Source organism: Marinobacter sp., assembly GCF_034669625.1.
Taxonomy (GTDB): Bacteria; Pseudomonadota; Gammaproteobacteria; order Pseudomonadales; family Oleiphilaceae; genus Marinobacter.
In genome coordinates this window covers 1-115,343 of the sequence record NZ_JAXMOY010000007.1, presented here as the reverse complement: position 1 = coordinate 115,343, position 115,343 = coordinate 1, and the positions used below count along the sequence as shown (strand labels likewise).

Genomic DNA, 115,343 nt, shown 5'->3' with positions numbered 1-115,343 from the left:
GATTCGGGACAGTCTGACGGGACTCTTCAACCACACCCACACCCTTTACCTGCTGGATCAGGAAATCGTGCGGGCGCGACAGAAAGATCAGCCGCTGTGCTTCGCCATGATCGATCTGGACTACTTCAAAAAAGTGAACGACACCTTTGGCCACCCCATCGGGGATCGCATTCTTAGAAGTCTGTCCATGTTCCTGAAGCAGCGGCTGCGTAAAACCGACCACATTGGACGTTATGGCGGAGAAGAATTCGCGTTGATTTTGCCCAACACCCGCCCCGGAGATGCCCGCAACGTAGTCAATGAAATACGGGAACGATTTGCGGAGCTCGTGCAAGAGGCCGGCGACCTCCAATTTAAAGTCACGTTCAGTTGCGGTCTGGCTGCCTGGCAAGGAGACAGTTCCCAATCCTTGTGCGAACGAGCCGACCAAGTCCTGTACGTATCCAAAGCCAACGGTCGAAACTGCGTAACGCTGGCAGAAGACTGACCCCACCGGACCGGGCAATACGCCCGGTCCATGAAACCAATGTCGAATACCCGCCCTGTTCGCCATCATCGACAATGATTGCCATCAACGAAATGTCATCGCACCTGAGGCAATTGCTGTGTAATCTTTTTTTCAGGATCGAAAGACTAAACTGAAGATTATTAAAAAGTATTGATCTGAAGCGAATAAGTACGCACCATTTAGCTAAAATGCTGTTATCTTCGGCGATCCTGTTTAAAAACAATTAAGGCAAACTTCATCATGTCGACCATACTTGTGCTACATGGCCCCAATCTTAATATGCTCGGTACACGCGAGCCCGAGGTCTATGGCTATGAGACGCTGGCCGATATCGACGACCGCATGCGACATCAAGCGGCCGAGCAAGGCCACCACCTACTGCACCTGCAATCGAATGCAGAGTATGAGCTGATAGATCGAATACACGAAGCCCGGGCTGAAGGGGTGGACTTCATCATTATTAACCCCGCCGCCTTCACCCACACCAGCGTCGCCCTGAGGGACGCTTTGCTGGCAACCGGCATTCCTTTTATTGAAGTGCACCTGTCTAACGTGCACGCACGGGAACCGTTCCGGCACCACTCGTATTTTTCAGATATCGCCCAAGGCGTTATCTGCGGTTTAGGCAGCCAAGGTTACGATCTTGCTTTACAGGCTGCCCTGCAAAAAATTCACTGATAGACCAGAGACAACGGGACTGGAATAGTTATGGATATTCGTAAAATCAAAAAACTGATTGAACTGCTCGAGGAATCGGACGTCGAGGAGTTGGAAATTCACGAAGGGGATGATTCCGTTCGCATTTCCCGCCGTCGCGAGCAGCCTGCCGCCGGCCAATTCGTGAGCCACTACTCAGCCCCCGCACCCCAAGCTGCCCCGGCACCTGCCAGCGCCCCAGTGCCTGAGGAAGCCTCCGCTGCCCCGGCCGCCATTAATGGCCACGCGCTGAAATCGCCGATGGTTGGCACTTTCTACCGGTCGCCCTCTCCTTCCTCAGCTGCGTTTGTAGAAGTCGGCCAATCGGTCAAGGCTGGCGACGTTATTTGCATTGTTGAAGCAATGAAGATGATGAACCAGATTGAAGCAGACAAGTCTGGCACCATCACCGAAATTCTGGTCGAAAATGGCCAGCCGGTGGAGTTTGACCAACCTCTGGTCGTCATTTCCTGAATCTGGTGATTGCTACCCATGGCTATGTTAGAAAAAGTTCTGATCGCAAACCGCGGTGAAATCGCTCTGCGTATACTCCGCGCCTGCAAAGAGCTAGGCATTAAAACGGTGGCGGTTCACTCTCAGGTAGACCGCGACCTGATGCACGTTCGCCTGGCAAATGAAACCGTCTGCATCGGCCCGAACAGTCCGACAGACAGCTATCTGAACATCCCGGCGATTATCAGTGCGGCGGAAGTGACAGATTCTGTCGGCATCCACCCCGGCTACGGCTTTCTGGCAGAAAACGCAGACTTTGCGGAGCAAGTCGAGAAAAGCGGGTTCCGCTTCATCGGCCCGAGAGCAGAGACCATTCGCCTGATGGGCAACAAAGTCTCTGCGATCGAAGCCATGAAGAAAGCTGGCGTACCGACGGTTCCCGGCTCGGACGGCCCTCTCACCGATGACGATGAGCGGACGTTGCAGGTAGCCCGCAAGATCGGCTACCCGGTCATGATCAAAGCAGCTTCCGGCGGCGGTGGTCGCGGCATGCAGGTGGTTCACTCAGAGGCAGCCCTGCTCAAAGCCGTTCAGATCACTCAGTCAGAAGCAAAGAACGCCTTCGGCGATCCCACGGTTTATCTGGAAAAGTTTCTGGAAACACCGCGCCATGTTGAGGTTCAGGTTCTCGCCGACATGCACGGCAACGTGATCCATCTGGGCGACCGCGACTGCTCTATGCAGCGCCGCAACCAGAAGGTCATTGAAGAAGCACCGGCCCCGAACATCAATCCGGAATCCCGCGAGCGCACTCTCAAAGCCTGCACCGATGCTTGCAAAGAAATCGGTTACGTAGGCGCCGGCACCTTCGAATTCCTGTATCAGGACGGTGAGTTCTACTTCATCGAAATGAACACCCGCGTTCAGGTAGAACACCCGGTATCCGAAATGGTCACTGGCGTGGACATCGTCCGCGAACAGTTGCGCATTGCCAGCGGGTTGCCACTGGAATATAGCCAGGACGAAATCCAGATTTCCGGTCATGCCATGGAATGTCGGATCAACGCTGAGGACCCTCAGACCTTCGCGCCTAGCCCTGGCAAGATCAAACATTTTCATGCCCCAGGCGGCAACGGTGTTCGTGTCGACTCCCATCTGTACAGCGGCTACACCGTGCCTCCGTACTACGACTCGCTGATCGCCAAGTTGATAACCTGGGGTGACGATCGAAACATCGCACGCCGGCGCATGAAGAACGCGTTAGATGAAATGTTGGTTGAGGGCATCAAGACGAATCAGCCACTGCACAGAAAACTGGTGCGCGATGGAGGTTTTAAACAGGTAGACTTCACCATTCACTACCTTGAAAAACTGATACAGGATTAACCATGCCCTGGATACAACTCCAGATTCCAGCTGATCCCGACAATGCGGATCAGCTGGAAGACCTGCTTATGGAAATGGGTTCGGATGCCGTTTCCATGGAAGACGCCGCCGACCAACCCCTCTACGAACCGGACCCGGGCACAACGCCCTTATGGAGCCAAACCACCGTAACCGGTCTGTTTCAATCAGACCGCGATATCGACCAACTGTGCTCTGATATCCGGAATGCCTGGCACCAGCAAACTCAGCAAACGCTTGCGGAAATTGAGGTCACGCTGGTCGAAGACAAGGATTGGGAGCGAGCCTGGATGGACGACTTCCATCCGCTTCGCTTTGGTGAGCGGCTCTGGATTGTTCCCAGCTGGCACGAAGCGCCAGACCCGGACGCAGCCAACCTGCTTCTGGACCCGGGCCTCGCATTCGGCACTGGCACGCACCCCACGACCGCCCTTTGCTTACAATGGCTTGATGGTGCGGACGTTGAAGGCAAACAAGTGATCGACTATGGCTGCGGCTCCGGCATTCTAGGCCTTGCAGCCCTGCTTCTGGGTGCCAACCACGTTATTGGTGTGGACACCGACCCGCAGGCTCTGGAAGCCAGCCGGGAGAATGCTCGGCGCAATAGCGTTGAAGATGATCGGCTTGACCTGTATTTACCCGGCAGTGATCCCGACACTCAAGCGGATGTCATGCTCGCCAACATTCTGGCCCAACCGTTGATTGGTCTGGCGCCCCGATTGGCCGCCCTGACTCGCACAGGTGGCAGCCTGGTACTCTCGGGCATTCTGTCGAATCAGGCCCGGGAAGTGATGGAAGCCTACGAACCTTGGTTCATCATGGACGAACCCGAACAGAAAGAAGAGTGGATCCGCCTCACAGGAAGGCGCAAGGGCGAGTGACGAATCAAACGTTTACGTCTAAACTGCGTGGTTCCTAGTAATCACGCAGTGACTAAGCGTTCAGGATAACAGCATGACCCAGAGCAGCCTGCAAACACAGTGCCCAGATTGCGAAACCCGTTTTCGGGTGACTGACGAACAGCTCAGTGTCGCCGGAGGCAAAGTTCGCTGCGGCAACTGCATGGGCATATTTAACGCGAAAGAACACCAAATAACGCCCGCCGGTGTCAGCACAATTCCCTCCGCTGACACGCACCCCGAATCCTCGCCATCTGAAGACTCCATCCGGGAGAACACCCGCAGCAGCGTGATTGAAGACGAATTCGTTTTTGCTGACAACCCCGAAGAAGATGCGGAAGAAGGGCTTTACGCGGGCAACAAACTAACGTTTTCCGACGATGAACTGAGCGAAAGCTTTCGCTCAGTCGACGATCGCAACAACGAGAGCTTTTCGGAAGACGAACAGGATCCAAGCCACGCAAGGGTGGATGAAAGCTGGGCTGAAGCCATGCTTTCTGATGATCATCCAGCGATACCCACCGATTACCCCGCTGAGCCTGAGCCTGAGCCTGAGCCTGAGCCTGAGCCTGAGCCTGAGCCTGAGCCTGAAAAAGCATCAGCCAGTTCCGCATCCGCAATCCAGAACAAAGAACAAACGGACAGCGACGACCCGTTAAATGAAAGTGCCAATCGTTTGGGCGACCCTCTCATCAATCGGACTCACCCGGACCAAAGCTCAGCCACCTTGTATCAGGATTTACGCCGAGATCCGGTCTCGGTCGGTGCTGGAGGCAGCCGTCTTCGAACCGCACTGTGGAGTCTGATTATCCTGGCGCTGCTCGGATTGCTGATCGCACAGGCTACCTGGTTCCAGTTTGATCGGCTGTCGGCCATCCCTCAGCTGCGCCCCTTTTACGAGAAAGGCTGCGAATTGGCCGGCTGCAAACTCCAGCCACTAGTTAATGTCGATGCCATACAAAGCCGGAAACTTGTGGTTCGAACAGATCCGGACAACCGCAGCCAGCTGATTGTTGATGCGGTTATCATCAATCGCGCCAATTTCGAGCAACCGTTCCCCTCCATCGCTCTGACGTTTTCCAACCTCAATGGCGACGTCGTGGCTCAAAGTATTTTCAGCCCCGACGAATACCTTGCCGGTGACGGGGAGGCCCTCGAAAACATGCCTGCGGATACTCCGATAAAGATTGCCATCCGGATTCGCGACCCCGGACGCGATGCGGTCAACTACAACCTGCTCTTCCGGCCGTAGGTCCCGAAAGCCTCAGCAGCAGCCTGCAGCCGGTAGAGCAAAAGTCAACCAGAAAGCGCGAAAAATAATCAACTTTTTCGTCCATTTATCCCTTCAATCAAACTGCCCCCGGCGGTATCATTACCGCCCTTCGGGAAACAGTCGATCAGATTTTGAGCAACGACTGATAACCGAACCTTGCTAAACCCGCTGTGACACGGACTCAGATCATGCTGCCAACGGCAAAAATCGGGCCGTACACCCTGCCCAACCCTTTGATAGTTGCACCAATGGCCGGTGTAACAGATCGCCCGTTTCGGTTGTTGTGCCGAAGGATGGGTGCCGGTTTGGCTGTATCAGAAATGGTCATAGCGGACAGCAAGCTCTGGCATACGCGCAAATCACGTACCCGGATGAACCATCAGGGCGAACCAGAACCCCGGTCAGTGCAAATTGCCGGCGGAGACCCGGACATGCTGGCCGATGCCGCGCGGCAAAACGCCGAGTTTGGTGCCCAGATCATCGACATCAACATGGGGTGTCCAGCCAAGAAAGTCTGCAACAAGGCCGCGGGTTCGGCCCTGATGAAAGACGAAAAGCTGGTTCAGGAAATTCTGGAAGCGGTGGTAAATGCCGTCGATATTCCGGTGACACTGAAAATGCGCACGGGTTGGGATCGCGACAACCGCAACGCCAAAACAATTGCAAAAATGGCGGAAAACGCAGGCATTCAGGCCCTCGCAGTACACGGCCGTACAAGAGCCGATAAATACATGGGCGATGCCGAATACGACACCATAGCCGAAGTGAAGGCCAGCGTCGGTATTCCGGTATTTGCCAATGGCGACATCACCACACCAGAGAAAGCCCGACATGTGCTGACTTATACCGGCGCTGACGGGTTGCTGATCGGCAGAGGCGCGCAAGGCCGTCCATGGATTTTCCGGGAAATCATGCACTTTCTGGAAACCGGCGAACACCTTGCGGCTCCGCCCCTGAATGAAGTCGAGCAGATTCTCCTGGAGCATCTAGTCGAGCTGCACAGCTTCTACGGGGAAAAGATGGGCGTGCGTATCGCCAGAAAACATGTGGGCTGGTATCTGCAGTCCCACGATGAAAGCAAACAGTTCCGCAGTCGCTTCAATGGGATCGAAGATCCATTGGAGCAAAAAGACAGCATCGCACAGTACTTTGCACGCTTACGAAATGGAGAGGTATTCGCAGCATGACCGCTGAGACTTTGGCACACGATAATCTGAGCACCCCGGCCAACGATGAACTGCATCAGTTGCACACGGTAAACGGCAGCGGCAATAGCGTCACCCTGCGCGACAGCGTAGAAGTTGCCCTGAAGAACTACTTCGCGCAACTGGACGGAGCACCCGTCACCGATGTATATCAACTGGTGCTCTCTGAAGTTGAAGCGCCGCTGCTCGAGCAGGTAATGAAGTACACCCGCAACAACCAAACCAAGGCATCCACCATGCTTGGTCTGAATCGCGGAACCCTGCGCAAGAAACTGAAGCAATACGGTCTGCTATAATCAGACTCGATCCACAAGGGCCTCCCGGATTCGTTCGCGAGGCCTTTGTTCTTTTATTCAGGCTACCCCCGGCTTATCTGAACAGCGAAGAAACTGAACCATGGCAAACCAGGCTAACACCCCCGTCCGTCGCGCCCTGATCAGCGTGAGTGATAAAACTGGCATCGTCGATTTCGGCCGTGCCCTGACCGAACGCGGTATAGAGCTGCTCTCTACTGGCGGCACTTTCCGACTGCTACAGGAAAACAAAGTACCGGTCACCGAAGTGTCCGACTACACCGGTTTCCCGGAAATGATGGACGGCCGGGTGAAAACCCTGCATCCGAAGATCCACGGTGGCGTTCTGGGCCGTCGCGGTACCGACGACGCCATCATGGCCGAGCACGGCATTAACCCGATCGATATGGTGGTGGTGAACCTCTATCCGTTCGAAGACACCGTTGCCAACCCGGATTGCGATCTCGCCACGGCCATCGAAAACATCGACATCGGTGGCCCGACAATGGTTCGCGCCGCGGCTAAAAACCACAACGACGTTGCCATTGTGGTGAACGCTTCCGACTACAGCCGCGTGCTGAAAGAACTCGAAGAAAACGACGGTGACCTGACCTACAACACCCGTTTCGATCTGGCGGTCAAAGCCTTCGAACACACCGCCGGTTACGACGGTGCCATCGCCAACTACCTGGGCGGACGCACACCGGATAACGACAACGCCGACTTCCCTCGCACCTTCAACGCCCAGTTTGTGAAGGTTCAGGACATGCGTTACGGCGAAAACCCGCACCAACGCGCCGCTTTCTATGCCGAAAGCAACCCGCGTGAAGCTTGCGTCGCCACTGCCAAGCAACTGCAAGGCAAAGAGCTGAGCTACAACAACGTTGCCGATACCGACGCCGCACTGGAATGCGTGAAGCCATTTGCAGACCCTGCCTGCGTCATTGTTAAGCACGCCAACCCTTGTGGCGTAGCCATTGGTGCCGACATTCTGCAGGCCTATGATCTGGCGTTTGCCACCGATCCGACCTCGGCCTTTGGCGGCATCATCGCGTTCAACCGTGAACTGGATGCCAAGACCGCTCAGGCCATCGTCGATCGCCAGTTTGTGGAAGTCATCATTGCCCCCAGCGTTGCTCCGGAAGCGGTAGACATTGTGTCCGCCAAGAAGAACGTTCGTCTGCTGGCCTGTGGTGAATTTGACAGCCACCGCGCCAAGACCATGGACTACAAGCGCGTCACCGGCGGCCTGTTGGTTCAAGATCGCGACCTGGGCATGGTAGCGATGGAAGACGTTAAAGTGGTTACCGACCGCCAGCCCACCGAAGAAGAGCTGAACGACCTGCTGTTTGCCTGGGAAGTGGCCAAATACGTTAAGTCCAACGCCATCGTCTACGCCAAAGCCGGTCGCACCATCGGTGTTGGTGCCGGCCAGATGAGCCGCGTATACAGCGCCAAAATCGCCGGCATCAAAGCCGCCGACGAAGGTCTGGAAGTCAAAGGCTCGGTCATGTCTTCCGACGCATTCTTCCCGTTCCGTGACGGCATCGATGCCGCCGCCGCCGCCGGCATCACCGCGGTGATTCAACCGGGTGGCTCCATGCGCGACCAGGAAGTGATCGACGCAGCCAACGAACACGGCATCGCCATGGTCTTCACCGGCATGCGCCATTTCCGTCACTGATCCAAGCATTCAGGAGCACAACATGAACATTCTGATTATCGGCAGTGGCGGTCGTGAACACGCACTGGCCTGGAAAGCCGCCAAGTCCCCGCTGGCCGACAAGGTTTTTGTCGCACCGGGTAACGCCGGCACCGCCCGCGAGCCCGGTCTGGAAAACGTCGATCTGGACGTAATGGATCTGGACGGACTGGCCAACTTTGCCGAACAGAACAATGTCGGCCTCACCATCGTCGGACCGGAAGCCCCGCTGGTTGCCGGCGTGGTCGACAAGTTTGAAGATCGCGGCCTACGCATCTTCGGCCCCAGTGCCGGAGCAGCCCAGCTTGAAGGTTCCAAAGCTTTCACAAAGGATTTCCTAGCTCGCCAGAAGATCCCGACCGCCGATTACGCCAACTTTACCGACGTCGACGAAGCCCTCGCTTACGTTCGTGAAAAAGGTGCGCCGATTGTGGTCAAGGCTGATGGCCTGGCCGCGGGTAAAGGCGTCATCGTTGCGATGACTCTGGAAGAAGCCGAAGACGCCATTCGCGACATGCTGGCTGGCAACGCCTTTGGCGATGCCGGCAGCCGCGTGGTCATTGAAGAGTTCCTGGACGGCGAAGAAGCCTCGTTCATCGTTATGGTCGACGGCAAGAACGTCCTGGCGATGGCCACCTCCCAGGACCATAAACGAGTCGGCGACGGCGACACCGGCCCCAACACCGGCGGCATGGGCGCTTACTCCCCCGCTCCGGTGGTCACAGCCGATGTGCACCAGCGCATTATGGACGAAGTGATCATGCCGACCGTTAACGGCATGGCAGCAGAAGGCCACCCTTACAAGGGTTTCCTGTACGCCGGCCTGATGATCGACGCTTCCGGTGCCTCCAAGGTGATCGAGTTCAACTGCCGCTTCGGTGATCCGGAAACTCAGCCGATCATGCTGCGCATGAAGTCTGACATCGTTGAACTGTCTCTAGCCGCCGTTGATGGCAAGCTCGACCAATGTGATTCCGTATGGGACGAACGCGCCTCTGTTGGCATCGTTCTCGCGGCAGGCGGTTACCCGGGCAGCTACAACAAAGGTGACGTGATCTCCGGCCTGCCGGAAACCGAAGTTGAAGGCGAGAAAGTCTTCCACGCTGGCACCAACCTGAAAGATGGCGAGGTTGTGACCAACGGTGGTCGCGTACTCTGCGCCACAGCCCTCGGCAACACCGTCACCGAAGCTCAGCAACGCGCCTATGAACTGGCGGCCAAAGTTGAGTGGAACGGCGTATTCTGCCGTAAGGACATTGCGTACCGGGCCATCGCCCGTGAACAAGGCTAACCTGTAACGCCGTTCACACGCATCGTCAGCCCGGTCATTGACCGGGCTTTTTATTGAAACTGCCGTTATATTGAATGCAGTAGGCACCCGCAGATGATGGTGGCCCTCAAAAAAGCCGGCAGCCTGTTTCTCGAATCCTCCCTGCTTCACTGGCGCAAAGCAGACGAAGATCAAATGGCAGCACCTTAGCTTTAAATCGACTTCAACGCGGGGAGAAAACAAGGTAGCCTTCTTACTTTACTACCCGGTAAGGGTCTTTCATGCCTGAAGCTATCTGGATTTCTTTTGCCTTTGGCCTCGGCCTGTTAATCAAGACTGTGCACCTGCCGCCGTTAATTGGCTATCTGGGCGCGGGCTTTATCCTCAGCGCCATGGCGGCCCACCCGTCCATCCCCATTTCGCCGGAACCCACCGCGGTACTCGATCACATTGCCCATCTGGGCGTGTTGCTCATGCTGTTTACCGTCGGGCTCAAGTTGAAATTGAAATCGGTCATCAGCCCGGAAGTAATTGGCGGCAGCCTGCTGCACTTTGCCGTCACCGCCCTTGTGTTCGCACCCGGTATCTATCTGATTCTGGAGGTCACCTGGTATACCGCTCTGATGCTGGCGATCGCCCTGTCATTCTCCTCCACCGTGCTCGCCGCCAAGGTACTGGAAAACAAGCGAGAACTCCGCGCCTTCCACGGGCGCGTGTCGATCGGCATCCTGATCATGCAGGATTTGATTGCGCTGGTAGTGATGAGTCTGGCTGCCGGGCAAACCCCCTCTCAATGGGCGCTGATCGTGTTTGGCCTGCCCCTGCTTCGCCCCGTTCTGTACAAACTTCTGGACGCAAGCGGCCACGAAGAATTGCTGGTTCTGCTAGGCCTCCTGCTGGCCTTGGTGCTGGGCGGCTTGGGATTTCAGGCGGTGGGACTCAGTTCGGAACTGGGCGCTCTGGTCTTCGGCGCTATTCTGGCAAATCATCCCAGAAGCCAGGAACTGGCTAAATCCTTGTGGAGTGTCAAAGAGATCTTTCTGGTCGGTTTCTTTCTGAAAATCGGCATTGACGGCTTACCGGGCAAAGATGCCGTGATTTTCGCGCTTGTTGCGGCGCTGATCCTTCCCCTTAAAGGCATTCTGTTCTTCTTCCTGATGTTGCTCTTCCGGCTAAGGGCACGCAGCAGCTTCCTGACCTCGTTGGCGCTCACCAATTACAGCGAGTTCGGCCTAATTGTCGCCAGCATTGCCCTGCCCGAATGGTTGGTGCCATTAGCCTTGTCGGTCGCTCTATCGTTTCTGATATCCGCACCGATAAACCGGCTGGCCCATCCGCTTTATGAGCGCTGGAGTCACCGCCTGGTGCCGTTTGAGAAAGACCGGCGGCATCCTGACGAACTCCCGATTTCTCTGGGTGACACCCGGGTGCTGGTCATGGGCATGGGCCGAACGGGAACCGCCGCCTATGATGCCTTAAGTGCGTCAGAAGCAAGACTCATGGCCCTGGACTCCGATTTAACCAAAGTGTCCCGACACCAGAAGCAAGGGCGCAATGTGGTTTACGCCGATGCCGAAGACAACACCTTCTGGGAAGCGCTGCATATGCCCTCGGTAGAAGCCGTGATTCTTGCCATGGGCGATATAGAAGCCAAACTGATCGCTGCGCGCATGCTGCGAAAACTCGGATTCACCGGTTACATTGTGGCCCACACCATGTTCTCAGACGAAGCCGAACGCATTCGCGAGGCCGGTGCGAATGAAGCCTATCTCACCATGAGTGAAACCGGGGTTGCTCTGGCCAGCCACTTGCAACAAATAGCCCCCGAAATACCCGAGCCCGAGGCAAAGCTCTCAGGCTCAAATCCGTCAACGTAACGCACAAGTACGGAAGCCGGTAAAAACATCGCTTCTCTGGGGCAAATAAGCCTGTCGATAAGTGCCACGAATCAAGCTCGAGGTTGTGGCACAACTCCCCCCGCGAGTGACCTTGTGGTCTCCGAACTGCAGCGTCGACATAAACGGGTATATATCCACCTTGAACCCGTCGTATGGCAGGAACTGATCGCTGGTCCATTCCCACACCGACCCTAGCATCTGCCGGCACCCGAAAGGACTCTCACCCGCGGGATAATCAAACACCGGATTCCAAGCCATCGACCGACCATTCATATCCACCCGGGACCCGTCCGGTGCCTCATTTCCCCAGGGGTATCGCTGAAAAACCTCACCCGGCCGATTCCCCAGAGCGGCGACTTCCCACTCATATTCCGTCGGCAAACGCCGACCGGCCCAACGGCACCAAGCCTCGGCTTCCCAGTAGGAAACATGCGTCACCGGCGCATCCGGATTCAACGGCAACCACCGATCAAACAACCGCGCCTGCCACTGCCCTTCGTGACATCGCCAATAAACTGGATGCTCGGCAGCCGACGCCAACCACTGCCGGCCGCCAAACGACCACAGCTCCGGCCGCTGGTAACCGCTATCATCCACAAACGCCTGAAACTCACGATTCGTCACCAACAACCGACTGATCACAAACCCCGGCAACTCAACCTCAAACCGCGGTTTCTCCGCATCAAACGCAAAATCCTCCGCCGCAAACGCCTCCGAAGCGTCAGGCATACCCATCACCCAACGCCCCGCGGGCACTTCCACATCCCCGGCCACACCCTCACCAGGTGCTGGCCGATCGCCTTGGAAATCCGGCGGCGCCGGATAACCCACCGTCTGACGACACCAAATCAACGACTCGATGTGCATATTCTGGTGAAAAATCGCATAGCGATAGAGATACAACGCCTGATCGGTCAGCTCATAGCGACGAATACGCTCCGCCACACGGTCATAAACCGTATTGAAATACTGAAGCGTATCCTCACGCCCCGGAAACAAATCCCGGCGCCAGCGATCGCGATGCTGAACGTGAAACGAATCCCAGAGATCATCCATCGCCGGGTTATAGCTCACCGTGCCATCCAGCAACTTGAAAACAAACACCTCATAGAAAAACGCCGAATGCCCCATCTCCCAAAGCGGCGGATTCACACCCGGGTGATAAGGAGCATCAAGTTGCGTGTCAGATAACGAATTGATGAGCCTCTCCGTTCTGGAGCGGGCAAGTTCTAGCTCTCCTAATATCTGCAGCTTCGTTTCTTCGACCGTCATAAGGCGCCCACTCACAGAAGTTACTCCTAAGGTTGGAGAAGCAGTGTTGGGGGGAGCCCTTCCAAAAATGTGCGTAGCCATGGATGGCGAAGCAGAAGCGCCACATGGATGTGCCACCAGGAGCGGTTTTTGGAAGGGCTCCCCCCAACACTGTGCCCAACTCACAGCATAACAGACAAAAAAACCGCCGATGGGCAGAGACCCACGGCGGTTCAATGATCTTAACAAAGAGCTGACCAAAGTCAGGCCCAAAGATCAGGCCTTCTTACGCTGCTTGCGCCAATCCCCAAAGTCCTCAATCAACTTATAGAACAAAGGCACAAAAAACAGCGCCAACGTGCTGGCCGCCAGCATACCGCCAACCACCACCGTACCAATTTCCTGACGACTCACGGCACCAGCTCCGGTACTGAAAGCCAACGGCAACGACCCCACAATGAAGGTCAACGCCGTCATCATAATCGCCCGAAAACGCTGACGCGCAGCCATACTCGCCGCCTCAAACGAACTCATACCCGACTTCCGGTTCTGAGCCGCAAACTCCACAATCAGAATTGCGTTCTTCGCCGCCAGCCCGATCAACACCAGCAGCCCCACCTGGAAGTAGATATCGTTCGGGAAGCCGCGCCACAACGAAGCCAACGCCGCCCCAAACACACCAAACGGAACCGCCGTTGCCACCGCCACCGGCAAACCCCAACGCTCATACTGAGCCGCCAGAATCAGGAACACCAGTAACAACCCCATGCCAAACGCCATGGAGCCCGAATCTGCCGAATCCTGCAACTGATAGGCTTCACCGGTCCAACCCACCAACGTATCCCGGTCGAACTGCTCAGCCGCCACGGCTTCCAAAGCCGCCAGCGCCGCACCCGTGGTATAACCCGGGCCGGGGTCTGCCAGCAACTTGGCGGCTGGATACACGTTAAACCGATTCAGAATATCCGGCCCGCTGGTACGTTCCAGCTCAACCAGCGAACTGAGCGGAATCATCTCACCGTAATTGGAGCGCACGAACACCTTACGCAGATCACCAGGGTGACTACGGAACTCGCCTTCCGACTGGAGATTAACCTGCCAGTTACGACCTTCCAGCGTAAAGTCGTTCACATACAAACCACCAAACGTGCTCTGCATCGTGGTAAAGATCTGATCAATAGGCACACCGGCCGCCTGGGCCTTCTCACGGTCGACGTTCGCCTTGTAGCGCGGAATTCCGGTATCCAGCGTTACTCGTGCATTCGTCAGTTCCGGGCGAGCATTCGCAGCCTCCGTGAACTTGTCCGCCATCGCCTTGATCTCGGCCGGGGTACGTCCACCCCGAGCCTGAATGTAGCCTTCCACACCGCCGGTGGTCGACAAACCTTGAATTGGCGGTGGCGTAAAGGCAATCACGAACGCTTCCGGCATGCCAAAACCGATCCCCATGATCTTCTTGGCAATATCCGCGGCCCCCTGACCATCACCTTCACGCTCGGCCCAATCTTCAAGCGTCACGAACGCCACGCCGCTGTTAGTTCGCAGCGCGCTGGAAATGATGTCGTAGCCGGCAAAGGACACCACTTCTTTCACTTCCGGCAGGCTCATCATCTTCTCGGCCAATTCATCCCGGGCACCTTCCGTCCGGCTCATGGCCGACACCGGAGGCAACGCGTACGCGGCCAATACAAAACCCTGATCCTCCTGTGGCACCAGTCCCGACGGCATCTTGTTCATCAGGAACACCACACTTGCCAACATGGCCGCAAACAGCAACACACCGACAACCGCATGTTTTAGCAACCAGTCCACCACACGAGAGAAGCCTGCCGTCAACTTGTCGAAGCCAGCATCGAACCAACGGAACACCGTTAATTGTTTGTTCTCCTTGCCCAGCAACATGGCACACATGGCAGGCGTCAACGTCAGCGCAACGATACCGGAAATTACCACCGACACAGCAATGGTGATCGCGAACTGGCGATACAGCTCACCACTGAGGCCGCCCAGGAAGGCGACCGGAGCAAACACCGCCACCAGCACCAGAGTCGATGAAATCACCGCCCCTGAAACCTGCCCAATGGTGGTGACCGCGGCGTCATAAGCCGACATGCCCTTTTCTTTAATCAGACGCTCGGCGTTTTCCATAATGATGATGGCGTTGTCCACCACCACCCCGATCGCCAAAATCAGCCCGAACAAGGTCAGCAGGTTCACCGAAAAGCCCAGCGCCTGCATACCTGCAAAGGTGCCGATCAGAGACACTGGAATGGCCATCAGCGGTATCAAGGTGGCACTGAGGTTTTGCAAGAACAAAAACGTCACCAGAACCACCAGAAGCACCGCTACAATGAAGGTGCTGAACACCTCCTGAATGGAGATATCAATAAACCGGGTGGTGTCATAAGGAACGTTGTATTCCAGCCCTTCCGGGAACCGGTCCGAGATTTCTTCCATGGCCTTATTCACGGCTTCCGCGGCATCCAGAGCATTAGCGCCGGGCTGCAGATACACGCCCATCGGCACGGTCGCGCCGCCGTTATAAATCGCCGCAAAGTCGTAATTCAGAGCACCCAGTTCAATGCGCGCGACATCTTTCAAACGCAGCGACGCGCCTTGTTCGTCACTGCGAAGGATAACTTCTTCAAACTCTTCCGGACTGGTCAGTCGACCAGGGGCAGACACACTAAAGGTAAATGCCTGGCCTTTGGGTGCCGGTTCAGCTCCGATCCGGCCCGCAGCAAACTGGGCGTTCTGAGCAAGAAGTGCGTTGGCCACATCGCCTGGCGTCAGTTCATACTGAGCGAGTTTGTCCGGCCGCAGCCAGACTCGCATCGAGTAATCCTGCGCGCCGAACAAGGACGCATTACCGATACCGGGTAGCCGCACCAACTCATCCAGCACATTCAGCAAGGCATAGTTAGAAATCTCGACCACGCTCATCGAATTGTCGGGAGACGACAGCGCAATCACCTGCAAAATAGAGGTGGAACGAGCCTCCACTTTCAGGCCCTGGTTACGAACAGATTGTGGCAGTCGCGCCAGCGCTTGCTGCACCCGGTTGTTGACGTTAATGGTAGCCTGATCCGGATCGGTTCCGATCTCGAATGATACCGATATCCGGAAACTGCCGGAATCGGTTGCGCTGGATTCCAGATAAATCATGTCGTCAACGCCGTTGATTTCCTGCTCCAAAGGTGCAACGACTGAATCGGAGATCACATCGGCACTTGCACCCGGGAACCGTCCATCCACCACTACTTGCGGCGGTACCACGTTCGGGTATTGCTCCACAGGCAATCCGAGCAGTGCCAGCGCACCCCCCAAGGTAATAATGATCGATATAACCGTTGCGAAAATCGGCCGGTCAATGAATGTGCGCAACATCAGTTCGCGCCCTCCCCGGCACTCTCATTCGTCATGTTTACCGGTGCCCCCGAGCGAAGATTGGTCAGGCCACTGACAATGAATCGATCGCCGGCCTCCAATCCGCTCAGGATAATCTGTTCGCCATTGGTCACTGGTCCCAGCTCGACACCGCGCACCTGAGCTTTGCCTTCATCATTCACCACGTACACCATCGGCCCTTTTGGGCCCTCCGCGACGGCAGCTTCGGGAACCAAAATCACGTTCTCAAAATTCTGAAGTTCAACCCGCACACGCACAAACTGACCGGGCACAATCACCTGCTCGGGATTCGGGAATACGGCACGCGCCGAAACCGATCCGGTGCGAGGGTCAAGCGTTGATGCGGTAAAATCAATCCGGCCTTCCAACGGATACTCTTGGCCATTCGCCAACACCAAGCGAGCCGTCACATCCTGGGCATCCCCAGAACGCGCCATGCCTTCCGTTGCCGCACGACGAATACTGGCGTCGTTTTCTGGCAACGCGAAGCGCACATGAACCGGGTCAAGCTGCACAATCGTAGTCAGCAAGGTCCCCGCATCCACCAAACTGCCTTCCGGCAAGTCCTCTAGACTGGTCACCCCACTCAGAGGTGCGGTCACATTGGTGTAACCACGGTCTAGCTCCGCTTTGGTCATACCCGCCTCAGCAACCGCGAGATTGGCTTCCGCCAGTTCTCTCGCAGACTCGGCAGAATCACGATCCCGCTCACTGACCGCTTTGCGCTCATACAAGGATGAAATTCGGGCCCATTCTCGCTCAGCCTGGCGCAAGTTCGCTTCCGCCACCTGACGCTGGGCCTTTGCCAATTGGAAAGCAGCTTCTGCCGGCTTGGGGTCTATGCGGAACAGAGAATCACCTTCTCGCACCATTTGCCCCTCATCATAAAGCCGCTCTTCAAGCACCCCGCTGACCCGGGCACGCACTTGCACTTCTCTCGCGCCACGTGCCCGGCCGGCATAGTCCTGACGCACCGTGGCATTACTCAGTTCAGCGGTTTCCACCACCACCGCAGCCGGCGGAAAGCCTCCACCACCTTGCTGGCCTGCACTGTCCTCACTGCTACAACCACCCAAAACCAACAAGGTCGATAAGCCTGCGATGATCAGCCCCGCTCGGGCTACTGGGCGGTGAAATAATTCCATGGTCATGTGCGTTCTCCTGAGCACGAGGCAAGATCAATCCGGGTAACCAAACAGGCTAAAGCGGTCTGCAAAATTAGCACACTAACATACATTCATTCGTGTATGTATGTAAACAATTCTCAGTTATAATGACGGTTTATACCGCCCCTACAGTTACCGAATCATGGCACGAAAAACGAAAGCAGAAGCTGAAGCCACACGCGAGTCTATCCTCGATGCCGCCGAACAGGTGTTTATCGATAAAGGCGTTGCTCGTGCTTCGCTCGAACAAATTGCCACCACAGCCGGCGTGACTCGGGGGGCTATCTACTGGCACTTCCGCAATAAGCAGGACATTCTCGATGCCATGGTTGAACGGGTGCGCGCGCCTCTGGAGGAAATGCTGGCGAGTGCCAGTCGCGGCAGCGGTAGCTTAGAGAACCTGAAAAAAGTGTGTATTTTGGCACTGAGAAAGCTGGTCGAAGACAAGCGTTACTTCCGGGTCCACTACATCCTGTTTCACCGTAACGAATCCGACCAGGCGTTAAACCGGCACCGCGAGCTGTCAGCCAGCGCGATCAACCAACTCTTCGAAATCATGGCATTACCCGAGAACAGAGAGCGCCTGCGCCCCCATCTCACACCTGAGCAGGCCGCCTATCTGCTACACACGCAAATGCTGGGCCTGTTTTTTCAATGGTTAACCGCACCGGAACAATGGCCTTTGGCCGAAATCGCCCCGACACTGGTTGAAACAATCTTTTTCGGCCTGCTCGCAGATAACGAAACCGATAATCGGCATAGCCCGGTCACGTCCACACCCATAGGATGACGGGGACTGCCACCACCGTGACCACGATAGACAACGGCAGCCCCAGCCGCCAATAATCTCCAAACCGATAGCCGCCTGGCTCCATCACCAACACATTGGACTGGTGCCCAATGGGCGTCAGGAACGCGCACGACGTACCCACAGCAACCCCCATCAGAGCTGCATCGGACGACAAGTCAAGCTGGTATGACAGCCCAAGCGCAATGGGCGCCACAAGCACCGCTGCTGCCGCATTGTTCACCACATTGGATAACAGCATGGAGCCCACCAGAATAATCGTCAGCGCAACCCAGCCAGCCTGACCTTCGGCAACCGCCAGTATTTGAGCCGCAATAAGGTCTGCCCCGCCGGTAGCATCCAGCGCCTGGCCAACCGGAATCATCGCCGCCAACAATACAATCACCGACCAATCAATCGCTTTATACGCTTCAGTGGTATCCAGTAACCGCACCAGCACCATGGCCACAGCACACGCGACCAGCGCCACCGGTGGCGCAAGCAAGCCTGAAAGGATCAGACCAATAGCCACAACGAACAAACCACCGGCTAGCCACAGACTTTTCTGCCGCCCGAGCGTCAGCTCCCGCTCCGCCAAGGGCAGGCAGCCCAGTGTTTGCAACGTGGCCATCACCTTATTTTCGTGCGCCTGCACGAGCAGAATGTCACCGGACTGGAAGCGTGTGTTCGACAGACGCTGGGTCAACCGGTGACCCTGACGAGCAATCGCCACCACGTTCAGCCCGTAGTGTTCTCGCAAGTTGAAGCGGTTCGTCGTTCGGCCAATGAGCTGGGAGGAAGGGGTGATCACCGCTTCGGTCAGGCGGACATCGCCAGTCGCTATTTTTTCTTCTTTGTCCTCGCGAGACCGACCTTTCAAGACCTGCTCTTCCCCTTCTTTGGCCCCTTCGTCGCCCTTGACGGCATTCGCCAGCACCAAGTCGGTGCTATCTACGAACTCCTGCAGACTTTCCGTGTCGGCTTGCACCAGCAAAACATCACCTTCCCGTAACACCAGATATGAGGAGGGTGCGGGAGAGCTTTGCTCGTCTCGAATGAGTGCAAGCACCACAACGCTCTTATCTTCTTCTCCGGAGGTCAGCAGGTTATGCAGCGTGCTACCGGCATAGTCGGATCCTTCCGGCACCCGGAGCTCCGTCACATAGTCGCCAACATTGAACAACTTGTCGTCGCTAGCCGGGTCATCCCGTTTCGGCGTCAGCCTCCACCCCACCAACCCAATAAACACAATGCCCGCTACCGTGATGGCCAGCCCTGCTGGCGCGAAATCCACCAAACCAAAGGTTCCAGCCTCGCGGTAACTGGCAATAATGATGTTCGGCGGAGTGCCGATTAATGTGATGGTGCCACCCAGCAGCGAACCGAATGCGAGCGGCATGAGTAACAGAGATGGAGAGCGACCAGACTTCCGAGACATCCAGATGGCCACCGGCATCAAAAGCGCCAGAGCACCCACGTTATTGATAAACGCCGAACACAAGGCCACCACCCCAGTCAGCGTAATCACCTGCAGCACAGCATTCTGCCCCACTTTGCCCAGAAGCTTCGCGATGGCATCCACGAAACCACTATTCACCAGACCTTGGCTGATCACCAGAACGGCAGCCACAGTAATCACAGCAGGGTGACCAAAGCCGGCAAAAAGATCAGCGGCCGGCACCAAGCCTGCAACTGCGATCGCCAGTAACGCAAGCATGGCCACCACATCAAAACGCAGGCGGTTCCAGACAAACATGGCCAAAGTAATTCCAAGTACTAAAAAAACCGTACCTTGTTCAATATTCAACGGCGCACTCCTTTTGCCAGTTGCCTATCAGAATACAACAAAGCGCAGCAAAGTAGAGCCGACTGCCCTGTCGGGCAGGCCAGAACAACACCGAAAAGTGTCAGCGGTTTATACAGTTGCCAATAAAATAGTGCGGTACTCTCCTCGCAACTGTCTGTATAGAAGCATTTAACGCATTTCTGGCGCACAACCTGCTGACTTTGGATAAAAACAACAGGATAAAGATGGCAACCCGATTTCCAAGGCACACGCCTGCGGAGAACCGCCCTTATGGAAAAGCGACCGCTCGTTTGGTTGTCAGCGGCACACAGCAGCACCGCTGCTCGAGACGTGCTACAAGCCCATTGGACCCTGATCGATTTTGATTTTGGCCAACCGGTTTCGCTATACCTGAACATTCCCGATGGAACCAAGCTCGGCATTCTAGAACTCCCAGATGGCGTCGAAGCCGATATGCCACGATTGGAAAATTGGCTGGAAGCTTTGGGCATGATTTACTGGGTCGCCATTGCCCCCAAACGACCCGACAACAGAACCTATACCGCAAACCTCATCGTTCGCTATTGCTCTGACTTTCATACCCGACCGGTGGACGGCCAACGGTTAAGCACGGTGCTCGGTCATCTTTGGGGCATGGCTTCAATGATGGAAAGTACCAGTCATGCAAACCTGCATGACTACGGCGATTTGGCTCTGCTCGGAAGCTCTCCGGCCATACGGCATGTACACAGCCTTTTGCGTCGTTTTTCAGCCACTCTGGAGCCGGTTTTAATCACGGGCGAAAGCAGCACAGGAAAAGACGCCGGTGCCCGTTTCATCCACAACCATTCCATACGGGCCACCGGCCCTCTGATCTTTGTTAACTGCGCTGCGCTGCCCAGCACACTCACCCAAAGCGAACTGTTCGGTTACGAGAAAGGTGCTTTCACCAGCGCACAGCATTCACACCCCGGTCGGCTTGAACAAGCAAACGGTGGCTCTCTGGTATTTTCGGGAATTAACGAACTGCACCTCGAACAGCAGTCGGCATTGCTGCGATTTCTGCAAGAAGGCCAAGTTCAACGGGTCGGCAGCAACACACAAATTTCGACTGATGGTCGTGTGATCGCGACCACCTCTCAACCGTTGCCAGAGCTGGTAGCGGTTGGGCTATTTCGAAGTGATGTCTATTTTCGTCTGGGTAGCCTTGAAGTCTTGCTCCCCCCCTTACGAGACCGGTGTGAGGATATTCCAACCCTCGCTAACGCTTTGCTTGATGCGTCTTTCCCTGGGCTGGCACGAAAGCGTCTCAGTCACGCTGCCATGCACTGCCTGATCAACCATTCGTGGCCAGGCAACCTGCAAGAACTGCAAAACCGCTTGCGTCGGGGCGTACTTCTCAGCGAACAAGCCACCATTGAGCCGAGCGATCTAGGGCTACGACCACCCCGTGCCGGCTGCTATCAGCCCTCCAATCTAAGCCTTCAGGCGTTTCGGGACCAAGCCGACCACCAAGCACTCATCTACAGCCTTCGCTTGTCGAACAACAACCTATCTGAGGCCGCGCGCGTTCTAAAAATATCCCGCGCCTCACTCTACCGCTTAATTGAAAAGCACACCCCCAAGGGAGACGCCACATGAAAACCAATACCGGATACCTCCTCGCACTCAGCTTGTGTCTATCGCCGACGACCACCCTCGCCAGGCCGGAACATCAAATGCCACCGGGCGCCCCCAATGCTCCCCCTCAAAAGGCCGAACAAGAAAAGGAGCAAGCCTCCGATATTGCCTCCATTACAGCAGACCGAGGAATCGTGACCCAGCCCGGACGATTTATTATCGAACCCGCCTTTTCCCATGCTCACAGCACATCCACTCTGGTTGCGGTGGAAGGGTATACAGTCATTCCCGCTCTGCTGGTCGGGCTGATTAATATTTCGGAAGTCCAACGGGATATTTTTGTCGGCGCTGTATCGCTCAAGTACGGGTTTACCAGTCGCTTAGAGGCATCCTTTCGTGTGCCTTATCTGAGTATTCACGAAGACCTGAGAGAGCGAGAGGCCTTTCAAGGTACGCCTGTAGACACGTTGAGAGAATCCTCCGGCAGCGGCGTGGGCGATATTGAAGCCTCCATTCGCTATCAACTCAACGATGGCCTGGACGGGTGGCCCTATGTGATTGGCTCTCTTCGGCTCAAAGCTCCCACCGGCGACAGCCCTTACGACGTTGAACAAAAGACCGTCAGGGACAGCCAAGGCAACCCGATCGGAGTTGAGCTTTCGGAGCGCCCCACGGGCTCAGGGTTCTGGTCCGTCGAGCCGGGGTTGTCCTTGATCTACCCCTCCGACCCGGCAGTTCTCTATGGCAATCTAAGTTACGTATACACCCTCAAGGACGACAAAGGCTTCGAGAATGGCAAGACCATCGATCCGGGTAACGTCATACGTTTTGGCTTCGGCATGGGTTTCGCGTTCAATGAACGCACGTCGTTCAGCCTCGGATATGACCAATCCATCATTCAAAAGACCCGCTACGAACGCGACATCGACCTGTTCGCCGCCAACTTTGACCGAATACAGATTGGTTCACTCTCGTTCGGTCTGTCGCAACGGCTAACGCCCAGCACCTCCCTGAGCGTCACGATCAACGTGGGCGTCACTGAAAATGCGCCCGACAGCGAGATCACACTGAAGCTACCGATCAGCTTTTAAGAGAAAATAGAATTGAGCACCCTTTGCTGGCTAACGACCGAGGAACTGAAGGATAGGCGCCTGCACCTGGTCTGGCAGACGGTAGCCAGAACCCAAATTGTTGAGTTCAATATTCAGCAGGCGAGCATTTTGGATAACCGAGCCATTCAAATCGTTCTGAATCAGGGTCATCCAACCACCGGGAGTTGAAGACGCTGCAACCAATGCCTGCCCGTTCACACCGGAATTTACCATGCCAATCATTGTTTCCAGCTCATGAGGCACACCGCCTCCATTCCCTGCCTGATTCAGATTAGGAATGGTGAGTCGGTTAACCGCCAGAGTTTCGCCGTTTACCGATATAATTTGCTCGAGACCAATTGAGATCTCCAGATTATCCAGCAGAAATCCACCCCGTTGCGCGGCGAGCTCGCTATCGGTCAAGGGCTCGGTCATAAACACGGTGTCAGCTTGGGTGGTCAAAGTAACCACATTCATCCCCGCAGCCAGTACAAAAACGACCATTCTCTGTCGATTGATCATGACATTACCACTCCCTAGCCGATGGCCAATACGGCAAGGTATGGCCAAGCGATGGACCGTTCTGCCCTTTGTCCAGAGGCGCCCGGACGATGTGCGGCCAATTCCCATCTGACAAGAACGAACTCCGCCCTTGCTGCAAATGGCTACGTATAACAAAAGCGGCGCCGTCCCAATAATGTTCAAATTCTGCTCTGGGGTACGCTTTCAACCCGCGAGCGGGGTCGCCCACGAACACTTCGTCGTCACTGATCCCCTTAATAACAACAAAGTGACGGAAGCCTTTTAGGTTCATAAGAACAATCACCGGCAAGCTCACTGTCTCGCGCAAACCGGACAGTGGCATTCGAAACCCATCAGCTTGATAGCCTTCGGTTTCGAGAAATCGCTTCATGTCCAACATGGAGAACCCTTCTTGACGCACCTTCTCGGGATCGGCCAATGCGAACATTCTGGAGAAAACTTCTTGCTCCGAAAAATCATGGTTGTAGTGATAAGAAAGCAAAGAGGCGATAGCCGCGGAACCACAACTGAAATCATACTGCTGCTGCAGCACCGAGCCGAACCGCTGCTCTTTGAAACTGCTGACATCAACCTGCAGGCCGCCACTTATCCCTGGCAAGGTGACGGTACCAGCAAACGCAGTGGACCAAAGCACCACAGCGCCGGTCAGACTTAACACAAGCAGCTGCTTAACCATGGCCCACCTCCTGTTAGCGATTGATCAGAATGTTTACCTGAGTGCTGTCCTGAATCACCACCTGATTACCGGTATTCTGAATAACCGTGGCGATCCCACTCATGTTTTGAAATGCCTGATCGGATATCAGGTTGTTCCCCGTCGTGGAGTTGCCCGACAAGCGGTTTCCCGTGACCAAAGCATTTTGCTGGTTTTCGTTCAGCTGCCACTGCATCGGTACGCCCTGACGGCCGCTGGCCTCGGCCAGTTGATCGTTATCCATCGTCGGTAAATCCATCCACTCTTCTGAAATTGCGACTTCTGACAGCCCCATTGCAGCGATCAGCCAAACGACTCTCAAGTTTCCTCTGATAGTGTTAGTCATGACGCGCCTCCCAGCGGGAATCGAGCCACACCTTTAGGCATGGCTCGCCTTACTCAGTTGTCGCTTCCAGCGGTCAGGTTAGACATAACACTCACATTGGCTTGAGTCACGCTGCCCACACCGGCGTTCTGAGCAAATGCACCCACACCGGTGAAGTTCGCGGAGCCACCGGAGATCTCGTTATGAGCCCTTACTTCGGTGTACGCTTTCTTAGCAGAAGCATCGCCGTAGGTCACGGAGGTATCCGCCACTGAACCGTTGAGTTCAGCATCATTCATGAACACGTCGAGCGAGAGACTCAGCTCAGTAACACTGTTGTTACTGTTGTCGCTGTTGTCGCTGCTATCGTTGTTCGAGTTCGCGGTGTTGTACGAGTCGTTCGTACTGCTGTTCGAGTTGTCGGAGCTATCCGAATTATCCGAATTGTCGGAGTTGTCAGAATTATCCGAGTTATCGGAGTTGTCAGAGTTATCGGAGTTATCCGAGTTGTCTGACATATCGTTACCGCTGTCAGCCACCTTGAACGAATCGGTCACGTTGGTGCTGCTGTCCGAGTTGTCAGAATTATCGGAGTTATCGGAGCTATCCGAGTTGTCCGAGCTATCGGAATTACCACTGTCAGCCACCTTGAACGAGTCGGTCACATTGGTGCTGTTATCCGAGCTGTCGGAATTGTCAGAGTTATCCGAATTATCGGAGTTATCTGAATTATCAGAGTTGTCCGAACTGTCCGACATATCATTGCCACTGTCCGCTATTTTGAACGAATCAGTCGCATTGGCGCTGTTGTCGGAGTTATCCGAATTGTCTGAATTATCAGAACTGTCCGAGTTATCGGAACTGTCCGACATGTCATTGCCACTGTCCGCTATTTTGAACGAATCAGTCGCATTAGCGCTGTTGTCGGAGTTATCCGAATTGTCTGAATTATCCGAGTTGTCCGAACTATCCGGATAGTTCGAGTTGTCGTTGCCCGAATTGGTATTTCCGGAATAGTCGTTGTTGGCCGTCGCATTGTCGACCGCATTGGTGTTCGGGTCACCGTCACCACCTACGTCCGCATAGGCCACACCGGACAAGCCAAGACCTAATGCAACAGCAATCGCTAGCAAACTTTTTTGAGTTTTCATGATATTGCTTCCTTCTAACATCATTGCACTTCTCTTTGGCCCGTCCCGGTCGACTACTGTTTGCGGTTATCCGAATAGGTCAGACCCTCCAACTCACTAAAGCGATTAACGTGCCACGCTCCCAGCGAAGGAATACAACTCATTGATTATTAAAGATAAAATCTAGGCAAGACGTCATGGATCGCAAATCAACGCCACCCGAAACTGTTTCAAATATGATACAGCGACACTATTCCAAGCAGGTACATAGCGTAATACCCGTTAACTTTCATATCGTTACCACTTACACACTTGTCAGCCTTCCTGACGTTATTGTAAATACAAAAAAAAGCGGCCCCGTTTCCGGGGCCGCTTTTTCAATCACCTGTTAGGTCGTCGAGATTAGATGTTCTCGAACTGACCCATGGTGTTGTCTTTACCACCAGCTTTCAGCGCAGCTTCACCTGCGAAGAATTCTTTGTGGTCGTCACCGATGTTAGAACCAGCCATATCCTGGTGCTTAACAGTAGCGATGCCCTGACGGATTTCCTTACGCTGTACACCAGCAACGTAGGCCAGCATGCCTTCGTCACCGAAGTAGCCTTTAGCCAGGTTGTCAGTAGACAGTGCCGCAGTGTGGTAAGTCGGCAGAGTGATCAAGTGGTGGAACACACCCGCTTCACGTGACGCGTCACGCTGGAAGTTACGAGTCCACTCGTCAGCCAGCTCAGCCAGCTCGGTGCCGTCGTAGTCAGCGCTCATCAGACGGTCGCGATCGTATGCAGATACGTCTTTACCTTCTTCCTTCATGGCGTCGAACACCTGCTGACGGAAGTTCAGAGTCCAGTTGAAGGACGGGCTGTTGTTGTAAACCAGCTTCGCATCGGGAACAACTTCCTTGATGCGGTTAACCATGCTGGCGATCTGACCAACGTGAGGCTTCTCGGTTTCGATCCACAGCATGTCGGCGCCGTTCTGCAGGGAAGTGATGCAGTCCAGAACAACACGATCTTCACCAGAACCGGCTTTAAACTGGAACAGGCCAGAAGCCAGACGCTTCGGCTTCAGCAGCTTGCCGTCAGACTTGATTACAACGTCGCCGTTCTCGATCTGAGAAGCGTCTTCGATGTATTCGCCGTCCAGGAAGCTGTTGTACTGGTCACCCAGGTCACCCGGCTCGTTGGTTACAGCGATCTGCTTGGTCAGGCCAGCACCCAGAGAGTCGGTACGTGCAACGATAACACCGTCGTCCACTCCCAGCTCAAGGAACGCCAGACGTACAGCGTTGATCTTAGACAGGAAGTCGGCGTGAGGAACGGTTACTTTACCGTCCTGGTGGCCACACTGCTTCTCGTCAGAAACCTGGTTTTCGATCTGGATGCAGCACGCACCCGCTTCGATCATCTGCTTGGCCAGCAGGTAAGTCGCTTCAGCGTTACCGAAACCAGCGTCGATGTCGGCAATGATCGGCACAACGTGAGTTTCGTGGTTGTCGATCTGCTTGATCAGCTCTTCAGCTTTGGCAGCGTCGCCCGCGTTTTCAGCAGCTTCCAGGTCACGGAACAAGTGGTTCAGTTCCCATGCATCGGCTTGACGCAGGAAGGTGTACAGCTCTTCGATCAGACCAGATACAGAAGTCTTCTCGTGCATGGACTGGTCAGGCAGAGGACCGAACTCAGAACGCAGAGCGGCAACCATCCAGCCAGACAGGTACAGGTAACGACGCTTAGTGCTACCGAAGTGCTTCTTGATAGAGATCAGCTTCTGCTGACCGATGAAACCGTGCCAGCAACCCAGAGACTGAGTGTACTTGGAAGTGTCGGCATCGTAGGCAGCCATGTCTTCACGCATGATCTTCGCAGTGTACTTAGCGATGTCCAGACCAGTCTTGAATTTGTTCTGGGCGCGCATACGAGCAGCGTGCTTAGGGTTGATGGCGTTCCAAGTCGGGTTTTGCTTCACGATGGAAGCGATCTGATCAACGTCTTGTGAGTAGGGCATGATCTCTATCCTTTCTACGTTTGTTTTCAAAAGGTACGAGTTACTGCTGCCAAGCAGTAACCGTTGCCAGCCGGCTGCTGTGTTAACGAGCAGAGGTTGACGTTGAGCGACACTTTACTGCCTTCAATCTTATAATTGAAATTTATATTATGTATTTCCAGCATTTTTCTAATGAATGTCGACTTGAACCGGCGCGCGCTCAAACACTTGCAGCGCTCGCGCACTCCCAGCTGGAGTAAAAGCGCCTCAGCTCTGGCACATCACCAATAACTGATCGCCTTTCTGAAGGTCGAGGTATTGCTTCCGGGGCGGGTTAATTTGCAGGTGGCGACCACGCTCGTCCACCGCTTGCCGGCGAACTCCCAACGCAATCTCCCCCCTCGCGGCCAGCACTTTCTCGAGAAACTGAAAGTCTGCACTGGCGGGTAAGGGATAATCTTCGGAATCACGGAACTGAATTTCAGCGCCACCCACGGTAAACAATTCGTCAAGCACCACCCTTAGCTCGCGGCGCAAAGCAACCTGAGCCAACACGTGACTCAGAATCATCGGACTGATCAGCATTTCACTCTGATGACCATACATCAGGTGGCGATTGTCCGGGTCACTCAGCTCGAGTGTGACCTGCGGCCGCACCGAGGCTTCGGCAAGAATATCTTCCAATTGCAGGTAACCGACCATGGCACGGGCATCCGCTTCCTCACCGGAGCCAATGCGATCACTGCTCAACAACATCACGGTATGGTAAGAGGCCGGGTTCAGTTTCCTGAGTTCATCCTCCACCATGTAATCGGCTTCAAGCAGGCGGCCATTAATTCTCGCAAGGTCCACACCGTAGCGGGATAATTCCCGCTGTCGCTCATCCAACGGTGTGGCAGACACCATATCCAATTCGAACTGGCGTCCCGAATAGCTGCCAAACTCCGCCACCAAACTCGGCACCCGGCGATTCCAGCCCAGCACCAGCACACGGTGCGTTCCAGGCTTCACGGTGGCCTCCACAGGCATCGATACGCGCTCAACAGGCGCCAAGGGTTTCGCCTTTGGATCTGGTCCGGTGTGGGCATAATCCTTGGCAAGCAGCACCACCCGGTCGTCGGTTCGGATGGTGGTGTCAGAGGGTGCCAACAGGTTTACTTTCCAACCACCGGTTTGAACCGGGTGCAGGAGCCCCAAGACGATCGCGTGCGGCCTTTGTGAGGCCAGCTCGCCTAAGGTCAGACCCTCGGCTGTTTCACCGCCCCGGACAAAAATCTCGTTGCCGCCATCGGCCGTCAGCAACTCGTTGTAGACTTCGGAAAGATTCGGGTGAAGTACATTCTGGACCATCAATCGACTGATGGTGGAACTACCGGCAACTACCTCAACAGCACCTGGGTATGCCCGTTCAATAACCGGCAACTTACGCATATCCTGAATTTCGGCGACGACATAAGGCAACGGAGCATTCAAGTGTCGAGCCTGGGCGGCAATGGACAACAGCGCTTTAACGGTTTCGACATCAGAGGTCACTATACTACCGGCGCTATAGCCCTGGCTTGGCACGATCACCGCCGCCGCATCCAGACAAGCCACTCGATGCAAAGCCTCCGGCTGAATCGCTGAGCCGCTTCGCAGAATAACTTCTCGGGCACGGCTGCCCACTCCGGGCTCGTTGCGCAATTCGTAAAGCTGCTCCACGCTGGCTTCTTCCGCCAGCACCACGAGGCGTAACCGCTGGGTATCGTGCTTTTCAAGGAAGCGCTGCATTCGGCCTGTTGAGCCGAACAACTCTGCCACTAACGGCGGTGTCTGCGCGGTCCAGCCAAGAACGACCACATGACTTTTCAAAGTCACGGGCGTCAGGCCTCGTTCAAGATCGGTCATTTTAGCGATCAGCCAGCGGGTCAAAATCGCCACCAGCGTGCCCATGAACACCACATAACCAAGAATGGTGAGCAAAGTTGAAACAATCCGTTGCCAGGTGCCCACGTCGTCACCGAGATACCCCGGGTCCGTCAAACGTAGAAACGCCCACCAGATAGCCGCGCCCGGATCATCAAACTCACCACCTTGAGGTACAACCAACAGGCCACCGACGAGGGAGATCAAGCCAATAAAAAGCCCGACCACCAATAATTGGAAACCGGCACCTTTCAGCAATTGGCGTTCTAGAACAAATTTGATTCGATCGATAATTCGAAATGGAAGCATGATGGCCCTCTTTTGAGGGCAGTTTAACGCAGATTCCCCGGAGAGCCAGAAGATGCCACTTCCAAAGCCGCCCCCAGTGTCGGGTAGAAGCTGCTGACGCCAGGCTCCGGCTGCACACCTGCGCGGGCCAGAGTCCGTAAAGGTTGGAACTGAAGATCCGCAATCAATATCTGGGTATGGGCTTCGCGACAACTCGCGATCAGCTTATTCAGTGCCGACAAGCCACCGGCATCCAATACCGTCACGCCATCCATATACAACACAATGCCACGCGCATGCCGAGACAGACCCGCCAGCTCCCCGAACACTCGATCCGCGGCGGCGAAAAACAAAGGCCCATTGATTTTAAAGACCTGCCACTCTTCCGATAAGCCAAACGACTTCACCCGCGTGCTGTCGGAGAGATCGGTAACCTTGGTCATCTGCGCCATTTCCTGCATGAATAGCACCGCAGCCAACAGCACACCGGTGATGATCGCGATAACCATGTCCAAAACGACCGTTAGGCTGAAGCAGGTCAAAAAGACCAGCACATCCATGCGCGGAGCCGTTTTCAGTAGATGAACGGCTTTGGGGGCTTCACTCATGTTCCAGGCCACCATGATCAACAACGCAGCCATCACCGGCATGGGGAGGTAGGCGAGTACGCCGGCCAGTGAGACCAACGCCAATAAAACCACCAGAGCGTGGATCATAGCGGACACGGGAGACTCCGCCCCAGCCCGATAGTTGGCAGCGGAGCGGGCAATGGCAGCGGTCGCCGTAATACCACCGAAGAACGGAACCAGAATATTACCAATGCCCTGCCCCATCAGCTCACTGTTAGCACTGTGGCGCTTGCCGGTCATGCCATCCAGCACCACCGCACACAAAAGCGATTCGATGGCGCCCAACATAGCGATGGCAAACGCCGCCGGCAACAACGCCTGAACCATGTCCCAGGAAAAGCCAAGCGGTTCGCCTTCAGCGTTCAGTTGCTGCCAGGGCCATATAAATTCCGGTAAAAACGGTGGAATGCCATTTCCTGTGCTGCCGTCAGGCAACAAGTAGCTGAAACGAGAGCCGATGGTTTCGATCGCGGCCCCGTGAGAGTTGAACCAAAGCGCCAGCAGGCTACCGATCACCACCGCAGGGAGATGCGGGGGCACCGGGGTTTTCAACCTTGGCCAAAGCAGCATCACCGCCAGAGTTGCCGCGGCCACTAGCGTACTCATGCCGTCAAGCGCGGGCATCTGCTGGGCCAGCGCCGCCAGTTTGTCCCAATAATGTTCGGGCATGGTTTCAAGCGACAGGCCGAAAAAGTCTTTAACCTGAAGCGTCGCAATCACCACGGCAATTCCGCCGGTAAACCCGAGCGTGACCGACTCGGGAATGTACTCGATAAAACGCCCCAAACGCATCAGGGCCATGATGACCAGCAACACACCCGACATCAGCGTGGCCAGCAGCAAGCCACCCAGCCCGTAACTCTGGGCAACGGGGTACAGAATGACCACAAAAGCCGCGGTGGGACCAGAAATACTGAACCGGCTACCGCCCAATACGGCAATAACGAACCCGGCAATAAAAGCGGTATACAAGCCATACTGAGGTGCAACGCCACTGGCGATGGCCAGTGCCATGGCGAGAGGAATTGCTATGATGCCAACGGTCACCCCGGCCATCAAATCTCTCAGAAACCGGGCGCTGGTGTACCGCTCATCAAAACAGGCCTCGCGAAGTGCGTGGGCAAACCTCAAGGAAAAAAGATGAGCGCGGTGTGGCATGAGCGAACTCCCGGTTGCGAAGACATCGCCACAATTATATGCTCATGCAGATAACATTCAATGTTAACCTGATTAACATATAGAGGCATTTCCAAGCCATGACAAAAGAAAACCGTACCGCGCGCCTGACCTTGCTTATCGATCCGGACAAAAAAGCCGCGTTCGAGGAACTCTGCAAACAGGATGACGTCACCCCCTCCCAGAAGGTCCGGCAATTCATTCGCGAGTACGTGGAAGAAAAGCTGGGAGAAAACTGGCGCGAAGAGCGCTCAAAAAACTCGAAATAGGCAGGTGCACCATGACTGCGACCAAGCATCTACTGGTCATACCCGTTGTATTGTCTCTGCTCGCGTTGTCCGGTTGTGCCCTGAGCCCAAACACCACAAGGCCGGCAACCTTATACGACAGCCAGCTCGTTGATAGCCAGAGCCGACAGGTTTTATCTTTGGAAGCCGTCGCTGACGCTGCCATGCAGGCCGATGTTGTGGTGATCGGAGAACATCATGGTCATCAGGCGTCACACCTTCTGCAAGCCCGCCTGTTGCAACAACTGCACAGCCGTAATCCCAATATAGTGCTGACTCTGGAACAGTTCGATCTGGATCGCCAGACGGCCCTGAACGACTATCTGGCTGGCATCACCGGTGAGACAGAACTGGTGAAAGACGCCAAAGCCTGGGACAACTACCGAGGTTCCTACCGGCCTTTGATCGAATACGCTCGTCACCACCAACTACCGGTGCTGGCCGCCAATGCGCCAGCGGATATTGTCCGCTGCGTCGGTCGTCAGGGCCCGGACTACCTCACGAGCCTGACCGATAGCCAACGCCGGCAGTTACCCGACCAACCGTTTCTGGATACCCCTGCCTACCGAAACAAATTCATCACGGCAATAACCGGCAGCCATGGCTCCAACGACCCAGCCATCGCCCAGCGCATGGACAACGTCTACCAGGCCCAACTGGTCAGAGACAACACCATGGCCGACCGTATCTTGCAGGCACGCAGGCAGTATCCTGATCACCAGATTCTGCATCTGACAGGCACGTTTCACAGCGAGCAAAAACTCGGTACCGTGGCGTTACTGAAGCAGCGCGCACCCGAGCTTTCGATTGTCGTGCTAAGCCCGGTATTCTGGCCCGAAGACGCAGTCGAACCGCCGTTACAGGACAACCTGAACAAAGGCGACTTTCTGTACTTGATACCACCCTTAGCGCCGGAATTCCGGAACAGCGAACGACGGCAAGAAGCCATGACAGAACGCTTCAAAGACCGCTCAGGCACCGACTGCTAACAAGCGTCATGACACAAGGAATCAAACAGTGAAAACCATCGTCGCCCTCATCTTGGGTCTATGCGTCATTTTCTCTGCGTCACTTCTAAGAGACGGCCTCACAGGACTGAAAACCGGAGACCGCTACGTCACCGTCAAAGGTGTCGCGGAACGGGAAGTGAACGCCGACCTGGCACTCTGGCCCATTCGCTTTGTCGCCACCGGTAAAACACTGGAACAGGCACAAGCGCATGCAAGAAGCAGTCGGGAAGCCATCATGGCGTTTCTGAAACTTCAGGCCATTGAGAGCAAGGCCGTGGAACTGCAGAGGCTGGACGTAACCGATACCCGAGCCAATCCCTATCAAGGCGAAGGCGAGCAAAAGTTCATCATTAACCAGACACTGATGGTGCGCAGCACGCAGATTGAACGCATTCGCCAGGCGGCACAAAATGTCAGCGAATTGGTAGATTCCGGTGTATTGCTCTCTTCCGACTTCGGCCCCGGCGGCCCCACTTATCTGTTCAACGGTCTGAACACCATCAAGCCCGAGATGATTGCAGAAGCCACCGAGTCTGCCCGGCAGGCAGCGAGTCAATTTGCCCGAGATGCCAACGCCAGCCTTGGCGGATTACGCCGGGCCAATCAGGGTGTCTTCCAGATCCTCGCCCGGGATCAGGCACCCGGAATTTCCGAACCGCAACAGCCCGTGAAAACCGTGCGCGTAGTCTCCACCTTCGACTACTATCTGGAATAACCTTTCACTGGGTTTGTACCATCTCGTCTGTGACCTGATAGTCTCCGGCAAGCCAACGCATGATTTCGCTGGCAGCCGGATGATCGAAAGCATCGTATGTGTGCGCCAAGGCCTGTTTACGCTCGGGACTAAGGCGCCACAGCCCGGCATCCTGAAGACTCAATAGGTCCCGCTGAATCTGATTTGCCAACACCTCACCCAGAAGCTCCCGAGCAGCATGGTGAAATGCCTGTCCATATTGGTAGTCCGGCCCCAGCCGGTAGGATTCTTCCAGCGTCAACGCCGGTATCGTGGTCAACACAGATTGCAGTGCGGGGTTGATGGCGTGACCGGCTATATGCGCCGCATTCGCCGCCGGCCGGCCGGTGAAAGCTCTCAGGTGCAGGTGTCGGGACATTCGGTCGCCATCGTTCACCGGATAGTTATCCCACAACACCGGTTTTCGGCCCAACCGATCACCTACGCGCTTCAAATGCCCCGGAGAAATCTCCCGGGAGCAGACTTCTTCACCGGTCCAGAACACCCGGATATCTTTATCAAGCTCGGCGCCCAGCGTTTCCAGATAATCCGAAGGCCGTTCACCAAACACCCGATCCAACACCGGGTCATCGGAATAATAAGTCGGGCATATACTGAACGTGGTGGCACCACTGTGCGCCTTCACCCAGCGCAAAATCTCAGCCTGGGTGCTGGCCAGCTCTGGCGTTTCCGAGCGCATGTCATCAAACAGAATGGCCAGTTCCTGCACCCCGATCCGATCCAAGGCTTTCAGCTTGGCCGCTAGGGCGTGACGCGCGCTCTCATCAAACCGGTTAAAGACCTCGAACGGGCTCAAGCCAACGCCAAACCGAACGCCCTCGTCTTCGCACAATTCAGCAAACTCCACCAAGGCTTCAAACTCTTCAGCCGGATGCGGCTCCTGCCAGCGCCGACGCAAATAGGGGTCGGCCTTGGGCGCGTACAGGTAAAACCCATAGCCATGCCCGGCCAGGGTTTTAAGCAACTTACGCCGCTCGGCCCAGGTCCACATGGGGCCATAAAACCCCTCAATCACACCGAGTTCTACTGTCATACTTTGATTGCTCCCAGGCTTCGGCTTTCAGCCATCATACACTCGCGTTGAAACACACTCCGAACCTTCAACCATGAACAGATGGTCAGCTCCGGGCAACCGAATCGTATACCTGCCTAAACCCAGGCCGGCTATGATGAACGTCCATCGTTATTGGAACGCATCAACGCCATGCAAAACAACCAAAGTCGCCTAACCGCCCTGGATGCACTTCGCGGCATTGCCGCGCTCGGCGTTGTACTGTTCCATTATCTGCCCTACTACAACGAGTTGTATGGGCACAGTTTTGACAGCCCATCCTTTCTCGAGTTCGGGCGCTACGGTGTGCACCTATTTTTTATGCTCAGCGGCTTCGTCATTTTCATGACCCTCGAGCGCACCCAAACGGCCGGCTGGTTTGCGCTTGCACGCGCGTTCCGGCTACTGCCCGCACTTTGGGCCGGCATTGCCCTGACCTTTCTATCGGTGCACTGGCTGGGGCCCGAAGATCGCGCGGTCGAGCCGGTGTCGGCAGTACTGAACATGACCCTCCTGCACGAGTACCTGGAGCATCCGCACGTGGATGGTGCCTATTGGAGTCTGGTGATTGAAGCCACTTTCTATGTCTGGATCGCACTATTATTTTACGGATTGAAGAGCTGGCAACGACTGCGCCCTGCACTCTGGCTCTGGACGGCCGCCAGCTACATAGGCGTGATCTGGTGGAAAGCAATCCCGGACACTCTGGACTTTCTGGCGAAAGATCTATTGTTCGTGCGTTATGCACCGCTGTTTATCAGCGGCATGCTGCTCTTCCGCTGGTATAAATACGGCAAACCGTCAGTGGCCGATATAACGCTACTGGCTCTGGCCATCGGCCACTGCCTGTTTGCCTATAAAGCCCCTTACAACTTGTTTGTGCTGGCGTGCTACGGCATTTTCATTCTGGCGATAAGCGGCCGTCTGAGCCTGCTGTCCCGGCCCGGATTACTCTGGTTGGGCAGCATTTCCTACGCGCTTTATCTGATCCACCAGAACATTGGCTACGGGCTGATCACTTTGTTCTACCAATGGCAGATCCCCGGCCCTGTTAATGTTGCCCTGGCGCTCGGCATAATCGTCGCCCTAGCATCCATCGTGCACTATGGCATTGAGAAGCCCTCATTAAGAGCGTTTCGCCGCTGGCGACAACGGAGCACCATGACAAACACCATCAGCCCCAGAGCATGAGCTGACACGACTCCTCCGCAAGCTCACCCAGCACCTAGACATATGTCGTATTTCACGCATTTTTTTGCTGCAAAGCGACCGCCAAATATGCAAACCTGAACTAAGCTATTCAGCAACACTGGCTAAAAATCAAACGCTGGTCCATCATTCGAGAAACAACTAAAACAATTCGACAGGTTGGAAAGAACCATGAAGATCCGATCCATTTTATCGGCGACCGTGCTCGCCATTGCTACCACGTTCTCTGCCTCACAGGCTATGGCACAGGAAAAGTTCACCCTGAAGCTTGCTGAAACCTGGGGACCGAACTTCCCCATCTTTGGCGACACCAGCAAACGCTTCGCTGAACTCGTTGAAAAGATGTCTGACGGTCGCCTGAAGGTCCGTATCGACTCAGCCAACAAGCACAAAGCCCCACTGGGCGTGTTCGACATGGTGAAGGCTGGCCAATACGACATGGGCCATTCCGCCTCCTATTACTGGAAGGGTAAGGTTCCCGAAACGCTGTTCTTCACCAGCATGCCATTTGGCATGAACGCCATTGAACAATACGCCTGGTTCTACCACGGCGGCGGCATGGAGCTGATGCAGGAGGTGTACGAACCTCACAACATGTTGTCGTTTCCCGGCGGTAATACCGGCATTCAGATGGGCGGCTGGTTCCGCAAAGAAATCAAATCATTGGACGACCTTAAAGGTCTGAAGATGCGTATTCCCGGCTTTGCCGGCGAAGTCTTTGCTGAAGTGGGTGTAAACCCCACCAATATTGCCCCGGGTGAGCTCTACACCGCCCTTGAGCGCAACACCATTGACGCCGTTGAGTGGGTCGGCCCGGCACTGGACTTGCGCCTTGGCTTCCAGCAAATCGCTGACTACTACTACACCGGCTGGCACGAGCCCGCGACTGAACTGCAATTCCTGGTCAACAAGCGCGTATGGGCCAAACTACCCGCGGACTTGCAGGAAATCATGCGAGTGGCCATGCGCACCGCGTCCTACGACATGCTGGTACAATCACAACACGCCAACGCGGAAGCTTGGGCAAATATCAAGAGAGAGTACCCCAACGTACAGATCAAACGATTCCCGGCCGACATCTTCCAGGCCATGTACGATGCCAACAAAAAGCTGCTGAAAGAAACAGCTGAAAAGAGTCCAATGGCTAAAAAGATCATCGACTCACAGCTGAGCTATCAGAAGCAAAGTCGCGCCTATACCGAAATTTCTGAACGTGCATACCTCAACACGATGGGAGAAGTTCAGTAAACTCTAGGCCAGACTGAATGAACCAGAGCCGGGATCGCTCTTGAAAGTGGTCCCGGCTTTTTACTTTAACAAGCAACACGAAAAATTCGCTCGGCGGAGGAAGGGGCTTAATGCGCTGGATTATCAGACTGGATGAGGGCCTGGCCTGGCTCTCGAAACTCTGCGGTTGGATCGCCTGCGTGGCCATGATCTTGATGGCCGCCAATGTGTTTTACGACGTGATCACCCGCTACGTCTTAAGCGATGTGTCGATTGGCATGCAAGAGATGGAATGGCACCTGTACTCGGTAGTCTTCCTGATGGGAATTCCCTATGCCCTCCGCACAGATGGCCACGTTCGAGTGGATGTCTTCTACACCAACTGGCAGCAAAAAAACAAAGCCTGGATCAACCTCATTGGTGCCCTGATCTTTGTGATTCCCTTCGCTTACCTGATCGGTTTTTATGGCTACAGCTTTGCGATTGACGCCTACGAGATGGGCGAAGGCAGTGGCGATCCGGGCGGCTTGCCCCACCGCTGGATCATCAAATCCATCATTCCGGTCAGCGCGTTCTTTATCGGCGCTGCAGGCTTGAACATGATTACCTACGCCGTCCGCGTAATGGCCGGTGAAAAGTCCTATGATAGCGAGCACAGCGCAGGAGGTTTGGCATGATCGGTATGATTATGTTCCTTGTGGCCCTGTTCATGCTGATGCTCGGCTTCCCCGTGGCCTTTACCTTTGGGGGCGTGGCGCTCTTCTTTGGCATCTTCGCCGAGGGCATGGATCTGTTTGCTTTCATGCCCTATCGGATCATGAGCGTCATGCAGAACACGGTCCTGATGGCGGTGCCGCTGTTCATTTTCATGGGTGTGATCCTGCAGCGCACGAAACTGGCCGAGCAACTTCTAACCTCGATGGGCCGCTTGTTTGGTGGCTTGCCTGGTGGTCTGGCTATTTCCACCATTCTGGTGGGTGCATTGCTCGCCGCATCAACCGGCGTGGTAGGTGCCAGTGTGGTGGCCATGGGTTTGATATCCCTGCCCGTCATGCTCGCTCACAATTACGACAAGCGCCTGGCCACAGGCACCATCTGTGCCTCCGGCACCCTGGGTCAAATTGTGCCGCCGTCTATCATCCTGATCATTCTGGGTGATGTTCTGGGCTTGCCGGTCGGCGATCTGTTCAAAGCCGCGGTTGGGCCCGGCATGGTGCTGATTGGCCTGTATATTGTTTACATCCTGTTCATGACCCGTTTGAAGCCCCAGACGGCGCCAGCCATGCCGCCAGACGACAGCATCAGCCGCGGCAAAGAAATCCGCAACGCGCTGCTGGCCATCATCCCGCCTTTGGCGCTGATTGTGGTGGTTCTGGGCTCTATCTTCACCGGCATCGCCACCCCCACCGAATCCTCCGCTTTGGGCGGCGTTGGTGCCGTGGCGCTAGCCATTATCTACCGCCAGTTCAGTTTTAAAATGGTGTGGGAGGCCTCCAAAGACACCGTGAAGGTAACGGCCATGGTCTTTGCCATTCTTATTGGTGCCACCGCCTTCTCCATGGTATTCAGCTATACCGGCGGTGACTACTTGCTGGAAGAATGGTTGATGATGCTGCCGGGCGAACAATGGGGCTTCATCATTCTGGCCATGGTGGTGATTCTGGTGCTGGGCTTCTTCATCGACTTCGTGGAGATTTCCTTCATCATCGTGCCGATTCTGGCACCGGTGGCAGAAGCCATGGGCATCAACATGCTCTGGTTTGCCATCCTGATTGCCATGAACCTGCAAACCAGCTTCCTGACGCCCCCCTTCGGCTTCTCCCTGTTCTACCTCAAGGGCGTTGCACCTGCGGAGGTTAAAACAACCGATATCTACAAAGGCATTATTCCGTTCATTCTCATTCAAATTCTGGTGCTGGCGATGATCGTCGTCTTCCCGGGATGGTTCGGAATGAGCTCCACTTACTAAGCATCGACTAAACAGGCGGGCCCGGAAGAAACCCGGCCCGCCTCCCGCCTTTTCCCTTAACCTGACAAAACCTGTTCATTTTCTATACTATCTAAAGAGCGCGACTCTCAGTTTGGCTTTCGGGACCGCCTGGTATTGCAACCAACGGGAGCCTCCACTATGTCTAGCCGTAACGCCCGCAAGGCTTCGCATTCAGGCAAGGACGCTCCGCACCCCCTAAGTATTCCTTATGAGGCACCCCACCCTGATCGAGAACCTCACAGCTACGAGCGCTGGCTACTCGAAAAATTCATTCGCTTGGCCGGATCCCCACCGATTCGATTCCAACTTTGGAATGGCGATCAAATTGAACCGGAACACCAGACCGCCCGCTTCACCTTAACCCTCAACGATTCCAAAGCCCTTTACGCCCTGGTGACCGACCCGAATCTAGCCATGGGCGACCTATACAGCTCCGGGCGACTCGATATCGACGGTGATCTCACGAACTTTCTGGAAACCGTGTATCACACGGTTCACACCGCTCGGCAGCAGTGGCCTAAATGGCTGGATAGCTTCTGGAAAAGTCCAAATCCGCGTTCTTCCGGCCTGTCGCAAGCGAAAGAGAACATCCACCACCATTACGACCTCGGCAACGAGTTCTACAAGCTGTGGCTGGATCAAGCAGAAATGCAGTACACCTGCGCCTATTACGAGCACCCGGACAACACACTGGAACAAGCGCAGTTAGCCAAGCTAGAACACGTGTGCCGGAAGCTCCGGCTCAAACCCGGCATGACCGTGGTCGAAGCCGGTTGTGGCTGGGGCGGCCTGGCCCGTTATATGGCGCGCCACTATGGTGTCACCGTTCGCTCCTACAACATCTCTCGCGAACAACTCAGCTACGCCAAAACAGAAACCAAACGGCAAGGCCTTGATAAAAAAATTAGCTATATCGAAGACGACTACCGAAACATTCAGGGCGAATATGATGCCTTTGTTTCTGTGGGCATGCTGGAACACGTCGGTAAAGAAAACTACCCGGCACTGTCCGACTTGATTAAGCGAAGCCTGAAGCCGAACGGTATCGCCTTGCTGCACAGCATCGGGCGCAACCAGCCGATGCTGATGAATGCCTGGATCGAAAAACGCATTTTCCCCGGCGCCTACCCCCCCAGCATTGCCGAGTTCATGCAGATCTGTGAGCACAATGACTTTTCAGTACTGGATGTGGAAAACCTGCGATTGCATTACGCCCAAACCCTGACCCACTGGCTGAAAAACTTCACCCAGCATCAGGATGCAGTGACGCATATGTACGATCAAAACTTCACCCGGGCCTGGCGATTCTATTTGGCCGGCTCCATCGCCGCATTCCGCGCGGGTTCGCTGCAACTGTTCCAGGTTGTATTCAGCCATGGCGATAACAATCTGGTTCCCCGAACCCGGCAGGATTTGTACGCCACCCCGACCACACCGGAGCACTCATAATGGACAACTTCGACGCCATCGTCGTGGGTGCCGGCCCGGCCGGCGCGACACTCACCCGTGCACTGGAAGACGCCGGAAAGAAGGTTCTGGTGATTGATAAAGCGACGTTTCCGCGAGATAAAACCTGCGCCGGATGGGTAACCCCGAACGTTCTCGAGAGCCTGGACATTGACATCAACGACTACCGCCGTGCACGAACGTTGCAGTCTATCAGCCGTTTCCGGATCGGCATGATGGGCCAGAGCCCGGTCGAGAATCATCATGGCAGCGTGGTCAGCTACGGCATCAGGCGCTGCGAGTTCGACGCCTATCTGCTGGATCGGGTTAAATCCCGAAAACAACTGGGCACCCCGGTAAAATCCATCACCCGGAACAACGGCCTTTGGCGCCTTAACGAGCAGTGGCAAGCTCCACTCCTGATCGGCGCTGGAGGGCATTTCTGCCCGGTGGCCAAGCGAATAGGCTCCGGCCCCGGGAAACATGAAACCGTGGTCGCCGCCAAGGAAGTGGAATTCGAAATGACCCCGGCCCAAGCCAGTGCCTGCACCGCCCGAGCCGACACACCCGAACTCTGGTTCTGCCGCGACCTCAAGGGTTACGCCTGGGTGTTCCGCAAAGGCGATTTTCTGAACATCGGCTTGGGGCGTGAAGACAACCATCGGCTGACCGATCATCTGGAAGCCTTCGTGCAAGAGATGAAACAGGCCGGTTGCATTCCCAACGACTCGCCCGGCCGTTTCAAAGGCCACGCCTATCTGTTGTACGCCCATGCCGGGCGGCCACTGGTTGATGATGGGGTCTTACTGGTGGGAGACGCAGCCGGGCTGGCTTACACCCAGAGCGGTGAAGGCATCCGGCCCGCCATCGAGTCCGCATTAATTGCCGCCCAAGTGATTCTGAACGCGCCGGATTATTCCGCTTCGTCACTGCAACGCTATGGTGAGCAAATTTCTAAGCGGTTTGGCCACCGTGCCAGCGAACAGGGACGCGGATTCGAAGTGCCCGACTGGCTCAAGCAACCCATTGCCAGTTCCTTGATGCGTTCACATTGGTTCACTCAGAAAGTCGTAACGGAAAAATGGTTCCTGCATCAAGAGATTCCACCGCTGGATCTTGCTGTCTAGAACGCACAAAGGCCGGGCAATGGGACCCGGCCTTTGTTTTGTCAGCGACAACCCGCCTTGAAAAAGGCTAGCCGCTTTTTTAGCTAATGCTTAGAACTTCACGCGCATACCGGCAAGGAAGCCCATGTCAGTGTCGTCTTCATCGGTGTCTGCGATTTCAGCAAACACGCTGACGTTCTTGGCAGTCGGGAACTTGTAGGTCACGTTCGCGTACCAAGCAGTCACGTCGTCACTGTTGTCCTCTTCCTGATTCTGCATACCGATCGCCACACCCGTTGTGCTGGTAACGTCGACGGTCGCTGCAATGTTGTAGAGCGTTGTTTCAAGATCCGTGTTGTTGTCATCCGTCACACTGTAGTCAGCGGCCAGACCAAACATACCGAAGTCGTAACCGGCACTCAGACCCCAAGTGTCTTTTTCGTCCAGACCAATGGGGGTATTGCGCTGGTAGGCAGCAGCTAATTCCAAACCAGCAATTTCGGTAGATGCAAACAAATCGAAGAACTCGCCGGTAATACCGCCTTTGTCCTCAGCCTCCAGTTCGTAGGAAGCAACGAGGTAAACATTGTCCAGCTCTACATCAACGCGGAACGTATCGTCACCATTCGTTTTCACTGAGTCAAACTGATCTTCGTCCAGCGGTGATTCATAAGCTTCTTCGATGCCGAACTCGTCAGAGGCAAAGTTTTGCTTACCCATGGATAACGAGGTAACGCCGTACTGAATACCAACGTAGGCTTCTTCGATCGGCTCATCAACGTCTTTGCCGTTGGCGTGGTCTTTGAAGTCAAAATCCAGGCGACCAAAGGCTTTCATCTCGTTGCCCAAGTCATAACTCACGTAGTTTTTCAGCTCCAGGTCATCAAAATCTACGTACTCATTGGTGTCGTCACCAATTTTCTTGCGCAACTGAACCTGGAAGTCACCGTTCAGCTTGTAGGTAAAACCATCTTTTTCATAAACAGTTGCAGCATTTACAGAGCCCGCAGCAACAGTAGACACAGCAACAGCCAGAAGAAGCTTCTTCATTATTTATAACTCCACTTTCGTTTTTGGTTTGACGTTTATCGGTTGCTGGAATCAACCCAGCTGCTCCACTCTTTTCGAGTTTGTTCGTCGGCTTTCAGATACCAATAGCGCAGCATTCTGCCGACCATTTCCTGATCCCCATCGGCTGGCGAATCCGGCAACACCCCATCCGAGGTGAGTTTCAGCTCCGCAATGGTGCGGGAACGGTTATAGGCCGCCAGCTCTCGCGGATAGTCACGCACCAGCTGAAAGCCTTCTTTCTCAAGCACGTCAGTAGTGAACGCCACTGCTCGGCCCTGATCATCAGTCAGCTGCCAGCTGCCCTGTTGGTTAAAGCTGGCCATTTCATTTCGGGTCTCTATTTTCGGCGCTCGCAGCCTCAGCTCGGCATCCCCAGCGCTGAAGCGGAAAACAAAGGCGTCACTGGTTTCCCGAGTTTCTTCCCGGCCGACTTCGGTGGTGCACTCCACCACCAGCTGCTGTGTACCGTCAGGCAACGTGAGGGGCTGGCCTGAGGAAGCAGTCTGTTCGCTGCCCTGAACCGCCTGCACGTTTACACAAGCCCCAGGCATCAGCTGGATCTCGGCCAAAGCTGGCAGTGGCAGCAGTGCAATCATCAAGCTGGTAATACGGGTCAATCTGGTCACGTTCTGAATCCAATTAGTGGTCACCGGTAGAGGTGTTGAATCAACTGGAATGACACTATGGAGAGGGGGTATGACAGCGCTATTACAAAGCACTATAGGCAGGCCGATTTTATGATTCGGTATCTAAAAAAAACAAAACCGCACCAGAAGGTGCGGTTTTGACAGGCATTTAAATGTTCAATATCAGTTGGTTGGTGCGCCGGCCACACCAATTCGATAGAGCGTTGTCGTGCCGCTCACTTCGTTTCCGACAGCCAAAATAGGCTGGCCGTTAGGGCTGTCTTCTGCTCGAATAAAGGCCATGCCTTCGGGCCCCAAATCTCCGGCCTTGCCGGCTTCCACCTCAGCCGTGCTAACAGCAAAATCCCGATTATTCAGGTACTGCACGAATTGCGGATCCTGAGGATTGGTGACGTTATAAACCATCACGCCACCCACGCGTTCCAGACCGATAAAGGCATAATTCTGACCATAGATCTCGCCTATGGTCACGGCTTCAGGCTCCGGCCCTTTGTCATCAGAACGGTCATCAGCACCATTATCATCGTTGGTTGCATTGAAGCCGTCAGGAATCCGATTAGCCGTGATGCGCTCGAAGTCGTTGCCGGAATCAAACACTCTCTGTCCCTGCTCGTTCCAGATGGAGAACGACCGGGCACCATAGCTGTACAGCTCACCGAACACACAACCTTTCTCTACATAGGTGGTCTTGCCAGCCGGGTCACAGTCGTTGATCACGCCCAGAGTGTTGGTCACTTTCAAGCGGCCCAGATTGGCCTTATCCTGCAATTCCCTGCGTTGTGCCTCATTACCGAAGGCCTCGCTCAGCTGTATATCCTTAATCCGGAACTCTTCGCTGAAACCGTCGTAATCCCGAGAATCACCCTCGTTCGCGGTAACGTAATAGGTCTTGCCGTTGTAGCCATAGCTCGCTATCGCGTCTGGCTGATACATTCCTTTAACCGGCCAGTTCTGAAGATTGATCCCACCGTCTTTGTTACTGGCATCCAACTCATTGCCCAGCAGACGGTGATCTTTGAAACCCAGCGGCAGAACATCGACAATCCGGGCGTTTTCAATATCCAGAACGGCCACCGCGTTGTTCTCCTGCAAGGTCACCCAGGCCCGAGTGTTGTCTTGAGACACCGCGATGTACTCTGGCTCGAAGTCCTGAGCCGCGGAAGCCCCCGGTCCGAAAATACGAATACCGGATTCACGCAGTTCCTGTTCGCGACCGTTGTAGGCACCAAAGTCCGCAGTGTTTACCGTCGCCTTTTCCACACCATTGGCAAGGTCAATCACGCTCACGGAACCTTCCGGATCTAAGGTGTAGTCCGCGTTCGGTTCGCCTTCGTTAGCCACCAATACTTTTCGACCATCGCGGGTAAAGGTGACCATATCTGGCAACGCACCAACCGTAACCTCCCCCACTTTGGACAAATCGGATGAGGTGTAGAACACGACCTTACCTTTCGCCTGTTTTACGTCCGCTTCAATGGCCACCGCCACCAGCTCCCCATAGACCGCGACGCTGTTGGCAGACGCCCCTTCTTGACTAGCGTCGATGGTGTCGATCCGTTTAGGTGCGTCCGGTTTGCTGATGTCCAGCACATCCACCGTGGCAGCCTGGGCGTTAACCACAAACAGCCGTTGGTGAGAGGGATCGTGAGCTAGGATTTCCGCAGCGCTTTCATCAAATACATCCCCTTCTGGTACATAGCTGCCCAGCACCCTCAACTCAATCTGCCCGGGTACCTCAGCGTTGACCTGAGAATCAGTGTCTACTGCACAAGCGGCAAGGCCGCCCGCAGCGGCAAGAATGGCGGAAGTCAGGAGAGCACGTTGAATAATCATGTTTACCTCTGATTGGCATCGACGTTGTGTAAAAGGACGCCTCACCCTATGGCAAACAGATGACAGAAAAGGGGCACAAATAAGACAAGTTAAAGACTCGGATAAAAAAAGGCGGCTCCAAGAGCCGCCATTTCAGATGTCGTCGCTTCGCCGGATTTAGTGACCTAGGTAGCTCCGGTACATCCAGACAGTCTTTTCCTGCTGTGAGATGTAATCACTCATCAGCGCAGAGGTACCTTCGTCGTCGGCTTCGCCGGCAAGGCTAAGAATTTCACGCTGCTTGGCGATCAGCTTGCTGAAGCTATCAACAATGTTGGTAACGGCTTCTTTGCCGTCAGACACATTCTTCCGCTCAACCACTTCCGACTGTTCCATGTACGTGCTGTATGCATGTGCAGGTACGTGGCCCAGAGTCAGAATACGCTCAGCAATCTCATCAATCTTGAGCAACAGGTCATCATACTGCTCTTCAAACTTCACGTGCAGTTCGAAAAAGTTCTCGCCCTTGATGTTCCAGTGGTAGCCGCGAACGTTCATGTAAAAAATCTGATAGTTCGCCAGAAGCCCGTTCAGGGCGTCCGCCAGTTTCTGAGTTTGTTCCGTATCAAGACCGATAAAATTCTTACCCATATTGAACCTCCTGGTTTTATTTTGGGCTTGGGATGACTAAGACAATAAGCCCATTCGCTTAGTGACTGAAGTTTAGTTCTCCAATGTCGCCTATAGCCCTTACCTATGAAAAACCGCGGGCAACTATAGATTAACACTATCAAAACTCGCTGAACTTTCTATTTGCGACAAGTTCTCATTTGTTTTGTAATGAGCTCATCGAAACGATTCTCTCGGAGTTAGTCATGAGCGCGCTGAAACAGTATGTACACAACCACGGTTCTAACGTTGATCCATCACTGCTTAAAACAATCACGTTTGCAGTCACTCACTTCACGGTCGCCTTTTCCGTCGCCTACTTATTGACCGGCGACCTTTTGATCGGTGGACTGATAGCCATGGTGGAACCAGCCATCAACACCGTTGCGTACTTCTTCCATGAGAAGATGTGGGCCCGGCACTCCCAAAATTCAACCACCCAGCCGGTAACTCACTTTCAGCCTACCCCACAACACGGCTGATCAGCACCAACGCAACCGGTTAGCTACCCGGGCCGCAGTCCATGCACTCATCCACCGTTTCTGGCCCTTCCTCCAAGTTGTAGTGAAGGTTTTTCAAGGCCGTTCTCAACCCCTCTTCAATAACGGGGTGGTAGAACGGCATGGCCAGCATCTCGCTGACGGTCATCCGCTTTTGAGCGCACCACGCCAGCAAGTGTGCAATGTGCTCTGCGGCCGGACCAAACATCTCTGCGCCAAGAAACAAGCCGCTGCCATGCTCGCCATACAACCGCATCAACCCACGATTTTTACCGATCACTTTGCTTCGGCCCTGATCCTCGAAACTGACCTCGCCAACCGCAAAACAGCCCTGACATTTTTTATCGACGGCATGAACGCTCAAACCGACAGACGCAATCTGGGGATCGGTAAACACAACCCCCATCGAGGCTTTCCGCGTGACCGCACGCAGGTCTGGCCAGTTACCGGCGTTATCACCGGCAATGCGACCTTCATCCGCCGCCTCATGTAACAGCGGCCGCTCGTTGTTAACATCGCCGACCAGAAAGATATGACTATCGCTGCAACGCAAAGTGTTGGGATCAACGTCCGGCAGGCCGCGGTCATCCAGTTCGATACCGGCATTCTGGATATCGAGGTTATCAATATTCGGCCGACGTCCTGTGGCGGCCAACACGTAGTCAAACGTATCCTTATGCTCTGCACCAGCCTCTACCCAAGTTATCTGCACGCCCTTATCGGTTCGCTCGATTCGCTTGGTCTCGGCTTTCGCGCTCAGAGGGAATTCATCACCAAAGGTTTTCAGCGCATAGTCGCGAATCTTTTCATCGCGAATACCGCCAATGCCGCCCCGCACGCCAAACAACCGAATACGAACGCCCAGCCGGCTCAAAGCCTGACCCAGCTCCAACCCGATAATCCCGGGACCAAATACCGCAACCGATTCCGGCAAATCCTCCCAGCTGAAAATGTCGTCATTCACTACCAGCCGGTCTTTCGCATCGGTGAACATACCGGGGACATTGGGCCGTGAACCGGTGGCAATCACAATGCGATCGGCGATGACTTCGGTGTGTTCTCCCACGACAAGACGGTGCGGCCCCACAAAGCGGGCGTGCCCCATCAGTCGCTGTTGTTCAGGTTGATTCTCCATGGACCGGACAACGGACTGCACAAACCGGTCACGCTCGGTGCGAACTCGCTCCATCACTTGTCGGCCATCAATTTTGATATCACCGACCTGAACACCGAATAGGCCAGCTTGACGGGCATCATGAGCACTCTCAGCCGCCGCGATCAGTAACTTGCTGGGCATACAGCCCACCCGGGCACAGGTGGTGCCGTACTGCTTGCCTTCGATCAGCAACACCTTATCGGTTTTCTTTCGTGCCCGCTGGTAAGCCACCATGCCTGCGGTGCCAGCACCAATAATGGCCACATCCACTTCACGCTTTTCCATCAGGGCTCCTCAAACAACATTTCGCTGTCTTTTCTATAACTTACGTTTCGAGTATAGAAGTTTATTGACTCATGACAGGTGAAAACGATAAAAAATCCGCCTATGCTTTCGGCTTTCATTACGACGGGGACAAACAGGTGCAGAATTACTGGCTGGAATTTCTTACTGTGGCGTTGATTCACCTGCTGGCCGTTGCCAGCCCCGGGCCGGACTTTGCGGTGATGCTGCGCCAGGCGATCACTCAATCGCGCCGGAATGCCCTGCTCAGTGCTTTTGGTATCGGGCTGGGCATCTTGTTACACGTAGGTTATTCGCTACTGGGCATCGGACTCATCATCCAGCAATCGGTCATGCTGTTTACCGTGCTAAAGGTGATTGGTGCTCTGTATTTGTTGTGGATTTCCTGGCACTGCCTGCGGGCCAAGCCCGGCGGCGTTCATGTGGAGGCTAAGAACGGAAAAATGCAGACAGGCTGGGTCGCGTTCCGGCTCGGTTTCCTGACCAATGCGCTTAACCCGAAAGCGACACTGTTTTTCGTGTCCGTATTTTCTGTGGTCATTAATCCGGACACACCCGTGCTACTCCAGGCAGGCTACGGCCTTTACATGGCCCTAGCCACAGGCCTCTGGTTCACTCTGGTGACACTGTTTTTCACCCACCCTCGTGTCCGCCGGGGCTTCAACCGGTTCGGACACTGGCTGGACAGGGTCATGGGTGGCATCCTGTTGCTGCTGGCCGGACAGCTTTTGTTCTCTACAGTGAGCGGATCAGAACCTCTGTCTGTTCCCAGCCCAGGCACGGATCAGTAATCGAGCACCCGTAAATCAGGTCTTCGGCGTCGTCCTGGCGCCCGAAGGCCAGGAAGCTTTCCAACATCAGGCCTTTAATGTGAGCGTTACCGTTGCGCTTTTGGGCCATCACCTCATGGGCAATCTCTACTTGCCGCTCAGCCTGTTTACACGCGTTGTCATGGCTACAATCGACCATCACTGAGGCCGACACACCGGCACCCTGCAATTCTTTTACCGCCCGGGCAATGCTCGTCTCATCATAATTGGTCACGCCCCGACCGCCGCGCAGCACCAAGTGCGTGTCCCGATTGCCGGCAGTGGTGATCATCGCCGGCGCGCCCGAGAGGGAAATGCCCATGTGGTGATGGGAATGCGCCGCAGATTTCATGGCGTTGATCGCCACCGCAACGCCACCGTCGGTGCCGTTCTTGAAACCGGTCGGCATAGGCAAGCCGCTGACCAGTTCCCGATGAATCTGAGATTCTGTGGTGCGGGCACCAATCGCTGTCCAGCTCACCAGGTCGCCCAGGTAATCCATCATGAACGGACTCAATGCCTCGGTTGCCAACGGCAACCCCAGCTCCGAAAGGGCCAATAGCAACTTACGGGAACGAATCAACCCCTGATTCAAATCACCCTCACCGGTGCGGGCAGGATCGTACAGCAGCCCTTTCCAGCCCACCGTCGTCCGGGGCTTTTCAAGGTAGGCTCGCATCACAATCAGGAACCGGTCACTGACCTCATCCGCCAGTGCTTTCAGTTTGGTGCCGTAGTCCAGCGCGGCCTGTTCATCGTGAATCGAGCAAGGCCCGATGACGATCAACGTACGTGGGTCCTGGCCATTCAGCACGTTGCGGATCTGCTCCCGGTAACCAGCGATGGCCTGGGTCAGTGGCTCGCCAGTAGGAAACTGTTGGCGCAGCTCATTGGCGGTCGGCAGCGTCGCTTCCAGGCGAGGCTGGCACATGGTCGACGATACTGTGTCCAAAGTTTCAGTTTTCAGAGGCATGTTCATATCCGTGTTCCCGTTTTCCCTATGTCAGAATCAAAAAAGCCCCGGCTGGGCTACCAGTCGGGGCTTTTTGAGTCCGGTGGCAGCCTGGGTTGTTTGCCGGGCTGCCTTCCTCGCTAAATTCGGTCGATGAAGATCTTATGGGCGGCCCGTGCTCTGGCTAAAATAAAAGCCAAAACCACACCACCAAAAATACACAGCAGAACCTGCGGCCTTCAGGTTTTCACCGAAAGCTTTCAGAACATTCAATTGACAGGCTGTGTGTAAGGTCTTCATGCTTTTTACTATATACCCACGGTTTTAGGGTTGGCAACCGGCAATTCTGATTATTTTATCGGCAGATGCCTGTAAAAACATGGTGGAGGTCTGCATGAATCTCAAGAAACTGATCCAGTACGCCCGCGTGTCAGCACTCGGGACTTTTCTCTTGCTGGCCTTGTCGGTATTTGCCACCAGCGTTCAGGCGGAACCCGAAGCCCGCATTTATCAGCTAAAGAGTCGAACCGCCGAAGACGTCTCGCAACAGATCCGCGCACTCTACCAACAGGCACCCGTTACCGTTACGGCCCGAGGCCTGCAACTGGTAGTTCGGGGCGAACCTGCACTGCTGGATGAAATCGGCACGCTGGTGAACACCCTGGACGTACCGCCCGTTCAAATGCGCATCAGCGTGCGCTACCGGCAAGATATCGGGGGCAAGCAATCAGGGGGCGGCGTCAGCATTTCCAACAACACGGCGAACGCCAGCGTTCAGCGCCGAACCTACAGCACAAGCTCCAACACTGAACGGCAACTGATTGTTCAGGATGGCCAGTCGGCACACATTACCTCGGGCAACGTCCGCAACTTGCCATTCGCCGTTCAAGGCGGCCATAACCCTGCGGTGATTCTGGAAAAAGTCGAAACCCGAAGCGGCTTCGTGGTGAGCCCTCACGCCATATCGGATCAGTCCATCGAACTGAATATTGTGTCGTTTGAAGAAGACCCGGCAGCCTTGCAGGGCTATGAAACCGAAGCCCTGATGACTATCCGCCGAGTTCAGCCCGGGCAATGGGTCTCACTCGGCGGCACCCAAACTCATGAAACGCACCAGCGGGACGGCATTCTGTATCGGGTCAACGGCAAGCAAGCCGAAAACCAATCGATTGAAGTGAAAGTGGAAGTGATGCCCTGACTCATGCGCCGCGCTTGCCGATCAATACATCCCGGGCTTCGTTCAGCTTGGCGGCCAGATAATCGTTACCACCGCGATCAGGGTGCACTTTCTGCATCAGCTTACGGTGGGCAGCAACAATGTCATCCCGGGTACAACCCGGCTGAACGCCGAGAATGTCGCAGGCTTCCTGTTCAGACATGGGCCCCTGTGACGAGGCATTTTGCTCAGACGACGGCCCGTCACTTTGAGGCCCTGACGAATCACCCATCATTTTTCGAAACATGGGCGCATAACGAAGTAACGCCGGCAGCTTGCGCAACAAAGGAATGATAGCGGCCACCGCCGCCGTTAGTATGTGCACTCGCCCGGTCAGCACCATAAACAGCAACATCGCACCGCCCACGACCAACGCCACCTTCCAGATCGCGGCTTTCTGCCCTTGCGGCGACAAGGCGCCCCACTTCTTAAGCACAACAAATACCGCAGCGGCCAGAGCCAGGCCAAGTATCAGCTGCATGATTGAATCCTCTCCTATCCCGGCTCAGGGATCGTCACATCAGGGTTTGATGGCCAATGTACTGCGTTCGGTCGCGCCACGCACGAATCAATTTTTGCAGATCCGCCCCCAGAGTAATTAAATACCCCTACTATTGATCAAAATAGCCTCAATTCTGGTCAAAAGAGGTCCTTTAAAGCAACCGAGTTAATGACAAACCGCTACAGCTTTTGTAGCATGCTATCTGCTACGCTTGCTGACCATTCGTCACTACCCTAAGCAATCGTCATCAGCCCTTGACTCGCCAGGATAAGCTTCTGCTTTTCTTCGTATTGGCGACGGAATACGCATCAGGAAACCAGCCCCAGGAACTCATCTATGCGCACCGCATCCCGTTTTGTCATCGCCATCATTTTTCTGGGTGTCGTCCTCGGCGGCATCTTCGGCTACAAATTCATGCAATTTGGCCAGATGAAAGAGATGTTGTCACAGCCACAACCGCCCGCCATTATTTCGGTTACTCAGGCAACAACCGAGAACTGGCAGCCCTCCATCAAGGCCGTTGGCAGCATTGAAGCTGTAAACGGTATTGCTGTTTCCAACGAAGTTCCTGGTGTCATTAACTCCATCAACTTCGAATCCGGCGATAGCGTTAAAAAAGGCGATATTCTGATCGAACTGGACGCCGCGATTGATGAGGCTGCATTGCGCACCCGCCGAGCCGAAGCGAATCTGGCCGATCAGGACTTCAAGCGGATTTCCGACCTTCTGCCCAAGCGTGCGGTTTCACAGTCTCAATACGATACGGCGAAAGCCAATTACGACGCCGCTCGTGCCCGCGTCAACGAAGCACAAGCGCAACTCGACAAGAAGATCATCCGGGCGCCGTTTGATGGCACACTCGGCATTCGCATGGTTAACCAGGGTGAATATCTCCCAACCGGCAGTCCTATTGTCGAAGTAAACATGCTGAACCCCATCTACGTGGACTACACGCTGTCAGAGAAACATCTGGCTAACGTTGATCGGGATTATCCGGTGTCTGTCACGGTTGCCTCCGTGCCTGATCAAAAGTTTGAAGGAAAAGTCAGTGCCATCAACACCTCCGTCAGCCCGGAAACCCGCACCGTGCGGATTCGCGCCACGCTGAACAACGATGAGCACCTTCTGCGCCCTGGCATGTTCGCAACCATCCAGACCGGCCAGCCAAGGGACAACAACGTCGTCACGCTGCAGCGCACGGCTATCTCCTACAACACCTACGGCAATTTTGTATTTGTAGTGACTGAGAACGACAACGGCAAGCTGATTGTTGAGCGTCGCACCGTCACGACCGGCGAAGTTCGCAACGGTCGCGCCGCTATCACTTCCGGATTGGAATCGGGTGAAACCGTGGTGTCCAAAGGCCTGCTAAGATTGCGTGCCGGACAACGTGTCGAGATTCAGGACGAATCCGAAAAGGAGGCGTCTGAATAATGCGTTTCACCGACATATTCGTCCATCGGCCGGTGCTGGCCACAGTGGTCAGCTTGCTGATCCTGCTGGTTGGTGCACGGGCCGCCATGGAAATGGAAATTCGCCAGTACCCGAAACTGGAAAGCACCACGGTTACCGTCACCACGGCTTACCCCGGTGCCAGCTCGGATCTGATCAAAGGTTTCATCACCACGCCCCTGCAGCAAGCCATTGCTGAAGCCAGTGGCATCGATTATCTGACCTCCACCAGCTCCCAAAGCGTGTCGACCATTCAGGCCAAAATGGAGCTGAACTACGACGCTAACGACGCCCTGGCAGAAATTCAGGCCAAGGTGGCCAGTCAGCGCAACGTATTGCCGGCGGAGGCTCAGGACCCGGTGATCACATCAACCACCGGTGACAGCACCGCACTGATGTACATCGCCTTCTACAGCACCGCGCTGGATGTTCCTCAAATCACCGATTACCTGACCCGGGTTGTGCAGCCCAAACTGCAGGCTTTGCCCGGTGTCGGTAAAGCTCAATTGCTGGGCCGGACCTTTGCCTTGCGAGTCTGGCTGGACCCGGAGCGTCTGGCCGCGGTTGATATGACGCCGACAGAAGTCGCCGCCAAACTCAGTGCGAACAACTACCAGGCCGCCGTGGGCCAAACCCAGGGCAAGTACACCGAAGTCAGCCTGACCAGCGATACCGACATCGCCGACCCGGAGGCCTTCCGTAACCTGGTGGTCAAGCAGTCCAATGGCACGCTGATTCGGCTACAAGACATTGCCCGTGTTGAACTCGGCTCCCAGAGCTATGACAAGCTTGCCCTCTACAAGGGTCAGCCGGCCACCTATGTCGCCATCGAAATCGCCCCCGGTGCCAACCCGCTGACCGTCGCTGATCTGGTCAAAGGTGAACTACCGGAGATCAAAAGCCAGCTGCCTAGCGGCCTCAGCGTGAGCCTTGCTTACGATGCCTCGGACTTTATCGAAGACTCCATCAACGAGGTAATAAGTACCCTGATCGAAGCCATGATCATCGTACTGGTGGTGGTGTTCCTCTGCCTGGGCTCAATCCGGGCCTCTGTGGTACCTTCCGTTGCCGTCCCGCTGTCTTTGATCGGCGGTGCGTTCATCATGCTCATCTTCGGTTTTTCCCTGAACCTCCTGACCCTGCTGTCGATGGTTCTGGCGATCGGTCTGGTGGTGGATGACGCCATTATCATGGTGGAAAACGTACACCGACACATCGAACAAGGTGAATCCCGTTTCGACGCCGCCATTAACGGCGCCCGTGAAATGGCCACACCCATCATCGCCATGACCACTACGCTGGTAGCCGTCTACGTACCCATTGGGTTCATGGGCGGATTGGTTGGCTCGCTGTTCACCGAGTTCGCCTTCACCCTGGCCGGCACCGTGGTTGTTTCCGGTATTGTCGCCCTGACCCTCTCGCCCATGCTTTCCGCCAAGGTCTTGAAGCCCCATGGCGAACCCGGAAAGTTCGAGCAGTTGGTGGAGAAATTCTTCAACGGCATCGCCAATGGCTACAAAAAAGCGCTGTCATCGTTGATGGAAACCAAGTCTGTCGTCGTGTTCTTCGCGTTGGTCGTGCTGGGCTCCATCTACTTCATGCAGATGATGAGCCAGAGCGAACTGGCACCTACCGAAGATCAGGGCATCCTGTTCCATCAGGGTCTTGGCCCGGAAACCTCCACGCTGGACTACCTGCTTGAACACGGTCAGGAAGTGCAAGAGCGGATGACTGAGCTGCCCGGTTACAAAGAAGACTTCATGATCATCGGCATCACCAGCCCGAACGCCGTGTTTGGCGGTTTCAAGATGGCGCCGTGGAGTGAGCGTGACGTCACCCAGTTTGAAATTCAGCCAAAACTGGATGCCGAACTGAAGAACGTAACCGGCTTACAAACAGCCGTATTCCCGCTGCCTGCATTGCCGGGTTCTGGCGGCGGCCTGCCCTTCCAGTTCGTGGTCAGCACCGGTGGTAGCTATGAACAGCTGGATCAGGTGGCCGACGAAATTCTTGGTAAGGCGATGCAAAGCGGCAACTTCATGTTCCTGAAGAAGTCCATCAACTTCGATAAGCCGGTCACCCGCATTCACATCGACCGTGATCGTGTTGCCGACCTAGGGCTGTCGATGCAGGAAGTCGGGCAATCGCTTTCCAGCATGCTCAGTGGTGGTTACATTAACCGCTTCAATATGGAAGGCCGCTCTTACCAGGTGATTCCTCAGGTTGATGATCAATTCCGCCCGAGCAAAGAGTCACTGGACGAATACTACATTCGTACCGGCAGCGGCGAACTGGTGCCCCTGTCCAGTGTGGCCAGCTACACCGAGGCAGTCGAACCGTCGAACCGTACCCAGTTTAACCAGCAAAACTCGCTGACACTGGAGGGCGTCGTCATGCCGGGTGTTGCCGCCGGCAGCGCCATGGAATTCATCGAGAAAACCGCAGAAGAGGCGTTCCCGCAAGGCTTCAGCTTTGACTACACCGGGGCCTCTCGACAGCTGGCAAACCAAGGTAGCGCCCTGGTGGTCACCTTCTTCCTGTCGCTGCTGGTGATCTATCTGGTATTGGCTGCCCAGTTTGAAAGCTGGCGCGACCCAATCATCATTCTAGTTTCCGTTCCGATGTCGGTGGCGGGCGCCATGGTGTTTATCGTGCTCGGCTTTGCCACCATGAACATATACACCCAGGTGGGCCTGATCACGTTGATCGGGGTGGTGTCGAAGAACGGTATCTTGATCGTGGAGTTCGCCAACCAACTGCAGAAAGAACGTGGTCTGAACAAGGTCGACGCGGTGATCGAAGCAGCGGCAATTCGCCTGCGCCCGATCATCATGACCTCTCTGGCGCTCATTTTTGCGATGGTCCCGCTGCTGATCGCAGTAGGCCCGGGCGCACAAAGCCGTTTCGCTATTGGCCTGACCATCAGCGCTGGTCTGGGCATTGGCACTTTGTTCACCGTCTTCGTGCTACCAGCGTTCTACATCTTGCTGGCTCGTGATCATCACAGCGAAGCCGGTGACGAGTACAGCGATGAAAAAGAGGTCGTGAAAAGCTCCACCTGACCTCAAGTTTGACCCGCCACCAGAGCTGTCCGCGTCTGGTGGCGGGCAAACATCACACACCTCGACAATTCCCCGAACCGACGCAATAAGGTAGTCTGGCGCTTCACCGGTTCAATCGACCATTCCCCCCAAACCATCAACAGGGCCGCCCGCACTTTGACTCTCGGAACCCTCTTCTGGATTTTCACAGCAGGCTTCGCCGCTTGGTACTGGTGGCAAGCAAAAGCCATCAAAGACTTTGTAATGGACGCTGCTCGTCGTTACTGCAAAACCATGGATGTGATGCTGTTGGACGACGCCGTCTTTCTCAGAGGCATCTGGTTCAAGCGTGACGACACCGGCAGCGTTCGGGTCTGGCGCCGATTTCTGTTTGATTTCACCACCACGGGTGAAGAACGCTATACCGGCCGAATCATCATGCTCGGGCGCAAAATCATTCAGATGGAGCTCGAACCCCATAAATTCTGATTTCTGAAACACAGATGTCACATTTCTGTAGCATCCTGCCCCCATCGCAATCGTCCTGCATGGGTTTTCATAAATGCCTACACCCTCCCGAGCTTCACTCATCCGTTTTGTAGTCTGCGCAGCGCTGGCACTACCTTCACTCGCCTTGGCCCATGAACTTGAGATTCATGGTTCCAACACCGTTGGAGCCACTCTGGCGCCATCGCTGGTCGAAGGTTATCTGGAGCAGCTGACCAACGATAAGATCTACCGCCAACCGACTTCCCGCGAAAACGAACAGATACTGGTCGCCAGTCAACAAGGTAAAAAATTGTCCGTACTGGTCGCCGCCCATGGTTCCAGCACTGGCTTTCGCACCTTGGCAAATGGTCAAGCCGATATTTGGGCTTCTTCTCGCCCCGCACGTCCCAGCGAAGTGGAGCAGGTTAGCCAAACTACAGACCTCAGCGGACTCGAGAGCGAACACGTGATTGCCATCGATGGCCTCGCCGTTCTGGTCCACCACTCAAATCCGGTCAGCCAGATGAGCATTGAAACACTTCGAAAGGTGTTCAGCGGCCAAATCCGAAACTGGGCGGAGATCGGCGGAAGCAACAATCCCATTCGCCTGTACGCGCGAGACGACCGCTCAGGCACCTGGGATACCTTCAAGACGCTGGTGCTCAGAAAAACGGCGCCCCTGCATGATTCAGCCCTCCGATACGAATCGAACGATCAGCTGTCCGATGACGTCTCCCGCGACCCATACAGCATTGGTTTTGCCGGACTGGCCTCTGTTCGTGACAGCAAGCTGCTCGCCATTTCCGACGGCGATGCCCCGGCTCTGAAACCCAATCAGCTGACCGTCGCCAGCGAGGACTACCCGCTGTCGCGACGGTTGTTCATGTACACCTTGGGCGAGCAAACACCGGAACTGGCGCAAGGGCTGATCGATTATGCCCTGAGCGCTGAAGGTCAGGCTCGGGTAGCGGGCTCTGGTTTTATTTCCCAGAACCCAATCGCCGTGAAGCCCGAGCTGGATGCCTCGGTTCCGGAAAGCTTCAAGCGCCTGACCCGAAGCTACCAGCGCTTGACCGTCAACTTCCGCTTTTCGGAAGGCCGCACCAAACTGGACAACAAAGCCCACCGGGATCTGTTACGAGTAAAACACTATCTGGAGCAACACCATCGCTCTGCCGACGACCTGCTGCTCATTGGTTTTGCCGACGCTCAAAGCGATGAGCTGCGCGCGCAGATGATCTCCGAACTGAGGGCGTTGTCGGTTCGCCGCGCCCTGAACCACTTGGGCATTCAGTATGTCTCCTACACCGGCTACGGCCACTACATGCCCGTCGGCGGCTCGGGCAATCAGCGCAATGGCCGGGTGGAAGTGTGGATAAAATCCAAATGATGACAGCCCTCAGGATAGCGTAACGGGAAATCCCTACGTCTATACCGAACACAGGCCTGTTGCACGGGCCTATACTGCCATTGTCACCTCCTACCAACAGACGGGAACAATGGACATCAAAAAAGATCACCTCTACGCGATCAACCTGAACGTTCGGGGCATTCAGCCTTCGGCTACCCTTCGCATCAACGAGCAAAGCAATCAGCTGCGCGCGGAAGGCAAAGACATCATCAAACTGGGCCTGGGGCAGTCACCGTTCCCGGTGCCGAAGCGAGTGGTCGAAGCCCTCAAAGATCACGCGCACGAGAAGGACTACCTTCCGGTAAAAGGTCTTAAAGGTCTGCGAGAAGCCATCTCCGGCTATATCAATCGCAGCGAGCGCATGCGCTCTACCTGGGAAGACGTGCTGATTGGCCCGGGCTCCAAAGAGTTGCTGTTCATACTTCAGTTGGCCTATTACGGCGACTTGCTGATCCCACGCCCGAGCTGGGTGTCTTATGCTCCGCAGGCCCGTATCATCGGCCGCTCGGTCCATTGGCTTCCTACCCATGCGGAGAACAACTGGCAGCTGACCGCCGAAGAACTGGATATCATCTGCCGGGACGACCCGTCACGCCCGCGCATCCTGATCCTGAACTATCCGTCCAACCCGACCGGTTGCACCTACACCGACGACCAGTTGCTGGCCATCGCCAACGTGGCGCGCAAGTACAATCTGATCTTGCTGTCGGATGAAATTTACGGCGAAGTGCACTTCGATGGCCGGCACAAATCCATTGCTCGCTACTACCCGGAAGGCACCATCATCAGCACAGGTATGAGCAAGTGGCTGGGCGCCGGAGGCTGGCGTTTGGGTACGTTCATCTTCCCGCCCGAACTGCGACCACTGCAAGACGCCATGGCGATCATTGCCAGCGAGACGTTCACCTCAACGGCGGCTCCCATTCAGCATGCTGCCATCACGGCCTTCAACGGCGGTGAAGACATTAACGAATACCTGAATCAGTCCCGCCGGGTGCTCAAAGTGGTGGGCGAATACGTTCACCATCGTCTGAGTGAAATGGGCGCCATTGTGCGTAAGCCCGAAGGCGCCTTCTACCTGTTCCCGGACTTCTCGGATTTCAGCCAAAGACTGGCCAACAAAGACATCAAAACCTCGCAAGCGTTCTGTACCGCACTGCTGGAAGATACCGGCGTTGCCATCCTGCCCTCCAGTGATTTCGGGTTTGTTCCCGACCACATGGGCGCACGGCTGGCGTTTGTCGACTTTGAAGGCGCACAAGCCCTGGCCTTGGCCGGCGGTGATTACGCCGATCAGGAACTGGCCGATGACTTCGTCCATAAAGCCTGCCCACGCATCGTGCTGGCCATGGACAAAATGGAGAAGTGGCTGAACAACCTGTAACGCCCCACCATGTTAGACTGGCACCCTCACGCTTAATCACTCCCGGGGGTGCCATGTCTGATTCTCTGTCGCTGCACGACATAACCGATTTCGCCGAAGCTCTGGCCAAAGAGGCCGGCGAGCTGATCCGCCGCGAGCGGGAAGAAAGCACCCTCCGCACCGATTACAAAGGCCAAACCGAACTGGTCACCCACGCCGACGTTCTGGCCGATGAATTTATCACTAACGCCATTCGTGATCGTTTCCCTGACCACCGTATTCTGTCTGAAGAAACCATGCCGGATCTGACTCAGGCCGAGCATCTGGACACCCCACTGTGGATCGTCGATCCCATCGACGGCACCGTCAACTACGCATACGGGCACCCGCAGGTGGCGGTTTCCATTGCCTATGCCGAACGTGGGCAAGTGCAAGTGGGCGTGGTCCATGCGCCCTTCCCCGGTGAAACCTTCCGCGCCACCAAAGGCGAAGGGGCCACACTGAACGGCCAAGCGATCGAACACAGTGGCGCCACGTCGCTGCGGCAGTCGCTGTTCGCTACCGGTTTTCCTTACACCAAAGACAATCTGGAACCGTTGATCCAGCGGCTAGACGCCATGATTCACCAGTGCCGCGACCTCCGTCGAATCGGCTCTGCGGCGCTGGATATTTGCTGGGTGGCCTGCGGCCGGCTGGATATTTACTACGAAAATGTCAGCCCGTGGGATTTCGCGGCGGCGCGCCTGATCGCTTGGGAAGCCGGCGCAACAGTGGGCCATTTCGGCGAAGTGCCCGCCGATTACCCTGCGGACCTGTGGGGCCGGGACATTCTCATTTCCGCACCAGGGGTATGGGAGCCGGTACGCGCGATTCTGCGGACAGCCTCTGGCTACGAGTAAGCCGGGGCTGAGTCAGCCCCAGACCGCCTCAGACACCAAGGCCCAGGCCTCGTCGAAATCCGCGCTCGGTAAACGGGTGAACGATGAGCGGACAAAACGCTGAATTCGCCCTTCCAGAAACACCATCACAAAATCGGCGCCTCGGGCCGCGCTAGTGCGAGGGCGTAAGCCCTGCCGGATTTCCCCTTCCTTCAGCGACTGGCGAAGCTGAGTTTCCAAGCGCTCAAAAAACTGGGACGCCCGCTTGCGCAGAGACTCGTCTTCCCCCATCAAGGCATCGCCGGTTAACACGCAGCACAGCCCTGGGTTGCGCTCGGAAAACACCAGCGCCAGATGCACAATCTGCTGCAGTCGCACACGTACATCTTCCTGCTCTTGCAAAACGACCTGACAGCGGGAAAACACCGCCTCTTCGGCGAATTCGATCAGCGCCTCAAACATCTTCCGCTTGCTGGGAAAATGCCGATACAACGCTGCTTCGGTAACACCAACGGATTTGGCAAGGCTGGCCGTGGTGATACGGGCACCGGGATCTTTTTGCAGCAGCTCAACAAGAGCCTGCAGGATCGTCTCCCGCCGGCTGGGTTTTTGATTGGTCATATCAGGACTACAGCGCTCTGGAATTCTGGTTTTAATTTTATACGCCCTCTCCTCTGGCGGGAGAGGGTCGTTAATGACAGCGATTAAAAGAAGGTTCCGTCAATGGGTGATGATGCACTGGCGTACAGTTTCTTCGGCATGCGGCCCGCAAGATACGCTTCACGGCCGGCTTCGATGGCCAAGCGCATGGCATTCGCCATTTTGATCGGATCTTTGGCCTGAGCAATGGCCGTATTCATCAGCACACCATCACAGCCCAGCTCCATCGCGATGGTCGCATCGGAAGCCGTGCCCACACCGGCATCAACCAGCACTGGCACCTTGGCGTTTTCCACAATCAAACGAATGTTATAGCGGTTCTGAATCCCCAAACCGGAACCAATCGGTGCACCCAGCGGCATGATGGCAACACACCCCATCTCTTCCAGACGCATGGCCAGCAGCGGGTCATCCGAGCAGTACACCATTACCTTGAAGCCCTCTTTGATCAGCTCTTCAGCGGCGGCCAACGTTTCTGGCATATTCGGGTAAAGAGTCTTGTGCTCACCCAGCACTTCCAGCTTCACCAGATCACGACCGTCGAGCAGTTCACGGGCCAACTTGCAGGTGCGCACAGCGTCTTTAGCGGTGTAGCAACCGGCGGTGTTCGGTAGAATGGTGTAGCTGTCCGGTGAAATCACATCCAGTAGATTCGGCTCATCCGGATTCTGCCCAAGATTGGTACGGCGAACCGCCACCGTCACAATCTCTGCCCCGCTGGCTTCAATGGCATGGCCCGTTTCCATCAGATCGTTATATTTCCCGGTACCCACCAACAGACGGGACTGGTATACCTGACCTGCAATTTCCAGAGGCTTATCTTCGGGGAGCTGGATTTCCGGTGTATCTGTCATAACCTACCTGAGTTGTATGATAAAAAGAGGGGTGCGTTCACGAATTGGAACCGAGTGAGAGTCGACCACGGAGAAGGTGGAATCAACCACCACCGATGGCATGCACGAGCTCTACCCGGTCGTTTTCACTGAGGGTAAATTCCGCGTGCTTGCTGCGGGGCACTATGTCCTCGTTGACCTCAACAGCGACCCGTTTACCGGTCAGCTCAAGGTGCTCAATCAACGCCGAAATGGTGACTCCGTTGGAGAGTTCCATCACGTCTCCATTAACCTGAACCTGCATAGCTCTGCTTGTCTCCGTCATCGTCTCAATGCTGCTGCAACCAGCAACGCCCAACCAATCATCAGGCACACTCCACCAATCGGTGTTACCGGCCCAAGCCAATGGGCGCCGGTCAGCACCAACAGGTACAGACTGCCGCTAAACAGCACGATACCCGCCAACCAGAAACCACAGGCCACGGTCAGCATACGGTGATTCAGGCGCAGCGCGGGCATCAAACTCGCAACAACCAACACCAGGGCGTGGTACATCTGATAGCTGACGGCGGTCTGGAACACGTCCAGCCCGCGCTCGCTAATTACATGGCGCAGGCCATGGGCACCGAAGGCGCCGGCCATCACCGCCAACAAGCCCACCAGTGCGCCAGCCACCAAGGCCCAACGCAACACAATGGTTTTAGGGCTAACTGCAATCACAATGCACTTTCTCCCCGGTATCCAGATTCATCAGCGTCAGGGCACCGCCCCACACGCAACCGGTATCCAGACCGATAAACCGGTCGCTGCCGGTGTCACCCTCGATCGCCGCCCAGTGGCCGAAAATCACTTGGACATCATCCTGCCGGGGGTAACTGAACCAGGGTGCGAAGCCTTCCGGCGCGCTGTCTACCGATTCTTTGGCCGTCAATTCCAGACGCCCGTCCTCAGCGATAAAACGCATGCGAGTTAAGTAGTTAGTAATCACTCGCCAACGGTCCATACCGGAGAGGGTATCACACCAGCGCTCGGGCTTATTGCCATACATTTGGCTGAAGTATTCTTCGGCATCGCTTCCTCGGATGACCGTTTCCACTTCGCTAGCGCAGGCCACCGCCTGCTCAACACCCCAGATATGAGGTAAGCCGGCGTGGGTCATAATCAGGTTCCGGTCGGCATCGTGCACACACAACTGCTGCTGTCGAAGCCAGTGCACCAAGCGGTCACGATCCGGCGCTTCAAGGATGTCGTGCAGCGTGTCTTTCTTCTTCGGACTGTGGCCGCCCAGAGCGACCGCCAACAGGTGCAGGTCGTGGTTGCCCAGCACCACCTTGGTGGCATCACCCAAACCTTCCAGATAACGCAAGGTTGCCAGCGATGAAGGCCCCCGGTTGATTAGATCCCCGGCCACCCACAGCCGATCCCGCGAGGGAGAGAAATCGACTGCGGCCAGCACATCCCGCAAGCGTTCATAGCAACCCTGAATATCGCCAATGGCGTAGTCAGTCATTACTTACCTCTTCCGCGCCGCCGTTCGCTGATTTCGCATCCGTCAGCAGGTCAGCAATTCGCACATAGTCCGCCAGGCTCAGGTTCTCCGGGCGCAGGCCGTCGTTGATATCCAGCGACTGAAGTTGCTCCACCGTCACCATAGCCGCCAGCGCCTTGCGCAGTGTTTTACGGCGGGCATTGAACGCCGTCCGCACGACCGACTGAAGGGTTTTCAGATCCTTTGCGGGGTATGGCAGTTCCTTATGAGGCACTAGCCGAACAATGGCGGAATCCACCTTCGGTGCTGGCCGGAACGCACCCGGGCCCACTTCAAACAACGGCTGCACTTTGCAGAAGTACTGGGCCATGATGCCCAAGCGGCCGTAATTGTTGTCGCCCGGAACTGCCGCCAGACGTTGCACCACTTCTTTCTGCAGCATGAAATGCATGTCTTGCACCACACCGGCCTGCGCCAACAGGTGAAAGATCAGCGGGGTCGAGATGTTGTACGGCAGGTTACCGACTATGCGCAGCGGACGGTCAGTCGCCAGCTGGCTGAAATCGAAGCTGAGCGCATCGGCTTCGTGAATTTGGAAGTCCGGGTAGTTGAAGAATTTTGTACGCAACACCGGAATCAAATCCCGGTCGAGCTCGACCACCTGCAAGCGCGGGTTGATCGCCAAAATTTCTTCGGTAATCGCACCCAGACCCGGGCCAATCTCAACGATCACATCTTCTTGCTTCGGATTGATCGAGCGGACAATTTTTTCGATCACGCCCGGGTCGTGCAAAAAGTTCTGGCCGAAGCGTTTACGGGCCTTGTGGCCATGCTGGTTACTCATTCATGTTCTCCGGCTGTAGCCGCCTGACGGCAGCGGGCCATGTGTTCACCCACGCGAATGGCGGTATGCAGACTGCCAGCATCGGCTTTGCCGGTGCCAGCCAGGTCCAAAGCGGTGCCGTGATCCACCGAGGTACGCACAATCGGCAACCCCAGTGTGATATTTACCGCACGGCCAAAGCCCTGATACTTCAAAACCGGCAAGCCCTGATCGTGGTACATGGCGAGTACCGCATCGGCGTCGTTCAACCAATGCGGTGTGAATAACGTGTCTGCCGGCAGAGGGCCGGTCAGCTGTATGTTTTCCTGGCGAAGCTGATCCAGCGTGGGCTCAATCACTTCGATTTCTTCCCGTCCCAAATGACCGCCTTCGCCCGCGTGGGGGTTCAGTCCGGTCACCAGAATGCGCGGTTGCTCAATACCGAAAAAGGTTTTCAGATCCGCGTTCAGAATCCGCGTCACCTGGATCAGACGTTCCGGGGTAATAGCCGCCGATACGTCTTTCAACGGTAAGTGAGTGGTTACCAATGCAACTCGAAGTTCTTCCGTGGCCAGCATCATCACTACCCGCTCAACGCCGCATAATTCCTGCAGGAACTCGGTATGGCCGCTGAACGCAATGCCGGCTTCGTTGATCACACCTTTGTGTACGGGCGCCGTCACCATGCCATCAAAGTCACCGTTCAGGCAGCCTTGAGCGGCCAGCGACAGCGTAGCCAGTACGTACTGGCTATTGCCCGTATTCAGCTCGCCAGCTTGCGTAAAGAGGCAGCCATCAACATGGAAGACCGACAAGTGGCCAGCACGGACTTCCGGCTGCATGCCCGGTTGCCAATCGTGCAGTTCCACCGCGAGGCCCAGTTGCTGGGCCCGCTGTTCCATCAGGTTTTTGCCGGCGATCACCACAATGCCTGCACCACGGTTTTCACCCGCCAACTGCAAGCACAGCTCCGGCCCGATTCCGGCCGGCTCGCCGGCGGTCAGCGCCAGAATGACCGGTTTCGTCATGATGCCTCTTCTTCCTCGCTGCTCTCGTTCATATCAGCGTACTCGCCTTTGAACTCGACAAAGGCTTCGTCACGGATTTCCCGCAACCAGTTCTGCAGTTCGGTTTCGAACTTGCGCATATAAATCGCCTGACGTGCCTTGGAAGCACGGCTTTCTGCGGTGACGTCCTGATTCCGACGCTCTTCCACCAAGATCAAATGCCAGCCGAACTGGGACCGAACCGGGCCATAAACTTCGCCAACTTCGGCCTCGATCATGCCTTTTTCGAATTCCGGCACCATCTGGCCGGGGCTAACCCAACCCAGATTGCCACCGTCAGAACCGGAAACCGGGTCATCCGACAATTCACGGGCCAGCTCTTCAAAGTCGGCACCATTTTTCAGCTGCTGATAGATGTCACGAACCTTGCGCTCGGCCTCAACTTCGGTCACGGCCTCGGAAGGACGAATCAGAATATGACGGGCACGGTGCTGTTCAATAAAGGTTTGCTGCTCACCACCACGCTTGTCCATCACCATCACCAGATGGAAGCCGCTGTTGTTTTCCAGAACTTTCGACGGTGTGCCCGCCTCTAGTTTTGGTACTACCGGTGCAACCAGTGAAGGCAACTGGCTTTCCGCGCGCCAGCCCATGTCACCGCCGTCCAGGGCGTTACTGGCGTCCGATTCGGCGACCGCCACTTCCCGGAAGTCGCGGCCATTCAGGATTTGCTCTCGCAGACGTTCTGCCGTTTCCCGAGCTTCCGTCACAGACGCTTCGCTACCGGGATCATCCACCTGGATAAAGATGTACGCCAAACGGTATTCAGCGCCCTGACTGCCGGACGCCTTCTGCGCCTGCAGGTAGTTTTCCACCTCACGGTCAGTAATCCGAATGCGGTTACCCACCCGGCTCTGCTGCACCCGACTGGTCAGCATTTCGTTACGAATCTGCTCCCGAGCCTGCTGGTAAGTCACACCTTCCTCGGCTAGCTGCTCCTCGAACTGAGCCAGAGTCAGACCGTTGCTGGCGGCGATGTTACTCAAGGTTTCGTTCAGCTCATTGTCGCTGATCCGCATGCCCGTTGAGTCGGCCATTTGTAGCTGAACCGATTCCACAATCAATTGCTCAAGTACCCGTTCTTCCAGCATTTTGCGAGGCGGCAAACCGGTACCTTGCGTGCTCAGGCGGCCGATAATGGTGTTCAACCGTGCTTCCAGCTCAGTTTGTAGAATCACACCGTCATCGACAATGGCTACCACACGATCCAATACTTTTCGTTCCGCATGGGCTGCCACTGACAAGGCCGTCATGGTCAGTGCCAACAGCAGAGTCAGTCCGTGGCGTACAGTCGCCTTCATAGTCACCTCTTGGTTTATAAATTCACAGCCGCCCTGCCGTGCGTCAGGGTTAACAGCCTTAGTTCGTTTTAACGGTACGTCGTTCCAAAACGGCGGCGTTCGCGCTCGTCATAACCGTAGATCGCATCACCGATGCTGTCGGATGCGCCGCCACTACCGCCAAGCCCTTTCAGCTCAATACGGAACAGCAAACGGGTATCCAGTTGTTCATCATCGGTCAGGTAGTTCTGGTGCACCACCTGGAAACTCCAGCAGCAGTTGTTATATTCGAGACCCGCCAGCGACCCCACCGTGCGGTCGAGTTCCGAGTCCCACACCCAGCGGCCGATGGCGCTGAGTTTATTGGTTACCGGGAATACCGTGCCAATATCGGTTTGTTCAATCTCATCCGGGCGACTGTAGGTGTGCCCCAGCGTTGCCAAATAGCGGTAATCCTCGGAATGGAAGATCAGTTGGCTGCGCCCTTCTTCGGTTTTCTGGGTGTCGTGGTCCCAAAGGCCCGAGGTGCGAATTTCCAGATTATCCAACGGGTTCAATACCAACTCGCCCGCCAGCGGTGAATTGGCACGGTCCGATGCCCCCTCATCAAATAAACTCACGTCCCGGTCATCAAAATAACGGATCTGACCAATACTGATCCGGGCACGCTCGGCCCCCGTCACCAGATCGTTGAACCGGCTGGTCAACGACACCGTCAGCTGGTTCGCGTCCCCTACCCGGTCGCCGCCGCTAAAACGATTGCGCTCGAACAACCGATCAAACCGGAAACTTTTCACATCGGTATCGAAGTCCGGGATGTCATCCTGATCCGAGTCGGCATCGGCCCAAGCGTAGTACAGCCGCGGCTCCAATGTTTGATTGTAAGGAATATCGAACAGGCTGGAACGGCGGTCGAAATACAGTCCGTTATCCCATTCGAACACCGGCACAGTGCGGTCAAAACTGCTGTTGGCCGTGGTGTAATCGTCCAGCTCGTAGCGGGTGTAATCCAGACTCACCGAGGGCCTACTGAAGCCCCACAAGGCACGCATGGGCAGCGCGACTTCGGGAATCGCCCTTAGCCGGTGGCCGTTGGCCTGATCCAGCCCGGTCAGGTCGTCGTTATCCCGGTAGAACCAGGTGTATTCGCTTTCTATTCCGGTCTGGAACGCACCGACATCCACTGCGCCAGAGTACAGCACTTCCGGCAGCTGGGCGTAGGGTTTGTCAACGTCGGCAATACTTTCAGAAATCGTCTGATAATCATTCAAATAGGCATTGAAATACTGGTACTGATCCGAATAGCCCACCCCGCCTCGACGCTGCAGATGGGTGGTTTGGTCAATTTCCAGCGACCGGTTCAAATCACTCAGGTAATCGTCGTCCGACACCACGGCGAAATCTCCGTAGCCGCGCCATCCGCCGCCGAAGCTGGCACGTGTGGAGAAGTCCAACGCCCAGCGTTCACCGTCAGCACCGGCAACTTCGTCTTTATAGGCGGAGTCGTCATTGATATAACCAAGCTGCAACACCGATTCGCCATACCGGTTCAGATAACGCCCTTCTGCTTCAGTAAACAAGCCCCGGCCGTGAATGTACTGGGGCGTGAGCGTGGCGTCGTAATGAGGAGCCAGATTCAGGTAATAAGGCAAAGCAAAGAACGCACCGCTGCCGGCACTGGACGAACCAAATTGCGGGTACAGAAAACCGGTCTTGCGGCGATCATCAATGGGGAAGGTGATATAGGGCCAGTAGAACACCGGCGCATCCAGCACTTCCAGGCGCACATGTTTGGCAGTCCCGAAGCCCTCGGCCTGATCCAGTTCGATGTCGGAAGCGACAATGGCCCAATCGTTCTCACCCGGGCCACAGGTTGTGATCAGACCATCGGTGATCACTACCTGATTCTCACCCACCCGCGACAGAGACGACGCCTCGCCGCGAAGCTCAGAACGGTGCAGCAGGAAGGTGGCCGTGTTGATATCCAGTTGGCCAGAATCGGCCGAATAATTAGCATTATCGCCGGTTAACAGAAAGCCTTCGCCCCGGCTGACCATGGGGCCTTGAAGATTCAACTGGCCAGACTGAGTGTTATAACGGGCCTCAGAACCGGAGGCCTGAAAACTGCCCTGGCGCAGACGAACGTCACCTTTCAGATACAGCTCGGCATCCACTTCATAACGGGCATCCAGCGCGCTGGCTTCCAGAGGCTGATCACCCGCAGCACCGGCCGAAAACATTGGCGTCTGGCCACTTGCTGCGGTCGACGGTAAATACCCGCCTCCGCAAAACACCGGAATCTGCGCCTGTACTTCGGGGGGCAACTCGCTTCTGGGGCGCCAATCCATTTCGGCGGCACTCGGCGTTTTACCCTCGTGCTCTTCGGCCAGGGAAGCCATTGGCGCAACAACCACTGCCAGCAAAAGCCCGGCTAAACGAGGCTTGAACCACAACAGCTGACGGTAACGGCTGGGCACGACGGCAGGCTTCCTGTTTCAAATGAATGATGACTGTTTTCAAGAACAGCTGCCTAGTTTACACGCGCCCCCCGAGCTTGTTAACGGAAACACCGCTGCAAATCCGTTTTACGCTCTTTATACTCCTCTGCTAACGTTGCTACACAACAGAACAACTCAGGAATTACCATAAAATCATGGATACCCGTCTACAGCAGCTGACCGACTGGGTCAGGCAATTTCCCGGTTTTGACAGCGCCAGCCCGGAACCCGTTTCCGGTGATGCCAGCTTCCGCCGTTACTTCCGGGTATGGCGGGAAACCTCCGGGCAGCCGCGCACGCCGTTTATCGTGATGGACGCGCCGCCCGAGCACGAAAACTGCGAGCCGTTCATTGCCATCGCCAAACACTGGCACCAACACCACATTAACGTGCCCGACATAGCCGGCGAAGACCTGAACCAAGGCTTCCTGTTGCTGGAAGATTTCGGCGACAACCTGATGCTAGGCGCGACCAACGCTGACAATGCCGACACCTATTATCGACAGGCTTTGGACGAGCTGGTCCGCATCGCACAACAGTCCGCACCCGCTGACTACCCGCTTCCCCGATACGACGACGCCATGCTGGACCGGGAAATGGCACTCTTTCCCGACTGGTTGCTGGAGCAACATCTCGGGCTGAGCCTCAGCAATCAGGAACGAGCATTGTTGGACACCGCCTTCAGCCTGTTGAAGGAAAGCGCGCTCACGGAGCCGGTAGTTACCGTGCACCGCGACTACCATTCTCGCAACCTGCTAATCCTCGATGACCAAACCGCCCCCGGCGTCATTGATTTCCAAGACGCCGTCACCGGTCCCGTCACCTACGACACAGTCTCACTGCTAAAAGACTGCTACGTGCGCTGGCCGGAAGAGAAAATTCTGGAATGGCTGGAATACTACCGCGTGGCCAGCCTCAACGCTGGCCTGCACAGGGCAGACCCGGACACCTTCCGCCAGTGGTTCGAACTGATGGGCATGCAGCGGCACCTGAAGGCCGCCGGCATTTTTGCCCGCCTGGCGATTCGCGATGGCAAAACCGGTTATCTGGGTGATATCCCCCGCACCGTCAGCTACATCCGCGATGCCAGTGCCCGTCAGCCAGCCTTCCGGCATTTCCATGAATGGCTGTGCGGCACCGTGATCCCGGCCATTGAAAGCAAAATCGGCCCGGTGCCCATCCCGGGGAAATGCTCATCGTGAAAGCCATGATCCTGGCCGCCGGCAAGGGCGAACGCATGCGTCCACTCACGCTGACCACGCCGAAACCACTGCTTCGAGCCGGCGGCAAGCCGCTGATCGTTCACCACCTGGAAAATCTTCAGCGTGCTGGCTTTCAGGACGTGGTGATCAACCATGCCTGGCTCGGCGAACAAATCGAACAACACTTGGGCAGCGGTCAACAATTCGGCCTGAACCTGCACTACTCTGCCGAAGGCGAACCTCTGGAAACAGCCGGAGGCATCGCGCGCGCCCTGCCCATGCTCGCTGACGAAGACGACGGGTGGTTTCTGGTGATCAACGGCGATATCTGGACCGACTTCCCGCTCGGCCAATTGCAGCCACCCACTGCCCCCAACTGCGATGCCTTGCTGGTGCTCACCAATAACCCCGAACACCACCAAAACGGCGATTTCCGGCTATCGCCGGACGGACTGCTATCCTCAGAAGGCGAAACCAAACTTACCTTCACCGGCATAAGCCTTCTGCGCCGCCGTTTGTTTAGCGAACTCGACGATACCGCTGGCAAACTTGGCCCGGTGCTGCGCGATGCCATGGCACAACAGCGAGTACGTGGTTTGAAACATTCGGGCCTCTGGATTGATGTGGGCACCCCTGCTCGGCTGGAGCAACTCGACACCTTGCTGACGGAAAGCACACCGCGACCATGACCAAAGCCACAGGACCGTCTTTGCCGGCAAGCATTGAATCGGTGTTCTTGGACCTGCTACGCGAGCTGTCCAGTTGCGGGCATCAAGCCAACACCTTGATCGAACGAGCCAAATTGCCACGTCGTTGTCGAAAGCCGCTGTTCTTCTTTCTGGGCTATATCGCCAAAGCCGATGGCCGGGTGATGGAAGGCGACATCCGCTACGCGGAACTGCTAATGAAAGCGCTGCGCCTATCCACCCGCCAACGCAAAAAGGCCATTGAGCAATATCAGCACGGCAAAAATGCCAGCGGCGTGCCGCTGCACCGCGGACTCTGGAATCGCCTGTTGGCGAAACTGTCTCCTAGCGCGGCGATCAAAATGGCCATGTGTTTGTGTCACGGGGCACAGATTCTCGGCCAGCCCAGCAAAGAGCGGCGCTACCGCTGCGAAGACGCCATCGACAACCTCGGCCTGCCGATGGCCATCAGCGACGACATCTTTGCCAGCTATGCCAGCAAAGTGTGGATTCGCTCCGCCGGCACGGCGGCCAAACCCAAAAACTACGAGCAAGCCTGCGAGATTCTGGGCGTTACCCGCCGAGACAGTTTCGAGTCCATGAAACGCACTTACCGTAAGCGACTGTCAACCTGTCACCCAGACAAACTCTCACAACAAAACCTGTCACCACCTGAACTGGCCGCAGCCAAAGACCAGCTTCTGCGCTATCAACAAGCCTGGGAGTTGATCAAACGGCACAACCGTTAACAAAACCCTATCCCCCACTCTGCGAAAACCGGCGACAAGCTGATAGACTTACTGACTTAAATAGCTGCCGTAATTCACCTGACCGAGAGTGCGCCGATGAACCCTTACCTGATTGCTCCGTCTATCCTCTCCGCCGATTTCGCCCGTTTGGGTGAGGAAGTCGATAACGTATTGGCCGCGGGTGCCGACGTGGTGCACTTCGACGTCATGGACAATCACTACGTGCCCAACCTCACCATCGGCCCCATGGTGTGTGAAGCGCTGCGCAAGCACGGCGTCACCGCGCCAATCGACGTGCACCTGATGGTGTCTCCGGTCGACGACCTGATCCGCATGTTCATCGACGCCGGCGCCAGCTACATCACCTTCCATCCGGAAGCATCCAGCCACATCGACCGCTCCCTGCAACTGATCCGTGACGGCGGCTGCAAAGCCGGACTGGTGTTCAATCCGGCCACCCCGCTGAGCTACATGGATTATGTGATGGACAAGCTCGACATGGTGCTGATGATGTCGGTCAACCCGGGCTTCGGCGGCCAAAAGTTCATCCCCGGTACGCTCGACAAACTGCGGGAAGCCCGCAAGCGCATCGACGACAGCAACTACAACATCCGTCTGGAAATCGACGGTGGCGTGAAAGTCGACAACATTCGTGAAATCGCCGAAGCCGGTGCTGACACCTTCGTAGCCGGCTCGGCCATCTTCAACACCCCGGATTACAAGGCCACCATCGAAGCCATGCGCGAAGAGTTGGAGCAGGCGAACAAGGTCATTGGCGGATGAGTTTAAAAGGCCTGTTCAACACCAGGTGGCCCGCTGCTGCGCTGTTTGATCTGGACGGCACACTGGTTGATAGCGCGCCCGATCTGGCAGCCGCCGTTGACGACATGCTCATTAAGTTGGGCCGAAACCCGGCCGGGCTTACCAGCGTGCGAAATTGGGTGGGCAATGGCGCCAGCATTCTGGTGCGCCGCGCACTGGCCGGCAAAACCGATTGGGAACCTGCGTCACCGAAAGACGACGCCCTGCACCCGGACGCGCTCGGCATTTTCTACCAGAGCTACGCCGAGCTGAACGGCCGCCATGCGGTGGTGTTTGATGGCGTGTTCGAATGCCTGAACCACCTGAAAGCCAACGGCTGCCGCATGGCCGTAGTGACCAACAAGCCCGATCAGTTTGTTGCACCACTGCTGAAACAGACTGGGCTGGCGCCGTATTTCGAACTGTTCGTAGGTGGCGATACGTTACCAGTGAAAAAACCGGAACCCGCCCCGCTGCTACACGCCATGGAAAAACTGGGCAGCACGATAGGCACCACGGTGATGGTGGGTGATTCCGCGGCAGACGTAAACGCAGCCTTGAATGCCGGCATGCCCTGCGTTGCCGTGCGCTATGGCTATAACTTTGGCGCCTCCGTCGATAGCCTTGGCGCCGATGCGGTGGTGGATTCGCTGACCGAGCTTTTATAAACACGCAGACCCGAATTCAGGAAACAACGAAATGACACCTGAGCACTTCTCCAGACTGGCCCAAGACGGCTACAACCGGATTCCGGTATACCGCGAAGTCCTGGCTGACCTGGACACACCTCTGAGCACCTACCTGAAACTGGCCAGTGGCCCGTATTCCTATCTGTTCGAATCAGTTCAGGGTGGTGAGAAATGGGGCCGCTACTCCATCATCGGCCTGCCCTCGCGAGAAGTGCTGAAAGTCTTCGATCACCGCATTGAAGTCAGCCAGAACGGCAAGGTGGTCGAGCAAGCTGAAGTGGAAGACCCACTCGCCTTTGTCGACGAATACCAGAAGCGTTTCAACGCACCCGACCTGCCCGAGCTACCCCGCTTTAACGGCGGACTGGTGGGCTACTTCGGGTACGACACCGTGCGTTACATCGAGAAACGCCTGCGCAAGAGCTGCCCGCCCGACAAAATCGGCACCCCCGACATCCTGCTGATGGTGTCGAATGAAATCGTGGTGTTCGACAACCTGCGCGGCAAGCTGCACCTGATCGTACACGTCGACCCAGCGGTTGAAGGCGCTTACAAGCAAGCCCAGGCTCGCATCGACGAACTGGAAAACCAGCTGCACCGCACCACCGCCGACGCGCCACGCACTCCCGAACACCTGCGCGGCAAAACCGTGGACGAAAGCGATTTTGTCTCCGGTTTCTCTCAGGACAAATTCGAAGCCGCGGTCGATAAAATCAAAGGCTACGTGCTGGACGGCGACGTGATGCAAACCGTCATTTCCCAGCGCATGTCGATCCCGTTTGAAGCACCACCGCTGAACCTGTACCGCTCGCTTCGGGTGCTCAATCCCTCGCCGTACATGTATTTCCTTGATCTGGACGACTTCCACATCGTGGGTTCGTCACCGGAAATTCTGGCTCGGGTAGAGGATGAAGAAGTGACCGTTCGGCCCATCGCCGGCACCCGCAAACGCGGCGCCACCGATGCTGAAGACAACGCACTGGAAAAAGAGCTGCTGGCCGACCCGAAAGAAATCGCTGAGCACCTGATGCTGATCGACCTGGGCCGCAACGACGCCGGCCGAGTGTCAGAAACCGGCACCGTTCGCCTGACCGACAAGATGATCGTGGAACGCTATTCCCACGTGATGCACATTGTCTCCAACGTCACCGGCCGCCTGAACCAGAACACCAGCTGCCTGGACGTACTGCGCGCCACGCTGCCCGCAGGCACCCTGAGTGGCGCTCCGAAGATTCGGGCGATGGAAATCATTGATGAACTGGAACCGGTGAAACGTGGCGTGTACGGCGGGGCTGTGGGCTACCTGTCATTCAACGGCAATATGGACACTGCCATCGCGATCCGCACCGCCGTCATCAAAGACAACACCCTGCACATTCAGGCGGGCGCCGGCGTAGTCGCCGACTCCATTCCTCGTCTGGAATGGAAAGAAACCATGAACAAAGGCCGGGCCATCTTCAAGGCCGTAGCCATGACTTACAACGACTACGACCACTAACACCCGGAACGAATCACCTGCCGCTCAGTTCGCTGACGGCAGGTTGCCACCCAGCATATTCTCCACCACGGCGGCGTTGTAGAACGTTTCCACCGTATGAATCTTGTCGTCCCGGACTCGGAACCAAACCGCCAACCGCACGTCGCCAATCTGCTCGAAATAGGTCTGGTAATCCAAAATCGCAAACACATGCTCGCCATCGGCGCTGAGCTGGCGCAACACCAGATCTTTCTGAATGGCCACCATGCCGAACTGGTAAGACACCATGTCATCCCGGTTCAGAAAACGCATGTTTGGGCCTACATACTCGAAGCCCTCTTCAGCCAGCAGCATTTTCGCTTTCTCCAGGCGCTGACCATTAACGTCAGCGATAAATTGCGCCACAATGTCTTTCGGCTGCATGACTAAAAACTCCGATAATGGTTAGCGTGAAACGGGTAATGCCTACCAGCTTCCCGGTATCAGCCAGTCACTGAGCCCCGGAACCGGAACGCTTTGGCATCAAATAGAAAAGAACGAAAGCCACTAAAAACAACGCGGGAATATCGCCCAATAGGTTCGCGCGCTCGGCTTCGTCCATCAGCGCCTGCACGAGCATAATCCCAGCGTGAACAACACTGGACCAGATAGTAAACCAGATAAGACTGGCATGTTCCATGGGTGCTTTCGCAGCACGAATCAAAAACACGCCGAGCGTGATGTACATACCCATGATCATTTGTTCGTATTCAGGTTGTGCTGGCTCCCAGCTCCAACCGGAAGGCCAAACAACCATCATCATGGCGGGAACACCGACTATGAAAATCACCCCAAAGACATACAGGGCGACACTGAGGTACTTGGTTTTTTGAGCATCTTGCATGGCCGTTCTCCAGCAGTTGTTGGTCAATAACAATGCCAAGCAATGCCTTCCGAATACGTGCCTCGTTGTTGCTCACATTCCGTACAGAGTGGCAGGAAGAGCACCATCCCCTAAGCTGGTAGAACCATTGGCTCCATACTGACCAGTCACGAAAACAGCTCAGAGAACGAACATCATTAGGTTTAGGGTAGTTCGTTAACCCGTGGGGCACCACATTGGGGGGGGGTAGTGCCTAGAGCGCACTACTGGTTCACAACCATCTCAAAACCACCGTAAATCAGCCGGCTGGCATCAAAGGGCATCGGGTTGTCCTGCATGCGAATATCCTCTCCAATCGCCTTCATACCAATATCCCTCACCTGCCGGGACGGCCAGATCACCCAAGAAAACACCACCGTTTCATCTTCACGGCACTGCACCGCCAGTGGGAAGGATGTTTTTACGCCTGACGGCACATCGTCGCCCCAACACTCGATCAGCCGGGTTGCGCCGTGCTCTTTAAACAACTGTGCAGCTTCCGTGGCGTGGCGAATATACGCTTCTTTATTCTTGGTAGGCACTGCGGCAACAAAGCCTTCTACGTAGTCCATCACTTCCCCCCTTGAAGTTCACCTACTTCAAGCCAAATAGCCGCTGCTGCGGCTTAGAAAAAACACCTCACAAGGTAAAGAATAGTTCGCGCGCATGGGGCAGACAATCTCGTTTCGGAACTGCGACACCGGAGACAACTAAATTTTGGCCTTTGCCAATTAAACCCTCTACCGGGTGGGCATTAACGTGATTTCGCGAACAGCGCATCTCGGGTTGGCAGAAATCGCATACACAACGGCATCGGCTACATCGCTGGGATCTAACTTGTCGGGTTTGGCTTCATCGAAAAAGGGCGTATTAACCATGCCGGGGCAGATAGTGGTACAACGACCATTCCATTCAGCCATCTCGGCTGCCAGGTTTTGGCCGAATCCGTAAGCAAACCACTTAGAGGCACCATACACAGAGCCCTTCAGTGTGATCTTGCCAGCTACTGAACTGGTAATAATAAAGTGACCCTGAGTTTCTTTTAATGAGGGCAAGCTGGCTTTGGCCGTAAACAACAATGCATTGATATTCACATCCAGCATGGTCCTCCATTCATCGGGATCACCCTTTTCAATGCCGGGAGAATTGACTCCGGTTCCGGCATTCGCAAACACCACGTCCAGTCTGCCAAACGTTTCTTTGGCCTTTTCCACTACGTGGATAATTTCGTCCAGTTTGGCTACGTCGGCCGTTACCGCCAAGACCTTGTCATCACCCCACCTTTTGACCATTTCATTGAGCTTTTCAGTACTTCTCGCCGTAATAACGGCTTTGTGCCCGGCTTCGATCACCTTCTCAACGGTAGCAGCGCCAATACCGCTAGACGCGCCAGTGATCAGAACGATTTTTTCATCTTTCATTGCCGTCACTCCTGATTGAGACCAAGTTCTTTTTGCTTTTTCGGTTATCCTGCAGAGACGATTCGATAAGATTCACGAATATGCCATTCAAGGCTAGCACATTCGATGGGCGAGCTTTTCGCCGACTGAATCCTCCTGAACTCGCGTGAGACCGTGGGTGAGTAACAAACATTGCTCAACCCGAAGATGCGTATATCGCCGTTTATCGAGCAAGCGGGCTCTTTGCACTGTGAAGTTTTCCCGGCGCCTGTTTCCGGAGTTTCGCAGGCACAACATCGACACCCTGAGTGGCGTACTTTAAATTTTCAGTCGAAACTCTGAGGCCAGCATTGAGTAAATCGCCTGATCGACATACCGACCGTTCACATACTCCCGCTCCCGACACACGCCTTCAAGCTTGAAGCCCAACCGCTCAGGAATGACCCTGCTTTTGGTATTGCCGGTGGCACAGGCAATCTCGATTCGGTTCAAGCCGTATTCCCGAAATCCTTGTTCAACCAGTGCCTTCACAGCCAGCGCCATGATGCCCTTCCCCGAATAAGACTGGCCCAGCCAATACCCGAGGCTACCGGTGCCATTGGACAGGTCAAACGAATGAAAACCGCACACACCACACAGAACCGAACCGGAGAAAATGGCGTACTGCGGGCCTTGGCCAGATTCGTATTGGTTGATCACCGATTTCAGGAAGGATTCTGTGTCTGCCGGGGACTTGGTTGCATCGACCCAGGGCAACCATTCGCGCAGGTGTTCGCGGTTGGTGTCTACGAGGGTGAACAGCTCTTCCTTGTGATTCATCGAGAGCAACTGCAATTCGAGGGCTTCGGCTATAAACAACATTTTCTCCAAACGATCGCGTAACGCTGAACTCGGCCACGGTCCTGCCGCACTTTGCTGACCCCATTATGATCTGAAAACCACCATAAACCAGGCAACTTACATCGTAAGAATAAAAGTAAGCTGGCTATGCCAGGGGTAGCAAATTTATGCTCAAGCCTTTGTGTCGAGATCTTTGACACTTCTGCATTACCAATAAATTTGTTTATTGGCAAACCCTTGATAGTTAGCTTTTACACCTAGATTGGCTTCAAGCTTGCACTCCAAAAATAAAGCTTCACAGCAGCAAAAAGAACGAAAAGCCCTGTAAAGCTTTCCCTTTTGCCGATGGAGAAAGGCTATGAAAACCAAACTAGCACTATTATCGACAGCTCCCCTGCTGATGTTTGCGTTAACCGCTCATGCTTTGCCGGTCACATACATTGCGGCCGACAACAATGTATCTTCGCTAGCGCAAATGGTGAATTCCCAGGCCGCAGCCAGCGATTTCCTCTCGGTCGCGGGCGCACTCGATACCTACGACTTTGAGTCTGCACTGCCAAGCAACCTCACCATAACCGGAGGTAGTACCACAAATGATTCGGGCTGCGGGGCACTGTGTGGATTTAATACAACGTCCGGGGGAGACTTTTTCCGGTACCTCGGTGGCGGAATGGTAACCTTCAGTTTTACGAATCCAGTCGATGCCTTTGGCTTCTATGTAAACGGGCTCCAAACCAACCTTGTGTCTCAGCAAACGATCACATATGTCGATGGATCCTCAGACACTCAAACCATTGATTTTCCCTCCGCGACTGGCGGCGGTGGCGCTTTCGTGGGCTTTATCGATTTTGGCCAGCTCATATCCAGCGTCACCTTCAACGCGACCAACGACATTCTAGGCTTCGATGACCTCCGCTTTGGCCGGTCTGTCTCCGACCCCGGTGACCCAGGTAACCCCGGCGATCCTGTCAGCGTGCCCGAACCTGGCTCATTGGCTCTTTTAGGCCTTGGCCTTCTGGGCTTAGGCATCTCTCGCCGGAGAAAGCTGAACGCCACCTCCTGAACATCAATTCTGGATGACCCCTGTGACAGGCAAACCCTTGAATGCGAGCCAAAACTCGCGTTCAGGGGTTTGCCTCATCATCCCTACCGTCCAACACAGAACGTTATATCGAACGCCTTAAAGGCAACGACACCCGCACGATTCTGCATACACAACATCCAGGCATCGCGATCCTCTGCACCCACCCCACAGGCAAATACCTTCCAATTCGCCGGCGACGCGGTGGTTCAGGTTGAGCAATAACAGAGATAAGTATTACCACCTACAAAAAAGCTGATCACAGCCAAGTTTCATGCAATACTCAGCCTTTTATACTCAAAGTAGCCGAAAAATGATCTCTTTAAAGCGAACCATTTGCATACTGACTCTACTACTGACATTTGGCGGCTGTAGCAGCAACAAGAGCATTCAGTTCGAAGGAGAAGAGCTCGAAACCTCCGCTTACGACGGCACCCTGGCCCGCGTTTCGATTTACGGCATTAATGATGGTTACGACTCTGCCGACGGCGACGTTCTGGCGGAGCTACAGACTGTCGCCAAAGAGAAGCTACAGGGAAACCGCAGCCTTTTCAGCGGCTCCCGCGACAAGCTGTACATTTTAAAAATTAAGGCCTCCCCTTCAGAAAGCGGTGTGGAGTGTATCAATACGAAATTCAGCCACACCACAGAAGGCACACTAGACACCCATTTCACGTTGGCGACTCTGGAACGGACTCCCCAAACGTTATTCGATGTGGAGATCGAGACAAACGGCCGCCACGAAGTTTCAACGTTCTCCGATGTCAAAGACTGGATAAACTGTGGAACGGTAACCGCCATCGCGACCGATGCCATCTCCCGAAGCATCCGTATATTTGATCTCTTGATCAAAGAGGCCAACGGCCTGGATGTCACACGTGAACTGGAAACGGTGAAAAACGACGAAGATATAAACGGCAGCACCATTGTTATGAAAGCCGTCGGCAAAACGCTTTATGGTGTCTTAGCGCCCGTTGCTATCGTTATCAACAGCGCCGCAGAAGCGGATTGGAGCAGTGCGATTTCATCAGCAGCCAAAGCCGCAGATAACATGCCCACAGCCAGTTATGACCCGCTCACAACACCCTATAAAGCACCGGCTTATACCGTTAACAGCCCTGTAACTCATCAGCCGCAATCAACACAAACCACACCACCCCAAAACCAGCCTTCTGGCAGCTCAACTCAAAGCCGCCCGAAAACTCCGGCCGCCGCCAAGTCAACGGCAACCACAGCGCCCCGCAAAACGGCCACAGCAGAAATCCAGGCCCGCGGAACAACGGATATGCACTTCCCTTATGACCAAGCTCTGAACCTGGCGACCACCAATGCCGACACACAGGCCCGACAGTCATGCCGAGAGAACTACCGGGGCAACATCAGTACGCTGGGCGACCCGAACATGGAAAAGAAAGAATGCGTAGAAAACCGCAATCAGGAATATCGCTGCGTGGTTCAAATCGTTCATACCTGCGAATACAAACAATAGAAGGGCAATCATTATGAAGTACCTGCTACTGCTGGCTCTAACGCAGTCTTTGCTAGGCTGCGCCATCGCGTTCCCGCCCAGTGACAAAGGCTTCAACCAACAAGCCATAACCGGCAAAGAAAGCGTTTACATCGCCAGCGCAAGCAACAGCAACCCCGCCTGTCATGACAGCAGGCTCATCGAAGAGCTGAAAGGTCGCTTTGAGGCATTGAACTACGTTGAAGCCGAATCCGAATATAAAGCGGATCTCGCACTTTTTCTCGATTCAGAGTGCGGCGTGGAACAAACCGGCGCAGATATGGCCACGATGATCTTCCCCCTTGCCTCTTTCTTCATTCTGCCCATTACCACAACAACGGAATACGAGGTTCGTGTCGAGGCCTTCGAACACGGCGCGCCGGCAAAGGACTATTTTTTCGATGGCAGTAGCAAAGTGCTAACGCATCCGTTTTACTTCGGGAAACTCGCGGACAAGCATAAAGAATACGTGGAGCAGTCCACGCCGGCGATGAGCAGCAGAATCATCAATTCGCTTGAGGAAGATTACTTTTTGTAGGATTTACGAGCTTGGCAGCTAGCATCAAAGTCAGCGAGTGGGCGCTAGCCCATAGATGCAGGCAAAGGGATCCCAGCTCGCGTCGCTATGCCGTTCGAAGCTTCCGGCCGTGGATGCGCCCGATGTTCTTATGCCCTGAGTGCCCTATTTTAACTCTGCGTTTGAAACTCTGAGGCCAGCCAGCATCGAGTAAATCGCCTGATCGAGATAGCGGCCGTTCACATACTCCCGCTCCCGAAAGCCTTGTTCAACCAGCGCCTTTGCGGCCATCGCCATGATGCCCTTCCCCGAATAGGCTTCACCCAACCAATACCCAATACTGCCGGTGCGATTAGAAAGATCGAACGGATGAAAACCGCACACACCGCATAAAGCCGAATCGGAGAAAATGGCGTACTGCGGGCCTTGGCCGGATTGGTATTGATTGATGGCGGATTCGAGAAAGGATTCAGTGTCGGCAGGGGACTTGGTTAGATCGACCCAGGGCAACCACTCGCGCAGGTGTTGGCGGTTGGTGTTAATGAGAGTGAACAGCTCTTCTTTTTAGGTCAGGCTAAGCGGTTTTAGCTCCATGAGTTCGGCTATGAACAATTTTTTCTCCCGTTCTCGAAGACAAGCAAGTGTAAGCATTACCACCTACAAAAAAGCTGATCGCGACTAGATTTCATGTAATACTCAGCCTTCATATCAAAAGCAGCCGTAAAATGCCCCCTTTAACACAAACCTTTTGGATTCTGACGAATGCGTAGAAAACCGCAATCAAGAATATCGATGCGTGGTTCAAATCGTTCATATCTGCGAATACAAACAATAGAAGGGCAATCGTTATGAAGTACCTGCTACTGCTGGCTCTGACGCAGTCTTTGCTGGGATGCGCCATCGCGTTCCCGCCAAGCGATAAAGGCTTCAACTCGGAAGCCGTAACCGGCAAAGAGAGCGTCTACATCGCCAGCGCAAGCAACAGCGACCTCACCTGTCATGACGGCATACTCATCGAAGAACTAAAAAGTCGCTTTGCATCATTGAACTACGTTGAAGCGGAAACCGAAGACAATGCGGATCTCTCGCTGTTTCTTAGTTCGGAATGCAGCCTGGAGCATACTGGCGCAGACTTGATCTCGGGAGCCTTCAACATTCTCTCTGCGTTTATTCTGCCCAACACCGCGACAACGGAATATCATGTGCGAGTCGAGGCCTACGAATATGGCGCTCCGGCAAAAGACTACTTTTTCGACGGCAGTAGCAAAATACTGACTCATTTTTTTTACTACGGGAGTCTAACGGAAGAGTACAAAGAGTATGTCGAGCGAACGACTCCGGCTATGAGCAGCAGAATCATCAATGCGCTTGAGGAAGATTACTTTTTGTAGGCTTTCACAGCGGGGCAGATAACACCCAAATCATTACCGCGCCGCCGTTTCACCAGACAGCGTCTCGACAATGCGGCAGTCCATGATAGCCCCGCCTTCGCAACACGCAGTCAGCCTTTCCAACTCGTGTTCCATTGCACGTAAATCTTTCAACCGAGAGCGCACCTGTTCCAGCTGTTGCTCTACTTTGGCCTCCACGCCAGCACAGGAGTCCTGCTGGCGATCAGCCAGCGACAGCAGCTCACGGATATCATCCAAGCTGAACCCCAGCCCTCGGCTTCGCCGAATAAATAACAGCCGCGAATAATCCGCTTCGGAGTACAAACGATAGCCAGATTCCGACCGGCTGGCTTCCGGTAACAGCCCAATTTTTTCGTAGTAGCGAATGGTCACGGCCTTGATGCCCGTATCAGCGGCCAGCCGGCCGACTGTGTAGCTTTTTTCGCTCATCGTTATTGACCTTATAGTTACTATAACCCTTAGTGTACCGATGAACTGCCAATTTTAGGAGGCTTCATCGTGGACAGCTGCTGTGAGAATAAGGCCGGTGAACTGGCCCAACTGAGGGCCAATCAAAGCCGGGTGCTTTACATAGCCCTTGCCATCAATGCGGTGATGTTTGTGGTGGAATTCGCCGCCGGCTGGATTGCAAGCTCTACGGCGCTACTGGGCGATTCCCTCGATATGTTTGGCGATGCGTCGGTCTATGCGCTGACATTGTTCGTACTGGACAGAAGCCGGCAGGCACGGGCTGGGGCTGCGCTGTTCAAGGGCGGCTTTATGCTAATGTTCGGACTGGTTGTGGTTGCGGACGCTATCCGCAAACTGGTGATACAGGAAGTGCCCGCAGCCGAATGGATGGGCGCGATTGGCGTTCTGGCCCTGATCGCAAACGGCATTTGTTTCGCGCTGCTCTACCGCCATCGTGCGGATGATCTCAACATGCGCTCCACCTGGCTGTGCTCCAGGAACGACTTATTCGCCAACACCAGCGTCATCATTGCGGCTGGACTGGTCGCGCTCACCAACACCCTATGGCCGGATATCATTGTGGGCCTCGCCATTGCTGCACTTTTCCTGCACTCCGCCTGGCAGGTTATGCGGGAAGCGGTTCAGGAGTGGCGTGCCGGTCGTGCTGAAACCGCCAAACAACCAAGCAAAGAAGAGATCAACAGCGCCAAAAGCAGCTGCTGCTCATCAGCGCAAAGCACCTGCGGCGGCAAATCCGAAGGGAACGCCCAGTAACGGCCAACCGCCAGCAGCTACGTGTAGGCTGCTGGCCATTGTCATTCTGTTTTTACTCATCCATCGGAGAATTCGCTCATGAACCGTCGTACCATCGTTGTTGTCGTAGGATTGGTACTGGTTGCCGCCATTGCAGCCGCTGTTTTGTACAAGCCACAGTCCAAACAGACTCAAAAAACGACCGCCAGCGAAAAGCCCATAGCCACGGCCGAACCCATCGCAAACCAGCAGGCATTGGAGCGCTTTCATTCGCCCACATTCGGACCGGCCGATGCACCGGTAACCATCGTTGAGTTTTTCGACCCGTCTTGCGAAGCCTGCCGGGCGTTCTACCCGGTCGTGAAACAGATCCTCGCAGAATACCCCGGCCAGGTGCGGCTGGTGTTGCGGTACACCCTGTTTCATCAAGGCTCTGAAGAAGTCTCAAGAATTCTGGAAACCGCCCGCCTTCAAAACATCTACGAACCGGTTCTGGAAGCTGTGCTAGACGTGCAGCCTGCCTGGCACGACGACCCGACAGTGGCCAAAGCATGGGAAGCGGCCGAAGCAGCCGGTCTGAACCTCACCAAAGCCCGTAAAGATATGCAGTCAGAGCGGATAAACGCCATCCTTGAGAAAGACATGCAGGACGTTCAAAACATCGGCGTTCTGGGCACCCCGAGCTTTTTCGTGAACGGCCGCAAACTCACGCAGTTTGGTGCCAAACCGCTACTTCGTCTTGTTCAGGAATCGCTTCGGGATGCAGAGCAATAAGCCTCTGCGGCTGAATAGAACACTGTTCGGCTTGGTGCCCCTGGAAACTTGCCTATAGGCAGGAAGCGGGGCACCAACGATCACGTATTAAACGAGCCCATAGATGCGTGCAAATGGATCGCGGTTGGCGTCGCTCTGCCATTCGTATTCGGCCAGCGTAGCGATACTGTTCGCCATTTCCGGCCCCAGCATTTTCTGAATCAGCGCCAAGGTCATATCGATTCCAGCCGATACGCCGGAAGACGTAAAAAACCGACCATCTTCAACCCAGCGTGCTTCTTTTACCCAATTAACCCGCTCGCCTTGCGACGTAGCCCAACCAAACGCCTTCTTGTTGGTTGTGGCCCTCACCCTATCCAGTATTCCGGCCTTTCCCAGCAAGGCGCTGCCGGTACACACGGAGGTAACGTATTCACAGGTTTTGGATTGATCCACAACCCACTGCAGGAATACGTCGTTCGACACTTCAGCCCGTGTTCCTATGCCACCCGGTACCAGAAGAATATCGAAGTTCGGTGCATCGCAAAATGCCACATCAGCGACCGACCGCGGCCCCTGAGCGCTGGCCACTTCACCGCCTTTTTCCGAAACCAACTGGATCTCAAAATGCTCCGCGGCTTGGCCATACATCTCCAGCGGTCCAAATACGTCGAGAAGCTCAAATCCGGGGAAGATAAGAACTCCTATTGATCGTTTATTTTTCATGGGGCCAATCCTTGTCGCCAAGCGATTTTGTTTAGCGGAGGGGCGTGCTTCCGAAAGGTCCAAAAAGCACAGGCAGAGGGCTACCACCCCCACCCGTTCCATATTTTCCCTATACCGCGCCAGATTACCGCGTGAAGGAGCGCCAGCGTATGCGCGTCCGATAACAGCTATTGGTTAAATGCTTTCATGCGTATAAGCTCAAGCTGTGTATTCTATATCTTCTTGGAGGCACTCATGGCCGGACTCTATAATTCAGCCGCCCCCAAAAAAGCAGCGAACCTCTCAATCAATAGCGACCTTCTGCGTAAAGCCCGGGAACTGAACAGCAACGTGTCTGCCACCCTAGAACGAGCCCTGAAAGAAGAGCTTTCGAAGCGCGAAGCTGCACAATGGGTTGAAGAAAATCGCGCTGCGATAAAAAGCTACAACGATTACGTCGAACAACATGGATGCTTCGGCGACGAATTCAGAGAGTTCTGATGGCACAGTTCGATGTGTACCCAAACCCGAGCAAAATCAGCAAGGCCTTCAATGACCCACAAAACCACTCTGCGGATTGCCACTCTTTCTCCGGTGCGCTCGCCCATTAGTGCCAATAGCGAACACCGCGCGGCCAAGGCGTTGCAGGGCGCTTCGGGGGAAGCTCGTAAGCGTTTATTGCCCGCTTCGGATGCCCTTCTTGCTTTCGATTGGCCCTGGGCCAACGGCTACGGCACGCTTGCCCACGACAGCTTACCGATCTTTTTCCAGCCCTTTGATTGCTACGACATTGATAATGCGGCCGTTCGGGAGCGTTCGGAGAACCTGGCGCGCATTTGTGATGACTGGAACGGCGAGATCGAGGCCTGCCAACTGTTTCTGTACGACGACACGGTGGCACTTCTGCGGTTGGATGTCATGATCCAGGTAGACGAGGCCACGCTGGCAACCTTGGTTGAATCCGGCCAGTTAGATCGCACCCTGTCGGATGCGGCGGGCGATGTTTATGGGGCGCTGATCTATCCCGCATTTCAAACTTATTGCCGGGAATTTTCGGCACGGTTTGGCAAGAGCCAGGCGGGTGAGGAACAACAGCTGCGGGACCCGAACAATCTGACGGTTTTTAAGGACGTTGAATTCACCGAAGCCACCGCCCCTGCCAGCCATGTGCTCTGGACCGGGCGCAGCATTGTGGCCAGCCCGGAAGAGCTGGATCAGCCTCTGGGTGATCTGCTGCGGGAGTGGGCGTCTTACGCCGGTTCCATCGGCGATCTAAAGAGTGCTCGCCACTACGTGGGTTCAGGCAACATTTTGGTGGTCAGCAACCAGCCGCAGGACTGTCGCGATGACTGGTTCCGGGGCTTGTCCATTTGCCAGTTCTACAACGCCATTTTGTTTATCTACGGCGCCATTCTGAAATCCAGTTATTCACAGCTCACCGATTTGCTGGGCGCGAAGCGCACCCGTAACGGGGAACTGAACCGGTTAATGGCGAACATTACCGTGAGTCTGGATCACCTTGAGTTCAGCCGACTGGAATTCAAAGAAGCCCGAGCTGGCGTTCAGGCAGATCGTGCCCGCATCGTGGAAGACACCTGCTCGGCCTGGCAGCTGGACACTTTGATCAGCAGCGCGTTGGAGCGCACGGATTTGATTCGCTCACGCATTGCCCGGCTGCTGGAGGCTCGCAAGTCCCGAGTGGATAAAACCGTCGAGTTGATTCTGGCTGGCATCGGGGGCGTGGCACTGGTGGAGCTGTTCCTCTCGCTGACCACTGCTTCCCGCAGCCTTCCTCCAGATGACTTCCCGGGCATTCTGGATGTGTTCTTGTGGTTACCGCCAAACGGCGCCATTGCGTTATCCTCAGCCCTGTTGGTGGCGATCTTTATCTATATTTATCTGGCCAAACGCTGATCCCTGATTGAAAGGTAATCCAACCATGACTGACAATGCTCGTATCCGCTTTTTGGTGCTGTTCTCGATCAGCCCGGAGAAAATGGCCGATGTCGGCGACTTTGTGGCCGGCCAGCTATCTCGGCGGTTTGGCGGCGCCACCGTGCTGCACTCCACCGACAACGCCATCCTGACCGGGTTCTGGGCCGACGATGGCCAACAGTTCAAAACCGAGTACCAGGGCGAAGTACATAAGGAGCCGGTCATCAGCCTGATGCTGTCCGTGCTACCCGAGGATGAAGCCGAAGCCTACAGCCGGATTAAAGCCACATTAGCGGAGGCCGCCACGCGCTTTCAGCTGGATTGCCAGCACGTGCATGTGGAAACCATGCGTGCTTCAGCACGGCATTTTGACCTTCAGTCCGAGACTTAATACCGCTCTCCCCGCCAGCCCGATATTGTACCCAAGCCGGTGGACTGCAATAATCCACTGTCTGTTTGCGCCAAACCTCAGGCAAGGTGCGCTGTGAATAGGTTTTATGCACAGCACCGCCCGCATGGCGAACACATCCACTGCTAGAACATACGGTCCCGATCGCTATGCTGCTGATGATTGATAACTACGATTCCTTCACCTACAACATTGTCCAGTATCTGGCCGAGCTGGGTACCGAGGTTCAGGTGCACCGGAACGATGAGATCACCATTGAGGAGATCGAGGCGCTGAACCCCGAACGGCTGGTGATTTCCCCGGGCCCCTGCACTCCCAATGAAGCCGGCATTTCCATGGAAGCCATTCGCCATTTCGCCGGTAAGCTTCCGATTCTGGGTATTTGCCTTGGCCATCAGTCCATCGGTCAGGTATTTGGTGGCGACACCATTCGCGCAGGGCGAGTGATGCACGGCAAGGTGTCTCCTGTTTACCACCAAGACACAGGCGTGTTCCGGGGCTTGAACAACCCGTTGCAGGCTACTCGTTACCACAGCTTGGTGATTGACCAGAACACCCTGCCGGATTGTCTGGAAGTGACGGCCTGGACCCGCAATGAAGACGGCTCCATCGAAGAGATCATGGGCGTGCGCCACAAGACTCTGCCGATCGAAGGCGTGCAATTCCACCCCGAGTCGATCATGACCGAGCAAGGCCACGAATTGCTGCGCAACTTCCTCAAATCATAAGAAGGATACCCCCGCATGGATATGAAAGAAGCCCTCGACCGCATCGCCTCCAACCTGGATTTGTCCCGTGAGGAAATGAAGGATGTTATGCGCATCGTGATGAAAGGCGAGGCCACCGATGCTCAGGTCGGCGCCTTTCTGATGGGGTTGCGCCTGAAGAGCGAAACCATTGATGAGATTACCGGGGCCACCGAAGTCATGCGGGAGCTGGTCACCAAGGTTGAAATCAAGGCGGAGCCGCTGATTGATATCGTGGGCACCGGCGGCGATGGCGCCAACCTGTTTAACGTCTCTTCTGCGGCCTCGTTCGTCGTCGCTGCCGCCGGCGGTTTCGTGGCCAAGCACGGTAACCGAGGCGTGTCGTCCAAAAGCGGTAGCGCCGATTTGATTGAAAAAGCCGGGGTGAATCTGACGATGTCACCGGAAGAGGTCGCCCGCTGCGTGGAAGAAATCGGCGTGGGTTTCATGTTTGCTCCGTCTCACCACGGCGCAATGAAAAATGCCATCGGCCCCCGCAAGGAACTGGGTTGTCGGACCATTTTCAACATTCTGGGGCCCATGACCAACCCGGCGGGTGTCAAGCGCCAGCTAATCGGCGTGTTCACCAAAGCCCTGTGCCGCCCGATGGCGGAAGTCATGCAGCGCTTGGGTGCCGAGCACATTATGGTGGTGCACTCGAAAGACGGGCTGGATGAAATCAGCCTGGCTACGGAGACTCACGTGGCCGAATTGAATGACGGCGAGATCACCGAATACAGCATCACCCCGGAAGACCTGGGCATCAAGAGCCAGGCGCTCGTGGGCCTGACCGTGGATTCGTCTGAAGAATCCCTGAAGCTCATTCGTTCAGCGTTCGGTCGTCAGCACGACGAAACCACCGAGAAAGCCCGCGACATGATTGCCCTGAACGCCGGCGCGGCTATTTATATTGCTGGCTTGGCTAACACGCCAAAAATGGGTGTAGAGATGGCGCTGGATGCCATGGGCTCTGGCCTGGCTGCTGGCAAGATGTCTGAACTTGCCGATTTCTCCAACTGTTTCTGAGGCCATAATGACCAATAGGCACAATGACCGTACCCCCACCATTCTGCGCAAGATTGTTGACCGCAAATGGCAGGAAGTGGACGAGCGCAAACCGAAAACCTCCATGGCCGACCTCAAGGCCATGGCGGGTGACCAGCCAGCGGCCCGAGGCTTCGCCGAGGCCCTGCGTTCGCGCATTGAACAACAGCAAGCGGCGGTGATTGCCGAGATCAAAAAAGCCTCCCCCAGCAAAGGCGTTCTGCGCGATCCGTTCGTGCCGGAAGCCATTGCCGAAAGCTACGAAAAAGGCGGCGCGGCCTGTTTGTCAGTACTGACTGACCAGGACTTTTTCCAGGGCCACGAAGACTATCTGAAAGCGGCCCGTGCGGCCTGCAGCCTGCCCGTGATCCGCAAGGACTTCATGGTAACGCCGTATCAGGTGTACGAAAGCCGCGCCATCGGCGCCGACTGCATTCTGCTGATTGCCGCCTGCCTGACCAAAGACCAGATGCAGGAACTGGAAGGCATCGCCCACGAGATCGGGCTGGATGTACTGGTAGAGGTGCACAATGGCGAAGAGATGGACGATGCGCTGACACTCAGCACACCGCTGGTAGGCATCAACAACCGTAACCTGCACACCTTTGAGGTGTCGCTGGACACCACGTTCGACCTGTATCAGCGCATTGGTTCTGATCGTTTGGCCATTACCGAAAGCGGCATCATGACCCGGGCAGACGTGCAGGCCATGACAGACCGTGGCATTTACGGCTTCCTGATCGGTGAGTCGTTCATGCGTGCCCCCGAACCGGGCGAGAAGCTCCAAGAGCTGTTCAGCTAAAAGGCCCGGCCCCTACGGCTACAAACCTGTCTGAGCCTAGGCCGTCAAGCTTCGGACTCAGATAGCGCTTCCTGCAGCAACGCCAGCAGATGGGGCGGCAGATTGCCCGCCAGCTGCAACGCAGCTTCATGGCCACGGGGGGTCATCTTGGCCCAGGTACGGCGTACGATGGTGAGCCACTTGTCTCGGTCGTACTCCGGATTGTCTTCGTAGAACTGGGCGAAATAGCGCTCCAGAAACACCATGCAAGCCACATCTTCCAGCAACTGGGTGTCAGGATCGTTGCGCAGTTCGCGCTTGGTCAGGATGGTTTCTACCCGATCGCACTCTTCCTGCGGATAGCCACTCTCGACCATGATTTCCGCTGCGCGCCGAACGTGCATGCGGCCACAAGCCTGGCGCCACTGATAGTAATTCTTTCGACCTTCCCCGAAATCGCTTCGAGGCATTACCCAGCGTTCGATGTGCTGGGAACGGCAGGCGATCTGCATCCGCTCGGAAGGCTCTGCCTCCAGAGCAAACAACCAACGCGTCATGTGCAGGCTGTAGGCGTATTCCTTGGGTAAGGGCTCGCCGTCGACCTCTTCAATATTCGGATCGGCCCGGTTGGCCCGATCGATGGCCTCAAGGGCCTGCGTTAGCTTCGTGGTTTGAGTCATGTCTGATCCTTATGGCAAGCGGATGCAGCCGCTTTTTGCTTAAGCCTGAGCTGAAGGTCGCGCCTTGATACGGTCGTACCAGGCCAGCAAATTTGTTTGCTCCGGCTCAGGACGAATGTTTACCACGCGAGCGAAAGCTACAGTCGTGAAGGCGTTGATGTCGGCCGCCGTGTATTTGTCGCCACAGATATATTCTTTGCCTTCGAGATGCTTATCCAGAAAATGCAGAAATTTTTGCACACCCTGCCCGCACTCTTCACCCCATTCCTTGATCGGGTTCATGCGATCTTTGAAATACCCGGTAGTGTGCTGGAAGCACATGCCGGTGGGCAGAAAGAAGTAGAAATCAATCCATCGCAACCATTGTTCGATCTGAGCTTTTTCCAGCGCGGTTTCACCCAGCAATTTCGGCGTGTCAGGATAATTTTCTTCAAAGAAACGGCAAATGGCCATGGTTTCCGCCACGCAATTACCGTCGTCCAGTTCCATCACCGGGACTTTCTTCATCGGGTTCCGGGCTTTGAACTCCGGTGTCAGGTTTTCACCCTTTTGGAGGTCTACTTGCACGAACTCGGCTTTATCCAACAGGCCTTTTTCGGCCATAAACATACGGACTCGGCGAGGGTTCGGGGCAGTTTTTGTTTCGAAGATTTTCATATTTTTGTTGCCTTCGTTTTAGGGGTTTTCGATATCTGACTGGAAGGCCTTGATGGTGTCACCCGACTGCGTTTTCAGCAACAGTTCGCCGTGACGACCAATATGACCGGAAACCACTTCAGACATCAGTGTCAGGAATTTCTGTTCCTGGTTCATCAAGGATTCGTGGCACGCCATCCTGGTGCTGGCCATCTGGCCAAATGTCAGGTTTTCGCCCGTCAGGGAATAGCTACCCATATACTGGTTACACGAAGCACGGCCACCAATCCGGTTTTCATCATAGAAGCGAATCGTCATCATTGAGCGATCGATAATGCCGTCTCCGGCCAGATCATCCACTACCCATTCCGCGCCCTGAAACAAACGCTCTCGGTCGCCACCACAACCTTCGAACGTGTTGCCGTCAACGGTCAGACGAACCTGAGCCGGGTATTGGGCGCCAGACATCTGGTTTTCACACAATTGGTGGGCAACCGATACTTCAATTTCGCGATCGTCGACCTTACCTTCATAGGTGCGCCCGTGGCGGTTGGCAAGGGTCTCACGCAACCATACATCCTCCACAACTTCGCCACCGTAAGGAAGGGTCAAGTCCATCTCGTTGTTCGCGATCTCGGCAAACCAATTAGGCTCGGTACCCATGGCCTTAAACGACGACTCGATCGCGCCCGGTTCCAGGCATTCAGGTAGGGCGCTACCCTTCAGAGTGAGCGTGGCTCGCTCTCCCTTGGCCCGGAATCGTGTTTGGGTGTCACCCGGCGCCACGTACAGGGCACCTTCATCCGTCGGGGAAGGCTTGAGCAGCACGCGCCGATTCAGGTACTCGATGCCCAGAAGACCGTTTTCTTCCACTCCGGTAACCTTCAAATCAAGCTGGCCACACTGGTAAACCCCGTAGTTAGACAGACTTTTGGTTTCCGGCTTGGTGGCACAAGCTGATACGGCTATACCAGCCGCAACTACGGCAGATACCGAAAGGGCTCGGCGTAACAACATAAAGACATCCCCTGAAATGACAGACTGTAGCAAGCTAGTTTAGTGATTCCCGCCCGTTTTCACCATGACCATCCTGTCAGTTGGTCGGCAGGTTATCGTTGCTGCCTCTCCTGCAATGGGAATTGGCCGAAAGTCCGGGTAATCTGGGGCAAACATTTTCCGGAAGACTTCTCATGGCCATTAAGCTTTACCAGTTTTGTATCTCTCACTACGCCGAGAAGGTCCGTTGGGCTTTAGATTACAAAGGCATTAACTACCAAACGGTGAATTTGCTCCCCGGCCAGCACGTCAAAACCATCAAGCAGCTGACCAAAGCCGCATCGTCCGTGCCTGTACTCGATCACAATGGCCACATTGTTCAGGGTTCGTCAGACATTCTGGACTATCTCGATAAAACCTTCCCGGAACGGCCACTAACACCCGAATCTCCCGAAGCCCGGGAACAGGCGCTGGCCTGGGAGAAAAAACTGGACGATCTTGCCGGGCCAGCGATTCGCACCTGGGTCTACCATTACTTCCTGCAGCGCCCAAAGGTAGTGATTCCACTTCTGGCCGCTGGCACTCCGTTTTATAACAAGATCATGCTGAGTCTGGCTTTCAGCCGGGTTGATGACATTATGCGCACGTGGATGAAGATCAACCAGACCACGGCGGATGCCGCCCAGCAAACCCTCGAAGCGCTACTCACCGAGGTGGCCGAGGTTTATGGCAAACAACCCTATCTTGCCGGCGACCAATTCTCCCGCGCGGATCTGACCGCCGCCGCCTTGCTGGCACCTCTGTTCCAGCCAGAGCAGTATCCGGTGCCCTGGCCCAAGCCCGCTAAAGTTCCAAAACCGGTTCAGGCGGTACTCGCCGACTGGCAAGACATAGTGGCGCCGGTTGCGGAGATATACTGCAACAACCGCTAACCAGACAGGCTGTCGCAATGCGCCACTCACAATGGCGCTATAAGACATCTGAAAAAACCGAGCACGTGCCATGATACAAGCTGAATAATAACCAACATGGCTTTGTTATGGCTCTGATCGATATGATGCACTCAGTGCTTGAAAACAGCGGACTGCTCGCACTCTGGGAGACGCTGGCCCCTTGGTTGGCACTGGATGAGCGACAGCTGATTTTTGTGGTCGCCACACCAGTCTTCATTGCCGTGGCAGTTTGGGAATATCTGAAAATCCGCCACAACCCGAAACTGATGGACGTTCCCGAAGCCATCCGCAATTTCATGCTGGGCGCGGGTTATCAGACGACAGAACTGCTTTTTGCCGGCGTAATCGCCTTTCCGGTGTACGCTCTGTCTTACCACTATCGTCTGTTCGAAATCGAACTGAATGCCTTTACGGCGGTACTGACCTTCATCGGCGTGGATTTCTTTTACTACTGGATGCATCGTTCCAGCCACCGAATTCGCTGGTTCTGGGCTGCCCACGTAGTGCATCACTCCTCCGAGCGTCTGAACTTTTCCACCGCCATGCGCCAAAGCGCAACCAACATTTTCAACGGTAACTGGGCGTTCTACCTGCCCATGGCACTGCTGGGCTTCAATCCGGTCTGGATCGGCGTGGCCTATGCGCTGTCGTTGGTGTACCAGTTCTTCATTCATACCACGTTGATTCATCGCCTGCCGGCGGCCGTGGAGTTGGTATTCAACACGCCAAGCCATCACCGCGCCCATCATGGCCGCAACCGACAATACATTGATCGCAACTATGGCGGCGTTTTGATCATCTGGGATCGCTTGTTTAACAGCTTCGTGCCGGAGAGCGATGACCTGCCGCCCACTTACGGCATCCCCCGCCAGATACACTCGAACAATCTGCTGGTGCTGTGGACGCACGAATATGTGGATATGTTCCGCGACATGGGCAAACCCGGCAGTCTAAGCTCTCGTTTAAAACATTTGTGGAAACCGCCGGAGTGGCAACGCCCGGTTTCACAAGCACCGGCGACAAACTATGAACCAACACCCTCTGAACCTGACCGCCGCTGACGGCCATCGGATTACCGGCACCCTGTTCCAGCCTGCAGCGCCAGTCGCCTGTCTGGTAATCAGCCACGGCATGGCCGAGCACGGCAACCGATACACCGCGCTCGCGCAGTGGCTGGTGGCGCATGACGTAGCAGTGATCAGCTATCATCATCGGGGCCACGGCCCGGACTGCACCGATACCGATCTCGGCCACTATGCGGATCGTAACGGGTGGGCTAAGGTGGTCAGCGATCTCGACCAGGTTGTCGGCCACGCCCGAGACAACTTTCCGGAGTTACCTCTGAGCCTATTGGGCCACAGCATGGGTTCGTTCATTGCCCAAAGCTACGCGCAACAGCATGGAGCCTCGATCGATGCGCTGATACTGAGCGCATCCAACCGCCTTAACAGAGCAGAACTGGTGCCCTGGCGATTACTCATCGGCCTGATCAAGCGGGTTCGCGGCCAACGCCACCGAAGCAAACTGATTGCCGGCCTGACTTTTGGCAAGTTCAATCGCATGTTCCGGCCCAACCGCACAGCATGCGATTGGCTAAGCCGGGATGAACAACAGGTTGATCAATACCTTGCCGACCCCATCTGCGGATTCGAATGCAGCGCAGGACTGTGGCATGATTTCCTCGGCGGCATGCTTTCCATTAACCCAAAACTGTGGCACAAGGATTTGCCGATACACCTGTTTTCAGGAAGCGCAGATCCGGTCGGAGAAATGGGCAAAGGCATCCGCCAGCATTTTCAAACGATCCGCGAAGCCGACATTCAGAAAGTGACCTTCCGGCTTTTCGACGGCGGCCGCCACGAGATGCTGAACGAACTCAACGCCGAGGATGTATGGCAACACCTGATGCAGTGTATTCCTACCGTTCAACCCGCGTGCGCCGAGCCCTTATAGGTCTGATCACTGCCAGTTTCTTATTGGGCTTCGGTCAGGCCCATGCCGATCAAACCACGCTGGCCGTTGCCGCGAACTTTACCGGCACCATGGCAAAGCTGATCCCGGTCTTCGAGCAACAAACCGGACATCGAGTACAGGCCAGTTACGGGTCCACCGGCAAGCTTTACGCCCAGATCCGGCAAGGCGCACCCTACGATGCGTTCATGGCCGCCGATGCAGCGCGCCCGAGCCTGCTCGCCAATAAAGGCGTGGCCATCGCCCATTCACAGTTTCCCTACGCGGAAGGTCGGCTGGTGCTCTGGAGCCGCAATCCGGATCGGTTTCGCGATGGTCTGCAGTATCTGCAAAGCCAGCCCCAACGCCTGGCGATTGGCAACCCCAAAACAGCGCCCTACGGCATCGCTGCGATCGAGGTTCTGGATCATCTAGGACTGGCCGATTCACTTAAGCCCAAACTGGTGAGTGGCGACTCCATTGCCCAGACCTTTCAGTTTGTTGCCACCGGCAATGCCCATGCCGGCTTCGTGGCTCAGGCTCAAGTGCGCGCCTGGAAAGGGGCGGAAGGGTCAACCTGGCTGGTGCCCAAAACACTGCACCAGCCCATTAGCCAACATGCCATTATGCTCAACCGAGGCAACAGCAACGCTGCTGCTCAGGCCTGGATGGCTTTTCTGAATAGCGCAAAAGCACAGGCGATCATCCGTGAAGACGGGTACGATATCCCGCAACAGTCCAACCACTGAACTGGCGGAGATTTCATGAGCCCGGAATGGCAGGCCGTTTGGCTGACCTTGAAACTGGCAGGCATTACCACTGTACTGCTGCTCTTTATCGGCACCCCTATCGCCTGGTGGCTGGCTCGCACCCAACATTGGCTACGCCAACCCATTGCCGCAATCGTGGCCCTGCCACTGGTGCTGCCCCCCACGGTACTGGGATTTTACCTGCTGATTGTGATGGGACCTGACGGTGCCGTTGGCCAACTGACAGAAAGCCTTGGCCTGGGTCTGCTGCCATTTACCTTCGAAGGTCTGGTGGTTGCGTCGGTGATCTACTCACTACCCTTTACCGTTCAACCCCTGCAAAACGCCTTTCTGACCCTCAACGAGAACCTGCTTGAGGCTGCGTCCACCCTTCGTGCCTCCGCCTGGGACCGTTTCTTTTCCATTGCCATCCCGCTGGCTCGTCCGGGATTTCTAACGGCCGCGGTATTGAGTTTTGCCCATACCATCGGCGAATTCGGTGTCATTTTGATGATTGGCGGCAACATTCCCGGTGAAACCAAGGTGCTTTCGGTCGCTATTTTCGACCATGTGGAAGCACTGGAATACACTCAGGCGCACTGGCTGTCTGCCGGCATGCTGGCATTCTCCTTTGTGGTCTTGGTCACCCTGTATACCCTGAACGGACGCTTCCAGCCGGGAGTGGTGCGATGAGCCATTCGGACACCATCCAGGCCCGATTCCAGTGCCACTTTGATCAGTTCGCCCTTGATGTTGATCTCAATCTGCCCGGCTCCGGCATTACCGCGATTTTTGGCCACTCCGGATGCGGGAAAACCACTCTCTTGCGATGCATTGCCGGCTTGCAGGCCGCACAAGGACAACTCTCGGTGCTGGGCGAACCCTGGCAAACCGCCAGCGACAGTTGGCCGGTGCATCGGCGGCCGTTGGCATATGTGTTTCAGGAAACCAGTTTGTTTCCGCACCTGTCGGTTCGCAAAAACCTTCTCTACGGCTACCGCCGGGTACCGGCCGAACAACGTAAAATAGCCCCGGAACAAGTCTACGACTGGCTGGGATTAGCACCGCTGCTGGACCGTATGCCCGCCCGGCTTTCCGGGGGCGAACGCCAGCGCGTAGCCATCGGACGTGCACTGCTCACCAGCCCTCGCCTGCTCTTGATGGACGAGCCTTTGTCCGCACTGGACCAGCAGAGCAAACAGGACATTTTGCCCTACCTTGAACGCCTGCGAGACACCCTGGCGATACCGGTACTCTATGTGTCCCATTCCACCGCGGAAGTCGCGAGATTGGCCGACCACATTGTCATGATGGATCGCGGGCAGGTTATCGCCCAAGGGCCGCTTCAGGAAACGCTGGCCCGAACGGATCAACCGTTCCGGCTGGAAGAAGACGCGGGGGTGATTCTGAATGGGGAAATTGCGGAAGTGGATGCCCACTGGCAGCTGAGCAAAGTGGCATTTGATGGCGGCGAGCTTTGGCTACGTCATCACGACCATCTGAGTACGGGCATGTCGGTACGCGTTCAAGTGTTAGCCCGGGACGTCAGTATCGCGTTACAGGAACACCGGGATCAAAGCATTCAAAATCTGCTGTCGGCAACGGTCGATTACATTGCTCGGGAAGTGACACCGGGCACCAGTCTGGTTCGCCTGCTCGCTGGGGAAACCCCCTTTCTCGCCCGCCTGACCTCTCGCTCAGCGCATCAACTTCAGCTGACACCGGGGCTGCAGGTCTGGTTACAGATCAAATCGGTGGCTCTGGCAGACTAACGCCCACAAAAAAGCCGCTGCGGTGCAGCGGCTTTCAGACGATTCTACTGGCGGGTATCAGCGCGTGCCGTAGACCACCATGGTTTTACCCTTAACCTGGACAAGACCTTGTTCTTCCAGCGTTTTTAATACTCGACCCACCATCTCGCGGGAGCAGCCCACAATGCGACCAATTTCCTGACGAGTGATCTTGATCTGCATGCCATCCGGATGTGTCATGGCATCCGGCTCTTTGCACAAATCCAGCAAGGTGCGCGCTACCCGACCGGTCACGTCCAGGAACGCCAGGTCGCCCACTTTGCGGGTGGTCTGACGCAAACGAGAGGCCATCTGCTCACCAATGAAGTACAGGACACGAGGATCCTGCTGGGCAATTTCACGGAATTTGGTGTAGCTGATTTCAGCAACTTCGCATTCTGTTTTAGCTTTGACCCAAGCGCTGCGCGAGTCCATATTGTCGAACAAACCCATCTCACCGAAAAAGTCACCGGTGTTCAGGTAGGCCATGATCATCTCGCGGCCATCATCGTCCTCAATAATGACGGTAACCGATCCCTTAACGATGAAGAAGAGAGAGTCACTCTTATCGCCCGCATAAATAATGGTGCTTTTGGCGGGATAACGCCGGCGATGACATTGGGAAAGAAAGTAATCCAGATGTTTGGTTTTCTGCTCAACCGGCTTGATGATAGTAGCCATAATGCGGGACGTGCCTCCTCAGCGTAATGCCGATCCTGATCTTTGTTATATCCCTGCTTTTCCCTGCAGGTTACGGGTATTTCTGTTTAACAACGCAACTTATAACAAGATGGCTGCCTCGGGGCAACTCGAATGCAAAGGCGAGAGTTTCAGGGCGCCTGTGCTAGCATCCCGTCTTATCACCGATTGAAACAAGGGAGACCCGACAGATGAAAGCAACCGTAGACTGGACAGGCAATGTCAGCTTCAAAGCCACCAGCGGCACCGGCCACAGTGTACAAATGGACGGGCCACCCGATCTCGGCGGGCAGAATCTGGGGCCGCGCCCCATGGAAATGCTGCTTATGGGTGTCGGCGGCTGCTCTTCTTTTGACGTCATGTCCATTCTGAAAAAAAGTCGGCAAGAAGTCACCGCATGCCACGCTGAACTGGAAGCCGAGCGGGCCGATGCCGTGCCAGCTGTCTTCACCAAGATTCATCTACATTTTGTGGTGACCGGCCATAACCTGAAAGAAAAGCAAGTAGAACGGGCAGTTAGCCTGTCTGCCGACAAGTATTGCTCGGCCTCTATTATGCTCGGCGCAGCCGGTGTGGAGATCACCCACAGCTTCGAAATTCGAGCAGCTGAATAGGTTCGTAAAGCCCCGCGGGCCGTAGCTTTGCGGGGTATTTTCAGGTGCTAAAAAAAAGTACCAGCAAACACTATCCATTGACTTAAGCGGTATGCATAATACGCACCTTTCTCCGCCGGTCTGCGCAAAAGGTGAACAATTTATTTACCTGGTCAGTAGTCGGTGGCGGCCTCGGTAGGGGGACAAATGTCACCCTGTCACCATTCATCTCCAATCAAAGGAGGGGCTGAGCATGGATTCAAAACTCCAGCTGCACGGTTTTAACAATCTGACCAAATCCCTTAGTTTTAACATCTACGACATCTGTTACGCGCAGACCAATGAGCAACGTGAAGCTTACATCGATTACATTGACGAGATGTATAACGCCGAGCGTCTGACTCAGATTCTGTCTGACGTTGTCAAAATCATTGGTGCGAACATTCTCAACATTGCCCGTCAGGATTACGAGCCTCACGGCGCCTCTGTCACCATGCTGATCGCTGAGCATGACGTGGAAGACTGCGAAGAGAATTACGACGAATCCCCGGGCCCGCTGCCAGACACCATCGTGGCGCATCTGGACAAGAGTCACGTAACCGTTCACACCTACCCGGAAAGCCATCCCCATGATGGGGTCAGCACTTTCCGTGCGGATATCGACGTGTCGACCTGCGGTTTGATTTCACCGCTGAAGGTATTGAACTACCTGATTCACAGCTTCGATTCCGACGTGGTCACGGTCGACTACCGGGTACGAGGTTTTACCCGCGACATCGATGGCACCAAGCACTACATTGACCACGACATCAATTCGATTCAGAACTATCTCTCTGAAGACACCCAGAACGCTTATCAGATGATCGACGTGAACGTGTATCAGGAGAACCTGTTCCACACGAAGATGATGTTGAAGGAATTCAACCTCGATAACTACGTGTTTGGCACAAACGCAGAAGAGCTTGATCCTGCCGAAGCAAAGTCTATCGAAGACCGGCTACGCCGGGAGATGCTGGAAATTTTCTATTCCCGCAACGTGGAATAACCGCATTGAGAGGCAGCTTTGCAAGGCTGCCTCTCAGGCAAACGCCTTGCCTGCCATTAGCTTTTGAACCATGGGACGAACAATCAAATCCATAGCCAGCGGCATTTTCGTGCCCGGGATCACCAAGGTATCGTGCCGGGACAAGCGGCTATGAGGAATTGCCTGCAGCAACCAGCTGAAGTCCACATCAGCGACTTCACGAAAATGAATCACCAGCATGCTTTCATCTTCACTCGGCACTTCCCGAGCAATAAACGGGTTGGACGTATCCACTAACGGAACGCGCTGAAAGTTGATATGGGTGTGGGAGAACTGCGGCACGATGTCTTTCACGTAGTCATCCATGCGGTTAATGATGGTTTCAACCACCGCATCCTGACTGTAGCCCCGTTTATTCGTATCCCGATTGATTTTCTGTATCCATTCCAGATTCACAATGGGCACCACACCAATCAACAAATCCACATACTGGACAAGGTTGTAGTTCTCACTCACCACACCACCGTGCAACCCCTCGTAAAACAGCAAATCCGTGTCCGCGGGTAACGAACTCCATGGCGTAAAGGTACCCGGCTTATGGCCACCAGCAATCAGATCGCGGTCTTCATCGTGGACATACTGGCGGCAACGGCCATTACCCGTGTGGCTGTAGTCGTACAGCAGCGCTTCCAGACGGTCGATGTGATTGGCCGCAAGGGCGAAATGGTTACGCTCACCGAACTGGCCTTTCGCAGCCAAGCGGGCCATCTGTTCTCGGGTATAGCGGTGAAAACTGTCACCACTGACCATCGCGGCATTGATGTCTTCTCGAGCGAATAGCCGGGCAAAAATCTGACCGGTGGTACTGGTGCCGGCTCCAGAGGAGCCGGTCACCGCAATAATCGGGTGGCGCTTAGACATAAAAAGCAGAATTCCTGAGGGTCAGATCAAACTGTTCAATAGTTTGGGCTTTTCGATAACAAAGCCTTGAGCATAGTCCACGCCCAACTGCGTCAGCTTATCCAGAACCTCACGGGTTTCAACCTGGGTCGCTACCACTTCCCGTTCCATGAAGTGCGCCATATCAACCATCGACTTGACCATGGCCTGATCCGTCGCGTTTGTCGCCAGCTGACGGGTAAAGGCGCTGTCAATTTTGATCAAGTCAATCGGCAGCGAGCGCATGAACTCGTAAGAGTTCGGACCGGTACCAAAGTTGCCCAGGCAAAAGCGGCAGCCAAGCTCTTTCGTTTCTTCGATAAACCGGGCCACGGCCTGTACATCGTGGATGGCTGAGGCTTCGGTGAGCTCAAACCACAACCTTTCAATGGGCGCGTCTTTTTCACTGAGTTTTTCGTAAATAAACTCAAGGAGAGCCTGCTCGTTCAGCGAGTAACCGGAAAGGTTGATGCATATGCCGCCAACATCCCGTGCATCCGGTTTTTTATCTCGCAGCCAGTCCAGCATATGGCCGACAACCCAGCGGTCTACTGCCTGCATCCGGTCATATCGCTCTGCCATGCGAACAAGATCCCGGCCGGTCACAAGTTCGCCGCTATCGTCGTACATGCTGATCAGTATTTCGTACTGGGCCGACATGCGGGCTTCCGAATGCAACGGGATAATCTTCTGGCATCGCAGCAACATGCGCTCATCGGTCGGGTCACCCAAGTTGGCGACACGAGCAGCAATCTGGTCCTGACGGGCCTGATCCTCGTCATCCTGACTGTATACAGAAATATATCCGGTACCGCCGCGCCGGGCCACGGACAGCACCTGTTCGGAGGTTCTCAGCCAGCGCTCGGCTGAAGTTACCGCAGGGACCGTCGGCACAATGCCGACATTGGCCGTCAACTCATAAACTTTGCCGCCAAAGCGGTAATCTTCCGCCGCGATTGCACTGACCAGCGACTTGGCAACAGCTTCCGCCTGATCATCCGGCACCAACATCGCAAATTCCGTACCTTCGATACGAGACACGGGCACGCTCTCATCGGCGTGTTTACCCAGTATGTCCGCCACCTGTTTAAGGGTTTCATCGGCAGATTTTTGGCCCGCCACATCACTCAGCAAACGGAAGCCTTTCAAATCCAGATGCAAGAGCGTGCGGGTAGATTTCCTATCAGCCAACTGCTGTTCCAACATTCGCTCGAATTCACGACGGTTGAGCAGGTGCGTCAAATCATCGTGGGTCGAGACCCAAGACAGCTGGTCGTATACGTTACGCACCATGCGATCAATGCTTTCATCCACCAAGGGCTTTTCATACTGGCTATCCAGAATAATGTCGCCGTCGCGCATTTTGCGCGCCAGTGCGGCCACCGCCAGCTCGACGACACGCATGCCCTGATGATTCACGAAAACAAAGCGCGAAAAGTTATCGGCTACCCAAACCAGTCGGATGTAATGCGGCTCGTCAGGCTTGCTTTGGTCCTTGAACCAGTCGCCGGTTTGCAGCTGCTGGGCTCGGTTGATCCAACGCTGAAGGCTTTTCATTTCCCGCTCATCGGCAGCCGGCTTAGCGGGCTGTTCAGATTGAGATTTCGGCATGTCTACCCATTCCAGAGGTTCACCGGGTTGACGCACCATCAATTGCTTCAGTTCATCCCGTATCTGGGACGATGGCGTGCGGTTACTGGAAATAGACGCCAAGCCGTCCTGGATCAACCGCAGGAGCTCCGGCAAATTACTGCTGTTGCCCGGGCTTTCTGCATACGCCATTAACGAATCAATCACCGCCAGATAATCCTGCCAGAGCTGACCCTCGTCGCCCTGCCGTATCCATGTCAGCGACAAGAGATCGCGCCAACCGCCATCCAATAGACTCACAACAGCCTTGGGGACCTTACGGCCTGCCAGCTTTTCGTCCAGCGCCGCCGCGACCGCAGCTTTAGAATCAGCGACCTTCTGGGAACCTTGGGCCGCAGCCGTCACACGTTCGACATTGCGGCGATAGGCCAGATTCTGGCGCTCGATCAGGGTATCCAGCTCCTCAACCGCTTCATCAAAAATAACGGTGTCTTGGTCAAAATCTGTCGCTATACGCTGGACCAGCTCATCAACCTTGCGCTGCACGATGGGATTCGGGCGAGCGCCCTTCATAGAGATCTGCGCCAGACGGTTCATCAAGCTCCGGACCGGACTGGACTGATCCTCAAAAAAGCTGGGATCACGCATGACCACCTTAAGCACCGGAACCTGCAATTGGCGCATTTTGTCTTGGGCATAACCGCTAAGTTTCGGGCTTTCCGTCACACTGCGAAAGAACCGGTCAACAACATCCAGCGCGCCTTCGCTGTCTTCGTTCAAGCGCGCATTATCGATGCTGTTTTTCACCTTAGCCACAACCCGCTCCTTGAGCGGAACATCGGGCACGTTCAGATCGGCTGCTTGCAACTGAAGCTCTTGCAGCTCTTGGCTTAGCTCACTATTGGACAGGGGGCGAGCATCGGGATCAAACGATTCCGATGCCGGCTCCGCACTCGCAGAGCGGCTCAGCTTCAATGATGACAATAGGTTGCGAACCGTTGCGAAGGCGGTCTGCGCATGCCTGGAATAGCCTCTGAACTCACCCGAAACTCGGGACTCGGCTTTGTCCTCGGTCTCTTTCTGCGACGGTTTCGGCGCTTCGTTGTTTTCTTTGGGCGGCGAGGGCTTAGGTGTAACCCGCTCAGCCGCCTGTTCACTGAGGTATTTCGTCAAATCAAGGTCAGGCAACACTCCGTGCCTGATGAGAATATTATTCAGCTCACGATAAAGTGGGGCCAGCTGGCGAATGACCGTTTGTTCAAAGACTTTCAGGCAAACCTTCTCAACGTCCCGGCTCACCTTCAACTGCACCAAGGCATGGTGGAACGCCTCGCAAACCAGTGCCGGCCCCAACGGGTTATGGTGACCGGTTTGATTGGATATCCCCAGATTGTCCAACCTCAACTTAAGCTCAAGCAAATCGCCCCGGTACAGAGTGTCTGCCCGAGTGACCATAACCTTGACCGCCAGCCAGTCTTCGAATTCGTTCTTATCAACCACCGACAAGAGCGCGCCCGGTGCCCCTTTTGGCTCGGGTTTTAAAGGGGACTCCAGACTTCTGGCCATGTGGTGCCACAGAACCCTCTGGCGAGCTTCTACCTGCCCGGAGGCATCCATGTATTCATTGGCCGACTGATCACTGGACGCGTTCTGAGCCGCCGTTTTAAGGGCTGATACCGTGTTTACAAAACAGGCGTCCATCAAAGGTTCAATAAACTGGGTAATCACTCGCGCACACTGGTGCAGCACAAATTGAACCCTGTCACTGGGCGCTTGCAGTGACGATCGGCTTTGATTGTTGCCACTGCCACACAGGCGTATCAACGCCTCAATCGCTGCCGGGTTCGCGCGCAAAAACGAGCCCCCCATGGCGCGTTCAATTCGCCGCGCGGGACGGACATGCAACTCATGGTGAACGTTGCTATCCAAGCCTCGGAAGCGCACAACAACTTCGGTCAGCTCAGACCGCTCGAACGCACGATCAAGCTTGGCAGAGGTTTGACCGGAATAGCGTATGTATAGACCTTCTGCACAGAAGTCCGCTATTTGGCATGGTAATGACTCGCCACTGCCAACATCGATTTGAGCAGCGAGTTTGATTGGCTGGCGAGGGCTACTGCGACGTTCTCTCGGATCCATCAATAATTGACCAGTTGTAAAGCCGATTCCGCGACCGGGCGGTAAACACCCGGTGAAGGTCCCTGTTCATGTGGAACGTACCACCCACGAAAAATCGGTTAAAGTGGTTTAAGGGGTACTCTACAACCCTGCTCATACAATGACAAAATGCCGAATACGAGCTCACACTTCACCAATACATCGTGATTCATGAAACAGCTTAGTCAGGTCTATCTCATTTTGCTACTGCTGGCAGCCCTTCAAGGTTGCTCATCAATGAGTTACTACACACAGGCCATTAGCGGCCATGTTTCTTTAACACTACGCAGCGAACCGGTAGATGAGGTGATGCAGCAACCGGATACCACCCCGGAATTGCATCAAGCGCTGTCTACCGCCCAAGCAGCACGCATCTTTGCAGACCAAACACTCAATCTGCCGGTGGGCGAGGCATTCTCCAGTTTTGTTCCACTCGAGCATCCGTGGGTGGTGGTCAATCTGGTGGCGGTGCCAGAGTTTTCCCTGGTGCCTAAACAGTGGTGCTATCCGTTTATTGGCTGTCAGGCCTACCGAGGCTATTTTGATCTGGCGATGGCCAAAGAAGAACAACGACGCTTCGATAAAAACGGGTACGACACCTTCATCGGCGCCGTCACGGCCTACTCCACTCTGGGTTGGTTTGACGACCCACTGCACACGGGGTTCACCAACCTGGCCGAAGACCGGATGGTGGCGCTGATGTTTCATGAGCTGGCCCACCGGGTGATCTATCTGAATGGCGACACGGCCTTCAATGAGAGTTTTGCCACAGCGGTTGAGCTGGAAGGTTTGCGTTTGTGGCTGGAACGTCAGGGCCAACCGGAGGTGTTCGAGCGTGCGCTGCAGCGGCTGGAGCACCGCAACCGCACGCTTGAGTTGGTCAGGCAGACCAGTGAGGAGCTACGCCGCCTTTATCATCGGCAAAGTGAACTGAGTCTCGAGCAACTTAGGCAGCGTAAGCAGGAGACGCTCGACGAGCTGGCGAACCGGTACCAAGCACTGTCGTCGCATTACCCGGAACCCGGCCCCTTTGGCGCCGCGCCGGTGCAGCTTAACAATGCAAAGCTGGCGTTGTTCCAGCAGTACAACCAGCATGTACCGGCATTCAGGCAGCTACTGCGTGAATCCGACACCGATTTCCAGCGGTTTTACGAGGCGGTCTTCCGGTTGTCAGAACAACCAGAAGCCAAACGCCAACAAACGCTCAAGAGTCTGTCAGAGCGGTTTCACGAACACCTTTGACTTGCGTAGCGGGTTGTACGCGGCCAGTTTAGGGCCAGGTAAATTCTGCACGTCTGTCGGTTCGAAGCCTCGCTCCCGGAACCAGTGCTCGGTTTGGGTAGTCAGTACGAAGAGCTTTTCAATGCCCTGCCCCCGAGCCTGCTTTTCAATCATCATGAGAATGTCATCGCCACGCCCGGCGCGCCGGTAGGAGGGGTCGACCGCAAAGCAGGACAGTTCACCAGCCGCTTCTTCCGGGTAATGATACAGGGCGGCACAACCAACCACGGTGCCGTCCCGTTCGGCCACCACAAAACGGTCCACCTCGGTTTCCAGCATTTCACGGGAACGTCTGACCAGCACGCCCTGCTCTTCCAGCGGCTGGATCAATTCCAGAATACCGCCAATGTCTTCAACCCGGGCCGAACGAATCTGCTCGTAATGGTCACCACTGACCAGGGTACCGGAGCCATCCCGTGTAAACAGCTCCTCCAGCAAGGCGCCGTCTTCGGCGTAGCTGATGATATGAGCGCGGCGTACCCCTTTGACGCAGGCGTCGCAAGCGGCTTTCAAAAGAATGGCGTCATGACCGGTGACGTTGTTGGCGTTCAGCCGGTCCGTCGCCTGATGGGCACCCAGTTCCCGGATAAGAGAGCCGTCTTCATCCAGCAAACCTTCGTCGTCGATAAAGACAATGAGCTTTTCAGCTTTCAGGGCTGCCGCCACCTGGCTGCCCACATCTTCGTATGACAGGTTAAATGCGTCGCCCGTCGGCGAGTATCCCATTGGCGGCAAGAGCACTATGTGACCCTGTTCAAGCAGTCTCTCTATACCCGAGGTATCGATCCGACGTACCCGGCCGGTGTACCCAAAATCGATGCCGTCCAGCACTCCCACCGGTTTGGCAGTGACGTAGTTACCACTGCTGACACGAATTCTGGCGTTATGCATGGGGGAATTCACCAACCCCATCGACAGCTGGCTTTCCAGATAAGCGCGCAAACCGCCAATGGCTTCCATCACCAACGGAAGGTGATCATCCGGCGTGACCCGCAGGCCCCGCTCGAATGTGGTTTCCAAACCGGCGTCTTCCAAACGAGACTGAATTTGCGGGCGGCCACCAAATGCCACCACAAGACGCACACCCAGACTACTGAGCAACGCAATGTCGTGGATAATGTTAATGAAATTCCGGTGCTCGATGGCATCCCCGGGCATGGTCAACACCACGGTACGGCCGCGATGGGCATTTATGTACGGAGATGAGTGACGGAACCCATGCAGCCAGTCGTTTGATTTCAATCCGGTCTCCCTTTTGAATCACCTGTGACCGGTTTCAACGGCCACACTTCTATTACAGACAATACTGTTTGATCAACCCACGCAGAATATCGATGGTCGGCTGCAACTGCGACAACTCCAGAAACTCATCCGGCTGATGGGCCTGATCGATGGAGCCAGGACCCATCACCAATGTTTCCAGACCGAGCTTTTGCAGCCACGGCGCCTCTGTGGCGAAGGCAACCGCATGTGCCTTGTGGCCGGTCAGGGCTTCACACGCTTTCACCAACCCGGCATCTGCTGGCGTTTCAAACGGCGGAACACCATCAAACAGCGGCTCAAAACTTAAGCTCAGCTGACGACGCTCCGCCAGCGGCAGAATACGGCTCAGGATGGCCTGGCGCAGGGTTTCCATGTTCATGCCCGGTAACGGGCGCAAATCAAAGTGCAATTCACACTGAGCGCAGATACGGTTCGGGTTATCGCCGCCGTGTATGCAGCCCAAGTTCAAGGTTGGCACTTGTACCGCAAAATTCGGATTTCGATATTGTTGCTGCCATTCGGACCGCAATGCCAGCAATTCGGTCATGGCCTCGTGCATGCCTTCCAAGGCATTGTGGCCAAGATCCGGATTCGATGAATGGCCCGACTGCCCCTGAAATCGCAGCCGCTCCATCATGATACCTTTATGCATCCGCACAGGCCGCAGACCGGTCGGCTCGCCAATCACGGCATAGCGCGCCTGAGGTTTACCCGCTTCGGCCAAAGCCCGGGCACCGTTCATCGAGCTTTCTTCGTCTGCGGTTGCCAGAATGATCAATGGTTGTTGCAACGGCTGGTCAACAAAGGCTTTGGCAGCTTCAATGGCCAGAGCGAAGAACCCTTTCATGTCGCAGGTGCCCAAACCGTACAAGCGGCCGTCTTTTTCAGTCAGGGTAAAGGGATCTGTCTGCCAGCGCTGATCGTCGAACGGCACCGTGTCGGTATGACCTGACAACACCAGCCCACCCGGGCCAGTACCAAGCGTTGCAATCAGGTTGTACTTGCCGGGCATACCCGGCACTTCAAGAATTTCAATGGTAAAGCCCAGCGCCTCCAGCCACTCGGCCAGTGTCCGCACAACGGCTTCATTACTGTGATCCCAATCGGGCGACGCACTGCTGATGGAAGGTTGGGAAATCAGCCGAGCCAACATGTCGTGCACACCCGGCACCCGGTTCTTTGTATCCGCCCTTTGTACCATGGCCGCCTCCCGGCTTTAGATCAATTTGCCCGGCCCCTCCGCCAGACTTCGAAGCTCGCGACCGCGCGAATAAGCATCGGGTAAGCCACTTCGCCGTCGGCGAGCAAGCGGGCGACTTCAAGCTCCCGCTCACCAACCCTTACCAGCCTACCTTCGACCGACTTACCATTGGAAAGCGTGACCCGCACTGTCTGCCCCTGCCAAACACTGGCGTTTTCCACAGGCTCCACAAACCATTGCAAGCGATTCGACGTTTCAGGCGGAGCTATCGGTTCGTAGACTTCGGGGGCAACGGCGGACGCTACCGGCTCAATTTTGGTCAAATAAACATCGGGTACCTGAGCACCGTTATACCTCACTTGCCACGCAGCCATGGGTTCTTCTTCGGTTCGCACCGGAACCCCTAATGTCTCGTTTCCCGGGTGGAAGGTAAATTGAAACTCCCCCCCTTCGGTCAACCACTGCCGATAAAGCGCAATCAGCTGTTCACTCGCTTGATAGCCCCGAGCTTCCATCGCTCGCGCCAAAGCTGTCGCGGCCTTGACACTCCATTCATTGACAGTGAGACCCGTTTCCCGAGAGCAGTATGCTGAAATACGACGCATCAGCCCGCCGTCCCGCAACGTTACCCCGGCCGGCTCGTCATAGCCGGTCAAATCGAGACCACTTCGGGAAAAGTTCAGGCGCGCACCAAGCCAGTTCAGCTCCATACTCCCCATTGCAACCGTGTCCCACTCGGCCTGCAGGCTATCTTGGTTTTGAGCCAGACGAAAATCCCCACCAATCGACTCGATACCCATGCGTTTCAGATCACCACTTCCCAGATGCTGTCTGGGATCCGGCGCGCAGGCCAAGGCAATCAAAGGAGCGCTGGTCGACGACTCATCGATATCGTCAATCACCCAGTTCCGGAACATAGTCGGCTCCAGGATCATACGGGCTTGCTCGACGACTAACGTCCAGTTTCCCGCCACGGTTTCAGGATTCGCCAACCCGGTTAGCAAAGCAACCGGGGATTCGGCATCCAGCTCGACCAACCCCATGCTCAGAGGCTGAGTCAATCTGAAATCGAGCCAGCTTGCCTCTTTCAACAACAAACGCCCATCCAGAGCAGAGCCGATCTTGCCCCGCTCGAGAACGCCGATGCTGGATAATTCTGTGCGTGCCTCCGCCAACCGCTGATCCGCCAGCCACCAGACCCCGGCTTTGTAGCCGGCAAAAGCGAGCACACTGAGCACAACCAGAAAAGACAGTAGACGCTTCATCCAATGACTCCGGGTCAGGCCGATCAGTTACGGGAAATCAGAGTACCGACACCTTCGTCGGTGAAGATTTCCAGTAAGCAGGCGTGAGCGACTCGGCCATCGATGATGTGCGACGTGCGCACGCCATTTTCCACTGCGCTCAACGCGCAACGGATCTTCGGCAGCATACCGCCATGAATGGTACCGTCTTCGATCAGTTCATTAACTTGCTGTGCCGTGAGGCCGGTAAGTACTTTGTCGTCCTTACTCTTCAGGCCCGCTACGTTGGTGAGCAGCATCAGCTTTTCGGCCTTCATGGCTTCGGCGACTTTGCCGGCCACCAGATCGGCGTTAATGTTGTACGAAGCACCATCCGGACCCACACCGATGGGAGCAATCACCGGAATGACATCACTTCGGGTCAGCATATCGATGACATTGACGTTCACGCTGGCGACTTCGCCCACGTGACCAATATCGATAATTTCAGGGCGCTCGAGCTCCGGCGAACGGTCAACCACTTCCAGCTTGCGGGCGCGAATCAGGTTCGCATCCTTACCCGTCAAACCAATGGCCGTCCCACCTTGAGCATTAATCAGCGACACGATTTCTTTGTTGACCTGACCACCCAACACCATTTCCACCACGTCCATGGTTTCGGCATCCGTCACTCGCATGCCATTTACGAAACGGGACTGGATGTTCAAACGCTCAAGTAGTCCGCCAATCTGCGGCCCGCCGCCATGTACTACGATCGGGTTAATCCCCACCAGCTTCATCAACACCACGTCGCGGGCAAAGCTGCTTTTCAGGTCTTCGTTTTCCATGGCGTTGCCGCCGTACTTGATGACGACTGTCTTGCCCGTAAACCGTTGGATATATGGCAGGCCACGGCTCAGTACCGAAGCGACCTGCATGGCTGTTTCACGATTCAGCGCCATGATAATGTGTTGATCCTTACTGTCAGAGAATGATTGAAATCAGAAACCTGCTACCAAATCCGGAGCAGCTTTCTGTAGTTGTTCCCGGAACACGGTCTTGATTCGTTCCAGAGCCTCTTCGGTTTCTGCCTCAAAACGCAGTACCAGAACAGGCGTGGTATTAGAGGCCCGGCACAAACCCCAGCCGTCTGGGTAATCCACGCGAATGCCGTCAATGTCGCTGACGTTACCGTCACCGAAATCAGCCAGTTCGCCAAAACGCTCAATGATCGCGAATTTATCGCTTTCCGTCACCTCAACATTCAGCTCCGGGGTGCTGATGTCTTCAGGAAAATCTTCAAACACTTCGTCGCTGTGGCGGTCTTCGATGCCCAGAATTTCCAGCAATCGGGCAGCGGAATAGAGACCATCGTCAAAACCGTACCAGCGTTCGCCAAAAAACACGTGACCGCTCAGCTCGCCAGCCAACAATGCGCCGGTTTCCTTCATCTTGGCCTTCATCAGCGAATGGCCACTTTTCCACATGACGGGCCGACCACCGGCTTCAGAAATTACTCCTGCCAGGCGGCGACTGCATTTCACATCGTACAGCACATCGGCCCCCGGGTTACGGGATACCACATCCCGGGCGAACAGCATCATCAGCCGGTCCGGCCAGATTATTTTGCCTTTGTTGGTCACCACACCCAGGCGATCCCCATCGCCGTCAAAGGCCAAGCCGATGTCAGCACCGACTTCCTGGACCTTGGCAATCAGGTCCTGAAGGTTTTCAGGCTTACCTGGGTCCGGGTGATGGTTCGGGAAATCACCATCAATGTCGCAGTAAAGCGGGACGACTTCACAACCCAACTCTTCGACAAGAATGGGCGCCAGTTCACCCGCGATACCGTTACCTGCATCCACCACCACTTTGAGCGGGGCGGCCACCGCGATGTCACCTACGATGCGGTCAAGATAGGCCCGGCGTACATCGTCACTGCTCTGATTGCCATGCCCGGAGGTGAAGTCACCGGACTGGATGCGTTGATAGAGTCTCTGGATGGCATCGCCGGAGAGGGTTTCACCGCCCAACATGATTTTCAGGCCGTTGTAGTTCGCCGGGTTATGGCTCCCGGTCACCATGACACCGGACCCGGTGTCCAGATGGTGCGTGGCAAAATAGAGTACCGGCGTAGGCACGGCCCCAACGTGAATCACATTGCAGCCGGCCGACATCACACCTCGCGCCAACGCGTCTGCCAGCTCCGGGCTGGAATGGCGACCATCGTAACCAATACACAGCGACCCGATACCACGCTCAGTCGCCTCTGACCCAATCGCCTGACCGATCACTTCGACCACGCCGACTGAAAGTGTTTCTCCCACGACGCCCCGGATATCGTACGCTCGGAAGATCTCGGCTTCGACCTCAACATCGGGTACCGTGTTTTCAATCACCTCAGGAATGTCTTCATCAAACAACGGCGCATCTGAGCTGCCAAGTCCTAAGACATCATCATCGCCATCGAGCATGTCCATGCCCAGCGTATTCTCATTATTAAACAGCGGTTCGGCGTGTTCGCCCGGCTGCGCAGAGGGCGCCGGAGCCGCCTTCGGCGCCGCCGTTCCTTTCGCTAGCGAAACCCTCTTTTCAACCACCTGAGACAGTCGTGACAATACGTCCCCTGTTGACGCGACAAGATCCCATCGCGTACTAGGCAGCTTCAAACGTTCGCCACTGAAGGCTTTGTGGGCCCACTGCGTCATAGCGCTGACGTCTTGACGCACACTTCTCTGCGCCTTACCCAGCAAGAACCACACGATAGCCGCCGCCAGAACCGCCGGAATGAGGACCAAAAGCGCCAACAACACGGTGCTCACAAGGGGAGCAGGCGTCATACCCGGCTGATACACCACTTTCCAATCCGGATTCACCAAACTGCGCGATACCTCAGCTCCGCTCCCACTACCCAGGCTGATCACGGATTGCGCGCTGCCGCCCACGTTCTGTACCAAGGCCAGACGACCGCCTAACGTTTGGTTACCGACTTGAAGTAATGGTGCCAAGTGATCGGCCTTAAACACCACCAAGACTGTCCCTAACACCGCGTTGCTGACCGGGCTTCTAACCGGGGCCGAAAATTGCAGATACCATTGATCATCTCTGGGGAAAGCGTCTGGCAACATCGGCTGGCCATTCTCCGCTCGCTGCGCCAACTCCAAGCCGGCAAAGCCGAGTAGACTCTCGCCGTTCCCGGTTCTGGGAATCCCCCCTCGCGGAAATACAAAGACCGCGCTGGTGCCGTTCACCGCGGACTCCAGTTGGCGGGACAAAGGCCTAAGGTCGGTTTCACTGGACAGCTTATCCGCTACGAACGGCTGATTGGCCACCGCCCGAACCTGCCCTTGCAGGGCTTTCAGGTAATGATTCAGCCGTTGTTGCGCGCTATCTGCCTCAACCTTGACTGCGTCATCATAATCTTTCGTCGCAACGGGCACTGAAACCAGAAAATGCAGCAATGCTGCAGAGATGACACCGGCAAGAACCACCACCAACGCCTGAGTGACTGCCACCGAACTGAGCTTTTTAAGACCGCTGCCGGCTCGACCGCGTTTTACTTTGCCTTCCGGTGCGGCCTTTGGCTGATCTTCCGCGGTAGAGTTGCTGGCCTTGTTCTTACCGAATTTCATAGTGCATCCCATCGTTATTTTCTTGTTCCGGACAAACACTTACCAACGAAGTATAGCCGCCAGACTTCCAGCGTGCTGCCAGGGGGCGGCACCGCATTCAGTGACTTCCAGTCGACCCAAAACCACCCTCACCCCGATGACTGGCATCGAACTCGGACACGACTTCAAAGTCGGCCTGTACCACCGGCACCAGCACCAATTGGGCAATGCGTTCGCCAATTTCAATGGTGAACTCCGTCTGGCCGCGGTTCCAGCAAGACACCATCAACTCGCCCTGATAATCAGAATCGATCAGGCCCACCAGATTTCCCAGTACAATCCCATGCTTATGGCCTAAACCGCTGCGCGGCAAAATCATGGCAGCAAGAGACGGGTCCGCTATGTGTACCGACAATCCTGTTGGAATCAAATGGGTGTCACCGGGAGCGATGGTAAGAGGCTCTTTCAAGCAAGCGCGCAGGTCCAGACCGGCAGACCCTTCGGTTGCATACTCAGGAAACGGAATCTCTGAACCAATACGGTCATCCAGAATTCTTACCTGCAATTTTTTTCGAGTCATTACTTTTCGGCCTTTTTGCTATGTTCTGCGATTAACGCCACCAGTCGGGTGGCAATGGTCTGTTTACTTTCGGGCCCAATGGATTCCTGACCGTCCTGCCAAAATACGGTGACCGCATTCTGATCGCTGTTGAACCCCAACCCGGGGACAGACACGTCGTTGGCAACGATCATCTGAAGCTTTTTGCGCTGCATTTTGTCCAGCGCATAGCGAGAGACATCGGTGGTTTCGGCGGCAAAGCCCACGGTAAATGGCGCATCGGTTCTGGCGGCAATGGTGGCCAGAGTGTCCGGGTTACGCACCAACGCAAGGCTCATTTCATCATTGGTTTTCTTGATTTTGTCACCAGCGCACGACTCCGGCCGGTAATCCGCCACTGCGGCTGTAGCAATGAAGACATCGCAATCTTCGCTGACGGCGCGCTCTGACGCTTGAAGCATATCCTCAGCGGTGACCACTGACCGAACCTCAACGCCTTCGGGCACCGGCAAATTCACCGGGCCACTGACCAACGTCACCTGAGCGCCTGCGGCCACAGCCGCCTGAGCGATGGCATAGCCCATTTTGCCGGAGCTGTGATTGGAGATGTATCGCACCGGATCGATCGGCTCCCGCGTGGGGCCGGCGGTAATGACAAACCGCTTACCGGCGAGCGCGCCCTCAACCTGTGGCATCTGTTCGGTCAGAATCAACGTGGCGAGCGCTGTAGGCTCCAGCATTCGACCGGGCCCGGTGTCACCACACGCTTGTTCGCCCTGATCCGGGCCCCAAACCGTCACTTGCGGGTCTTCCGACAGCAATTTCAGGTTGCGTTGAGTGCGGTAATTTTTCCACATGGCCTGATTCATCGCCGGTGCCACCACAATGGGGACTTCGGTGGCGCAACAAACCGTGGTGAGCAAATCATCGGCCATGCCATGGGCCAGACGCGCTAGAAAATCCGCCGACGCCGGTGCAACCACCACTTGATCGGCCCATTTTGCCAGTTCGATATGCCCCATGCCGGCTTCGGCTTCCGGGTCCAGCAATGATGTACGCACGGGCTCGCCGCTCAACGCCTGAAAGGTCAGCGGTGTGATAAAGGCTTCTGCGCCCTGAGTCATGATCACACGAACATCCAACCCGGCTTTCTTCAGCTGCCGAACCAACTCAGCACTCTTGTAGGCGGCGATGCCACCGGTGATTCCCAGCAGTATTCGTCTGACGGCCATGAGGGCTCCGTAATCCCGTAAAATGAAAGACTTGTAAGATAGCACGCGAGCCCTGACAGCGCAGCCTGCACACGCGTTTGTTCCGTTTACCAAATGTTACCTTTTAGAGTACCCTTTGTAACTTTGGGAGCTGCGTGCAGGACGCACGAGTTAACGACACTCGCAAGGAAGCTATAATGAACCCATCCCACTGGCCTAGCGACGAGCGGCCACGAGAGCGCCTGCTTGCCCACGGCGCCGAATCTCTGTCTGACGCAGAACTGCTGGCCATTTTTCTGCGCACGGGCACCACCGGCATGCCGGTCATGGCCATGGCCCGCCATCTGATTGATGAATTTTCCGGCCTACGAGGCCTGATGACCGCCTCCCGCGGGCAATTTTGCCAGATCAAAGGCCTTGGCACGGCAAAATACGCGCAAGTTCAGGCGGCCATGGAAATGGCAAGACGTGTCATGGATGAGCCGCTGCGCCAGGGCGACCCACTGCGTTCTCCGGCCGATACCCGGCGCTTTCTTACTAGCCGTTTGGCCACCTACCCCCACGAAGTGTTCGCAGGCTTGTTTCTTGATAACCGCCATCGTGTCATTCAGTACCGCGAGCTGTTTCGGGGCACCATCGATGGTGCTGCTGTCTACCCTCGCGAAGTGGTCAGGCAGGCCCTGGAAGATAATGCAGCGGCGGTGATTTTCGCTCATAATCACCCCTCCGGAGTGGCCGAACCGAGTCAGGCTGACATTTCTCTGACTCGTCGCCTGAAAGAAGCTTTGGGTTTGGTGGATATCAGGGTTCTTGACCATATGGTTATCGGTCACGGTGAGGTAATATCCCTCGCTGAAAGAGGGTTGATGTAACCGCCAAGAAGTCGCCACCGGAAAATTGGCCAAAATCCCAACAATTTTTTGCGTTGGGCCCCCGGTTCTGGTATAAAAGCGTCCCTTTCTGGCGGTATCTGGCGTGTTGCGCCCAGTTTACAGGCGCGAACCGGTAGCAAAGTTAGC

109 protein-coding genes (1 of these 109 running past the window's edge) are annotated in these 115,343 nt (G+C 55.4%); 60 read left to right on the top strand and 49 right to left on the bottom strand.

Features of this window, described 5'->3' with window-relative positions:
- The 11 genes from VOI14_RS08550 to VOI14_RS08500 all read left to right on the top strand — a co-directional run.
- On the top strand, positions 1-487 hold the 3' portion of the coding sequence (locus VOI14_RS08550; protein ID WP_323751622.1) for a diguanylate cyclase. It extends 1,124 nt beyond the left edge of the window; the window shows 487 of its 1,611 coding nt (coding positions 1,125-1,611); the start codon falls outside the window, past its left edge; its stop codon occupies positions 485-487.
- A gap of 261 nt (positions 488-748) precedes the next feature.
- Positions 749-1,186 carry a type II 3-dehydroquinate dehydratase gene (gene aroQ / locus VOI14_RS08545; protein WP_323751621.1) on the top strand — a complete coding sequence of 146 codons (438 nt, stop codon included), beginning with the start codon at positions 749-751 and terminating at the stop codon, positions 1,184-1,186.
- A gap of 30 nt (positions 1,187-1,216) precedes the next feature.
- On the top strand, positions 1,217-1,678 hold the full coding sequence (gene accB, locus VOI14_RS08540) for an acetyl-CoA carboxylase biotin carboxyl carrier protein (protein ID WP_323751620.1): 462 nt from the start codon (positions 1,217-1,219) through the stop codon (positions 1,676-1,678).
- A gap of 18 nt (positions 1,679-1,696) precedes the next feature.
- The gene (accC, locus tag VOI14_RS08535; RefSeq protein WP_323751619.1) at positions 1,697-3,043 is read left to right on the top strand and encodes an acetyl-CoA carboxylase biotin carboxylase subunit; all 1,347 of its coding nucleotides are present in this window, start codon (positions 1,697-1,699) and stop codon (positions 3,041-3,043) included.
- A gap of 2 nt (positions 3,044-3,045) precedes the next feature.
- Positions 3,046-3,942: a 50S ribosomal protein L11 methyltransferase gene (gene prmA / locus VOI14_RS08530; protein WP_323751618.1), complete on the top strand. Its 897-nt coding sequence runs from the start codon at positions 3,046-3,048 to the stop codon at positions 3,940-3,942.
- Between the two features lie 73 nt (positions 3,943-4,015).
- Positions 4,016-5,212: a DUF3426 domain-containing protein gene (locus VOI14_RS08525; protein WP_323751617.1), complete on the top strand. Its 1,197-nt coding sequence runs from the start codon at positions 4,016-4,018 to the stop codon at positions 5,210-5,212.
- 209 nt (positions 5,213-5,421) lie between these two features.
- Complete coding sequence (gene dusB / locus VOI14_RS08520; RefSeq protein ID WP_416361398.1) at positions 5,422-6,420, top strand: tRNA dihydrouridine synthase DusB; 999 nt, start codon at positions 5,422-5,424, stop codon at positions 6,418-6,420.
- A complete protein-coding gene (fis, locus tag VOI14_RS08515) occupies positions 6,417-6,734 on the top strand; it encodes a DNA-binding transcriptional regulator Fis (RefSeq protein WP_133007327.1) in 318 nt (105 codons plus the stop codon). Before dusB ends, fis begins: the two co-directional genes overlap by 4 nt.
- A gap of 100 nt (positions 6,735-6,834) precedes the next feature.
- Positions 6,835-8,415 (top strand): bifunctional phosphoribosylaminoimidazolecarboxamide formyltransferase/IMP cyclohydrolase, encoded by a 1,581-nt coding sequence (gene purH, locus VOI14_RS08510; RefSeq protein ID WP_323751616.1) that lies wholly within the window; start codon positions 6,835-6,837, stop codon positions 8,413-8,415.
- A 22-nt stretch (positions 8,416-8,437) separates the two neighbouring features.
- Complete coding sequence (gene purD / locus VOI14_RS08505) at positions 8,438-9,724, top strand: phosphoribosylamine--glycine ligase (RefSeq protein ID WP_323751615.1); 1,287 nt, start codon at positions 8,438-8,440, stop codon at positions 9,722-9,724.
- Positions 9,725-9,984: 260 nt separating this feature from the next.
- The gene (locus VOI14_RS08500) at positions 9,985-11,580 is read left to right on the top strand and encodes a cation:proton antiporter family protein (protein WP_323751614.1); all 1,596 of its coding nucleotides are present in this window, start codon (positions 9,985-9,987) and stop codon (positions 11,578-11,580) included.
- On the opposite strand, the gene senA is transcribed toward VOI14_RS08500, so the two are convergent.
- The 3 genes from senA to VOI14_RS08485 all read right to left on the bottom strand — a co-directional run bounded on the left by senA (position 11,572) and on the right by VOI14_RS08485 (position 17,411).
- On the bottom strand, positions 11,572-12,873 hold the full coding sequence (gene senA, locus VOI14_RS08495) for a selenoneine synthase SenA (RefSeq protein ID WP_416361402.1): 1,302 nt from the start codon (positions 12,871-12,873) through the stop codon (positions 11,572-11,574). The genes VOI14_RS08500 and senA overlap by 9 nt on opposite strands.
- Before the next feature lie 255 nt (positions 12,874-13,128).
- A complete protein-coding gene (locus VOI14_RS08490) occupies positions 13,129-16,239 on the bottom strand; it encodes a multidrug efflux RND transporter permease subunit (protein WP_323751612.1) in 3,111 nt (1,036 codons plus the stop codon).
- Entirely contained in the window at positions 16,239-17,411 is a 1,173-nt protein-coding gene (locus VOI14_RS08485) for an efflux RND transporter periplasmic adaptor subunit (RefSeq protein WP_323751611.1), read from the bottom strand. Before VOI14_RS08485 ends, VOI14_RS08490 begins: the two co-directional genes overlap by 1 nt.
- A 157-nt stretch (positions 17,412-17,568) precedes the next feature.
- Here VOI14_RS08485 and VOI14_RS08480 point away from each other — a divergent pair, with 157 nt between their 5' ends.
- Entirely contained in the window at positions 17,569-18,216 is a 648-nt protein-coding gene (locus VOI14_RS08480) for a TetR family transcriptional regulator (RefSeq protein ID WP_323751610.1), read from the top strand.
- Here VOI14_RS08480 and VOI14_RS08475 read toward each other — a convergent pair.
- Positions 18,194-20,020, bottom strand: a complete 1,827-nt coding sequence (locus VOI14_RS08475; protein WP_323751609.1) for an SLC13 family permease — start codon at positions 20,018-20,020, stop codon at positions 18,194-18,196. The genes VOI14_RS08480 and VOI14_RS08475 overlap by 23 nt on opposite strands.
- 270 nt (positions 20,021-20,290) lie before the next feature.
- On the opposite strand from VOI14_RS08475, the gene VOI14_RS08470 reads away from it, so the two are divergent.
- Complete coding sequence (locus VOI14_RS08470) at positions 20,291-21,640, top strand: sigma-54 dependent transcriptional regulator (protein ID WP_323751608.1); 1,350 nt, start codon at positions 20,291-20,293, stop codon at positions 21,638-21,640.
- Positions 21,637-22,710: a transporter gene (locus VOI14_RS08465; RefSeq protein WP_323751607.1), complete on the top strand. Its 1,074-nt coding sequence runs from the start codon at positions 21,637-21,639 to the stop codon at positions 22,708-22,710. The genes VOI14_RS08470 and VOI14_RS08465 overlap by 4 nt, the downstream gene beginning before the upstream one ends.
- Positions 22,711-22,740: 30 nt before the next feature.
- Here VOI14_RS08465 and VOI14_RS08460 read toward each other — a convergent pair whose 3' ends face one another.
- From VOI14_RS08460 to dauA, 7 genes are all read right to left on the bottom strand, one after another.
- Positions 22,741-23,232, bottom strand: a complete 492-nt coding sequence (locus VOI14_RS08460) for a hypothetical protein (RefSeq protein WP_323751606.1) — start codon at positions 23,230-23,232, stop codon at positions 22,741-22,743.
- A gap of 4 nt (positions 23,233-23,236) precedes the next feature.
- Positions 23,237-23,929 carry a C39 family peptidase gene (locus tag VOI14_RS08455; protein WP_323751605.1) on the bottom strand — a complete coding sequence of 231 codons (693 nt, stop codon included), beginning with the start codon at positions 23,927-23,929 and terminating at the stop codon, positions 23,237-23,239.
- Between the two features lie 13 nt (positions 23,930-23,942).
- On the bottom strand, positions 23,943-24,293 hold the full coding sequence (locus tag VOI14_RS08450) for a hypothetical protein (RefSeq protein WP_323751604.1): 351 nt from the start codon (positions 24,291-24,293) through the stop codon (positions 23,943-23,945).
- Between the two features lie 53 nt (positions 24,294-24,346).
- Positions 24,347-25,423, bottom strand: coding sequence for a hypothetical protein (locus VOI14_RS08445; protein ID WP_323751603.1), 1,077 nt, complete (start codon positions 25,421-25,423; stop codon positions 24,347-24,349).
- A 381-nt stretch (positions 25,424-25,804) separates the two neighbouring features.
- Positions 25,805-27,403 (bottom strand): isocitrate lyase, encoded by a 1,599-nt coding sequence (locus tag VOI14_RS08440; RefSeq protein WP_323751602.1) that lies wholly within the window; start codon positions 27,401-27,403, stop codon positions 25,805-25,807.
- Positions 27,404-27,649: 246 nt separating this feature from the next.
- Entirely contained in the window at positions 27,650-29,596 is a 1,947-nt protein-coding gene (locus tag VOI14_RS08435) for a CASTOR/POLLUX-related putative ion channel (RefSeq protein ID WP_323751601.1), read from the bottom strand.
- Between the two features lie 23 nt (positions 29,597-29,619).
- Positions 29,620-31,362, bottom strand: coding sequence for a C4-dicarboxylic acid transporter DauA (dauA, locus tag VOI14_RS08430; protein ID WP_323751600.1), 1,743 nt, complete (start codon positions 31,360-31,362; stop codon positions 29,620-29,622).
- Between the two features lie 98 nt (positions 31,363-31,460).
- On the opposite strand from dauA, the gene VOI14_RS08425 reads away from it, so the two are divergent.
- From VOI14_RS08425 to VOI14_RS08415, 3 genes are read left to right on the top strand one after another with little or no spacing between them, the layout of a single operon-like run.
- Positions 31,461-31,649 carry a CopG family transcriptional regulator gene (locus VOI14_RS08425; protein WP_323751599.1) on the top strand — a complete coding sequence of 63 codons (189 nt, stop codon included), beginning with the start codon at positions 31,461-31,463 and terminating at the stop codon, positions 31,647-31,649.
- 11 nt (positions 31,650-31,660) lie between these two features.
- Positions 31,661-32,656: a ChaN family lipoprotein gene (locus VOI14_RS08420; RefSeq protein WP_323751598.1), complete on the top strand. Its 996-nt coding sequence runs from the start codon at positions 31,661-31,663 to the stop codon at positions 32,654-32,656.
- 28 nt (positions 32,657-32,684) lie between these two features.
- A complete protein-coding gene (locus tag VOI14_RS08415) occupies positions 32,685-33,392 on the top strand; it encodes an SIMPL domain-containing protein (RefSeq protein ID WP_323751597.1) in 708 nt (235 codons plus the stop codon).
- A gap of 4 nt (positions 33,393-33,396) precedes the next feature.
- On the opposite strand, the gene VOI14_RS08410 is transcribed toward VOI14_RS08415, so the two are convergent.
- Complete coding sequence (locus VOI14_RS08410; RefSeq protein WP_323751596.1) at positions 33,397-34,464, bottom strand: beta-N-acetylglucosaminidase domain-containing protein; 1,068 nt, start codon at positions 34,462-34,464, stop codon at positions 33,397-33,399.
- Positions 34,465-34,635: 171 nt separating this feature from the next.
- On the opposite strand from VOI14_RS08410, the gene VOI14_RS08405 reads away from it, so the two are divergent.
- The 6 genes from VOI14_RS08405 (at position 34,636) to VOI14_RS08380 (ending at position 41,481) form a co-directional block, all read left to right on the top strand.
- Positions 34,636-35,673, top strand: coding sequence for an acyltransferase (locus VOI14_RS08405; RefSeq protein ID WP_323751595.1), 1,038 nt, complete (start codon positions 34,636-34,638; stop codon positions 35,671-35,673).
- A gap of 189 nt (positions 35,674-35,862) precedes the next feature.
- Positions 35,863-36,939 (top strand): TRAP transporter substrate-binding protein, encoded by a 1,077-nt coding sequence (locus VOI14_RS08400; RefSeq protein ID WP_323751594.1) that lies wholly within the window; start codon positions 35,863-35,865, stop codon positions 36,937-36,939.
- 110 nt (positions 36,940-37,049) lie between these two features.
- On the top strand, positions 37,050-37,595 hold the full coding sequence (locus VOI14_RS08395) for a TRAP transporter small permease subunit (RefSeq protein ID WP_323751593.1): 546 nt from the start codon (positions 37,050-37,052) through the stop codon (positions 37,593-37,595).
- Entirely contained in the window at positions 37,592-38,887 is a 1,296-nt protein-coding gene (locus VOI14_RS08390) for a TRAP transporter large permease subunit (protein WP_323751592.1), read from the top strand. The genes VOI14_RS08395 and VOI14_RS08390 overlap by 4 nt, the downstream gene beginning before the upstream one ends.
- Before the next feature lie 159 nt (positions 38,888-39,046).
- The gene (locus tag VOI14_RS08385; RefSeq protein WP_323751591.1) at positions 39,047-40,357 is read left to right on the top strand and encodes a cyclopropane-fatty-acyl-phospholipid synthase family protein; all 1,311 of its coding nucleotides are present in this window, start codon (positions 39,047-39,049) and stop codon (positions 40,355-40,357) included.
- On the top strand, positions 40,357-41,481 hold the full coding sequence (locus VOI14_RS08380) for an NAD(P)/FAD-dependent oxidoreductase (protein WP_323751590.1): 1,125 nt from the start codon (positions 40,357-40,359) through the stop codon (positions 41,479-41,481). The genes VOI14_RS08385 and VOI14_RS08380 overlap by 1 nt, the downstream gene beginning before the upstream one ends.
- A 90-nt stretch (positions 41,482-41,571) precedes the next feature.
- On the opposite strand, the gene VOI14_RS08375 is transcribed toward VOI14_RS08380, so the two are convergent.
- From VOI14_RS08375 to VOI14_RS08360, 4 genes are all read right to left on the bottom strand, one after another.
- Positions 41,572-42,510 carry a porin gene (locus tag VOI14_RS08375; RefSeq protein WP_323751589.1) on the bottom strand — a complete coding sequence of 313 codons (939 nt, stop codon included), beginning with the start codon at positions 42,508-42,510 and terminating at the stop codon, positions 41,572-41,574.
- Between the two features lie 35 nt (positions 42,511-42,545).
- Positions 42,546-43,157 carry a DUF2057 domain-containing protein gene (locus VOI14_RS08370; RefSeq protein ID WP_323751588.1) on the bottom strand — a complete coding sequence of 204 codons (612 nt, stop codon included), beginning with the start codon at positions 43,155-43,157 and terminating at the stop codon, positions 42,546-42,548.
- A 183-nt stretch (positions 43,158-43,340) separates the two neighbouring features.
- Positions 43,341-45,011, bottom strand: a complete 1,671-nt coding sequence (locus tag VOI14_RS08365; protein WP_323751587.1) for a choice-of-anchor I family protein — start codon at positions 45,009-45,011, stop codon at positions 43,341-43,343.
- A gap of 156 nt (positions 45,012-45,167) precedes the next feature.
- Positions 45,168-45,641, bottom strand: a complete 474-nt coding sequence (locus VOI14_RS08360; RefSeq protein ID WP_323751586.1) for a Dps family protein — start codon at positions 45,639-45,641, stop codon at positions 45,168-45,170.
- Positions 45,642-45,865: 224 nt separating this feature from the next.
- On the opposite strand from VOI14_RS08360, the gene VOI14_RS08355 reads away from it, so the two are divergent.
- The gene (locus VOI14_RS08355) at positions 45,866-46,141 is read left to right on the top strand and encodes a DUF2061 domain-containing protein (protein WP_323751585.1); all 276 of its coding nucleotides are present in this window, start codon (positions 45,866-45,868) and stop codon (positions 46,139-46,141) included.
- 19 nt (positions 46,142-46,160) lie between these two features.
- Here the strand turns inward: VOI14_RS08355 and VOI14_RS08350 are convergent, their stop codons facing one another.
- Positions 46,161-47,600, bottom strand: coding sequence for a dihydrolipoyl dehydrogenase (locus VOI14_RS08350; protein ID WP_323751584.1), 1,440 nt, complete (start codon positions 47,598-47,600; stop codon positions 46,161-46,163).
- 137 nt (positions 47,601-47,737) lie between these two features.
- Between VOI14_RS08350 and VOI14_RS08345 the strand changes: the two genes are divergently transcribed.
- Positions 47,738-48,409, top strand: coding sequence for a LysE family transporter (locus VOI14_RS08345; protein ID WP_323751670.1), 672 nt, complete (start codon positions 47,738-47,740; stop codon positions 48,407-48,409).
- Here the strand turns inward: VOI14_RS08345 and VOI14_RS08340 are convergent.
- Complete coding sequence (locus VOI14_RS08340) at positions 48,354-49,406, bottom strand: 3-deoxy-7-phosphoheptulonate synthase (RefSeq protein WP_323751583.1); 1,053 nt, start codon at positions 49,404-49,406, stop codon at positions 48,354-48,356. The two genes, VOI14_RS08345 and VOI14_RS08340, sit on opposite strands and share 56 nt — an antisense overlap.
- A gap of 367 nt (positions 49,407-49,773) precedes the next feature.
- Here VOI14_RS08340 and VOI14_RS08335 point away from each other — a divergent pair, with 367 nt between their 5' ends.
- Positions 49,774-50,577, top strand: coding sequence for a secretin N-terminal domain-containing protein (locus tag VOI14_RS08335; RefSeq protein WP_323751582.1), 804 nt, complete (start codon positions 49,774-49,776; stop codon positions 50,575-50,577).
- 1 nt (position 50,578) lies between these two features.
- On the opposite strand, the gene VOI14_RS08330 is transcribed toward VOI14_RS08335, so the two are convergent.
- Positions 50,579-51,076 (bottom strand): DnaJ domain-containing protein, encoded by a 498-nt coding sequence (locus VOI14_RS08330; RefSeq protein ID WP_323751581.1) that lies wholly within the window; start codon positions 51,074-51,076, stop codon positions 50,579-50,581.
- A gap of 357 nt (positions 51,077-51,433) precedes the next feature.
- Between VOI14_RS08330 and VOI14_RS08325 the strand changes: the two genes are divergently transcribed.
- From VOI14_RS08325 to VOI14_RS08300, 6 genes are all read left to right on the top strand, one after another.
- The gene (locus tag VOI14_RS08325; RefSeq protein ID WP_323751580.1) at positions 51,434-52,531 is read left to right on the top strand and encodes an efflux RND transporter periplasmic adaptor subunit; all 1,098 of its coding nucleotides are present in this window, start codon (positions 51,434-51,436) and stop codon (positions 52,529-52,531) included.
- Entirely contained in the window at positions 52,531-55,611 is a 3,081-nt protein-coding gene (locus VOI14_RS08320; RefSeq protein WP_323751579.1) for an efflux RND transporter permease subunit, read from the top strand. Before VOI14_RS08325 ends, VOI14_RS08320 begins: the two co-directional genes overlap by 1 nt.
- 156 nt (positions 55,612-55,767) lie before the next feature.
- The gene (locus tag VOI14_RS08315) at positions 55,768-56,079 is read left to right on the top strand and encodes a DUF3301 domain-containing protein (RefSeq protein ID WP_323751578.1); all 312 of its coding nucleotides are present in this window, start codon (positions 55,768-55,770) and stop codon (positions 56,077-56,079) included.
- A 73-nt stretch (positions 56,080-56,152) separates the two neighbouring features.
- On the top strand, positions 56,153-57,469 hold the full coding sequence (locus VOI14_RS08310; protein ID WP_323751577.1) for a substrate-binding domain-containing protein: 1,317 nt from the start codon (positions 56,153-56,155) through the stop codon (positions 57,467-57,469).
- A gap of 109 nt (positions 57,470-57,578) precedes the next feature.
- Positions 57,579-58,874, top strand: a complete 1,296-nt coding sequence (locus VOI14_RS08305; RefSeq protein WP_323751576.1) for a pyridoxal phosphate-dependent aminotransferase — start codon at positions 57,579-57,581, stop codon at positions 58,872-58,874.
- Positions 58,875-58,927: 53 nt separating this feature from the next.
- Positions 58,928-59,752 carry an inositol monophosphatase family protein gene (locus VOI14_RS08300; RefSeq protein WP_323751575.1) on the top strand — a complete coding sequence of 275 codons (825 nt, stop codon included), beginning with the start codon at positions 58,928-58,930 and terminating at the stop codon, positions 59,750-59,752.
- A gap of 12 nt (positions 59,753-59,764) precedes the next feature.
- Here the strand turns inward: VOI14_RS08300 and slmA are convergent, their stop codons facing one another.
- The 9 genes from slmA to VOI14_RS08255 form a co-directional block, all read right to left on the bottom strand.
- Positions 59,765-60,352: a nucleoid occlusion factor SlmA gene (gene slmA / locus VOI14_RS08295; protein WP_323751574.1), complete on the bottom strand. Its 588-nt coding sequence runs from the start codon at positions 60,350-60,352 to the stop codon at positions 59,765-59,767.
- Positions 60,353-60,435: 83 nt separating this feature from the next.
- Positions 60,436-61,245 (bottom strand): thiazole synthase, encoded by an 810-nt coding sequence (locus VOI14_RS08290; protein ID WP_323751573.1) that lies wholly within the window; start codon positions 61,243-61,245, stop codon positions 60,436-60,438.
- A gap of 82 nt (positions 61,246-61,327) precedes the next feature.
- Positions 61,328-61,528 (bottom strand): sulfur carrier protein ThiS, encoded by a 201-nt coding sequence (thiS, locus tag VOI14_RS08285; protein ID WP_323751572.1) that lies wholly within the window; start codon positions 61,526-61,528, stop codon positions 61,328-61,330.
- 17 nt (positions 61,529-61,545) lie between these two features.
- Positions 61,546-61,866, bottom strand: coding sequence for a DUF423 domain-containing protein (locus VOI14_RS08280; protein WP_323751669.1), 321 nt, complete (start codon positions 61,864-61,866; stop codon positions 61,546-61,548).
- Between the two features lie 64 nt (positions 61,867-61,930).
- On the bottom strand, positions 61,931-62,734 hold the full coding sequence (locus VOI14_RS08275; protein ID WP_323751571.1) for a symmetrical bis(5'-nucleosyl)-tetraphosphatase: 804 nt from the start codon (positions 62,732-62,734) through the stop codon (positions 61,931-61,933).
- Positions 62,727-63,557, bottom strand: a complete 831-nt coding sequence (gene rsmA, locus VOI14_RS08270) for a 16S rRNA (adenine(1518)-N(6)/adenine(1519)-N(6))-dimethyltransferase RsmA (RefSeq protein ID WP_323751570.1) — start codon at positions 63,555-63,557, stop codon at positions 62,727-62,729. Before rsmA ends, VOI14_RS08275 begins: the two co-directional genes overlap by 8 nt.
- Positions 63,554-64,564: a 4-hydroxythreonine-4-phosphate dehydrogenase PdxA gene (pdxA, locus tag VOI14_RS08265; protein ID WP_323751569.1), complete on the bottom strand. Its 1,011-nt coding sequence runs from the start codon at positions 64,562-64,564 to the stop codon at positions 63,554-63,556. Before pdxA ends, rsmA begins: the two co-directional genes overlap by 4 nt.
- Positions 64,561-65,904, bottom strand: coding sequence for a peptidylprolyl isomerase (locus VOI14_RS08260; protein WP_323751568.1), 1,344 nt, complete (start codon positions 65,902-65,904; stop codon positions 64,561-64,563). The genes pdxA and VOI14_RS08260 overlap by 4 nt, the downstream gene beginning before the upstream one ends.
- Positions 65,905-65,972: 68 nt before the next feature.
- Positions 65,973-68,282 (bottom strand): LPS-assembly protein LptD, encoded by a 2,310-nt coding sequence (locus VOI14_RS08255; RefSeq protein ID WP_323751668.1) that lies wholly within the window; start codon positions 68,280-68,282, stop codon positions 65,973-65,975.
- Positions 68,283-68,536: 254 nt separating this feature from the next.
- Between VOI14_RS08255 and VOI14_RS08250 the strand changes: the two genes are divergently transcribed.
- The 6 genes from VOI14_RS08250 to trpE all read left to right on the top strand — a co-directional run bounded on the left by VOI14_RS08250 (position 68,537) and on the right by trpE (position 74,006).
- Positions 68,537-69,583 carry an aminoglycoside phosphotransferase family protein gene (locus VOI14_RS08250; protein ID WP_323751567.1) on the top strand — a complete coding sequence of 349 codons (1,047 nt, stop codon included), beginning with the start codon at positions 68,537-68,539 and terminating at the stop codon, positions 69,581-69,583.
- A complete protein-coding gene (murU, locus tag VOI14_RS08245; RefSeq protein ID WP_323751566.1) occupies positions 69,580-70,272 on the top strand; it encodes an N-acetylmuramate alpha-1-phosphate uridylyltransferase MurU in 693 nt (230 codons plus the stop codon). Before VOI14_RS08250 ends, murU begins: the two co-directional genes overlap by 4 nt.
- Complete coding sequence (locus VOI14_RS08240; RefSeq protein ID WP_323751565.1) at positions 70,269-71,018, top strand: molecular chaperone DjlA; 750 nt, start codon at positions 70,269-70,271, stop codon at positions 71,016-71,018. Before murU ends, VOI14_RS08240 begins: the two co-directional genes overlap by 4 nt.
- Positions 71,019-71,114: 96 nt before the next feature.
- Entirely contained in the window at positions 71,115-71,801 is a 687-nt protein-coding gene (rpe, locus tag VOI14_RS08235) for a ribulose-phosphate 3-epimerase (protein WP_323751564.1), read from the top strand.
- Positions 71,798-72,487: a phosphoglycolate phosphatase gene (locus VOI14_RS08230; RefSeq protein ID WP_323751563.1), complete on the top strand. Its 690-nt coding sequence runs from the start codon at positions 71,798-71,800 to the stop codon at positions 72,485-72,487. Before rpe ends, VOI14_RS08230 begins: the two co-directional genes overlap by 4 nt.
- Before the next feature lie 31 nt (positions 72,488-72,518).
- The gene (gene trpE, locus VOI14_RS08225) at positions 72,519-74,006 is read left to right on the top strand and encodes an anthranilate synthase component I (RefSeq protein ID WP_323751562.1); all 1,488 of its coding nucleotides are present in this window, start codon (positions 72,519-72,521) and stop codon (positions 74,004-74,006) included.
- Positions 74,007-74,030: 24 nt separating this feature from the next.
- Here trpE and VOI14_RS08220 read toward each other — a convergent pair whose 3' ends face one another.
- From VOI14_RS08220 to VOI14_RS08200, 5 genes are all read right to left on the bottom strand, one after another.
- Complete coding sequence (locus VOI14_RS08220) at positions 74,031-74,408, bottom strand: nuclear transport factor 2 family protein (RefSeq protein ID WP_323751561.1); 378 nt, start codon at positions 74,406-74,408, stop codon at positions 74,031-74,033.
- A gap of 67 nt (positions 74,409-74,475) precedes the next feature.
- Positions 74,476-74,868 (bottom strand): DUF6632 domain-containing protein, encoded by a 393-nt coding sequence (locus VOI14_RS08215; RefSeq protein WP_323751560.1) that lies wholly within the window; start codon positions 74,866-74,868, stop codon positions 74,476-74,478.
- A gap of 242 nt (positions 74,869-75,110) precedes the next feature.
- Positions 75,111-75,458 carry a DUF1428 domain-containing protein gene (locus VOI14_RS08210; protein WP_323751559.1) on the bottom strand — a complete coding sequence of 116 codons (348 nt, stop codon included), beginning with the start codon at positions 75,456-75,458 and terminating at the stop codon, positions 75,111-75,113.
- Positions 75,459-75,626: 168 nt separating this feature from the next.
- Positions 75,627-76,307 (bottom strand): SDR family oxidoreductase, encoded by a 681-nt coding sequence (locus tag VOI14_RS08205; protein WP_323751558.1) that lies wholly within the window; start codon positions 76,305-76,307, stop codon positions 75,627-75,629.
- Positions 76,308-76,604: 297 nt separating this feature from the next.
- A complete protein-coding gene (locus VOI14_RS08200) occupies positions 76,605-77,147 on the bottom strand; it encodes a GNAT family protein (protein ID WP_323751557.1) in 543 nt (180 codons plus the stop codon).
- Positions 77,148-77,484: 337 nt separating this feature from the next.
- Between VOI14_RS08200 and VOI14_RS08195 the strand changes: the two genes are divergently transcribed.
- The 3 genes from VOI14_RS08195 to VOI14_RS08185 all read left to right on the top strand — a co-directional run bounded on the left by VOI14_RS08195 (position 77,485) and on the right by VOI14_RS08185 (position 80,252).
- The gene (locus VOI14_RS08195; protein ID WP_323751556.1) at positions 77,485-78,189 is read left to right on the top strand and encodes a PEP-CTERM sorting domain-containing protein; all 705 of its coding nucleotides are present in this window, start codon (positions 77,485-77,487) and stop codon (positions 78,187-78,189) included.
- 331 nt (positions 78,190-78,520) lie between these two features.
- On the top strand, positions 78,521-79,696 hold the full coding sequence (locus tag VOI14_RS08190) for a hypothetical protein (protein ID WP_323751555.1): 1,176 nt from the start codon (positions 78,521-78,523) through the stop codon (positions 79,694-79,696).
- Between the two features lie 13 nt (positions 79,697-79,709).
- The gene (locus tag VOI14_RS08185) at positions 79,710-80,252 is read left to right on the top strand and encodes a hypothetical protein (protein WP_323751554.1); all 543 of its coding nucleotides are present in this window, start codon (positions 79,710-79,712) and stop codon (positions 80,250-80,252) included.
- Between the two features lie 144 nt (positions 80,253-80,396).
- Here VOI14_RS08185 and VOI14_RS08180 read toward each other — a convergent pair whose 3' ends face one another.
- The gene (locus VOI14_RS08180) at positions 80,397-80,774 is read right to left on the bottom strand and encodes a GNAT family N-acetyltransferase (protein WP_323751667.1); all 378 of its coding nucleotides are present in this window, start codon (positions 80,772-80,774) and stop codon (positions 80,397-80,399) included.
- Between the two features lie 305 nt (positions 80,775-81,079).
- Between VOI14_RS08180 and VOI14_RS08175 the strand changes: the two genes are divergently transcribed.
- Positions 81,080-81,622, top strand: coding sequence for a hypothetical protein (locus VOI14_RS08175; protein WP_323751553.1), 543 nt, complete (start codon positions 81,080-81,082; stop codon positions 81,620-81,622).
- Positions 81,623-81,655: 33 nt separating this feature from the next.
- On the opposite strand, the gene VOI14_RS08170 is transcribed toward VOI14_RS08175, so the two are convergent.
- The gene (locus VOI14_RS08170) at positions 81,656-82,072 is read right to left on the bottom strand and encodes a helix-turn-helix domain-containing protein (protein ID WP_323751552.1); all 417 of its coding nucleotides are present in this window, start codon (positions 82,070-82,072) and stop codon (positions 81,656-81,658) included.
- A 69-nt stretch (positions 82,073-82,141) separates the two neighbouring features.
- Here VOI14_RS08170 and VOI14_RS08165 point away from each other — a divergent pair, with 69 nt between their 5' ends.
- Both VOI14_RS08165 and VOI14_RS08160 read left to right on the top strand, forming a co-directional pair.
- Positions 82,142-82,867 (top strand): cation diffusion facilitator family transporter, encoded by a 726-nt coding sequence (locus VOI14_RS08165; RefSeq protein WP_323751551.1) that lies wholly within the window; start codon positions 82,142-82,144, stop codon positions 82,865-82,867.
- A gap of 78 nt (positions 82,868-82,945) precedes the next feature.
- On the top strand, positions 82,946-83,620 hold the full coding sequence (locus VOI14_RS08160; RefSeq protein ID WP_323751550.1) for a DsbA family protein: 675 nt from the start codon (positions 82,946-82,948) through the stop codon (positions 83,618-83,620).
- 87 nt (positions 83,621-83,707) lie between these two features.
- On the opposite strand, the gene VOI14_RS08155 is transcribed toward VOI14_RS08160, so the two are convergent.
- Positions 83,708-84,325, bottom strand: coding sequence for a DJ-1/PfpI family protein (locus VOI14_RS08155; RefSeq protein ID WP_323751549.1), 618 nt, complete (start codon positions 84,323-84,325; stop codon positions 83,708-83,710).
- A 234-nt stretch (positions 84,326-84,559) separates the two neighbouring features.
- On the opposite strand from VOI14_RS08155, the gene VOI14_RS08150 reads away from it, so the two are divergent.
- The 6 genes from VOI14_RS08150 to trpC all read left to right on the top strand — a co-directional run bounded on the left by VOI14_RS08150 (position 84,560) and on the right by trpC (position 89,240).
- Positions 84,560-84,805: a type II toxin-antitoxin system CcdA family antitoxin gene (locus VOI14_RS08150; RefSeq protein ID WP_323751548.1), complete on the top strand. Its 246-nt coding sequence runs from the start codon at positions 84,560-84,562 to the stop codon at positions 84,803-84,805.
- Between the two features lie 51 nt (positions 84,806-84,856).
- Positions 84,857-86,218, top strand: a complete 1,362-nt coding sequence (locus VOI14_RS08145; RefSeq protein WP_323751547.1) for a hypothetical protein — start codon at positions 84,857-84,859, stop codon at positions 86,216-86,218.
- 25 nt (positions 86,219-86,243) lie between these two features.
- Positions 86,244-86,630, top strand: a complete 387-nt coding sequence (locus tag VOI14_RS08140; protein WP_323751546.1) for a hypothetical protein — start codon at positions 86,244-86,246, stop codon at positions 86,628-86,630.
- Positions 86,631-86,797: 167 nt separating this feature from the next.
- Positions 86,798-87,376: an aminodeoxychorismate/anthranilate synthase component II gene (locus VOI14_RS08135; RefSeq protein ID WP_323751545.1), complete on the top strand. Its 579-nt coding sequence runs from the start codon at positions 86,798-86,800 to the stop codon at positions 87,374-87,376.
- A gap of 15 nt (positions 87,377-87,391) precedes the next feature.
- Complete coding sequence (gene trpD / locus VOI14_RS08130) at positions 87,392-88,420, top strand: anthranilate phosphoribosyltransferase (RefSeq protein ID WP_323751544.1); 1,029 nt, start codon at positions 87,392-87,394, stop codon at positions 88,418-88,420.
- A 7-nt stretch (positions 88,421-88,427) separates the two neighbouring features.
- Positions 88,428-89,240 (top strand): indole-3-glycerol phosphate synthase TrpC, encoded by an 813-nt coding sequence (gene trpC, locus VOI14_RS08125; RefSeq protein WP_323751543.1) that lies wholly within the window; start codon positions 88,428-88,430, stop codon positions 89,238-89,240.
- A 44-nt stretch (positions 89,241-89,284) separates the two neighbouring features.
- On the opposite strand, the gene VOI14_RS08120 is transcribed toward trpC, so the two are convergent.
- From VOI14_RS08120 to VOI14_RS08110, 3 genes are read right to left on the bottom strand one after another with little or no spacing between them, the layout of a single operon-like run.
- A complete protein-coding gene (locus tag VOI14_RS08120) occupies positions 89,285-89,899 on the bottom strand; it encodes a DUF4202 domain-containing protein (RefSeq protein WP_323751542.1) in 615 nt (204 codons plus the stop codon).
- 39 nt (positions 89,900-89,938) lie between these two features.
- A complete protein-coding gene (locus VOI14_RS08115) occupies positions 89,939-90,556 on the bottom strand; it encodes a glutathione S-transferase family protein (protein WP_323751541.1) in 618 nt (205 codons plus the stop codon).
- A gap of 18 nt (positions 90,557-90,574) precedes the next feature.
- Positions 90,575-91,552: an META domain-containing protein gene (locus tag VOI14_RS08110; protein WP_323751540.1), complete on the bottom strand. Its 978-nt coding sequence runs from the start codon at positions 91,550-91,552 to the stop codon at positions 90,575-90,577.
- A gap of 173 nt (positions 91,553-91,725) precedes the next feature.
- Here VOI14_RS08110 and VOI14_RS08105 point away from each other — a divergent pair, with 173 nt between their 5' ends.
- From VOI14_RS08105 to modC, 6 genes are all read left to right on the top strand, one after another.
- Complete coding sequence (locus tag VOI14_RS08105) at positions 91,726-92,463, top strand: glutathione S-transferase (RefSeq protein ID WP_323751539.1); 738 nt, start codon at positions 91,726-91,728, stop codon at positions 92,461-92,463.
- 107 nt (positions 92,464-92,570) lie between these two features.
- Positions 92,571-93,545 carry a sterol desaturase family protein gene (locus VOI14_RS08100; RefSeq protein WP_323751538.1) on the top strand — a complete coding sequence of 325 codons (975 nt, stop codon included), beginning with the start codon at positions 92,571-92,573 and terminating at the stop codon, positions 93,543-93,545.
- Positions 93,511-94,437, top strand: a complete 927-nt coding sequence (locus VOI14_RS08095; RefSeq protein WP_323751537.1) for an alpha/beta fold hydrolase — start codon at positions 93,511-93,513, stop codon at positions 94,435-94,437. The genes VOI14_RS08100 and VOI14_RS08095 overlap by 35 nt, the downstream gene beginning before the upstream one ends.
- Positions 94,377-95,183, top strand: coding sequence for a molybdate ABC transporter substrate-binding protein (gene modA / locus VOI14_RS08090; protein ID WP_323751536.1), 807 nt, complete (start codon positions 94,377-94,379; stop codon positions 95,181-95,183). The genes VOI14_RS08095 and modA overlap by 61 nt, the downstream gene beginning before the upstream one ends.
- Positions 95,184-95,198: 15 nt before the next feature.
- On the top strand, positions 95,199-95,876 hold the full coding sequence (gene modB / locus VOI14_RS08085) for a molybdate ABC transporter permease subunit (protein ID WP_323751535.1): 678 nt from the start codon (positions 95,199-95,201) through the stop codon (positions 95,874-95,876).
- Positions 95,873-96,955 (top strand): molybdenum ABC transporter ATP-binding protein, encoded by a 1,083-nt coding sequence (modC, locus tag VOI14_RS08080; protein ID WP_323751534.1) that lies wholly within the window; start codon positions 95,873-95,875, stop codon positions 96,953-96,955. The genes modB and modC overlap by 4 nt, the downstream gene beginning before the upstream one ends.
- 57 nt (positions 96,956-97,012) lie before the next feature.
- Here the strand turns inward: modC and crp are convergent, their stop codons facing one another.
- Positions 97,013-97,654: a cAMP-activated global transcriptional regulator CRP gene (gene crp, locus VOI14_RS08075; RefSeq protein WP_323751533.1), complete on the bottom strand. Its 642-nt coding sequence runs from the start codon at positions 97,652-97,654 to the stop codon at positions 97,013-97,015.
- Between the two features lie 209 nt (positions 97,655-97,863).
- On the opposite strand from crp, the gene VOI14_RS08070 reads away from it, so the two are divergent.
- Positions 97,864-98,286 carry an OsmC family protein gene (locus VOI14_RS08070; protein WP_323751532.1) on the top strand — a complete coding sequence of 141 codons (423 nt, stop codon included), beginning with the start codon at positions 97,864-97,866 and terminating at the stop codon, positions 98,284-98,286.
- A gap of 232 nt (positions 98,287-98,518) precedes the next feature.
- Entirely contained in the window at positions 98,519-99,310 is a 792-nt protein-coding gene (gene speD, locus VOI14_RS08065) for an adenosylmethionine decarboxylase (RefSeq protein ID WP_323751531.1), read from the top strand.
- A gap of 33 nt (positions 99,311-99,343) precedes the next feature.
- On the opposite strand, the gene VOI14_RS08060 is transcribed toward speD, so the two are convergent.
- Together VOI14_RS08060 and VOI14_RS08055 are read right to left on the bottom strand one after the other, a co-directional pair.
- Complete coding sequence (locus tag VOI14_RS08060; RefSeq protein WP_323751530.1) at positions 99,344-100,210, bottom strand: phosphoribulokinase; 867 nt, start codon at positions 100,208-100,210, stop codon at positions 99,344-99,346.
- Between the two features lie 21 nt (positions 100,211-100,231).
- Complete coding sequence (locus VOI14_RS08055; RefSeq protein WP_323751529.1) at positions 100,232-103,957, bottom strand: DUF1631 family protein; 3,726 nt, start codon at positions 103,955-103,957, stop codon at positions 100,232-100,234.
- 255 nt (positions 103,958-104,212) lie between these two features.
- On the opposite strand from VOI14_RS08055, the gene VOI14_RS08050 reads away from it, so the two are divergent.
- Positions 104,213-105,217: an aminopeptidase gene (locus tag VOI14_RS08050; protein ID WP_323751528.1), complete on the top strand. Its 1,005-nt coding sequence runs from the start codon at positions 104,213-104,215 to the stop codon at positions 105,215-105,217.
- Here the strand turns inward: VOI14_RS08050 and argA are convergent.
- From argA to coaBC, 7 genes are all read right to left on the bottom strand, one after another.
- A complete protein-coding gene (argA, locus tag VOI14_RS08045; protein WP_323751527.1) occupies positions 105,191-106,498 on the bottom strand; it encodes an amino-acid N-acetyltransferase in 1,308 nt (435 codons plus the stop codon). The genes VOI14_RS08050 and argA overlap by 27 nt on opposite strands.
- A 52-nt stretch (positions 106,499-106,550) precedes the next feature.
- On the bottom strand, positions 106,551-107,720 hold the full coding sequence (gene argE / locus VOI14_RS08040; RefSeq protein ID WP_323751526.1) for an acetylornithine deacetylase: 1,170 nt from the start codon (positions 107,718-107,720) through the stop codon (positions 106,551-106,553).
- A 20-nt stretch (positions 107,721-107,740) separates the two neighbouring features.
- Positions 107,741-108,985, bottom strand: coding sequence for an acetylornithine deacetylase (locus VOI14_RS08035; RefSeq protein WP_323751525.1), 1,245 nt, complete (start codon positions 108,983-108,985; stop codon positions 107,741-107,743).
- A 23-nt stretch (positions 108,986-109,008) separates the two neighbouring features.
- Positions 109,009-109,905, bottom strand: coding sequence for an acetylglutamate kinase (gene argB / locus VOI14_RS08030; protein WP_323751524.1), 897 nt, complete (start codon positions 109,903-109,905; stop codon positions 109,009-109,011).
- Between the two features lie 39 nt (positions 109,906-109,944).
- Entirely contained in the window at positions 109,945-112,575 is a 2,631-nt protein-coding gene (locus tag VOI14_RS08025) for a phosphomannomutase/phosphoglucomutase (RefSeq protein ID WP_323751523.1), read from the bottom strand.
- A gap of 97 nt (positions 112,576-112,672) precedes the next feature.
- Positions 112,673-113,134 (bottom strand): dUTP diphosphatase, encoded by a 462-nt coding sequence (dut, locus tag VOI14_RS08020; RefSeq protein ID WP_323751522.1) that lies wholly within the window; start codon positions 113,132-113,134, stop codon positions 112,673-112,675.
- Complete coding sequence (gene coaBC / locus VOI14_RS08015; RefSeq protein WP_323751521.1) at positions 113,134-114,345, bottom strand: bifunctional phosphopantothenoylcysteine decarboxylase/phosphopantothenate--cysteine ligase CoaBC; 1,212 nt, start codon at positions 114,343-114,345, stop codon at positions 113,134-113,136. Before coaBC ends, dut begins: the two co-directional genes overlap by 1 nt.
- Before the next feature lie 176 nt (positions 114,346-114,521).
- Here coaBC and radC point away from each other — a divergent pair, with 176 nt between their 5' ends.
- Positions 114,522-115,196 carry a RadC family protein gene (gene radC / locus VOI14_RS08010; protein WP_323751520.1) on the top strand — a complete coding sequence of 225 codons (675 nt, stop codon included), beginning with the start codon at positions 114,522-114,524 and terminating at the stop codon, positions 115,194-115,196.
- Positions 115,197-115,343 lie beyond the last annotated feature (147 nt).

Excerpts from the sequence above, each read along its gene's own strand:
- aroQ (WP_323751621.1), top strand. The coding sequence starts at position 749 with ATGTCGACCATACTTGTGCTACATGGCCCCAATCTTAATATGCTCGGT.
- accB (WP_323751620.1), top strand. The coding sequence starts at position 1,217 with ATGGATATTCGTAAAATCAAAAAACTGATTGAACTGCTCGAGGAATCG.
- accC (WP_323751619.1), top strand. The coding sequence starts at position 1,697 with ATGGCTATGTTAGAAAAAGTTCTGATCGCAAACCGCGGTGAAATCGCT.
- prmA (WP_323751618.1), top strand. The coding sequence starts at position 3,046 with ATGCCCTGGATACAACTCCAGATTCCAGCTGATCCCGACAATGCGGAT.
- VOI14_RS08525 (WP_323751617.1), top strand. The coding sequence starts at position 4,016 with ATGACCCAGAGCAGCCTGCAAACACAGTGCCCAGATTGCGAAACCCGT.
- dusB (WP_416361398.1), top strand. The coding sequence starts at position 5,422 with ATGCTGCCAACGGCAAAAATCGGGCCGTACACCCTGCCCAACCCTTTG.
- fis (WP_133007327.1), top strand. The coding sequence starts at position 6,417 with ATGACCGCTGAGACTTTGGCACACGATAATCTGAGCACCCCGGCCAAC.
- purH (WP_323751616.1), top strand. The coding sequence starts at position 6,835 with ATGGCAAACCAGGCTAACACCCCCGTCCGTCGCGCCCTGATCAGCGTG.
- purD (WP_323751615.1), top strand. The coding sequence starts at position 8,438 with ATGAACATTCTGATTATCGGCAGTGGCGGTCGTGAACACGCACTGGCC.
- VOI14_RS08500 (WP_323751614.1), top strand. The coding sequence starts at position 9,985 with ATGCCTGAAGCTATCTGGATTTCTTTTGCCTTTGGCCTCGGCCTGTTA.
- senA (WP_416361402.1), bottom strand. The coding sequence starts at position 12,873 with ATGACGGTCGAAGAAACGAAGCTGCAGATATTAGGAGAGCTAGAACTT.
- VOI14_RS08490 (WP_323751612.1), bottom strand. The coding sequence starts at position 16,239 with ATGTTGCGCACATTCATTGACCGGCCGATTTTCGCAACGGTTATATCG.
- VOI14_RS08485 (WP_323751611.1), bottom strand. The coding sequence starts at position 17,411 with ATGACCATGGAATTATTTCACCGCCCAGTAGCCCGAGCGGGGCTGATC.
- VOI14_RS08480 (WP_323751610.1), top strand. The coding sequence starts at position 17,569 with ATGGCACGAAAAACGAAAGCAGAAGCTGAAGCCACACGCGAGTCTATC.
- VOI14_RS08470 (WP_323751608.1), top strand. The coding sequence starts at position 20,291 with ATGGAAAAGCGACCGCTCGTTTGGTTGTCAGCGGCACACAGCAGCACC.
- VOI14_RS08465 (WP_323751607.1), top strand. The coding sequence starts at position 21,637 with ATGAAAACCAATACCGGATACCTCCTCGCACTCAGCTTGTGTCTATCG.
- VOI14_RS08460 (WP_323751606.1), bottom strand. The coding sequence starts at position 23,232 with ATGATCAATCGACAGAGAATGGTCGTTTTTGTACTGGCTGCGGGGATG.
- VOI14_RS08455 (WP_323751605.1), bottom strand. The coding sequence starts at position 23,929 with ATGGTTAAGCAGCTGCTTGTGTTAAGTCTGACCGGCGCTGTGGTGCTT.
- VOI14_RS08450 (WP_323751604.1), bottom strand. The coding sequence starts at position 24,293 with ATGACTAACACTATCAGAGGAAACTTGAGAGTCGTTTGGCTGATCGCT.
- VOI14_RS08445 (WP_323751603.1), bottom strand. The coding sequence starts at position 25,423 with ATGAAAACTCAAAAAAGTTTGCTAGCGATTGCTGTTGCATTAGGTCTT.
- VOI14_RS08440 (WP_323751602.1), bottom strand. The coding sequence starts at position 27,403 with ATGCCCTACTCACAAGACGTTGATCAGATCGCTTCCATCGTGAAGCAA.
- VOI14_RS08435 (WP_323751601.1), bottom strand. The coding sequence starts at position 29,596 with ATGCTTCCATTTCGAATTATCGATCGAATCAAATTTGTTCTAGAACGC.
- dauA (WP_323751600.1), bottom strand. The coding sequence starts at position 31,362 with ATGCCACACCGCGCTCATCTTTTTTCCTTGAGGTTTGCCCACGCACTT.
- VOI14_RS08425 (WP_323751599.1), top strand. The coding sequence starts at position 31,461 with ATGACAAAAGAAAACCGTACCGCGCGCCTGACCTTGCTTATCGATCCG.
- VOI14_RS08420 (WP_323751598.1), top strand. The coding sequence starts at position 31,661 with ATGACTGCGACCAAGCATCTACTGGTCATACCCGTTGTATTGTCTCTG.
- VOI14_RS08410 (WP_323751596.1), bottom strand. The coding sequence starts at position 34,464 with ATGACAGTAGAACTCGGTGTGATTGAGGGGTTTTATGGCCCCATGTGG.
- VOI14_RS08405 (WP_323751595.1), top strand. The coding sequence starts at position 34,636 with ATGCAAAACAACCAAAGTCGCCTAACCGCCCTGGATGCACTTCGCGGC.
- VOI14_RS08400 (WP_323751594.1), top strand. The coding sequence starts at position 35,863 with ATGAAGATCCGATCCATTTTATCGGCGACCGTGCTCGCCATTGCTACC.
- VOI14_RS08395 (WP_323751593.1), top strand. The coding sequence starts at position 37,050 with ATGCGCTGGATTATCAGACTGGATGAGGGCCTGGCCTGGCTCTCGAAA.
- VOI14_RS08390 (WP_323751592.1), top strand. The coding sequence starts at position 37,592 with ATGATCGGTATGATTATGTTCCTTGTGGCCCTGTTCATGCTGATGCTC.
- VOI14_RS08385 (WP_323751591.1), top strand. The coding sequence starts at position 39,047 with ATGTCTAGCCGTAACGCCCGCAAGGCTTCGCATTCAGGCAAGGACGCT.
- VOI14_RS08380 (WP_323751590.1), top strand. The coding sequence starts at position 40,357 with ATGGACAACTTCGACGCCATCGTCGTGGGTGCCGGCCCGGCCGGCGCG.
- VOI14_RS08375 (WP_323751589.1), bottom strand. The coding sequence starts at position 42,510 with ATGAAGAAGCTTCTTCTGGCTGTTGCTGTGTCTACTGTTGCTGCGGGC.
- VOI14_RS08365 (WP_323751587.1), bottom strand. The coding sequence starts at position 45,011 with ATGATTATTCAACGTGCTCTCCTGACTTCCGCCATTCTTGCCGCTGCG.
- VOI14_RS08360 (WP_323751586.1), bottom strand. The coding sequence starts at position 45,641 with ATGGGTAAGAATTTTATCGGTCTTGATACGGAACAAACTCAGAAACTG.
- VOI14_RS08355 (WP_323751585.1), top strand. The coding sequence starts at position 45,866 with ATGAGCGCGCTGAAACAGTATGTACACAACCACGGTTCTAACGTTGAT.
- VOI14_RS08350 (WP_323751584.1), bottom strand. The coding sequence starts at position 47,600 with ATGGAAAAGCGTGAAGTGGATGTGGCCATTATTGGTGCTGGCACCGCA.
- VOI14_RS08340 (WP_323751583.1), bottom strand. The coding sequence starts at position 49,406 with ATGAACATGCCTCTGAAAACTGAAACTTTGGACACAGTATCGTCGACC.
- VOI14_RS08335 (WP_323751582.1), top strand. The coding sequence starts at position 49,774 with ATGAATCTCAAGAAACTGATCCAGTACGCCCGCGTGTCAGCACTCGGG.
- VOI14_RS08330 (WP_323751581.1), bottom strand. The coding sequence starts at position 51,076 with ATGCAGCTGATACTTGGCCTGGCTCTGGCCGCTGCGGTATTTGTTGTG.
- VOI14_RS08325 (WP_323751580.1), top strand. The coding sequence starts at position 51,434 with ATGCGCACCGCATCCCGTTTTGTCATCGCCATCATTTTTCTGGGTGTC.
- VOI14_RS08320 (WP_323751579.1), top strand. The coding sequence starts at position 52,531 with ATGCGTTTCACCGACATATTCGTCCATCGGCCGGTGCTGGCCACAGTG.
- VOI14_RS08310 (WP_323751577.1), top strand. The coding sequence starts at position 56,153 with ATGCCTACACCCTCCCGAGCTTCACTCATCCGTTTTGTAGTCTGCGCA.
- VOI14_RS08305 (WP_323751576.1), top strand. The coding sequence starts at position 57,579 with ATGGACATCAAAAAAGATCACCTCTACGCGATCAACCTGAACGTTCGG.
- VOI14_RS08300 (WP_323751575.1), top strand. The coding sequence starts at position 58,928 with ATGTCTGATTCTCTGTCGCTGCACGACATAACCGATTTCGCCGAAGCT.
- slmA (WP_323751574.1), bottom strand. The coding sequence starts at position 60,352 with ATGACCAATCAAAAACCCAGCCGGCGGGAGACGATCCTGCAGGCTCTT.
- VOI14_RS08290 (WP_323751573.1), bottom strand. The coding sequence starts at position 61,245 with ATGACAGATACACCGGAAATCCAGCTCCCCGAAGATAAGCCTCTGGAA.
- thiS (WP_323751572.1), bottom strand. The coding sequence starts at position 61,528 with ATGCAGGTTCAGGTTAATGGAGACGTGATGGAACTCTCCAACGGAGTC.
- VOI14_RS08280 (WP_323751669.1), bottom strand. The coding sequence starts at position 61,866 with ATGGCCGGCGCCTTCGGTGCCCATGGCCTGCGCCATGTAATTAGCGAG.
- VOI14_RS08275 (WP_323751571.1), bottom strand. The coding sequence starts at position 62,734 with ATGACTGACTACGCCATTGGCGATATTCAGGGTTGCTATGAACGCTTG.
- rsmA (WP_323751570.1), bottom strand. The coding sequence starts at position 63,557 with ATGAGTAACCAGCATGGCCACAAGGCCCGTAAACGCTTCGGCCAGAAC.
- pdxA (WP_323751569.1), bottom strand. The coding sequence starts at position 64,564 with ATGACGAAACCGGTCATTCTGGCGCTGACCGCCGGCGAGCCGGCCGGA.
- VOI14_RS08260 (WP_323751568.1), bottom strand. The coding sequence starts at position 65,904 with ATGAAGGCGACTGTACGCCACGGACTGACTCTGCTGTTGGCACTGACC.
- VOI14_RS08255 (WP_323751668.1), bottom strand. The coding sequence starts at position 68,282 with ATGGCTTCCCTGGCCGAAGAGCACGAGGGTAAAACGCCGAGTGCCGCC.
- VOI14_RS08250 (WP_323751567.1), top strand. The coding sequence starts at position 68,537 with ATGGATACCCGTCTACAGCAGCTGACCGACTGGGTCAGGCAATTTCCC.
- VOI14_RS08240 (WP_323751565.1), top strand. The coding sequence starts at position 70,269 with ATGACCAAAGCCACAGGACCGTCTTTGCCGGCAAGCATTGAATCGGTG.
- rpe (WP_323751564.1), top strand. The coding sequence starts at position 71,115 with ATGAACCCTTACCTGATTGCTCCGTCTATCCTCTCCGCCGATTTCGCC.
- VOI14_RS08230 (WP_323751563.1), top strand. The coding sequence starts at position 71,798 with ATGAGTTTAAAAGGCCTGTTCAACACCAGGTGGCCCGCTGCTGCGCTG.
- trpE (WP_323751562.1), top strand. The coding sequence starts at position 72,519 with ATGACACCTGAGCACTTCTCCAGACTGGCCCAAGACGGCTACAACCGG.
- VOI14_RS08220 (WP_323751561.1), bottom strand. The coding sequence starts at position 74,408 with ATGCAGCCGAAAGACATTGTGGCGCAATTTATCGCTGACGTTAATGGT.
- VOI14_RS08215 (WP_323751560.1), bottom strand. The coding sequence starts at position 74,868 with ATGCAAGATGCTCAAAAAACCAAGTACCTCAGTGTCGCCCTGTATGTC.
- VOI14_RS08210 (WP_323751559.1), bottom strand. The coding sequence starts at position 75,458 with ATGGACTACGTAGAAGGCTTTGTTGCCGCAGTGCCTACCAAGAATAAA.
- VOI14_RS08205 (WP_323751558.1), bottom strand. The coding sequence starts at position 76,307 with ATGAAAGATGAAAAAATCGTTCTGATCACTGGCGCGTCTAGCGGTATT.
- VOI14_RS08200 (WP_323751557.1), bottom strand. The coding sequence starts at position 77,147 with ATGTTGTTTATAGCCGAAGCCCTCGAATTGCAGTTGCTCTCGATGAAT.
- VOI14_RS08195 (WP_323751556.1), top strand. The coding sequence starts at position 77,485 with ATGAAAACCAAACTAGCACTATTATCGACAGCTCCCCTGCTGATGTTT.
- VOI14_RS08190 (WP_323751555.1), top strand. The coding sequence starts at position 78,521 with ATGATCTCTTTAAAGCGAACCATTTGCATACTGACTCTACTACTGACA.
- VOI14_RS08185 (WP_323751554.1), top strand. The coding sequence starts at position 79,710 with ATGAAGTACCTGCTACTGCTGGCTCTAACGCAGTCTTTGCTAGGCTGC.
- VOI14_RS08175 (WP_323751553.1), top strand. The coding sequence starts at position 81,080 with ATGAAGTACCTGCTACTGCTGGCTCTGACGCAGTCTTTGCTGGGATGC.
- VOI14_RS08170 (WP_323751552.1), bottom strand. The coding sequence starts at position 82,072 with ATGAGCGAAAAAAGCTACACAGTCGGCCGGCTGGCCGCTGATACGGGC.
- VOI14_RS08160 (WP_323751550.1), top strand. The coding sequence starts at position 82,946 with ATGAACCGTCGTACCATCGTTGTTGTCGTAGGATTGGTACTGGTTGCC.
- VOI14_RS08155 (WP_323751549.1), bottom strand. The coding sequence starts at position 84,325 with ATGAAAAATAAACGATCAATAGGAGTTCTTATCTTCCCCGGATTTGAG.
- VOI14_RS08150 (WP_323751548.1), top strand. The coding sequence starts at position 84,560 with ATGGCCGGACTCTATAATTCAGCCGCCCCCAAAAAAGCAGCGAACCTC.
- VOI14_RS08145 (WP_323751547.1), top strand. The coding sequence starts at position 84,857 with ATGACCCACAAAACCACTCTGCGGATTGCCACTCTTTCTCCGGTGCGC.
- VOI14_RS08140 (WP_323751546.1), top strand. The coding sequence starts at position 86,244 with ATGACTGACAATGCTCGTATCCGCTTTTTGGTGCTGTTCTCGATCAGC.
- VOI14_RS08135 (WP_323751545.1), top strand. The coding sequence starts at position 86,798 with ATGCTGCTGATGATTGATAACTACGATTCCTTCACCTACAACATTGTC.
- trpD (WP_323751544.1), top strand. The coding sequence starts at position 87,392 with ATGGATATGAAAGAAGCCCTCGACCGCATCGCCTCCAACCTGGATTTG.
- trpC (WP_323751543.1), top strand. The coding sequence starts at position 88,428 with ATGACCAATAGGCACAATGACCGTACCCCCACCATTCTGCGCAAGATT.
- VOI14_RS08120 (WP_323751542.1), bottom strand. The coding sequence starts at position 89,899 with ATGACTCAAACCACGAAGCTAACGCAGGCCCTTGAGGCCATCGATCGG.
- VOI14_RS08115 (WP_323751541.1), bottom strand. The coding sequence starts at position 90,556 with ATGAAAATCTTCGAAACAAAAACTGCCCCGAACCCTCGCCGAGTCCGT.
- VOI14_RS08110 (WP_323751540.1), bottom strand. The coding sequence starts at position 91,552 with ATGTTGTTACGCCGAGCCCTTTCGGTATCTGCCGTAGTTGCGGCTGGT.
- VOI14_RS08105 (WP_323751539.1), top strand. The coding sequence starts at position 91,726 with ATGGCCATTAAGCTTTACCAGTTTTGTATCTCTCACTACGCCGAGAAG.
- VOI14_RS08100 (WP_323751538.1), top strand. The coding sequence starts at position 92,571 with ATGGCTCTGATCGATATGATGCACTCAGTGCTTGAAAACAGCGGACTG.
- VOI14_RS08095 (WP_323751537.1), top strand. The coding sequence starts at position 93,511 with ATGAACCAACACCCTCTGAACCTGACCGCCGCTGACGGCCATCGGATT.
- modA (WP_323751536.1), top strand. The coding sequence starts at position 94,377 with ATGGCAACACCTGATGCAGTGTATTCCTACCGTTCAACCCGCGTGCGC.
- modB (WP_323751535.1), top strand. The coding sequence starts at position 95,199 with ATGAGCCCGGAATGGCAGGCCGTTTGGCTGACCTTGAAACTGGCAGGC.
- modC (WP_323751534.1), top strand. The coding sequence starts at position 95,873 with ATGAGCCATTCGGACACCATCCAGGCCCGATTCCAGTGCCACTTTGAT.
- crp (WP_323751533.1), bottom strand. The coding sequence starts at position 97,654 with ATGGCTACTATCATCAAGCCGGTTGAGCAGAAAACCAAACATCTGGAT.
- VOI14_RS08070 (WP_323751532.1), top strand. The coding sequence starts at position 97,864 with ATGAAAGCAACCGTAGACTGGACAGGCAATGTCAGCTTCAAAGCCACC.
- speD (WP_323751531.1), top strand. The coding sequence starts at position 98,519 with ATGGATTCAAAACTCCAGCTGCACGGTTTTAACAATCTGACCAAATCC.
- VOI14_RS08060 (WP_323751530.1), bottom strand. The coding sequence starts at position 100,210 with ATGTCTAAGCGCCACCCGATTATTGCGGTGACCGGCTCCTCTGGAGCC.
- VOI14_RS08055 (WP_323751529.1), bottom strand. The coding sequence starts at position 103,957 with ATGGATCCGAGAGAACGTCGCAGTAGCCCTCGCCAGCCAATCAAACTC.
- VOI14_RS08050 (WP_323751528.1), top strand. The coding sequence starts at position 104,213 with ATGAGTTACTACACACAGGCCATTAGCGGCCATGTTTCTTTAACACTA.
- argE (WP_323751526.1), bottom strand. The coding sequence starts at position 107,720 with ATGGTACAAAGGGCGGATACAAAGAACCGGGTGCCGGGTGTGCACGAC.
- VOI14_RS08035 (WP_323751525.1), bottom strand. The coding sequence starts at position 108,985 with ATGAAGCGTCTACTGTCTTTTCTGGTTGTGCTCAGTGTGCTCGCTTTT.
- argB (WP_323751524.1), bottom strand. The coding sequence starts at position 109,905 with ATGGCGCTGAATCGTGAAACAGCCATGCAGGTCGCTTCGGTACTGAGC.
- VOI14_RS08025 (WP_323751523.1), bottom strand. The coding sequence starts at position 112,575 with ATGAAATTCGGTAAGAACAAGGCCAGCAACTCTACCGCGGAAGATCAG.
- dut (WP_323751522.1), bottom strand. The coding sequence starts at position 113,134 with ATGACTCGAAAAAAATTGCAGGTAAGAATTCTGGATGACCGTATTGGT.
- coaBC (WP_323751521.1), bottom strand. The coding sequence starts at position 114,345 with ATGGCCGTCAGACGAATACTGCTGGGAATCACCGGTGGCATCGCCGCC.
- radC (WP_323751520.1), top strand. The coding sequence starts at position 114,522 with ATGAACCCATCCCACTGGCCTAGCGACGAGCGGCCACGAGAGCGCCTG.